General features: G+C 64.2%; 90 protein-coding genes and 3 pseudogenes (1 of these 93 running past the window's edge). 48 read left to right on the top strand and 45 right to left on the bottom strand.

Annotated features, from left to right (window positions below):
- The 9 genes and pseudogenes from VSR34_RS18460 to VSR34_RS18420 all read left to right on the top strand — a co-directional run.
- Positions 1–1,887: pseudogene (locus VSR34_RS18460) on the top strand (hypothetical protein); the annotation flags it as partial.
- Positions 1,872–2,528: a hypothetical protein gene (locus VSR34_RS18455; protein WP_342963160.1), complete on the top strand. Its 657-nt coding sequence runs from the start codon at positions 1,872–1,874 to the stop codon at positions 2,526–2,528. The pseudogene VSR34_RS18460 and the gene VSR34_RS18455, both read left to right, overlap by 16 nt.
- A gap of 85 nt (positions 2,529–2,613) precedes the next feature.
- Positions 2,614–2,874 carry a PAAR domain-containing protein gene (locus tag VSR34_RS18450; protein ID WP_342963159.1) on the top strand — a complete coding sequence of 87 codons (261 nt, stop codon included), beginning with the start codon at positions 2,614–2,616 and terminating at the stop codon, positions 2,872–2,874.
- Complete coding sequence (locus tag VSR34_RS18445; protein ID WP_342963158.1) at positions 2,874–4,187, top strand: hypothetical protein; 1,314 nt, start codon at positions 2,874–2,876, stop codon at positions 4,185–4,187. The genes VSR34_RS18450 and VSR34_RS18445 overlap by 1 nt, the downstream gene beginning before the upstream one ends.
- Positions 4,153–7,800 (top strand): ImcF-related family protein, encoded by a 3,648-nt coding sequence (locus VSR34_RS18440; RefSeq protein ID WP_342963157.1) that lies wholly within the window; start codon positions 4,153–4,155, stop codon positions 7,798–7,800. Before VSR34_RS18445 ends, VSR34_RS18440 begins: the two co-directional genes overlap by 35 nt.
- Positions 7,797–9,656, top strand: a complete 1,860-nt coding sequence (gene tssF, locus VSR34_RS18435) for a type VI secretion system baseplate subunit TssF (RefSeq protein WP_342963156.1) — start codon at positions 7,797–7,799, stop codon at positions 9,654–9,656. Before VSR34_RS18440 ends, tssF begins: the two co-directional genes overlap by 4 nt.
- Complete coding sequence (gene tssJ, locus VSR34_RS18430; RefSeq protein ID WP_342963155.1) at positions 9,656–10,171, top strand: type VI secretion system lipoprotein TssJ; 516 nt, start codon at positions 9,656–9,658, stop codon at positions 10,169–10,171. Before tssF ends, tssJ begins: the two co-directional genes overlap by 1 nt.
- Before the next feature lie 44 nt (positions 10,172–10,215).
- Positions 10,216–10,692, top strand: coding sequence for a hypothetical protein (locus VSR34_RS18425; protein ID WP_342963154.1), 477 nt, complete (start codon positions 10,216–10,218; stop codon positions 10,690–10,692).
- A gap of 55 nt (positions 10,693–10,747) precedes the next feature.
- The gene (locus VSR34_RS18420) at positions 10,748–12,103 is read left to right on the top strand and encodes a hypothetical protein (RefSeq protein WP_342963153.1); all 1,356 of its coding nucleotides are present in this window, start codon (positions 10,748–10,750) and stop codon (positions 12,101–12,103) included.
- 159 nt (positions 12,104–12,262) lie between these two features.
- Here the strand turns inward: VSR34_RS18420 and VSR34_RS18415 are convergent, their stop codons facing one another.
- From VSR34_RS18415 to aroQ, 11 genes are all read right to left on the bottom strand, one after another.
- Complete coding sequence (locus VSR34_RS18415; protein ID WP_342963165.1) at positions 12,263–13,246, bottom strand: diguanylate cyclase; 984 nt, start codon at positions 13,244–13,246, stop codon at positions 12,263–12,265.
- A 196-nt stretch (positions 13,247–13,442) separates the two neighbouring features.
- Complete coding sequence (locus VSR34_RS18410; RefSeq protein WP_028231013.1) at positions 13,443–14,468, bottom strand: chemotaxis response regulator protein-glutamate methylesterase; 1,026 nt, start codon at positions 14,466–14,468, stop codon at positions 13,443–13,445.
- Positions 14,465–16,768 carry a hybrid sensor histidine kinase/response regulator gene (locus tag VSR34_RS18405; RefSeq protein WP_342963152.1) on the bottom strand — a complete coding sequence of 768 codons (2,304 nt, stop codon included), beginning with the start codon at positions 16,766–16,768 and terminating at the stop codon, positions 14,465–14,467. The genes VSR34_RS18410 and VSR34_RS18405 overlap by 4 nt, the downstream gene beginning before the upstream one ends.
- A complete protein-coding gene (locus VSR34_RS18400) occupies positions 16,765–17,523 on the bottom strand; it encodes a chemotaxis protein CheW (protein ID WP_028212771.1) in 759 nt (252 codons plus the stop codon). Before VSR34_RS18400 ends, VSR34_RS18405 begins: the two co-directional genes overlap by 4 nt.
- Positions 17,516–19,012, bottom strand: a complete 1,497-nt coding sequence (locus VSR34_RS18395) for a CheR family methyltransferase (protein ID WP_342963151.1) — start codon at positions 19,010–19,012, stop codon at positions 17,516–17,518. Before VSR34_RS18395 ends, VSR34_RS18400 begins: the two co-directional genes overlap by 8 nt.
- Positions 19,009–19,533, bottom strand: coding sequence for a chemotaxis protein CheW (locus VSR34_RS18390; RefSeq protein WP_342963150.1), 525 nt, complete (start codon positions 19,531–19,533; stop codon positions 19,009–19,011). The genes VSR34_RS18395 and VSR34_RS18390 overlap by 4 nt, the downstream gene beginning before the upstream one ends.
- 13 nt (positions 19,534–19,546) lie before the next feature.
- A complete protein-coding gene (locus tag VSR34_RS18385; protein ID WP_342963149.1) occupies positions 19,547–21,220 on the bottom strand; it encodes a methyl-accepting chemotaxis protein in 1,674 nt (557 codons plus the stop codon).
- Between the two features lie 271 nt (positions 21,221–21,491).
- Entirely contained in the window at positions 21,492–22,160 is a 669-nt protein-coding gene (locus VSR34_RS18380) for a TetR/AcrR family transcriptional regulator (protein WP_342963148.1), read from the bottom strand.
- 124 nt (positions 22,161–22,284) lie between these two features.
- Positions 22,285–23,574 (bottom strand): MFS transporter, encoded by a 1,290-nt coding sequence (locus tag VSR34_RS18375; RefSeq protein WP_238327923.1) that lies wholly within the window; start codon positions 23,572–23,574, stop codon positions 22,285–22,287.
- 141 nt (positions 23,575–23,715) lie between these two features.
- Entirely contained in the window at positions 23,716–24,627 is a 912-nt protein-coding gene (locus VSR34_RS18370; RefSeq protein WP_342963147.1) for a shikimate dehydrogenase, read from the bottom strand.
- The gene (gene aroQ / locus VSR34_RS18365; RefSeq protein ID WP_028212776.1) at positions 24,624–25,079 is read right to left on the bottom strand and encodes a type II 3-dehydroquinate dehydratase; all 456 of its coding nucleotides are present in this window, start codon (positions 25,077–25,079) and stop codon (positions 24,624–24,626) included. Before aroQ ends, VSR34_RS18370 begins: the two co-directional genes overlap by 4 nt.
- Before the next feature lie 318 nt (positions 25,080–25,397).
- On the opposite strand from aroQ, the gene VSR34_RS18360 reads away from it, so the two are divergent.
- The 3 genes from VSR34_RS18360 (at position 25,398) to VSR34_RS18350 (ending at position 30,081) form a co-directional block, all read left to right on the top strand.
- The gene (locus tag VSR34_RS18360; RefSeq protein ID WP_342963164.1) at positions 25,398–27,314 is read left to right on the top strand and encodes a TIM barrel protein; all 1,917 of its coding nucleotides are present in this window, start codon (positions 25,398–25,400) and stop codon (positions 27,312–27,314) included.
- Positions 27,315–27,448: 134 nt separating this feature from the next.
- A complete protein-coding gene (locus tag VSR34_RS18355; protein ID WP_028212777.1) occupies positions 27,449–28,621 on the top strand; it encodes a porin in 1,173 nt (390 codons plus the stop codon).
- 107 nt (positions 28,622–28,728) lie between these two features.
- The gene (locus VSR34_RS18350) at positions 28,729–30,081 is read left to right on the top strand and encodes a helix-turn-helix domain-containing protein (protein ID WP_342963146.1); all 1,353 of its coding nucleotides are present in this window, start codon (positions 28,729–28,731) and stop codon (positions 30,079–30,081) included.
- A gap of 24 nt (positions 30,082–30,105) precedes the next feature.
- Here the strand turns inward: VSR34_RS18350 and VSR34_RS18345 are convergent, their stop codons facing one another.
- The gene (locus tag VSR34_RS18345; protein ID WP_342963145.1) at positions 30,106–31,716 is read right to left on the bottom strand and encodes an AMP-binding protein; all 1,611 of its coding nucleotides are present in this window, start codon (positions 31,714–31,716) and stop codon (positions 30,106–30,108) included.
- Positions 31,717–31,944: 228 nt separating this feature from the next.
- Positions 31,945–32,769 (bottom strand): methyltransferase domain-containing protein, encoded by an 825-nt coding sequence (locus VSR34_RS18340; protein ID WP_028212779.1) that lies wholly within the window; start codon positions 32,767–32,769, stop codon positions 31,945–31,947.
- A gap of 363 nt (positions 32,770–33,132) precedes the next feature.
- Between VSR34_RS18340 and VSR34_RS18335 the strand changes: the two genes are divergently transcribed.
- On the top strand, positions 33,133–33,384 hold the full coding sequence (locus VSR34_RS18335) for a hypothetical protein (protein ID WP_028212780.1): 252 nt from the start codon (positions 33,133–33,135) through the stop codon (positions 33,382–33,384).
- Between the two features lie 71 nt (positions 33,385–33,455).
- Here VSR34_RS18335 and VSR34_RS18330 read toward each other — a convergent pair whose 3' ends face one another.
- A complete protein-coding gene (locus VSR34_RS18330) occupies positions 33,456–33,860 on the bottom strand; it encodes a hypothetical protein (RefSeq protein WP_342963144.1) in 405 nt (134 codons plus the stop codon).
- 400 nt (positions 33,861–34,260) lie between these two features.
- Between VSR34_RS18330 and VSR34_RS18325 the strand changes: the two genes are divergently transcribed.
- Together VSR34_RS18325 and VSR34_RS18320 are read left to right on the top strand one after the other, a co-directional pair.
- Complete coding sequence (locus tag VSR34_RS18325; protein WP_028212781.1) at positions 34,261–34,983, top strand: glycine zipper 2TM domain-containing protein; 723 nt, start codon at positions 34,261–34,263, stop codon at positions 34,981–34,983.
- A 190-nt stretch (positions 34,984–35,173) separates the two neighbouring features.
- Positions 35,174–35,515: a DHCW motif cupin fold protein gene (locus tag VSR34_RS18320; protein ID WP_028212782.1), complete on the top strand. Its 342-nt coding sequence runs from the start codon at positions 35,174–35,176 to the stop codon at positions 35,513–35,515.
- Positions 35,516–35,539: 24 nt separating this feature from the next.
- Here the strand turns inward: VSR34_RS18320 and VSR34_RS18315 are convergent, their stop codons facing one another.
- The 5 genes from VSR34_RS18315 to VSR34_RS18295 form a co-directional block, all read right to left on the bottom strand.
- Positions 35,540–36,673, bottom strand: a complete 1,134-nt coding sequence (locus VSR34_RS18315) for a DnaJ domain-containing protein (protein WP_342963143.1) — start codon at positions 36,671–36,673, stop codon at positions 35,540–35,542.
- Between the two features lie 111 nt (positions 36,674–36,784).
- The gene (locus VSR34_RS18310) at positions 36,785–38,614 is read right to left on the bottom strand and encodes a cobalamin biosynthesis protein CobT (protein ID WP_342963142.1); all 1,830 of its coding nucleotides are present in this window, start codon (positions 38,612–38,614) and stop codon (positions 36,785–36,787) included.
- A gap of 14 nt (positions 38,615–38,628) precedes the next feature.
- Complete coding sequence (locus VSR34_RS18305; protein WP_028231021.1) at positions 38,629–39,876, bottom strand: AAA family ATPase; 1,248 nt, start codon at positions 39,874–39,876, stop codon at positions 38,629–38,631.
- 214 nt (positions 39,877–40,090) lie between these two features.
- Positions 40,091–40,303 (bottom strand): hypothetical protein, encoded by a 213-nt coding sequence (locus tag VSR34_RS18300; protein WP_036044971.1) that lies wholly within the window; start codon positions 40,301–40,303, stop codon positions 40,091–40,093.
- Positions 40,304–40,476: 173 nt separating this feature from the next.
- Positions 40,477–41,256: an ABC transporter substrate-binding protein gene (locus VSR34_RS18295; protein ID WP_028212787.1), complete on the bottom strand. Its 780-nt coding sequence runs from the start codon at positions 41,254–41,256 to the stop codon at positions 40,477–40,479.
- Between the two features lie 513 nt (positions 41,257–41,769).
- Between VSR34_RS18295 and VSR34_RS18290 the strand changes: the two genes are divergently transcribed.
- The 4 genes from VSR34_RS18290 to VSR34_RS18275 are packed head-to-tail and all read left to right on the top strand — an operon-like array spanning position 41,770 to position 51,178.
- Complete coding sequence (locus tag VSR34_RS18290) at positions 41,770–43,095, top strand: efflux RND transporter periplasmic adaptor subunit (protein ID WP_342963141.1); 1,326 nt, start codon at positions 41,770–41,772, stop codon at positions 43,093–43,095.
- An 18-nt stretch (positions 43,096–43,113) separates the two neighbouring features.
- Positions 43,114–46,245, top strand: coding sequence for an efflux RND transporter permease subunit (locus tag VSR34_RS18285; RefSeq protein WP_342963140.1), 3,132 nt, complete (start codon positions 43,114–43,116; stop codon positions 46,243–46,245).
- Positions 46,242–49,565: an efflux RND transporter permease subunit gene (locus tag VSR34_RS18280; RefSeq protein ID WP_342963139.1), complete on the top strand. Its 3,324-nt coding sequence runs from the start codon at positions 46,242–46,244 to the stop codon at positions 49,563–49,565. The genes VSR34_RS18285 and VSR34_RS18280 overlap by 4 nt, the downstream gene beginning before the upstream one ends.
- 32 nt (positions 49,566–49,597) lie before the next feature.
- A complete protein-coding gene (locus tag VSR34_RS18275) occupies positions 49,598–51,178 on the top strand; it encodes an efflux transporter outer membrane subunit (RefSeq protein WP_051390963.1) in 1,581 nt (526 codons plus the stop codon).
- 13 nt (positions 51,179–51,191) lie between these two features.
- On the opposite strand, the gene VSR34_RS18270 is transcribed toward VSR34_RS18275, so the two are convergent.
- Together VSR34_RS18270 and VSR34_RS18265 are read right to left on the bottom strand one after the other, a co-directional pair.
- A complete protein-coding gene (locus VSR34_RS18270) occupies positions 51,192–51,647 on the bottom strand; it encodes a PACE efflux transporter (protein ID WP_028212790.1) in 456 nt (151 codons plus the stop codon).
- Between the two features lie 22 nt (positions 51,648–51,669).
- Complete coding sequence (locus VSR34_RS18265; protein ID WP_028212791.1) at positions 51,670–52,320, bottom strand: oxygen-insensitive NAD(P)H-dependent nitroreductase NfsB; 651 nt, start codon at positions 52,318–52,320, stop codon at positions 51,670–51,672.
- Between the two features lie 322 nt (positions 52,321–52,642).
- On the opposite strand from VSR34_RS18265, the gene VSR34_RS18260 reads away from it, so the two are divergent.
- The 4 genes from VSR34_RS18260 (at position 52,643) to VSR34_RS18245 (ending at position 55,164) form a co-directional block, all read left to right on the top strand.
- On the top strand, positions 52,643–53,062 hold the full coding sequence (locus VSR34_RS18260; RefSeq protein ID WP_028212792.1) for a secondary thiamine-phosphate synthase enzyme YjbQ: 420 nt from the start codon (positions 52,643–52,645) through the stop codon (positions 53,060–53,062).
- A gap of 85 nt (positions 53,063–53,147) precedes the next feature.
- Complete coding sequence (locus VSR34_RS18255) at positions 53,148–53,870, top strand: dienelactone hydrolase family protein (RefSeq protein ID WP_028212793.1); 723 nt, start codon at positions 53,148–53,150, stop codon at positions 53,868–53,870.
- 158 nt (positions 53,871–54,028) lie between these two features.
- On the top strand, positions 54,029–54,340 hold the full coding sequence (locus VSR34_RS18250; RefSeq protein ID WP_342963138.1) for a cupin domain-containing protein: 312 nt from the start codon (positions 54,029–54,031) through the stop codon (positions 54,338–54,340).
- 119 nt (positions 54,341–54,459) lie between these two features.
- Positions 54,460–55,164, top strand: a complete 705-nt coding sequence (locus tag VSR34_RS18245) for a glutathione S-transferase N-terminal domain-containing protein (protein WP_028212795.1) — start codon at positions 54,460–54,462, stop codon at positions 55,162–55,164.
- Positions 55,165–55,189: 25 nt separating this feature from the next.
- On the opposite strand, the gene VSR34_RS18240 is transcribed toward VSR34_RS18245, so the two are convergent.
- Positions 55,190–55,867, bottom strand: a complete 678-nt coding sequence (locus tag VSR34_RS18240; RefSeq protein WP_342963137.1) for a DUF4410 domain-containing protein — start codon at positions 55,865–55,867, stop codon at positions 55,190–55,192.
- Positions 55,868–56,007: 140 nt separating this feature from the next.
- The gene (locus tag VSR34_RS18235; protein ID WP_342963136.1) at positions 56,008–56,625 is read right to left on the bottom strand and encodes an HAD family phosphatase; all 618 of its coding nucleotides are present in this window, start codon (positions 56,623–56,625) and stop codon (positions 56,008–56,010) included.
- Positions 56,626–56,768: 143 nt separating this feature from the next.
- Here VSR34_RS18235 and VSR34_RS18230 point away from each other — a divergent pair, with 143 nt between their 5' ends.
- On the top strand, positions 56,769–57,038 hold the full coding sequence (locus tag VSR34_RS18230; RefSeq protein ID WP_342963163.1) for a hypothetical protein: 270 nt from the start codon (positions 56,769–56,771) through the stop codon (positions 57,036–57,038).
- Positions 57,039–57,100: 62 nt separating this feature from the next.
- Here VSR34_RS18230 and VSR34_RS18225 read toward each other — a convergent pair whose 3' ends face one another.
- Complete coding sequence (locus VSR34_RS18225) at positions 57,101–58,063, bottom strand: LysR substrate-binding domain-containing protein (RefSeq protein WP_042289793.1); 963 nt, start codon at positions 58,061–58,063, stop codon at positions 57,101–57,103.
- A 5-nt stretch (positions 58,064–58,068) separates the two neighbouring features.
- Entirely contained in the window at positions 58,069–59,148 is a 1,080-nt protein-coding gene (locus VSR34_RS18220; protein ID WP_342963135.1) for a tartrate dehydrogenase, read from the bottom strand.
- Between the two features lie 290 nt (positions 59,149–59,438).
- On the opposite strand from VSR34_RS18220, the gene VSR34_RS18215 reads away from it, so the two are divergent.
- The gene (locus tag VSR34_RS18215; RefSeq protein ID WP_272945669.1) at positions 59,439–59,948 is read left to right on the top strand and encodes a GAF domain-containing protein; all 510 of its coding nucleotides are present in this window, start codon (positions 59,439–59,441) and stop codon (positions 59,946–59,948) included.
- A gap of 32 nt (positions 59,949–59,980) precedes the next feature.
- Here VSR34_RS18215 and VSR34_RS18210 read toward each other — a convergent pair whose 3' ends face one another.
- On the bottom strand, positions 59,981–60,904 hold the full coding sequence (locus VSR34_RS18210) for a LysR substrate-binding domain-containing protein (RefSeq protein WP_342963134.1): 924 nt from the start codon (positions 60,902–60,904) through the stop codon (positions 59,981–59,983).
- Positions 60,905–61,034: 130 nt separating this feature from the next.
- Between VSR34_RS18210 and VSR34_RS18205 the strand changes: the two genes are divergently transcribed.
- Positions 61,035–61,901: an aldo/keto reductase family oxidoreductase gene (locus VSR34_RS18205; protein WP_028231032.1), complete on the top strand. Its 867-nt coding sequence runs from the start codon at positions 61,035–61,037 to the stop codon at positions 61,899–61,901.
- Between the two features lie 324 nt (positions 61,902–62,225).
- Here VSR34_RS18205 and VSR34_RS18200 read toward each other — a convergent pair whose 3' ends face one another.
- On the bottom strand, positions 62,226–62,450 hold the full coding sequence (locus VSR34_RS18200) for a hypothetical protein (RefSeq protein ID WP_028213901.1): 225 nt from the start codon (positions 62,448–62,450) through the stop codon (positions 62,226–62,228).
- 367 nt (positions 62,451–62,817) lie between these two features.
- Between VSR34_RS18200 and VSR34_RS18195 the strand changes: the two genes are divergently transcribed.
- Positions 62,818–63,453 (top strand): LysE family translocator, encoded by a 636-nt coding sequence (locus VSR34_RS18195; RefSeq protein ID WP_028213900.1) that lies wholly within the window; start codon positions 62,818–62,820, stop codon positions 63,451–63,453.
- Positions 63,454–63,604: 151 nt separating this feature from the next.
- Here VSR34_RS18195 and VSR34_RS18190 read toward each other — a convergent pair.
- From VSR34_RS18190 to VSR34_RS18175, 4 genes and pseudogenes are all read right to left on the bottom strand, one after another.
- A pseudogene (locus VSR34_RS18190) lies at positions 63,605–63,772 on the bottom strand (methyl-accepting chemotaxis protein); the annotation flags it as partial.
- Positions 63,773–64,047: 275 nt separating this feature from the next.
- Positions 64,048–64,530, bottom strand: a complete 483-nt coding sequence (locus tag VSR34_RS18185) for a Crp/Fnr family transcriptional regulator (protein ID WP_052408465.1) — start codon at positions 64,528–64,530, stop codon at positions 64,048–64,050.
- Between the two features lie 161 nt (positions 64,531–64,691).
- Entirely contained in the window at positions 64,692–65,240 is a 549-nt protein-coding gene (locus VSR34_RS18180) for a hypothetical protein (RefSeq protein ID WP_342963133.1), read from the bottom strand.
- A gap of 124 nt (positions 65,241–65,364) precedes the next feature.
- Positions 65,365–65,655, bottom strand: coding sequence for a muconolactone Delta-isomerase family protein (locus VSR34_RS18175; RefSeq protein WP_028232596.1), 291 nt, complete (start codon positions 65,653–65,655; stop codon positions 65,365–65,367).
- A gap of 450 nt (positions 65,656–66,105) precedes the next feature.
- Between VSR34_RS18175 and VSR34_RS18170 the strand changes: the two genes are divergently transcribed.
- The 4 genes from VSR34_RS18170 (at position 66,106) to VSR34_RS18155 (ending at position 70,361) form a co-directional block, all read left to right on the top strand.
- Positions 66,106–66,726, top strand: coding sequence for an isochorismatase family cysteine hydrolase (locus tag VSR34_RS18170; protein ID WP_028232595.1), 621 nt, complete (start codon positions 66,106–66,108; stop codon positions 66,724–66,726).
- Positions 66,727–66,862: 136 nt separating this feature from the next.
- Positions 66,863–68,041, top strand: coding sequence for an MFS transporter (locus tag VSR34_RS18165; protein WP_028232594.1), 1,179 nt, complete (start codon positions 66,863–66,865; stop codon positions 68,039–68,041).
- A gap of 67 nt (positions 68,042–68,108) precedes the next feature.
- The gene (locus VSR34_RS18160; protein WP_028232593.1) at positions 68,109–69,095 is read left to right on the top strand and encodes an MDR family oxidoreductase; all 987 of its coding nucleotides are present in this window, start codon (positions 68,109–68,111) and stop codon (positions 69,093–69,095) included.
- A 42-nt stretch (positions 69,096–69,137) separates the two neighbouring features.
- The gene (locus VSR34_RS18155; RefSeq protein WP_342963132.1) at positions 69,138–70,361 is read left to right on the top strand and encodes a YbfB/YjiJ family MFS transporter; all 1,224 of its coding nucleotides are present in this window, start codon (positions 69,138–69,140) and stop codon (positions 70,359–70,361) included.
- Between the two features lie 20 nt (positions 70,362–70,381).
- On the opposite strand, the gene VSR34_RS18150 is transcribed toward VSR34_RS18155, so the two are convergent.
- A complete protein-coding gene (locus VSR34_RS18150) occupies positions 70,382–70,894 on the bottom strand; it encodes a helix-turn-helix domain-containing protein (RefSeq protein WP_028232591.1) in 513 nt (170 codons plus the stop codon).
- Positions 70,895–71,147: 253 nt separating this feature from the next.
- On the opposite strand from VSR34_RS18150, the gene VSR34_RS18145 reads away from it, so the two are divergent.
- The 3 genes from VSR34_RS18145 (at position 71,148) to VSR34_RS18135 (ending at position 73,105) form a co-directional block, all read left to right on the top strand.
- Complete coding sequence (locus VSR34_RS18145) at positions 71,148–71,771, top strand: isochorismatase family cysteine hydrolase (RefSeq protein WP_342963131.1); 624 nt, start codon at positions 71,148–71,150, stop codon at positions 71,769–71,771.
- A gap of 67 nt (positions 71,772–71,838) precedes the next feature.
- Complete coding sequence (locus VSR34_RS18140; protein ID WP_342963130.1) at positions 71,839–72,465, top strand: glutathione S-transferase; 627 nt, start codon at positions 71,839–71,841, stop codon at positions 72,463–72,465.
- Positions 72,466–72,469: 4 nt separating this feature from the next.
- Positions 72,470–73,105, top strand: a complete 636-nt coding sequence (locus tag VSR34_RS18135; protein ID WP_028232588.1) for a glutathione binding-like protein — start codon at positions 72,470–72,472, stop codon at positions 73,103–73,105.
- A 65-nt stretch (positions 73,106–73,170) separates the two neighbouring features.
- Here the strand turns inward: VSR34_RS18135 and VSR34_RS18130 are convergent, their stop codons facing one another.
- Positions 73,171–74,088 carry a LysR substrate-binding domain-containing protein gene (locus VSR34_RS18130; protein ID WP_342963129.1) on the bottom strand — a complete coding sequence of 306 codons (918 nt, stop codon included), beginning with the start codon at positions 74,086–74,088 and terminating at the stop codon, positions 73,171–73,173.
- Positions 74,089–74,184: 96 nt separating this feature from the next.
- Here VSR34_RS18130 and glaH point away from each other — a divergent pair, with 96 nt between their 5' ends.
- A complete protein-coding gene (gene glaH, locus VSR34_RS18125; protein ID WP_028232587.1) occupies positions 74,185–75,117 on the top strand; it encodes a glutarate dioxygenase GlaH in 933 nt (310 codons plus the stop codon).
- Between the two features lie 144 nt (positions 75,118–75,261).
- On the top strand, positions 75,262–76,446 hold the full coding sequence (locus tag VSR34_RS18120) for an alpha-hydroxy acid oxidase (protein WP_244884684.1): 1,185 nt from the start codon (positions 75,262–75,264) through the stop codon (positions 76,444–76,446).
- Positions 76,447–76,533: 87 nt separating this feature from the next.
- Here VSR34_RS18120 and VSR34_RS18115 read toward each other — a convergent pair.
- Positions 76,534–76,693 (bottom strand): annotated as a pseudogene (locus tag VSR34_RS18115) (electron transfer flavoprotein subunit beta/FixA family protein); the annotation flags it as partial.
- Between the two features lie 53 nt (positions 76,694–76,746).
- Complete coding sequence (locus tag VSR34_RS18110) at positions 76,747–78,012, bottom strand: MFS transporter (RefSeq protein WP_342963128.1); 1,266 nt, start codon at positions 78,010–78,012, stop codon at positions 76,747–76,749.
- A 262-nt stretch (positions 78,013–78,274) separates the two neighbouring features.
- On the opposite strand from VSR34_RS18110, the gene VSR34_RS18105 reads away from it, so the two are divergent.
- The 3 genes from VSR34_RS18105 to VSR34_RS18095 all read left to right on the top strand — a co-directional run bounded on the left by VSR34_RS18105 (position 78,275) and on the right by VSR34_RS18095 (position 82,755).
- On the top strand, positions 78,275–79,177 hold the full coding sequence (locus tag VSR34_RS18105; RefSeq protein WP_051381567.1) for a LysR family transcriptional regulator: 903 nt from the start codon (positions 78,275–78,277) through the stop codon (positions 79,175–79,177).
- Between the two features lie 506 nt (positions 79,178–79,683).
- Positions 79,684–81,723, top strand: coding sequence for an FUSC family protein (locus VSR34_RS18100; protein WP_342963127.1), 2,040 nt, complete (start codon positions 79,684–79,686; stop codon positions 81,721–81,723).
- 72 nt (positions 81,724–81,795) lie between these two features.
- Complete coding sequence (locus VSR34_RS18095) at positions 81,796–82,755, top strand: LysR family transcriptional regulator (protein ID WP_342963126.1); 960 nt, start codon at positions 81,796–81,798, stop codon at positions 82,753–82,755.
- A 255-nt stretch (positions 82,756–83,010) separates the two neighbouring features.
- On the opposite strand, the gene VSR34_RS18090 is transcribed toward VSR34_RS18095, so the two are convergent.
- The 3 genes from VSR34_RS18090 to VSR34_RS18080 all read right to left on the bottom strand — a co-directional run bounded on the left by VSR34_RS18090 (position 83,011) and on the right by VSR34_RS18080 (position 86,254).
- Complete coding sequence (locus VSR34_RS18090) at positions 83,011–84,804, bottom strand: radical SAM protein (protein WP_028232828.1); 1,794 nt, start codon at positions 84,802–84,804, stop codon at positions 83,011–83,013.
- 132 nt (positions 84,805–84,936) lie between these two features.
- Entirely contained in the window at positions 84,937–85,113 is a 177-nt protein-coding gene (locus VSR34_RS18085) for a hypothetical protein (protein WP_154671477.1), read from the bottom strand.
- Positions 85,114–85,333: 220 nt separating this feature from the next.
- A complete protein-coding gene (locus VSR34_RS18080) occupies positions 85,334–86,254 on the bottom strand; it encodes a HAMP domain-containing sensor histidine kinase (protein WP_081716166.1) in 921 nt (306 codons plus the stop codon).
- Between the two features lie 100 nt (positions 86,255–86,354).
- Here VSR34_RS18080 and VSR34_RS18075 point away from each other — a divergent pair, with 100 nt between their 5' ends.
- A complete protein-coding gene (locus VSR34_RS18075) occupies positions 86,355–87,074 on the top strand; it encodes a TetR/AcrR family transcriptional regulator (RefSeq protein ID WP_238328029.1) in 720 nt (239 codons plus the stop codon).
- A 308-nt stretch (positions 87,075–87,382) separates the two neighbouring features.
- On the opposite strand, the gene VSR34_RS18070 is transcribed toward VSR34_RS18075, so the two are convergent.
- The 5 genes from VSR34_RS18070 to VSR34_RS18050 form a co-directional block, all read right to left on the bottom strand.
- The gene (locus tag VSR34_RS18070; RefSeq protein WP_081716165.1) at positions 87,383–87,706 is read right to left on the bottom strand and encodes a four-helix bundle copper-binding protein; all 324 of its coding nucleotides are present in this window, start codon (positions 87,704–87,706) and stop codon (positions 87,383–87,385) included.
- Between the two features lie 614 nt (positions 87,707–88,320).
- A complete protein-coding gene (locus VSR34_RS18065; RefSeq protein WP_342963125.1) occupies positions 88,321–88,635 on the bottom strand; it encodes a DUF4148 domain-containing protein in 315 nt (104 codons plus the stop codon).
- Between the two features lie 243 nt (positions 88,636–88,878).
- Positions 88,879–89,172 carry a hypothetical protein gene (locus tag VSR34_RS18060; protein ID WP_028213897.1) on the bottom strand — a complete coding sequence of 98 codons (294 nt, stop codon included), beginning with the start codon at positions 89,170–89,172 and terminating at the stop codon, positions 88,879–88,881.
- A gap of 64 nt (positions 89,173–89,236) precedes the next feature.
- The gene (locus VSR34_RS18055; RefSeq protein ID WP_028213896.1) at positions 89,237–89,581 is read right to left on the bottom strand and encodes a hypothetical protein; all 345 of its coding nucleotides are present in this window, start codon (positions 89,579–89,581) and stop codon (positions 89,237–89,239) included.
- Between the two features lie 975 nt (positions 89,582–90,556).
- Entirely contained in the window at positions 90,557–91,270 is a 714-nt protein-coding gene (locus tag VSR34_RS18050; RefSeq protein WP_342963124.1) for a hypothetical protein, read from the bottom strand.
- Between the two features lie 74 nt (positions 91,271–91,344).
- Here VSR34_RS18050 and VSR34_RS18045 point away from each other — a divergent pair, with 74 nt between their 5' ends.
- From VSR34_RS18045 to VSR34_RS18015, 7 genes are all read left to right on the top strand, one after another.
- The gene (locus VSR34_RS18045; RefSeq protein WP_342963123.1) at positions 91,345–91,605 is read left to right on the top strand and encodes a hypothetical protein; all 261 of its coding nucleotides are present in this window, start codon (positions 91,345–91,347) and stop codon (positions 91,603–91,605) included.
- Positions 91,606–92,535: 930 nt separating this feature from the next.
- On the top strand, positions 92,536–93,624 hold the full coding sequence (locus tag VSR34_RS18040) for a DMT family transporter (RefSeq protein ID WP_342963122.1): 1,089 nt from the start codon (positions 92,536–92,538) through the stop codon (positions 93,622–93,624).
- Positions 93,625–93,779: 155 nt separating this feature from the next.
- On the top strand, positions 93,780–94,184 hold the full coding sequence (locus VSR34_RS18035; RefSeq protein WP_342963121.1) for an SRPBCC family protein: 405 nt from the start codon (positions 93,780–93,782) through the stop codon (positions 94,182–94,184).
- Positions 94,185–94,473: 289 nt separating this feature from the next.
- Positions 94,474–94,896 carry a hypothetical protein gene (locus VSR34_RS18030; protein ID WP_342963120.1) on the top strand — a complete coding sequence of 141 codons (423 nt, stop codon included), beginning with the start codon at positions 94,474–94,476 and terminating at the stop codon, positions 94,894–94,896.
- 359 nt (positions 94,897–95,255) lie between these two features.
- Entirely contained in the window at positions 95,256–96,056 is an 801-nt protein-coding gene (locus tag VSR34_RS18025; RefSeq protein ID WP_202905116.1) for a Pr6Pr family membrane protein, read from the top strand.
- Between the two features lie 87 nt (positions 96,057–96,143).
- The gene (locus VSR34_RS18020) at positions 96,144–96,653 is read left to right on the top strand and encodes a DUF1697 domain-containing protein (protein ID WP_028213892.1); all 510 of its coding nucleotides are present in this window, start codon (positions 96,144–96,146) and stop codon (positions 96,651–96,653) included.
- 73 nt (positions 96,654–96,726) lie between these two features.
- Positions 96,727–97,032, top strand: coding sequence for an NIPSNAP family protein (locus tag VSR34_RS18015; RefSeq protein WP_028213891.1), 306 nt, complete (start codon positions 96,727–96,729; stop codon positions 97,030–97,032).
- Between the two features lie 83 nt (positions 97,033–97,115).
- On the opposite strand, the gene VSR34_RS18010 is transcribed toward VSR34_RS18015, so the two are convergent.
- Both VSR34_RS18010 and VSR34_RS18005 read right to left on the bottom strand, forming a co-directional pair.
- Positions 97,116–97,661, bottom strand: coding sequence for a heme-binding protein (locus tag VSR34_RS18010; protein ID WP_154671342.1), 546 nt, complete (start codon positions 97,659–97,661; stop codon positions 97,116–97,118).
- 110 nt (positions 97,662–97,771) lie between these two features.
- A complete protein-coding gene (locus VSR34_RS18005) occupies positions 97,772–98,968 on the bottom strand; it encodes an NnrS family protein (protein ID WP_342963119.1) in 1,197 nt (398 codons plus the stop codon).
- A 366-nt stretch (positions 98,969–99,334) separates the two neighbouring features.
- Between VSR34_RS18005 and VSR34_RS18000 the strand changes: the two genes are divergently transcribed.
- On the top strand, positions 99,335–100,189 hold the 5' portion of the coding sequence (locus VSR34_RS18000; RefSeq protein WP_342963118.1) for a metallophosphoesterase. It continues 501 nt past the right edge of the window; the window shows 855 of its 1,356 coding nt (coding positions 1–855); the start codon lies at positions 99,335–99,337; its stop codon lies beyond the right edge, outside the window.

Below are 100,189 nucleotides of genomic sequence, written 5' to 3'. Positions count from 1 at the left end.
GTGATCAGCTCACGTCCGTTCATGGTTCGCCCCTGGTCGACGCCTCACGCGAGCGTGCGCGTCAACCGGGACAGGAATCGGACATTTCTAATGAGCCAGAACCGGACATTTCTAAAAAGCCGTAACATCCGACGCAAGGATATCCTGGGTTATGTCGGGCAGTATCAGGGGGTCAAGTATCTGCATTTCGAGACCTTCATGCTGCCGGGCGATTTCGACGCATATTTTGGCGGTACACAACTCGGCAATACCGTGCCCGATACACCGACAACCACAGACTGGTGGGGCCATTGCTACTACATGATTCCAGCAGGGCTGCAGTTTTTTGCGCTGCCGCCGGGAGCGGACGCGCACAATAAACTGAACGGCATCGAATTTACTCCGCTTCAGACGGATAAGAACGAATTGCCTCTCATTGTTGAGACGTACTTCAGCAAGGGGAGCAAGTACACCAATGTGTGGAGCGTCGCGGCGGATGGATCGCGCACGCCGCTAACGGACCAGCCGGTACCCGAGGCTAAATACGAATACGATCTTTACAAGCGCGCGAAGGCGCTTTACAGCACCTGCCCGAGCGACGGGTACGAGATGTTGCGTTTCGGACGTATCCTGTCTTCGAATACAACGCAGCCGACGTGGGTAAGGGTAACCTACGCCGCTGGGAAGCAGGGGTATATCGATATCAGCAAGGCAGAGATCAAGAAGCTGTCCGATGCGGATTTTCCATCGTTCATGTGTTGGCTGAAGGTTACTGACGGCAATACACCATTCGGCAGCGACGGATTGTGCGACATCGACGCGCTCAAGAGAATCGTCAAGGACGCTCAGTCTTCAGACGCGACGGCAACGACGGAGGTGCAGAAGGCGGACGAGCTTTCAAGCTACGTGCGGAGCCACGACAAGATACGTCAAGCATTGCGAGGGTTTATCTGCAACGCGCCCAGCGAATGGGACGACACGGGCAACGAGACGCGCTGGGCGAAGCTGCGCGACAAGGACGGGTTTTACGAGGGTAATGAGCAGGGCTACCAGGACTTCCTCAAGTACCTCAAGGAAATCCAGTTCTGGGATGTTACTGGTCTGCCCGCCGGGCAGAAGCTCTGGTTCTTCCACCCGCTGGCGTTTATCCGGCATTTCAGAAAATGTGGGTGGATGAGCGCCGCGGAACTGTCGCGAGCCATGCCTGCTGCATCTCCGGAAAATGTAGACCGGTATAAGGCGTCCATTAACTTTATTTCGGCGAAATATCTCAATTTCGAAAAAGTCAGGATTAGCCATTTTTTGGGGCAGACCGCTCACGAAACGGCAAATCTCCGCGGTCCGATGGTGGAGCATGGAAATAATACGCTAAGTGCCGCCTACGAAACTGATGCCCATTACTATATGGGACCGGATGCATATTCTTATTTCGTTCGCGCGAGTGGGTATGAAAAGCTAAACAATGCGCTTGGAAATGAATATAACTCTGGGGATGGGATTAAATTCAGAGGGCGGGGAGCACTTCAGATTACCGGACGAGCAGCGTATGCAGACTATTGGGTCTATCGGGCATGGCTGCAAAAAGACTCATTTGATGCTAGTTGGTGGGTTAAGAACGGATGGTGGTCTGTTCCCAGAAATGCATCTATTCGTCCGGCAATTATTGATAACCCTCAGAATATCTCCGCGCGAGCCAACGGGAACGAGTTCAATCCGATAGACGTCGGGGGTTGGTTTTGGGTATGTCACAATATAAACAGTGTTTGTGACGTGGAGAGCCCAATAAATCGAATTGCAACTGCCTCAAATGGAGTGTCGACGATCATTAATAAGTATGATACTCCGACATTTGCGCGTCGACAGCACAATGCCAATTTGGCGAAGGAGGTTTTATGCGATGCAGTGTAATTTCTCGGCTATTTATCTTTATTGCATTTTTCTGTAATTCGGCGTTTGCAGACTGCATTAACCAACAAACCACCGATGCGCCATTGCCAGCAATCCAAAGTGGGCACGCATGGGCGAAATCATGCGGCGATCAGGATCAAGGGGGGGGTGATATATACGTGAAGATCGCCGGAAACGGGCTGAAGAATGTGAATCTGCATCTTCGATATGAGCCGGACTCTTATGTTTTAACATTAGATACAGACATTTTCTTTGGGGATGCGAAGGCACAAGGGGTCGGTGTAGGAACTGGGGGTGGGCGGGATGCGAACGGAATGCACTACTGGATGATTGATGGCACTGGTAAGGTGATCGATTTGGGTGAAGCTCCGCTGCTGAAACGGAATTCCTTCATGAAGGGAACTTATTCTGCTCTTGTGACAAGCTCAAATTCGCCCTATCAGTCAATCCTCTATTTTTATGAAATCAAAAATAAAAAGCTAACATCGACGAAAGCCGTTGGCTTTGAATCTGGACCTAACGGAAATATTGCATCGCTATTGGTTTTGCTTCCCGACGATAAATATCGGGTTGTCAGCAAGCGGCGACTTACGCAAATTGAATATGCGTCGTGTCAATCCGGGAAAAGTGCGTGTTGGTAAATGGCGGTCGCGATTAACGTGTGCGCGAAGGCTAAGGTACTGGCAAATCAAATAATAAGGTCCTTTCGATGAGTGAAAATAAAAGATGAAGTCTCCTATCCGCAAAGGCGACAAACTCGAACACGGCGGCGAAGTCACAGGCGGCTCGCCGTGGTTTGAGGTGATGGGCCGCCCTCTCGCCAGGGAGGGCGACGAGGCGATCTGCGAGCATCACGGCCCGACCACGATCGATGAGGGCTACGAGAAATTCCCCGACCGCGACGGCAAGTGGGTTGCGTTCCACCACTATCGCTGCGCGTGCGGCTGCCGGCTGCTCTCGTCGCTCATGAATTTCAACATCGAGTAATGCCGGTCGATCTTTCTCCCGCCGGGCGACCGAGCGCCTATCCGCGCCGACCCCGGTTCTGGCCGTGGTGGTTCTGCATCTGGCTCGCATGCAACATCTTTGGCATCGCCATTGCCATGCTGCTATGGCCGAAGGGTCAACCCGCAAGCGGGGGGTGGTTCTGGCTCTGTTTCGTCGGCTTTCCTAACGGCGCGTTCCTCATCCTGCTCGGCATCGAGCGCGCAGGATATGAGGGCCTCTGGTACCGGGCGTATTGGCGCAACCATCATCGGGGCCGGTGGCTCGCGGAGCGGCTCCGCACCGCGCAGAAATCCCTCCAGGTGCTTGGCGTCGGCTACTGTCTTCCGCTTGGCGAACAGACGCTTGCCGGTGCAATTGCTGCGAAGAAGCGCCTGCCTGCCTCGCAGATGCCCCGCGCAGGCATGCGGTTCGTCGAACATGCGCGTTTCGAGGACACAGACTGGCTGGCGGAGGAACCCGTTAGCGTCGATCGCTTCGCCGACGACGAAACGATCGCTGTGCAGGGACCAGCGAAACAGTTGCCGCTGCTGACGCTAAAGGTTGTCCATGCGCTCAAGCGACTTGAGGCGAGCCTGAGTGCCTTGACGGCTTACGAGCGGCAATGGTGGCCGCAGGTGCGCGTACTGAGCGCCTCGGGCCGGGAGCAGGCGGACGTGGCGATGGTCACCGACGCCCTGCGCATCGCCGGCCTGCCGCCGCTCGCGGTTCAGGCAGTAGCCACTGCGGACGGCCTGATGGTCGCGGACGCGTGGCTCGATGCGAAGGAAGTGCGACCGCTGCTCATCGTGGCGACTGCATGGCATGAAGCTGGTCCGCCTGAAGGCAGCACTGAGGGATGTATCGCCGTACTCATGACGGTGGCGTACTTCCGGCTGCCGGAAACAGTCAAGGTCGCCGCGCTACTGCATCGGCCCGTCACGGGGCTCGCAGGCGAGGTCGAATACGGCTTCGCGAATGCTGCGGTGTGGGGCAAGGCTGACTTCACCTCGTTCGTGCGCACGTGGATAACCCGCCCGGTAGATGGCTGCGACAAGGCGCTGCGCGCGGCCCATATGGACGCCATTGTGAAAGACGAGGCGCAGCGGCGGCCGGACCGCATTGTCGGCGACTTCGGTGACGCAAACGGCTGGCTGTCCGTCGTGGCAGCCATCGAATCAGGCCCCGCAGACGGCCCGCAACTCATCATTGATGGCGTGCAATCCGCAGTCCTGCGCGTAACGCCCACAACAGCAGATACAGATAACAACCGGAATACCGATGAACGACCCCAGGCTTACCCTGCACTCGCTTGAGTCCACGACCGCGAAGGAGGAATCCCCGCCATCGAGCCGTCTGGCGATCTGGGGGTTACCGGTCGCGGCGCTGGTCGTCGCGCTGCTCGCAATCGGCATCGTATCGCTGCGCGGCGACATGGTTGGCGTCACCGCAGGCGAGTCGCGGCTGAGAGCGATCATCGTCATCCTGTCAACCTTCGCGGTCGTTGTCGTCGTTCACCTGGTCCTGTTCGCGACTGGCGCTTACGGCTTCGCGGCTCGACTCTTTCGCAGTGACACCGGAGACCGTACGAAGGCGGCGAAGCCGCTCAAGCGCGACGCGCGGTTGCAACACATGTATGAGGAACTGCGTGTCTCGCATGGCTGGTTCTGGCGCAGCCGTCTGCGCTGGCTGATGGTCGACGGCACCGATGAGCGCGTCGATCAGGTGGCCCCCGGCCTCAAGCAGGCAGGCGTCATGCACGTTGGCGAAATCGTCCTTGTTCACGCCGCCCCGGACGGAATCGAGAAAGAAAAGTGGCTCGGCCAGATCCGCCGGTTGTGCCGCCGTCGCCCGGTGGACGGCCTCGTGCATGTGGCTCGCGCTGTAGAAGCCGGTACGGGCCTACCCCGCGAACTCTCTATGATCGCCACCGCACTTGGCTGGGCGGCGCCCGTCACGTTCCTGCACCCGGTCGAGACGAAGGGTAGCCCCTCCGAACGCTTCGACGCTGTCGGTGCCTTCATTCCGGACGAGTCGCGCAGGCAGGCGCAGGAGGCGGCCACCAGAGCGCCAGAATTGCTGACCACGGTCGAGCACTGGTCGGCGGACGCTGGCGTGCGCCTTTATACGCGGGAGAAGGCGACCTGGCTGATGGATGTTTCGAAGTACATCAGCGACCACGCTGAACGGATTGGAGCAAACCTGCGTGCACTCGCCGCCTCGAACTGGCTGCGTGCGCCGCTCGCGGGTGTGCTGTTCGCGCCGGTTTTTCCGGGGACGACTGTCGTCCCGGTACCGATGGCTAATGGTGGTGACGACACACACGCCGCGACGGCGGTGCCGGTAGCCGAAGTGACACGCGAACAGCCGCGCGCCCTGCTGCCGGTGTGGCAGCAGATCGCGGCCACCATGCCAAACTATCGGGGTCGCCGCACGGGGTTGTACTGGCCCGACGTGCTTGCGTGGTGCGTCGTGATCGGGGCGATCGTGTGGATCATTCTGCTGGTGATCTCGGGTCTCGGCAACCGGGCACTTGTGAAGGAAGCCGAATCAACTGTCGCCGCAGCGCTCTCGGCCACACCCGGCACGCCGCAGGCGTTGCGCGCGCAACTCGCGCTGCAGAATGAAATCGCGACGCTCGAATACCGTCAGCAGCATGGCGTGCCGTGGTATCTGCGCGCGGGCCTGTCGCGCAACGATGACCTGCTCGCTGCGCTCTGGCGGCCGTACCAGACCGTGGCGACCCGCAACCTGCAGCGGCCGGTCATACAGGCGCTCGAAGGACAGCTTGTCCAGCTCTCGCAGGTGCGCGCCGACGAGCAGCAGAGCCACGACGCGCAGCAGCAGGCGTACAACCGCCTCAAGGCGTACCTGATGCTCGCCGCCCCGGCGCGTACCGACGCGCCGTTCCTGAAGGCGCAGATGCTGGCGGTCTGGCCCGCCGTCGCCGGCATGCGCACGGGCGAATGGCTCGACACTTCGCAGCAGCTCGCAGGGTTCTGGGCGGATCACCTGAAGGCGCATCCGGAGTGGCGGATCAGCGCCTCGCAGCCGCTCGTTACGCAGATGCGCTCCACGCTCGTGAACCAGATCGGCCTCGCAGCGAGCGATGATGTGCTCTACCAGCGTGTGCTTGATGAGGCGCGCGGCAAGTATGCCGACGTATCGCTCGCGGCGCTGCTCGCGGGCGCGGATGCGCACGGTCTGTTCACGACCACGCAGACGGTGCCGGGCATCTTCACGCGCGCCGCGTGGGAGGGTTTCATCGAAAAGGCCATCGACGATGCCGTGAAGGGGCAGCATGTAGAGGGCGACTGGGTGTTGACCGGCGACCAGCCGACCGCCCGGATCAGCGCCACCGCCGTAGAGGGCGCAGTCGATGCAGCGCAGGCCGCCGTGGATGCCAGGAAGAGCGCCGACGACCTCAGAAAGCGCCTGCGTGACCGGTATTTCACGGACTACACAGCAGCGTGGGCGACCATGCTCAACAGCTTCCAGTGGATCGGCGCGACGAGCTTCTCGGGCGTGATCGACCAGCTCACACGTCTGACCGATGCGCAAACCTCACCGCTGCTGGCGGTCATGAAGTCGGTCCAGTACCAGGGCGAGGCAGGACGTCCCTCGCAGGCGCTCACCGACACGCTCGTGCGCAAGGCGCAGGGCCTGCTCGGCGGCGGTGACGGCGATGCCATGCAGGCTCCCGTGGTCAATCCGCTGGACCGCACGTTTGGCCCGCTGCTGGCGCTGATGGGCGACGCCAGCGCGGCTCCGGGCAACAGCAGGGAAGGTAACGGCAATACTGCGAATGCAGCCGCATTCAGCGGCGTCAGTCTCTCGCGCGTCCTGACGGCCGATACGACCGTGCGCCTGAAGCTGCAGCAAATCCAGGCGAGCCCCGATGCGCAGGCGATGGCGCGCTCGCTCGCGCAGGCGATCTTCCAGGGCAAGCTCTCGGATCTGTCGCAGGCGCGCGACGACGCGGCGCTGACCGCCGCGAGCCTGGGCGCGCAGTGGGCAGGCTTCGGGCAGACCCTGTTCGTCCAGCCGCTCGATGCAGCCTGGCAAGCGGTCCTGCAACCCGCCGCCGCGAGCCTGAACGACGCGTGGCGCTCTGCCGTGGCGGCCCCGTTCCAGTCGTCATTCGCCTCTCGCTATCCATTTGCGTCGACGAGTGCCGATGCATCATTTGCCGAATTCGGTCGCTACGTGCGCCCCGACACGGGACTCATCAACCGCTTCATCGACATTGAGCTGGCCGGGGTGCTCAAGCGACAGGGCGATCAGTGGGTGCCGAACGAACTCGCGCCGCAGTCGCTGCAGTTCGATCCGAAGTTCCTCGCGATGCTGCGCCTCATCGGCCCGATGGGTGCGCACCTGTATGCACAGGGCGAGGCGCGCTATCACTTCGCGCTGATGCCGCAGCCGACGCCCACCGTGACGCGCACGGAACTGACCATCGACGGCCAGCCGGTCGTCTACTTCAACCAGCACGAAACGTGGTCGCCGCTGGCATGGCCTGGCAATGGCCTGAACGGTCATGCGTCGTTGAACTGGCAGTCGCTGGACGCGGGCACGCGCATCGCCTTCGACGCGGCAGGTGACTGGGCATTCCTGCGCATGCTTGAAAAGGCCCGCGTAAAGCCGCTCGACGATACGCGCTTTGAGCTGGTCTGGAACGGCGGGGCAGGTAGCGACGGGGCGAAGGCCGCTTCCGCGGCCTCTGCAGCGACCAGTACGCCAGACGATGGTGCGGAGGGCAAGACGGCGCCGCTGCGCTACGTGCTGCGCACGCAGGCGGGGGCCGGGCCGCTGGACCTGCTCAGGCTGCGCGGCTTCCAGATGCCGGAGCGCATTTTCATCACGGGCCGGGCCGGGCAGATCTCCGGACTACCCTCCCTGCCACCGTTGCCCCCGGAGTCGCAGCCATGACCGCACCGTGGAAGAAGTCCCAGGCCGACCAGGCGAATCCGTTCCTGGCTAGATTCGATGGCGAAATGCGCTACCTGCGCGAAGCCGGTCGTGAGTTCGCGCGCGACCAGCCCGACGCCGCGCGGCGCCTGGGCATGCAGTATGGTCAGGAGGACGAACAGGTCCGGGCGGTCAATGAAGGCTTTGCGTTTCTGGAGGCGCGGCTGCTTGTGAAACTCGACGACGGGTTGCCGGAGATCACGGAGGCGCCACTCGACAACCTGTTCGAGTATGCCGCGCGACCGATCCCGTCGCTGTCGATCATCGAATGCAGTCCCCTGAACCACACCGCCACGACGACCGCGCAGATCCCCGCCGGGGCCGTGGTGCGCTCGGCGCCTGTCGGCCCGAAGGCGGTGCAATGCCTCTACCGGACCACCCAGCCCGTCGAACTGTTGCCGCTCTCGGTCGACGATGCGGCAGTCGCGGTGCGTGCCGATGGGCGCACGGTGATCCGTCTCACGTTCGGTCTGTGGCTCGGCGAACAGCGCGAACGGATCGACCTGTCGCGTATCCGGCTGTACCTGCACGGCGACCGGCCAGCCGCCGCTGCGCTCTATGCGGCGCTGATCCATCAGGTGGAGTCCGTTGGCCTGCGCCTGCCATCGGTGCGCGACGGCGCGCTGGAGCGACTGGGGCGGGTGTCCTTCGAGCCGGCAGGGTTCGGTCCGTCGACACGGCTGTGGCCGATCCTGGACCCGAAGCGCGACGAGGAACTCGACCGTGAGCAGACGATGCTGGAGTACTTCGTGTTTCCACAGAAGTTCCACTTTGTCGACCTGTGCGGCTTCGATAGCGCTGTGCTGCCCGCCGGGGAAAAACAGATGACCTTCGAGATCGAACTCGACGGGCGCATCCCCGGCGACTACCCGGTGAAGCGCGACAGCTTCCGCCTGTTCTGCACGCCCGTCATCAACCTGTTTGAGGTCGACGCGCTGCCGCTGCAGCCTGCCGGCTGGCATGACCGGGAGCACCGTATTCGTGTGCAGGACGGCCTCGCGGATCACGTCGAACCGTATGACGTGCTTGCGCTGGATGCTGCCGACCCGGAGGACAGCGCACAGTATTCCTACAAGGCGTTTACGGGTTTCCGCCATCGTGGCTGGATGCTGCGTTACGAGCAACCGGAGCGGTACTTCCATACCGCGACGCGCTTCGGTCCGATGGGGCGGCAATTGTGGGTGTCGCTCTCGGGCCAGCTCTGGGAGGGCACGATTGCCGACGCGAAGAACGATGGGGACCGTCCACCGCCGGATCGCTACCTGACGGTGCGGGTGTTCGCCAACAACGGGCGGCTGCCGCGCATGGCGCTGTCCGAGGCGACGATCACCGAGACGGTCACCGGCTTTACCGGCATTGCGTCGGTGCGCAACCTCACGGCGCCGAGCCTGCCACTCTATCCGCCGCGCTATTACCCGGGCTACGACTGGCGCGTGCTGGGCCACCACACCGCGGGCGGCGCGAATGAGCTGAACCGTTTCCATCCGGAGGGCGCGCCGGCGTTGCGCGAGGTGCTGGAGCTGTACGACTGGACGCCGGACGACGCTGCGGCGCAGCGCATCGACGCGATCCGGGACGTGCAGGTGTCCATGCGGCGGGTGCTGGCGCATGGACACCTGCTCAAGGAGGTCCGGCTGCATGTCGATCTCGACGCCAGCGCCTTTGACGGGCCGGGCGACGCCGTGCTGTTCGGCGACGTGCTGAATCATTTCATCGGGCGTTACGCAGCCGTCCATCATGCGATGGGGCTGACGCTGCGCATCGACGGCCGGGAGAGGGTCTATCCACGCATCGAGTTCGAGGGGGCACCGTTCTGATGCACAGGAAAATGATCCGGAGTGCTTGCGGTATCACCCTTGCGCTGGCTCTCAGCGCATGCGGCATGTGGCAGTCCGTGAAGGATGGCACCGTGGCCGCCACGCAGGCAGTGTTCGAGACGAAGGTCAAGCAGATGGATGTTGTCGTCACGGCACGCGGCGCACTGAACCATGATGAGCGGGGCGCGGCGCTGCCGGTTGTACTGCGGATCTGGCAGTTGAAGGACGACAAGCCGTTCGCGACGGCGACCTATGCGCAACTGCTCGGCGGCAATGATGCGCTCAAGGCGTCGACGCTCTGGAGCCGCGACGTGACGCTCGGACCTGGGCAGACGCTGAAGCTGTCCGAGCCGATGGACGACGCGGCGAACTACGTTGGCGTCGCGGCGTTCTTCCGCGATACCGCCGATGCCGAGTGGTCGGTGCTGATTCCTAAATCGCAGTGGAAAAAGACTGACCCGGTGAGGCTGGTGGCCATGGACCGCACGCTGGAAATCGAGGCGGAGCACAAATGAAGCCTTTACGTAGATGGATGGCTGCCGCTGCACTGCCTGCCCTGATGGCGGCGCAGTTCGCTGTGGCAGGCGTGGACTCAGGGGCGTCCGGCGACGCGGATCGAATGTGCCAGCAACTTCGGGCGACCGGTGCAACCGATATCGCGAAAGCGACGATGCTGCTGCGCTCGAAGCTGCCGCGGGTGCCGGCGGACGAGGCTGCGGCTTTCGAGCGAGCGAACGCCGCCGGCGTGCCCGATGCGAGGGCGGGCGTCGGCAGCCCGCTGTATCAGGTCTGGCTAGCGGGCCGCTATCTGGATCGCGCGACGCGACAGATCGGCACGTTACCCACCGCGACATCGCCGGTTCTGCGCGCGTTGATGCTTGCGGACAGCGCAAACACGACGGCAGGGTACGTCGCGATCGCAACCGACTCCCTGCTGCTGGGGGCATCGCAACGGGCAACTGTGGTGCGTGGCGAGGCCGTGCCGACTGATGCTCAGCTTGGCGACTTGCGCTCGACCTGCAGCAGATCTCGCTAATGCTCAACACGCTGGTGATGTGTAGCCTGCGCCAACCGGAGTGACGATGGGTCGAGTGCTGACGATCGAAGAAATGCAGGCGATTGCGGCAAGGCACGGTGGACGATGCCTGTCGACACATTACGTCAATGCGAATACCCGACTCGAATGGGAGTGCGCCGAGGGGCACCGGTGGCTGGCGATCCCGAACAGCGTAAAGCGCGGTACCTGGTGCCGGGTCTGCGCCGTGCAGGGGACGCGCCTGTCGCTGGCCGATGTGCAGGGCGTCGCAGCGAAGTACGGCGGCCGGTGCCTGTCCCCGGAATATGTAAACGGGACTACGCCGCTGCTGTTCGAATGCGCGGCCGGTCATCGCTGGGAGGCGCCGCCGGCCACGATCCGCGCCGGGCACTGGTGTTCTCAATGTTGGTACATGCGGCAACGCGATACGCTGGAGAGAATGCAGGAGATTGCGGCGAGTCGTGGCGGACTATGTCTGTCGGATGAGTATGTCAACCAGCGCCAGCCGTTACGCTGGCGCTGCGCGCACGGTCACGAATGGGAATCGCCTGCGGCGATCGTGAAGGGTCACTGGTGCCCGCATTGCCAGCGGGAAAACAGCCGAACTGGCATCGAACGGATGCGCGGGATCGCCACCGAACGTGGCGGACTTTGCCTGTCCGAACGCTATGTCAATGCGGGATCGTATCTGCAGTGGCAGTGCACCCACGGACATATCTGGGATGCGACAGCAACGAAAATCCAGCAGGGCCAGTGGTGTCCGTACTGTAACGGCCATCGCCACTTACTCGCCGACATGCAGGCGCTTGCGCAGGCCCGGGGTGGCGCGTGTCTGTCGGATGCCTACGTGAAGATGGATCACAAACTGCAGTGGCGTTGCGACCACGGGCACACCTGGGCGGCAACACCCGCGGTCGTAGCGAGGGGAAGCTGGTGCCCGCAATGCCGGCACGAACGCAGCCAGTCTCGCCATATGCAGCGGTTGCACGAACTGGCAGCACAGCGCGGTGGGCTCTGCCTGTCGGAGGGTTACCTCGGCGCAGACACGGCGCTCGCGTGGCGATGCGGCAAGGGCCACCTCTGGCAGATGGCGCCTCGTCACATGATCGGCCGCGGTTGGTGGTGTCCGTTCTGCAGCGGTCGCCGCAAGTACACGCTGGAAGACATGAGGGCGCTTGCGCATGCGCGCGGCGGGGAATGCGTATCGTCGAACTTCCGGTCTTCGCACGACCGCTTGCGATGGCGCTGCGACAGGGGGCATGAGTGGTCGACGAAGGCATGGCATGTCATATCGGGTCGCTGGTGTCCGTCATGTGCAAGCCTCGACAGAATCCAGGCGAAAAATGGCTGGAAGCGTCGGCGATACGAAGCGAACGGCAAGCTGACTGACCTGCATAGGCGCAGCGGGTGACCGAAGACTTTAATGTTTTCGTGTCTGCATCGGTACGCCGCCAACTCAATGATTTTATTGATTATGCGGTGTCAAACTGTATTGTTCGTTCACACGATGCCTGCGACTCGCGCGGCGGTCAGTCCCCGGCGCGATCGCGCCAGCTCAAGGTTCCCGCGCTCACCCTCGCCCCGCCACCTGCGTGGCGAACGCCACGCGGTTGCGTCCGTCCCGCTTGGCGCGGTACAGCGCTGCGTCGGCCGCCTCGATCAGCGCCGTTTCCGCCAGCCCCGGCGCCGGCGTGAGCGTCGCCACGCCGATGCTGATCGTGAGGTGCTCGCTCACCGCAGACCCCACGTGCGGCAACGCGAGCGCCGCCACGTCGCGGCGCATTTTCTCGGCCAGCAGGCGCGCGCCCGCGCTCCCCGTGCCCGGCAGCACGACGGCGAACTCCTCGCCGCCGAAGCGCGCCACGAGGTCGCGGGGCTGGAGAATCTCGCGACGGATCGTCGTCGCCACGGAGCGCAGCACGTTGTCGCCGGCCACGTGGCCATAGGTGTCGTTATAGGGCTTGAAGTAGTCCACGTCGATCATCAGCAGCGAGACTTCGGTGCCTTCGCGCTGCGCGCGCTTCCACTCGACACTCAGGAATTCGTCGAGATAGCGGCGGTTCGAGAGGCCCGTCAGACCGTCCGACTGCGTGAGGCGCCGCAACTCCAGATTCGCCTTTAGCAGCTCCTGCTGCGAGCGCCGCAGCGCACGGTACGCTTCGTCGCGCTGGAGCATGTTTACATAGGAGCGCGAATGATATTTCACTCGCGCGACGAGCTCGATGCTATCGGGCAGCTTGACGAGATAATCGTTCGCGCCCGAGGCGAACGCCGCGCTCTTGATGGCAGGCTCTTCCTTGGTGGAGAGCACGATGATCGGCACGTCGCGGGTCGCCTCGTTGGCGCGGTAGGCCCGCACGAGCGTGAGACCGTCGGTGCCCGGCATCACCAGGTCTTGCAGGATGACGGTCGGGCGCACTTCCTCGGCGGTGCGCACCGCCTGATCCGGATACGCGCAGTAGTGGAAGTCGATCTCGCGCTCGCCCTCGAGCGCCCGGCGCACGGCCTCGGCCACGATCGCCTGGTCGTCGACGAGCAACACCATCATCGGCATGTCGGCGGGCAGCGTTTGTTCGAGCGCGCTACGCACGGCGTCCAGCGCGAGGGCGAGCGAAGCGTCGTCGGGGCGGCCGGGGTTGGCGCCGGCTTCGATGGCCCCTTCGATGCCGGTGCTGCCCGCACCGTCTGTGCTGTCTGGAAGAGTGGACTTCTCGGTCATGATGTCAGTCGCGTTTCGTGATGTCAGGCGTCTAGCCGGCAGATTGAAGCGGTGAGGTCACCCGGCTCGCAAGCTCGGGCGCAATGGCGGAAAGCGGCAGGATCGCGCGCGCGGCACCGAGCGCGGCGGCCGCCTTCGGCATGCCGTACACGGCGCTCGTCGCCTCGTCCTGCGCAATGGTGTGCCACCCCTTGGCGCGCATCGCCTTCAAACCGATCGCGCCGTCACGCCCCATGCCAGTGAGCAGCACGCCGATCGCATCGCCCGCCCAATGCTCGACGAGGCTGTGAAAGAACGTATCCACCGAGGGACGGTATGGCGTGTCGGCCGGCTCGCGCGTGTACGTGAGCGCGCCGGTCGCCGTGATGCGCAAGTGATCGTTGGTCGCGGCGAGCAACGCGCAGCCCGGCGCGGGGCGCTCGCCTTCGCGCGCGATGCGCACGGCGAGCGGCGTCTGGCCGTCGAGCCACGCAGCCATGCCCTCGGCGAACGACCGGTCCACGTGCTGCACGATCACGACGCCCGCGCCGAAATTGGCCGGCAGCCCACCGAGCACCGCGGCGAGCGCGCTGGGGCCGCCCGCCGATGCGCCGATCGCGACGATGGGCGCGCTCGGGCCGCCGGGCAACCTGACGGCCGGCGTGCGCGCCGCCGCATCGAGCGCGCCCGAAAAGCGGCCGATCTGCTCGATCTTCGCGAGCAGCAGGTCCATGGTGCGGCGCGCATCGGAGCCGGCCAGCGTAGGCGTGTCCACGGCATCGAGCGCGCCCGCGCCCATCGCCTCGTATACGCGCCAGGCGTTCGCGCCCACGCTGGTCGTGACGATCAGGATCGGGCACGGCGAGCGCGCCATGATCTGGCGCGTGGCCTCGACGCCGTCGAGCTTCGGCATCACCAGATCCATGAGGACCACGTCGGGCACCTGCGCCGCGCAGAACTGCACGGCCTCCTCGCCGTTCGCGGCGACCCACAGCACGCGATGGCCGGGCCGTTTCGCAATGGCCTGACGCAGCGTTTCGACGGCTAGCGGCATATCGTTGGCGATACCGATCTTCATCCCGTCGCCTCTCCGATCAGGTCGTGTACGGCGTCGAGCAGCGCCTCGTCGTGGAAGCTGCCCTTGGTCAGATAGTAGTCGGCGCCCGCGTCGAGGCCGCGACGCCGGTCGTCCTCGCGGTCCTTGTACGAGACGATCATCACGGGCACGTTGCGGTGCTGCGCGTCGCCCTTGATCATCGTGACGAGTTCGATGCCGTCCATGCGCGGCATGTCCACGTCGGTGATCACGAGGTCGAAGTGGGCGTTGCGCCAGGTGTTCCAGCCGTCCATGCCGTCCACTGCCACCGTGACCTCGTAGCCGCGCTTTTCGAGCAGCTTGCGCTCCAGCTCCCGCACCGTCAACGAGTCCTCGACGACGAGAACGCGCTTGCGCGCGCGCACCGTTGCGTGCGTGCCGCGCGCCACGCCCGCGAGCTGCCCGTCGTGCACGAGACGCGCGACCGACGCCACGATGTCCTCCACATCGACGATGAGCGCAACCTCGCCGTCGTCGAGCAATGCTGCTGCCGAGACGTTGCGCACCTTGCCGAGGCGCGCGTCGAGCGGCTGCACGGCGAGCGTGCGTTCGCCCGCGAAGCGATCCACGGCCACGCCATAGAGGCCCGCCTCGCTGCCCACCAGGACGACGTTCACGTCTTCCGCGGCCATGGGCTCGGCGCCCGCGCCGAGCAGCTGGCGCGCCGTCACGAGACTCACGGGGCGCCCTTCGAAAGCGATGTGCTGCTGGCCTTCGAGCGTTTCGATCGCGCTGCGCGGCACGCTGAGCGCGCGCCGAACATGCGCGAGCGGGAATGCATAGGCTTCGCCCGCAACCTCGACGATCAGGCTGCGCACGACCGAGAGCGTGAGCGGCAGTTGCAGCACGAAGCGCGTGCCCTGCCCACCGGCGCTCTCGATGCGTACGGTCCCGCGCACGGCCTTCACGAAGTTCTGCACGGCGTCGAGGCCCACGCCGCGGCCCGACACGTCGGTGACGGTGTCGCGCAGCGAGAAGCCCGGCAGCAGCAGAAAATCGAACAGCTCGGCATCGGACATCGCGGCAACGGCCTCGGCCTGAGCGAGCCCGCGCGCGACGACGCTCGCGCGAAGCGCGTCAAGATCGATGCCCCTGCCGTCGTCGCCCACCGCGATCAGCAGCTTGCCCGCGCTATGGCGCGCTTCGAGCGTGAGGCGCGCGTCCTCGGGCTTGCCCGCGCGGCGCCTCGTTTCGGAGTCCTCGATACCGTGATCGATCGCGTTGCGCAGCAAGTGGCCGAGCGGCGCATCGAGCATTTCGAGGATATCGCGGTCCACCTGCGTCGCTTCGCCAACGATGGTGAAACGCACACGCTTGCCGAGCGAGCGCGCAAGGTCGCGCACGACGCGCGGATACGCGTGCGCCATGTCGCCAAACGGGCGCATGCGGCATTGCAGGGCCTCGTCGTAGAGGCGCTGCGCGAGCTGCGTGCCGCGCCGATCGATGCGATCGGCGTCGTCGTATCGTTCGGTTAACTGATGATCGAGGGAAACGAGTGCATCGCGGATGCTCGAGAGCATGGCGCGCGCGGCAGCGTCCAGCCGGTCCGCGTGACGCTCCTGAAACTGCCCCAGCGCCGCGAGCACTTCGCCCTGCGCGCGGCGCGTGCGCAACAGGCCTTCCGCGAACGGACGCATGCGGCGCGACTCCACGAGCGATTCGCCCGCGAAGCCGAGCAACCGGTCGAACGTCCCGGCGCGTACGCGCAGCATGCGCTCGGTATCGGCCGAACGAGGTTGCGAGAGTAGCGCCGACGCGGCCGGTTCGGCAGCTTCGTACGGTTCGACGGCTGCGGGCTCGATGCTCACGGGCTCCGGGTCGGGTAACCGCAGCGACGCCGCCAGCGCGGCGATGCCATCGGGCTCGCGAGTGTGCTCCGGCGTCACGGAATCTGGCAGCGCCGAACTCCTCAGCCGGGCGGCGAATCCCTCGACCGCCTCGCGCGAAAGCGGCGCCACCGAGGCGTCGCCCGCCGCGCTCAGCAAGTCGATGCCGCCGAGCAGCGCATCGATGCGCAGCGCGTCGATGCGCAATTCGCCGCGCTGCGCGGCCACGAAGCAGTCCTCCATCGCGCTCGCCACGGCTACCGCTTCCGGCAGTCCGACGATGCGCGCCGCGCCCTTGAGCGAATGCGTGGCGCGCATGCACGCTTCGAGCGTCGCCGCATCGTCGGGCGCGGCTTCGAGCGCGAGCAGGCCCGCAGACAGCGTGCGAGTTTGCGTCTGCGCCTCTTCGTGGAACAGATCGAGAAGCGAGCGGCGGCTCAGTTCGTCGTCGCTCATCGCAAACTCCTCGCCAGTACATCGAACAGCGCCTCGCTGTCCAGCACCCCCACCGAGTGCCCGCGCCAGTGAGCCACGCCGCGCACGTGCCGCCCGCTCGATTGCGCGAGCGTGGCGGGAGCGGGCAGCAGCGTGTCCGCGCCGAAGCTCGCCACGCCTTCGACCGCATCGACGGGAAATGCCGTTGCCGCGCCGTCCCATTCGGTCAGGATGAGGCGCGGCGTGGCGGCGCGCTGCTGGGCGCCCTGCGCGGCCGGCTCGATATGCAGCAGCGCGGCCAGCGACACCGCGAGCGTGAGCACGCCGCGCACGTTCACCACGCCGAGCACGGCGGCGCTGCGCCGGTGCGGGAGCGTATGGATGTCGCGCGCTTCTTCCACGTGGCGCAGCACCGTGGCGGGCAGCGCAAGCCACTCGGCGCCCACGCGAAACACGAGCGAGCCTTGCGTGCGAGCGTGATCGTCTGCCTGGTTGCGCGCTTCATCGCGTGCACTCTCGTGCGTCCGATAGCCTGCGCGGCGGTCGGCAAGCGCACGCTCGGACTGCGCCGTTGCAGATGAGCCGGGCGGCGCGGGCCGGTCGAGCATGCGCGCCGCCGCGTTTTCAAACACCGCGCAATTGAGGCAGCGCACGCAAGTTTCGAGGCGCGGGCATGACTTGTCGCCGAGCGTTCCGATCACTTTCCAGCACGTCTGAAGCGGCGCGCCCGCGAGCCCCGCTTCCTGCCGATCCTGCGTCAGGTCGTGCTCAGGCATGCGTGCCTCCTGCGTGCGGTACGTCCCGCTCAGTCATTGCGTCCGCCGCGCGCTGCGCACGTCGCATCAGGCGGTGCGCGCCATCGGCGTCGCCCTGCACTTCGAGCAGCGCGGCCAGATGCGTGAGTGCTTCGTAGTGCGAAGGTTCCAGATAGATGGCCTTGCGATAGTGCGCGAGCGCTTCATCGGCACGCCCCTGCGCGTCGGCGATCAGGCCGAGCAGGTACCAGGTGCCGGCGTTCTGCGCCAACGCCTTCGCCGCTTGCGCGGCGAGGCGTTCGGCTTCGTCGAGCGAGCCTGCGTCGGCAAGACGCCGCGCGTCGGCGAGCGCGGCCTCGGGCGTGCGCTCGCTAGCGTGCGAGGCGGTTGGCGCACCGCTCGCCGCCTGCGCACCCATCATCGTCGCGAGGCGTGGGACCAGTGCGTCGTGCAAGGGCCGCAGCGCGAGGCGCAGCGGCGCGGGCCGGCGCGCCGCCTCGGCCAGCGCCGTGAAGACGGGCGCGCTGCTGGGCGCGGGCGCCGCGGCCAGCGCGGCGATCACCGGCAGCGGCGTGAGCTCTCGCGCGGGCATGACGGGCGCGCCGTCCGCCGACCCGGGACGAACGGACTTCGCTTGCGCTTCGGGCTTGCGAAATCCGAACGCGAGCGGAATAGACGCGGACGCCATCTCGTGTCGCATCATCAGCCCGGTTTCCGCCGGTCCGACGAAGATCATGCCGCCATCCGCGAGGCGCGCGCGCAGCAGACCCATGGCGCGGTCCTGCGCGCCGCGCTCGAAATAGATCAGGACGTTGCGGCAAAAAATGAAGTCGTAGCGCACGGGATGCTGCGCCAGCCAGTCGAACAGGTTCGCGCGCTCGAACGTCACGGCGCGCCGCACCGTCGCCGAGATGCGCCAGCCGCCCGGCGTCGACTCGAAGTAGCGCTCGCGAAACGCGAGGCCTTCGCCGCGAAATGCATTGCGGCCATAGGTGCCGAGCGCGGCCGCCGCAATGGACTGCGCGCTGATGTCGATCGCGTCGATGGCGAACTGCTCGTGCGCGAGACCCGCGTCGAGCAGCGCCATGGCCGCAGAATACGGCTCTTCGCCGCTGGAGCACGGCGCGCTCAGCACGCGCAGCACTTCGCCCGGCCGCGCGGCGAGCCGTTTCGCGGCAAGGCGCGCCAGCGCCGCGAAAGCCTCGCGCTCGCGAAAGAACCAGGTCTCCGGCACCACGAGCGAATCGATCAACGCCTGACGCTCGGCCGGCACGGCCATGAGGCGCTCCCAGTACGCTTCGCGCGCCCATTCCGGCAGCATCGCGCCGCTCGTCCATTCTTTGCGCAGCGAGGCTGCGTGCGGGGCGTGAGCATCGTGGGCATCGGCCGCGACTGTCGCTGCCGCGCGCGCGCCCACTGCGCGCGCGAGCGCATGGGCGCCGAGCGATTCGGCATCGATGCCGGTTTCGTCGAGCAGCCAGGCAGCCAGACGCGGATCGGCCTGCGTCATGGCGCGCCTCCGGCTTTCGGCACGTCCGTGGCTTGCGCGGGCGCGCCTTGCCACGAAGGCGGATCGGGGAAGAGCAGCGCACGCACGCGCGCATCGAGCAGTTGCGCGACTTTCACCCACTGCACGAAACCGTGCTCGTCGCGCGCGACGGGACCGAGCCAGCGTGCCTCGGGCGTGGCGATGCCGCCTTCGGCAAAGCGCTCGGGCGCAATGGACTGTGTGCGCGTCGCGCATTCGAGCAGCAGCGCGAGCCGGCGCGGCGGCGCGCAAGATCCGGCGTCGTCGCCATGGTCATGCACGAGCACGAGCCGCGTGGACATGAGCGCGCGCGCGGGCCGCCCGAGCGCGAGCATCGACAGATCGACCACGGGCACGGGCGCGCCCTCGTAATCGATCACGCCGGCGATATACGCGGGCGTGCCCGGAAACGCGCGCACGGGCGCGAGCGGCAGCACGTGCACGATCTCGCGGGCGTCGAGCGCGTAGCGTTCGCCGTCGAGTTCGAACAACAGGAAGAGCATCCCCGCTCCCCTGTCACGCCTCGATCCGGAACCGCGACACGCCGGTGCGCAGTTCGTTGGCGACGAGCGTGAGATTGTCGATGGCCTGCGACGACTGGCGCAGCGACTCTGCAGTCTGCTGGGCGGCTTCGGAAAGCTGCGTGAGCGCCTGGGTGATCTGCTCGGCACTCGTGGCCTGCGCCTGCATGCCGTCGTTCACGACCTGGAAGCGCGGCGCGAGCGTCTGCACCGCGCCGATGATCTGCGAGAGCTGCACGCTCACGGCCTGCACGTCGTGCATGCCGCGGCGCACTTCCTCGGCGAACTTGTCCATGCCCATCACGCCCGCCGAGACGGCCGACTGGATCTCCTTCACGGTCTGCTCGATGTCGTACGTCGCCACGGCCGTCTGGTCGGCAAGGCGGCGGATTTCGGTGGCGACCACGGCGAAGCCGCGCCCGTACTCGCCCGCCTTCTCCGCCTCGATTGCAGCGTTCAGCGAAAGCAGGTTGGTCTGGTCGGCCACCTTCGTGATCGTCGCGACGACCTGGTTGATGCTCACGGCCTTCTCGTTGAGGATGGCGAGCTTCGCGTTCACCGAGCCCGCCGCCTCCATCACGCTGCGCATGGTGTCTTCCATCTGCGTGAGGCCGCTCTGGCTCGTGCCGGCGAGCCCCGCCGACTGCTCGGCCACCGTCGCCACTTCGTTCATGGTGCGCACGAGGTCGCGCGCCGTCGCGAAAATCTCGCGCGAGGTCGCGCCGATCTCGGTCGTCGTGGCCGCCGTCTCGCTCGCCGTGGCCTGTTGCTCCTTCGAGGTCGCGGCCACTTCTGCCACCGAGGTCGTGACCTGCAGCGACGACTTCTGCGCTTGCGCCACGAGGCTCGCGAGCTCGTCGCTCATGCGGTTGAAGCCATCCTCCAGCACGCCGAACTCGTCGCCGCGGTTCAGTTGCAGGCGCTGCGCAAAGTTGCCGGTGCGCATCGAGTCGTGCACTTCCACGAGTCGTGCCATCGGCACGGTGATCGCGCGATGGAGCGCGTAGCCGGTGGCGAGCGCGGCGAGCAGCACGACGCCCAGCGCCGTGGCGAGCGTGATCTCCGTGCCCGTGACCGAGTTGCGGATGGTCTGCGCGGACTCGTCGGCCTGCTGACGGTTCTCGTCGACGAGCGCGTTGGCCACGGCGACCACGTCCTGCCACGCGGGCCCGATCTGCAGGAAGGCGGCCTGTGCGGCCTGGCGCGAGCCGGGCAATTGGCTTGCCGCCGCCTTCAGCATCGGCAGATAGCGCGCGTAAGCGTCGCGAAAGCGCTGGAAGTGCTCGCGGTCGTCGGCGCGAAAGAGCGTGCGCTGATACTCGCTCGAGGTTTTCTCGACCTGCGCAATGGCCGTCAGCAGCGCGGCGAGGTCGCGCGCCACGGCGTCAGGATCGGCGTCGACGAAGGCCGCTCGCTCGACGAGGCTATTGGTTTCTCGGGCAGCGGCACGCATCGAGGTCGCGTAGAAGAGCCCCGGCACGGAGTCGCGCGTGAGACTGAGCGCTTCGCTGTCGATGGCGCGCAGGCGGTCCCACGAGATGGCGGCCATGGCGAGCATCAGCACGAACAGCAGGCCGAAGCTGAGCACGATGCGCGTGCCGAGGGTGAAGCGACCCTGGGTCTTGCGCGGCAGGCCGGCGTGGCCGGATCGGGGCATGGCGGTACTCATTACGCTAAGGGCTCTCCGGTGGCGGACCGCCGTAGTGTAATGGGTTTGCTCACTTTTTTGGGATTAGAAAATCGGCCGGACGGCCGCGCCAATTGGGCCTTCGGGCGAATATAGAGACGAAACTTTGCGCACCGCGGGAAGAACTTGGGCGTGCGGACGCGGGCCGGCCCGGCGCGCATGCGCGGCGCATCGGCGGGGAGACTCGACGCTTGCTGCACCCACCACCCGCCCACAGCGGACCCGTGGGCGGCCCCCCCTCGGCGGGCCCCCCTTACTTCCTGACGAAGCGCAGCGTGGCGTCGACGACCATCTCGCGGTGGCGGGCGCGCAGGCGCGGATGCGACGGGTCGCGCCCGAACGCCGCGCCGAACGTGTGGCGGTTGCCCACGCGGTGAAAGCACATCGAGCTGATGAGCAGATGGAGGTCGATGGGATCGATGTCGTCGCGGAACGCGCCGCTCGCCACGCCGCGCGCGAGCAGGTCTTCGATCGTGCGGATCGCGCTCGCGTTGCGGCTGCGGAACGTCTTCAGGCGCTCGATGTACTTCGCGCCGTGAATGTTCTCGATCGTCACGAGGCGCACGAAGTCGCGATGACGGTCGTGATAGTCGAAGGTGAATTCAACGAGCCGCCGCAAGCCTTCCACGGGATCCAGTTCGTCGATGTGCAAGTCCAGTTCGAGCGCGCGGATGTCGCCGTAGACCTTGTCGAGCACCGCTTCGTACAGCCCTTCCTTGCTGCCGAAGTAGTAATACAGCATGCGCTTGGTCGTGTTGGTGCGCTCGGCGATCGCGTCCACGCGCGCGCCGGAGAGACCCATTGCCGAGAATTCGGCCGTCGCGACTTCGAGGATATTGCGCCTGGTCTGCTCGGGATCGTACTTGCGCCGGCTTTCCGATTGAGCATCGTTGCGTTCGGCCGAGGCCGCCGGTCTTGCCATGTTTATTGTGGCCCGCAGCAGGAAAGGAATGCGGGCGATTCTAGCATGGCGGGCGCGGCGCGCCGGTGAGGCGCCGCGCCGCGCAACCCCGCTGAAAAGCCGCCCGGGAAGCGGCGTTCGAGCCTTACAGTTCGATCCGCTTGATGTCGCCGACGATGAAGATATAGGAGGCTGCGCCGATCAGCGCGATCACGCCGATGAACACGAGCGCCCACACGAACGACCCGGTCGCGCCCACGATCAGGCCCACGACCAGCGGCGTCACGATACCCGCGAGGTTGGCCGCGAAGTTGAAGATGCCGCCCGTGAGACCGAGCATGCCGGCCGGCGCGATGTCCGAGACGAGCGTCCAGCCGAGCGCGGCCATGCCCTGCGCGAAGAACGCCACCGAGAGAATCGCGATCACGGCCACATTGCTCTCGACGAAGTTCGCGAGAATGATGCTCGAGGCGAGCAGCAGCCCGGCGATGATCGGCAGCTTGCGCGCCACGTTGGCGGAGACGCCCCGGCGCAGCATCCAGTCGGAGAACGTGCCGCCGAACATCACGCCGACCGACGCGGCGATGAACGGCATGATCGCGAAGAAACCGATCTTGAGCCAGCCCATGTGGCGTTCGGTGGCGAGGTAAGTCGGGAACCACGTGAGGAAGAACACCAGCGTGGAGTTGCCCGCGAACTGCCCGAGGCAGATGCCTGCAAGCTGACGGCGGCGCAGGAGCTGGCCGGCCATGCGCCAGTCGAAGCCCTGCTTCTTCGTCTGCGCTTGCGCATCGGCCTTGCGCTCGTGGCGCGCGAGGCCGCCGCCCGCCTCGATGTAATCGAGTTCGGCGCGGTTGGCCCCCGGATGCTCGTGCGGCTCGCGATACCGGAACCACCACACCACGCCGAACGCGATGCCGGCGGCGCCGACCACATAGAACAGCGAGCGCCAGCCGTAGGCGCCCATCAGCGCGAAGAGGAAGGGGCTGAAGAACGCGAGGCCGATGTACTCGCCCACGGTGTAAGTGCCCGTGGCGAATGCGCGCTCGCCTTGCGGGAACCACGTGGCGACTACGCGGCTATTCGTCGGAAAGCACGGCGACTCTGCCGCGCCGAGGCCCAGGCGGCACGCGAACAACGCCCCAATGCCGTTGACGAGGCCCTGCGCAAGCGTGAACAGCGACCAGAGCGTGATCGAGAGCCAGTAGGTGAGCTTGCTGCCGAAGCGATCGAGAAACAGGCCGCCCGGAATCTGCGCGACCACATAGCTCCAGGAAAACGCCGAGAACACGACGCCCATGAGCGCCGCATTGATGCCAAGCTCCTTGGTGAGCTGCGGCGCGGCGATGCCGAGCACGGTGCGATCGAGGTAATTGATCATCGTGCCGACGGCCAGCAGGCCGAGGATGCCGTAGCGGGCCTTCGAGCGGCGCATCGCGCCCTCGGCGGGCGTCGCGGCGGAAAGCGTTGACGCGTCGCCGCGTCCCGTGGATAGCGGTGGTGCCATGTCTGTCTCCTGGTGTTGGCCGGAGCTGGCGCTTTCACGCAGACTCCGTGCCCATACAAAGCTCGTTTGTTATTCGCCGGCGTTTGCCGCCAGCATGGACTGCAGATGCGCATACACGCGTTCCGCGTCGGGCTCGACACCCGTGAACAGCCGGAACGCGTCCACTGCCTGGTACACCGCCATCCCGCCGCCGCTCAGCGTGCGGCAGCCGCGCGCCTCCGCCGCTTCGAGCAGCGCCGTGCGAATCGGGAAATAGACGATGTCCGCCACCCACAGCCGCTCGTGCAGATACTCCGCGGGCAGCGGCAGGCCGGGCAGCTTCGCCATGCCGGTCGGCGTGGCGTGGATCAGGCCGGTGGCGTGCAGGAGCACGTCTCGCAAGTCACCGCCCGCGCGCACGCGCGCAGCCGGGAAACGCGCCTGCAGTTCGGCGGCGAGGGACGCGGCGCGCGCCGCGTCCACGTCGAACAGCGTGAGCGCCTTCGCGCCCATCTGCAGCGCCGCGTGCGCGACCGCCGCGCCCGCGCCACCCGCACCCAGTTGCACGACCGCTTCGAGCGAGACGTCGGGCAAGCCGCGCCGGAACGCGCGCGCGAAACCCGACCAGTCGGTGTTGTGGCCGATGCGCTTGCCGTCGCGCAAGAGCACCGTGTTCACGGCGCCGAGCGCGCGGGCGTCGTCGGAGAGTTCGTCGAGCAGTTCGATCACGGCCTGCTTGCAGGGGTACGTGATGTTGAGGCCGTCGAAGCCCATGCGCTCGGCGGCGAGCAGCAGCTCGGGCAGCGCGGCGGGCGTGAGCTCGAGCGCTTCGAGATCGATGCGCCGGTAAACATAGTTGAAGCCGAGTTCGCGGCCCTCTTTCTCGTGCATCGCGGGCGTGAGCGAGGCGCCGATGCCCGAGCCGATCAGGCCGCACAGAAACGACTGCTTGCTCGCGCGCGCGCCCAGTGGGCTTTTTTCAGCGGAAGTGCCGGCGCTCATTTCGCCACCTTTTTCGCGAGCAGCGTGGCCATGCGCTCCAGCGCGAGCACATACCCCTGCGTGCCGCAGCCGACGATGATGCCCTCCGCAATGGGCGAAACAAACGAATGGTGCCGGAACGCCTCGCGCTTGTGCACGTTCGATATATGGACTTCGATCACGGGCTTCGCGATGGCGGAGAGCGCATCGGCGATCGCGACCGACGTATGCGTATAAGCCGCCGGATTGATGACGATACCGTCCACGCGCGTACGCGCTTCATGAAGCCAGTCGATCAGCTGATGCTCGGCGTTCGACTGGCGAAAATCGATCTCGAGCCCAAGACGCGCCGCTGCTTCGCGGCACAGGCCCGCAACGTCATCCAACGTTTGCGCACCGTAGATCGCGGGTTCCCGCGTTCCCAGCAGATTCAGGTTCGGTCCGTTCAGGACCAGCACCGAAGGCATTCCCATTACTCACGCTCCAGAACAACTTGACGACCGGCACGGCTATGCAGACGAACCCTTGCATGCCCTCACCGCATGGTCGCCAGTGTGCCGCGAAGCGGGGCAACGGTCACCCTGGGGTTTGCGAGAATTTGTACTAACTAGTTAGTTTGGCGTATTCTTCGGACACTCCAGCGGCAAGTGTGTCTGCAGCGCGCTGGTTGGCTCAGTGGCCACGCCACGCCACGCCGCGCCGCTGAGCCGCTCCCTTTTCAATGCCGTGCCGCAGTCATCCCCGTAGTGGTCACACTCATGTCCAACACGCCCCAAGTCCGCTCTCGCCCGCTGCGCCGCTCCATCGCCACGGTATCGATCAGCGGCACACTCGCCGAAAAGCTCGCGGCCATCCGCGCCGCCGGCTTCGACGCAGTCGAGATCTTCGAGAACGACCTGCTCTATTTCGAAGGTTCGCCAGCCGACGTGCGCCGCATGGCCGCCGATCTCGGGCTCGATATCGTGCTGTACCAGCCGTTTCGCGATTTCGAGGGTGTCGCGCCCGAACGCCTCGCGCGCAACCTCGAACGCGTGAAGCGCAAGTTCGATGTCATGCATCAGCTGGGCACGGACCGTTTGCTGGTGTGCAGCAACGTCTCGCCCGAAGCGATCTGCGACGACGGCCTCGCCGCCGAACAGCTTGGCGCACTGGCACGCGCAGCCGGCGAAGCGGGCGTGACGATCTGCTATGAGGCGCTCGCGTGGGGGCGCCACGTGCGTACTTATGGGCATGCGTGGCGACTCGTCAACACGGTCAATCATGCGAACCTGACGCTCGCGCTGGACAGCTTCCACACGCTCTCGCTCGACGACGCGCCCGACGGCATCGGCGCGATCCCGGGCGAGCGCATCGGCTTCGTGCAGATCGCCGACGCACCGCGCATGCAGATGGACGTGCTCGAATGGAGCCGGCACTATCGCTGCTTCCCGGGACAGGGCGATTTCGCGCTCGCCGACTTCACGGCACAGGTCGTGAAGAGCGGTTATACGGGTCCGCTGTCACTCGAAATTTTCAACGACGGTTTTCGCGGCGCGCCGCCCGCCGCCACGGCCGCCGACGGTCATCGCTCGCTCCTGCTGCTCGAGGAACTCACGCGCGAGGCGCTACAAGCCGGGCATATCGAGGCAAGCACGCTCTACAACCCGAGCGCGGCGCCCGCGAATGCACAGTGGCAATTCCTCGAATTCGCCGTGGACGACACGGCGCGCGCGCACGTGGCCAACTGGCTCGAAAAGCTGCACTTTCGCCGCGCCGGCCAGCATCGCTCGAAGGACGTGACGCTCTATCGGCATGGTTCAGCGGCCATCGTGCTCAATGCCGAGCCCGACTCGTTCGCCGATGCCTTTTTCCAGCGCCATGGGCTCTCGCTCTGCGCCTCGGCATTGCGCGTGGACGACGCACGTCTCGCGCTCGAACGCGCCAGCGGTTTCGGCTATCAGCCGTTCTCGGGCCGCGTGGGTCCGAATGAACGCGTGGTGCCCGCCGTGCAAGCGCCGGACGGCAGTCTTAACTATTTCGTTCACGAGCAGCCCGGCGAGCCCACGCTATTCGAAGCCGATTTCGCGCTCACCGAGATCGACGGTCCTGTCGAAGTCGGCCCGATCGCGGGCATCGATCATGTGAGCCTGTCACTTCCGGCGGGTTCGTTCGACACGTGGGTACTGTTTCTGAAGACGGTGTTCGGGCTCGAAGCGACGCCCGCCGTGCTGTTGCCCGACCCGTACGGGCTCGTGCGCAGCCGCGCGCTCATGAGCCGCGACCGCGGGCTGCGTGTCGTGCTCAACGCCTCGGTGGACCAGCACACGGCCGCCGCGGAAACCGTGCGCGCCTACCACGGCACCGGCCTGAACCACGTGGCGTTCAGCACTGGCGACATCTTCCGTGCGGTGACCGAATTCGAGTCGGCAGGCGTGCCGCTCCTGCGCGTGCCCGCGAACTACTACGACGATCTCGACGCACGCCACGCGCTCGATCCTGAATTCCTCGATGCCCTGCGCGAGCACAACCTGCTCTACGACCGCGACGAGCGCGGCGGCGAGTTCCTGCACGCCTACACCGAAACGCTCGACCAGCGCTTCTTCCTGGAAATCGTGGAGCGGCGTGGCGGCTACGACGGTTACGGCGCCGCCAACGCCGCCGTGCGCCTCGCGGCGCAGGCGCGCCAGCGCGCGCTCGCTGCAAGGGAGGCCCACGACCCGCCGCAATGACCCGCATGCAATCGCGCCGCAGACCCCTTCTCGCACAATGAGCGCGCTTTCGCGCGCCTCGCTCGCCGCAGCGCGCTCGATGCGGCGTAATAAAGCACAAGATAAGCAGTCCATATTTAAACGGAGACACGACGATGAAGAAAGCAGGCCTTGGCACGTTCCTCGCAGCTAGCGCCGCGCTTGTGACCCACTCCGCGTTCGCGCAGAGCAGCGTCACGCTTTACGGCGCCGTCGACGACGCTATCACCTACGTCAACAACCAGAACGGTCACTCGAACGTCTACCTGCGCCAGGGGAACCTGTATGCGTCGAAGTTCGGCCTGCAAGGCAAGGAGGATCTCGGCGGCGGCACGTTCGCGATCTTCGACCTCCAGAACGGCTTCGATCTCAACAGCGGCGCGCTGTCGTCGAGCGGTCTGATCTTCAACCGCCAGGCCTACGTGGGCCTGCAGAACCAGAACGTGGGTACGCTCACGGCGGGCCGCCAGTACACGCCGTATTACCTCTTCGTCGGGCCCCTCACGGGCAGCGCCTGGCTCACCGGCGCGACCGGCGCGCACCCCGGCGATATCGACGGTCTCGACACGACCATACGCATCAACAACTCGGCCACGTACACCTCGCCGATCTGGTACGGCGTACAGGCGAGCGCGATGTACGCGCTCGGCGGCATTGCGGGCAGCACAGGAAAGGGCCAGACGTGGAGCGCCGCGCTGCGCTATTCCAGCGGCCCGCTGAGCCTGGCGGCGGCCTACCTGCGCATGGATAACGCACAGCAGACGGCCGGTTTCGACGCCTCGTCCACGGGCAGTTTCGGCAAGTCGTCGCTGAACACGGGCTACGTTTCGGCGCGCGCGGTCCAGCACATCGCCGCGGCCGGCAACTATACGCTGGGCAGCCTGACCCTCGGCGCGTCGTACTCCAACGTCCAGTACATGGCGGGCGGCAAGTCGATCTTCCACGATACGGCCATCTTCAACACCTGGGCGGCCCTTGCGGTGTATCGCTTCACGCCGGCCTTCGACGTGGGCGGCGGCTTCGCCTGGACGCTCGCTTCGCAGGCCAACGGCATCACGAGCGCAGCGCGCTATCAGCAGTATTCGCTCAAGGAGTCGTACCACCTCTCCAAGCGCACCACGCTTTACGCGCTCCAGGCGTACCAGCACGCGGGCGGCCAGACGCTCGGCGCGAACGGCGCGGGCAACATCGTCAATGCGAGCCCGGCCGTGGGCGACTCGCAGAACGCCACGCCTTCGTCCACGCGCTCGCAGTTCGTCGGCATGGCCGGCATCGCGCTGCTGTTCTGATGAACCTTCGGGAGGCGGCCGCTCGCCCCCGGCCGCACATCCTCGACGCCGCGGCACGGGGCTGAGTACACTCGCGGGTATCGTCTCAACGAACCCGCGAACTCACCGTGCCGCCTCCCGTTCCCGCCGTCAGCCCCCGCCTGCGCAGCCGGCTGCGCACGCTTGCCAGAACCCAGCCGAGGGCTGTCGAGCGCACCTACGACACGCTGCTTTCGCTCGAAGGCTATAGCGTGCTTTCCGCGGCGGCCCGCAAGGACATCTTCTCGTCGATCACTTTTTCGGCTGGCCTGTGGTTCCAGTGCCTGCTCGACGGCGCGCCGCCCGGCCCCGATGTCATGGACCAGATCGCAGCGTTCGCGCGCCGCCGCGTGCATCAGAACGTGCCGTTGCGCTCGCTGCTACGCGCATTTCGTCTTGGGGCGCGCGAGCTTTGGCGCACCTGCACGGAACTGGCGGAGGCCGAACCGGCGCTCGCCCATGAGTTGCTGTTCGACATTTCGCCGTATCTGCTCGATTACTTCGATGCGATGGCCGAGCATATCGCCGAGGCGTATCTCCACGAGCAGCACCAGCAGGCGCGCTGGCGCGGCTCGCTGCTGCAGCAGCTCTACGACCTCGTATTCCATGCCCCCGACGACGCCGCGCGCTTTCGCGAAACCGTCGAAGCACTCGGCCTCGACGCCACGCTGCCGCGCATCGCGCTCGCCGTCGATCTGGACTTGCGCGACCACGCGCCCTCGGTGCGTGAGGATGCGCTCGACCGCTTCGCGCTGGGCGCCGCGCGTCACTTCGATTCGAAGCCCGATGCGCTCGTGCGCGTGTGGCACCGCGAACGGCTCGTGTTCTGGCTGCCGTGCGTGCGCGGCGATTCGATGACACGCAACGATCAGCGCGTGGCCGAGCAGGCGGCCGCGCTCGCGCGTGCCGAGCCGCGCGTGCGCAGCATCGGCATCGGGCTCATGAACGAAGGCGCGCACGGCTGGGCGGCCTCGGTGGAAGAAGCGCTCAAGGCCGTGGACTTCGCGCCGCGCGGCAGCGGCGCGGACGACGATAGCGAAAGCGGCAGCGAAGCTGGCAACATGGTGCGCGTGCACCGGTTTTCGTCGATCGCCATCGAAGAAAGCGTGCGCAGCAGCGCCAATGTGCTGCGCTATCTCGTCTCGCTAGCCGAGCAACTGGCGACGGAGGCGGACCTGCTCGCCACGCTCGAAGCGTGGTTCGCGAGCGGGCAGCGCCGGCGCCAGACGGCCGAGGCGTTAGGCGTGCATCCGAACACGCTCGATTATCGGCTGGAGCGTATCGAAACCCTGCTCGGCGCGAAGCTCGACAATGCCCACTGGATTGCGAGGCTGGATATCGCGCTCAAGCTGCGCGGCGCGACACAGGGCTCGGAGCGCGATGCAAGGAAGAAGGAGAAGGGGCGCGTCGCGGCGAAGAAAGCGAAGCGCGCGGCACGCTGAACGATGCGGCGCGCTGCGCTCACGTTAGCCCGCGTCGCGTAACTCCCGGCGCAGAATCTTGCCCACGTTGGACTTCGGCAGCGCCTCGACGAAGCTCACCACGCGCGGCACCTTGTACGCCGCGAGCTGGGCGCGGCAATGCGCGATCACGTCCTGCTCGCTCAGCACCGCCTCGCGCGCGGGCACCACGAACACACGCACGGCCTCGCCGCTGCGCTCGTCGGCCACGCCCACGCACGCGCACTCGGCCACGCCCGGCAGCGCGGTCACGACCGCCTCGATTTCGTTCGGGTACACGTTGAAGCCCGAAACGAGGATCATGTCCTTCGATCGATCGACGATGCGCAGAAAACCGCGCTCGTCGAACATGCCCACGTCGCCGGTGCGAAAGTAACCGTCTTCCGTAAAAGCCGCGCGCGTGGCCTCGGGCTGGTTCCAGTAGCCTTGCATCACCTGCGGTCCCTTCACGCAGATCTCGCCCGCCTCGCCGGGCGCTGCCTCCACGCCTTCGTTGATCAGCTTCACGTGCGTGGACGGCACCGGCAGCCCCGTCGTGCCCGTGAAGCGGTCGACGCTCGCGGGGTTGAACGACAGCACGGGACTCGTCTCCGAAAGTCCGTAGCCCTCGCGGATGAAGCCGCCGGTAATCTCCTGCCAGCGGGCCGAAACCGTGGGAATGATGGCCGCGCCACCACCGCCTGCGAGCCGCAGGCGCGAAAAATCGACCTCGCCGATGCGCGGATGCGCAACAAGCCCCGCATAGAGCGTATTCACGCCCATGAAGCTCGTGGGGCGCGCGGCCTTGAAGACGTCGATGAGGCCGTCGAGATCGCGCGCGTTGGCAACGAGCCAGTTCTCCGCGCCGATCGAGAAATAGACGATGAGGTTCACCGTGAGCGCGAAGATGTGATAGAGCGGCAGCGCCGTCACGACCACCTCCTCGCCCGGCGTCATGAAGCCCGGCATGAAGGTCTTGAACTGCTCGACGTTGGCGACGAGGTTGCGATGCGTGAGCAGCGCGCCCTTGGAAAGCCCGGTCGTGCCGCCCGTGTATTGCAGGAAGAGCGGATCGTCGCCGCACAATGCGGGCGCTTCGAACGGCAGCGCAGCGCCTTGCGCGAGCGCCGCCGCGAACGATCCGGACTGCGGCGCGTGCTCGCCGCCCGCGCTCGTGCAATCGGCTGCACCGACGCTCAGCACGGTCTTGACCGCCGTATTCGCCTGGATCGACGCGAACGTGGGCAGTGCGCCTTCGAACACCACGAGCGTTTGCGCGCCCGAGTCCACCAGCTGGTGCTGAAGCTCGCGCGGCGTATACAGCGGATTCACGTTCACCTGCACCGCGCCGGCCCGCACGATGCCGATGAGCGCAATGGGAAACGCCAGCACGTTCGGCAACATCACGGCGACGCGGTCGCCCTTCTTCACGCCCGCATGCTGAAGCCAGGCGGCGAAATCGCGCGAGAGGCGATCGACGTCGGCGTAGCTCAGCGTCTGTCCGCCCGCGCGCAAAGCGGGCCGCTGCGCGTGCTCGCGCATCGCGCTTTCGAACAGATGCGCGAGCGATGGATGCAGATCGGGATCGATGGTGGCGGGGATATCGCCGTAGCTGGCGAGCCAGGGGGCATTCAACACGTTCGTCTCCATGAATTAGTTTGGCCGCTGTCGGGTTTGCTGGCCCGGCGCCGCGTTTCATGCCCATGCTACGGCGTTGCACGCGCCTGGAGAACTGGGAAAGCGGATAAGGTCATTGTGAAAAGTCACAAAGTACGCGGGGCGCGAGCGTGACCGGTATGCGCATTGTCTCGCATGGACGCTTCGTTCAAGAGGTCTGCCCAGACCGTCCGGCAAACCAGCTTGCGACTAAGCCTTGACTGCGCAAGCCAGCACGCAGCACATGGGAACCCGCAGTTCCCCGGCATCGGTCAGATACGCCTGCGCATCGTGGGCGACGGCCTGTTCGATCAATGCCAGCGCGGCCGGCGTTTGCGCGTGCAGCATCGCGGCGAACCGGACGCCCCCACGCACGAGCGCGTGAAACGGCGTATCCGGCGCATGTAGCACCAGAGTCTGGTCCATCTCCCGCACTTCCGGCTGGACGAACCCGGCTTCGAGCAATGCGTGCCTTGATTCCCCCCAATCGCTGAACCGGAAGAAAGGAGGCCCCGGTGGAACGGGCACATCGGTCGTCCCGTGCTTCTCGATGGCCTTTAACACCATGCCGATGCCGACGGCTTTCTCTGGCGCTGCGCAGACCGTAAAAGCAATGCTGCCGCCTGGCTGCAAGACCCGAAACGCCTCTGCTAGCGCGCGCTCAGGATGCTGAAAATGCTCCATCCCGAAACTGACGCCCACTGCATCAAAGCTTTCGTCGGGGAACGGCAGATCCTCCGCGTCGCCGATACGGAATTCGAGCCCCGGAAAAACGCGCCTCGCCTTTTCGACCATCGCGAACGAGAAATCCACACCGGCGACGTCCGCACCGCGACGCCTCGCTGCGGCAGCGAGGTAGCCAGGCCCGGATGCGACGTCGAGAAAACGCGTGCCGCGCCCGACACGTAGCGCCTCGAGCATCGCGTGGTTCGACTGGGCAGTCAGATCACTGAAGTACGTGTCATAGGCTTGTGCGACACGCTCCCAACCTTCGTGCTCGAATGCGCTGAAGTCGGCTGGTCCTGCTGGTCCCATCTTTGCCTCCACTCTTTCGACACCTGGCGCATGCAGCGCAGCGTTCATGTTCCTCGCAAGGACGATGTCCGGCTATCGGGAAACAATCCAGGCAGGTGATTTCTCTTTAGAACGGCTTTGTGGTGCAGGGCACCAAGAAGGCTTGCCCAGCACCGCCGGACGAGCGCTTCTGGACTACGCTTGTATCTGTTGCTGTCTTGCAAAAATCGAGGCAGCACCTGATTTTGGCGCTATAGTTAAAGTGGTTTCTCAAGTTCCGGTTGCAGCGCAAAAAAAGGGTCGCACGCGAAGGCGACCGGTCGTTGGCGTTTGCAAACCTCAGGCGAATGGGCGGCGCAAGTACCAGGTGTAGGGGAGCAGCAGATGAGAACCATCAAGGCGCAGTCACTGCGGTACCAGGTTGAGAAATGGCTCGCCCCGACTACGCCGGTGCACGTGACCGCCTTCGGTCATACCGGGTGGGGCGGAACCCGCTATGCGTGCGTGGAGACCTGTCTGCCGACGGGGCTGCACGCGCTGTTCTTCTTCCTGCACGACGACGGTTACTGGAACGTGTTTCCGCCCGTGGCGGACGCGACACAGCAGCGTGTGCAACGCACTGGCACATACGGTTAAAGCTCGCTGCGCCGGACGGCAAGATTATGAGCCAGCACGCCATTCGTTCGTGGCATGCTTCAAAACGCCTTCTACTTCTCGCGCACCAACGCTTGAATGCTCTCCATGCAGGCCGTGAACCCGGGATTGTCGTCCAGCTTCATCTGCTTGAGGTCCGTCAAAACGGCCTCGAATCGCTCTTTTCGACTGTCCCTCTTGATGTCAGCAATCTTTTGCCGCATCTTCGCGAAGTCATCAAACGCTTTATCGCTTGCAGGAGCCTGCTTGATGATTGCTTCAACAACGTCCTCGATGCGGCCCAATTGCTGTCCGTAGCTGACCTGGCTCACAATCGCCCGCTCGGCCGCCGGATTGCCGGAATTTTTCTCGTTGATCACGAGGCCGTTGAACGTCCACGGGTTGATAGCTTGCTGAAGCTGCTTGGGCGCGTAGCAAAAGGAGTCAGCAATCTCCTTCATCCAGCCGAGCAGAAACATAGGCCACGCGGCTCCGTTTTCCGGCGCCCTAGAAGTCATGAAACCTCCTGAAATCGTTGCAGGCCGCACACGTGCGCTTGTGGGGGCCAACGCCATCCACAGTCCTGTAGGCACCATAAGAAAGCAGAGGCGGTCTTGCTGCTTCTTGTCGGCTTCGCTATTTGAATCGTCTGAATAGCACGAAACTGTTCGGAAGCGCACATTCAACCGGCGCCGGTGGCAAGGAATTCGCGCTTGCACCTTGAGTGGGGACCAACGTTCGGGCGCGATGACGAGACGGTCGACACACTCGCTTGCACGCTTCTTAGCGCACTACAAGTGCTTACAAATCTCACATTGTTCCGGTGCACCGCGATGCCGGCTGCGGCGTTCTTGCTCACACCCATCAACGGAGCACGACATGAGCACCAATCTCTCTTCCGGTTCAGAGCAGCGTAGCCGCATCCACCCTTTGGTTGCCGGCGCAGCCGTGGCGGTCATCCTCGCCAGCGCTACAGGGATTGCGGCGATGACGGGCATTCTTCCGACGTCCCGAGCCGTGACGGTCCCCCCGACGCAAGCCGTTCCGGTCGCCGAACCAGGCGCGGGCGCAGCGGCCACTACGCAAATAGCCAGCGCACCGGTCGCTTCGCCGCAACCGAACATGGAGCAGCGCGTGACCCGGGAGGAAGCCCCCGCCCAGCCACGCGTCCATCATCACCATAGCGCGCCAGTCGAGCAACCCAAGAGGTATGCGAACAACGATGCAGATCGGCCGTATGCGCAACCCGCACCGAGACCCGCCGCCGTTGACCCGAACGCCGGCGAAGTCGTTGCCGTCAATACGGTCCAGGAGCCCGAGCCGACAACGGGTCTCGGGGCCGTGGGCGGCGCAGTCGCCGGTGGGCTGCTGGGAAATCAGGTCGGCGGAGGACGCGGTCGCGTGCTGGCAACGATCGGTGGCGCCGTCGCCGGCGGCCTTGCAGGCAATGGCATCGAGCATGCCGTACGCAAGGCGACGAGCTACCAGGTGCAGGTCAGGATGCAGGACGGCAGCTACCGGAACTTCAACTATTCGACGCAACCAGCGGTCCAGGTCGGCGAGCGCGTTCATGTCTCGGGTGACACCCTGAGCGCGTCGTAACCCATCACCTTCACGCGAACGTGAGCCTTGCTTCGGCGTTGTGTCGCTCAGGCGCACGACATGACCTGCACCATCTGCTCGAGCTGCCTGACGATATGAAGCGCGCGGAATAAAGAGCGGGCGGTGGATGAAGATCTGTAACGACGCTCCGCCACCGTCCGCCCAACACTCAAAGCAAGGAGAAAACCGCATGAAAATGGAACCGTTCCGCTTTGGAACGACCGACTGGGCGAGTGTCGGGCCCACTCAACATAAGGGTGAAACGGGCACGGCCATCTGGCGCACCCGCTTTTTCGGAAGCGAGGCCAATCCGATTCGCGTGCGCATGGTCGAATACTCGCCGGGCTACCTCGCGGATCACTGGTGCAAGAAGGGGCACATTCTGTTCTGCCTCGAAGGCGAACTCGAAACCACGCTCGACGACGGGCGCAAGTTCGTGCTCACGCCGGGCATGAGCTACCAGGTGGGCGACGACGCCGAGGCGCACCAGTCGTACACGCGCACCGGCGCCAGGCTTTTCGTAGTCGATTGAAGACGGGCGGGCGTAAGCGCCGCTTTAGCGCAGCGCGCCGAGATCGGCGTCGAGGCGCTTGCGCAGATCGCGCACCACGCGCGCCGCGGGAACGAGCCACCAGGTGGGCGCCGCCACCGAGAAGTCATACGCGAGCGCGGTTTGCGCGGCCCCGGACCGGCGCGCCTGGCAGCGAAACGTGACGGTGTGGCGCCGCGTGGCCGCGTGCGAGCCAGGCGAGAACCGCATCGTGGCGCGCAAGGCGAAGTGCGAGTCGTCGGGGGCGGCCTCGCACGATTCAACGCTCCACTCGGCGCCATAGTGCGTTTCGTAGCGCAACGCCGCGTTCACGCGCCGGCGTGTTTCATCGGCAGGCAAAGCCACCGGATGCTCGCTGCCCGCCCGCCCCGCGCGGTATAGCGTGCGCTGCGACCAGCCCCAACCGAACGCCAGCACCAGTCCGGCCGCCACCAGACCCCACTGCAACACATGCGCGAGCCATCGCCCGGCCTCGAAGCGCGCGAGCGGCGCGAGCAGCAAGCCCACGACCAGATGTGCGACGACGAAAACGACGATGCAGACGAAGACGCTCGCGGAGAGCGTGAGGAGCCAGCCGCGCGACGGATCGTCGAGCCTGGCGAACAGGAACTCGCGCATGCCGCCGGGATGTGAGGACATGTCAACGGCCTCTGACGGGGGTTCGGCCTGCGCCTCGTGCGCCTCGCGGGCCTCGTGCTCCTTGTCGCGCATCGCCGCGAGTTCGCCGTGCAGCGCGTCTCGCTCGGCCTTCATGCGCCGGATATCCTCGAGCGTGCGCGTGCGCTCGGCGCGCAGTCCATCGAGTTCGGCGCGCACGCGCTCGCGTTGCGCCACCAGCGATTGCATCTGCGCGTGCAGTTGATCGGCCTGCGCGACGCTCAGCGCCGAGCGGCTCACCGGCGGTGCATGGTGCACGGACCAGTACGCCTCCAGCAGCTCGCGAGCCTCCTTCACGCGTTTGAACTGCTCGTCGGCCCAGCGCATCGAGGCGGCCGTGGGATGCCGCCATTTGTCGGGATGCAGAATCTGCGCGAGATGGCGATAGCGGTGCTTGACGTCCGCCTCGCTCGCGCCCGGCTCCAGGTCGAGCCGGTAGTAGAGGCGGTCGTAATCCACGGGTCGGTAGTCGCGGCCGGGCATGACCTTGCTGGATTCGTTGACGGAGGGCGGCTTGCGACGCCGCCTTTCTCAAATTAGTGCAACGCGCCGGGTCCGGCAAGAAAACCGCCGTGCGCCGACGCACCCGTGCGTTCAACAAGGCCGGTTCGCCAGCAAACGGCTCAACGCCGCGAACGCGGTCGCCGGCAGCTCGTGGAGCTTGCGCACGACCACGGCGTTCGGATAGAAGGCCTCGACCGCATCGTCGAGAATGCCGATGCCGACGATTTCAATGCCCTGCTCCTTCGCCGTCTGCACGCGCGCGAGCAGGTCGCTGCGCAGCACGGCCGGGGCGCCGTCGCCCGTCGATGGATAGCCGTCCGAGAGCACGAACAGGAGCCGCCGCCGCGCCCTGCGCGCAGCGAGCCGCGCGGCTGCCCAGGCGAGCGCCTCGCCGTCGGGGTTCTCGTGGCCACATTCGATGGCGGCGAGCCCGCTCAGATCGCGCGAGTCGAAGCGCTTGAACACGCGCAAATCCAGCCGCTCGACGAAACGGTTATAGGCGCGCAGATCCGTGCCCGCCGCGCGTTCTCGCTCGTAGTGCGCCCGCATTTCGGGCGCTTCGATCGAGCTGTAGCCGAGCACTTCGGAATCGAACGTCAGTTGCGTGAGCGCGTCGGCCAGCGCCGCCGCGCACAGGCGCGCAAGCTCGATCTTGCGCCCCGCCATCGAGCCGCTCAGGTCGAGCAGCAGCATGACGACCGTATCGCGCCCGCTCGCATGACGCGCCACGCGAAACGGCGTACGGTAGCCGCGCGAGGCGGCAAGGCGCGAGAGCGCCGCGCGATCGATCATGCCGCGCTCCTGTTCGCGCTTCCAGTGAGTCAGCTCGTCGGCCTCGAGCACGCGTTCGAGGTGGGTCTTGAGCGCACCGGTCTCCGCGCGTGCCAGCGCACGCAGCTTGCGCCACGCGATGGCGTCGCCGCGGCCGGTGAGATCGGTGACGACGTCGAAGGCCGTGGTGAACGGGATCGACAGGCGCGGGCGTGCGTGGGCCGCGCCGCGCGCGGCTGGCGCAGCGGCATGCGGCGCGTCGGCTTCGGAAAACGACTCGCCGGCCGCGGAGTCCGAGTCGGTCGATGCATGCGCCAGCGCATATTCGGCACCGTTGCGAGCGTGGTCGGCTTCGGCCGCGCCGCCTGGCGGCTCGACTTCGTCCTGAGCGCCGAATTCCTCCATGACTTGCGCGAGCCGCGCCGCTTCGTCATCGAGCCCTTCGACTGGACCGGCCGTCTGCATCATGTTGTTCGCGCCGCGCGACGCGAGCGATCGCACGGCCGCCACGATCGCCACGGCGGCACGCATGCTGGCCTGCGTCGATCGACTCGCGCGCGCCGCGGCGAGCGGGCCGTCGATCGCGCGCAAGGCGGCGGCGAGCGCGTCTGCATCACGCTGCGCGACGCCCGGCGCTTCGTCCGCTTTGTCCGCTTTGTCCGCGTGCTCCCATAGCGTGCGCTCGATCGCCCAGGTGAGCCGCTCGCGCCAGGCCAGCGACGCCCAGCGGCGCGCGACAGCCTCGCTCCGCCATGCGCGCCAGCCTGCCGCATAGCGCGGCGCGCCAGGGTAAGCCAAAGCGAGTTGCGCGAGCACGCGGCGGTCCTCGATGGCCTGGGCGATGCGCCCCGTCACACCAGCCTGCGGCGTATCGAGGCGCGCTGCATCGCTGTAGCGATGGCGCGCGGCCAGCAGATCGAGCGCGCCAAGGAGTGCGGTCTGCGCCGCGGGCTCGCTCGCTGCGGTGTCAGCCACGCGTGCGGGCAGCACGAAGCGCTCGCCTTCCACGCGCGGCTGGCCCGCGCCGAACGCCACGCTCACACGTGCATCGCCGGCGAGCACGCGTGCGAGCCGGCCGAACGCGCCTTCAGGGTCGCCGCTCGCGATCAAGCCTTCTATTCCGGCGCGAGAAGCGGACACGACGGACACGGCTGCCTCCGCGTTCATGCGTCCAGGATCACGTGATGACGGATGATGCTGCGGATCAGCGCCGCATCGTCCGCGCTCACCTTCGCGTAGATCGCCGGGCTCGCCGCGCGTTCGAGATCGCCCGTGCGCAACATCAGCTCGGCCCAGTCGATGAGTCGCCGTGTGGAAAATGCGCTCGCCAGGTCTTCACGCGCGAACGCCGCGCGGCAGTCGGCGGCGATGGCCGCGAGCGTCTGCGCAAGCGGCTGCGTGAGCCGAGGCAGCGTGCGCAGCAATACTTCGGTCTCCTCTTCAACTGGGAGATAATCGAAGACGTAGACGCGCCAGCGGTCGAGAAACGCTTCGTTGAGCAGATTCGCGCCCTGGTACAGATGGCGATATGCGCTCATCGCGCCCGCCGCGTTCGCGGTGGCAAAAAGACGGAACGACGGATGCGCCTCGACGATCTCGTTGCCGCGCTCCTTGAGCAGCAGGCGACCGCTCGGTTCGAGAACGGCGGTGAGCACGGCAAGGATGGACGGCTCGGCGAAATCGAGTTCGTCGACGATGAGCCAATAGCCCTCGCGCATCGCCACGGGCAGCACGCCGTCTATCCAGATCGTCTCGCCACCCTTGACGGTCCAGAAGCCAACGAAATCGCTGATCGTCGTCTGGCCGTTCATGTTCGCGCGCAGCACGCCGTAGTCCGCGCGCGCGGCCACCTGCTCGATGAAGCTCGTCTTGCCCGAGCCCGTATGGCCGATCAGCATCACGCGGCGATTTTCTACGATGTCCTGAACGATGTCGTCGTCGCGCTCCGTGAAGAGGTAGGCCGCGTTCACGCGCGGCACCAGGGCGTTCGGCTCGCCGCGCGGCACGTCCACGCGGCCAATGCGCACCGTGGCGGCGTTGCCCCGCAGGCGCCGGGCGGCCACGAGGGCACGCTCCGCGCGTTCCGCACGCGCCGACGCGGCGGCCTGCCGCAAGGCGCTGGCAAACGCACTGCCAGCCTGCGCGGCGCGCACTTCCTCGTCGCGCTGCGTTGCGCAGACATAGCCCTCGCGGCGCCACTTGAGGAGCTTGGCCTCGAGATTGTCGAGATCGACCACGGTGTCGATGTCGACTTCGTCATGCTCACCCCGGCCGTGCTCGATGCGATACATGTGCACGCGTTCCGACGGCGTGACGCGCCACCATTCGCGCGCGCGGCCAACGCCGCGGCTATACAGGCCCGGCAGGTCCTCTGGGCTCTCGTCTTGCCATGCAGGATCGGATGCGTTCATGAGCGGGGAATGCGAGGCGCGGGCGCACGGCCCGTAAATCGCCCCATATTACCCGTAGGTGTCGCCGCGCGCAGAAACGCGCGGCATTAGCCGCGCTGGCTTGCGTGGTGCCACGCCGCTTCGAGCGCGATGCGGGTGCAGAGGTTCACCGCTCAGCGCTCGTCGTGCCGCAACGGCACGGCGCAGTCGCAAGAGGGTCGATACGATGCGGGGCTCAGTGCGGCGGCAGATCGCCGACGAGCGGAAACATATCGGGCGTATAGGCCATATTGAAGTAACCAGCCCGTGCATAGGTGGCGATCCGTTCGAGCTGCTCCGGTTCGCGTGTGGCTAGCGGCGCGTCAGCGTGCACGCTGCGCGGCAAATGAACGCGGCCGCGCGCGAGCACGTGTCGCGCGAACCACGTCGGCATCGACAGCCTGGACATTGCGTGCTCCTTGCGATGCATTGAACACCTCCAATCTAGACAGTGAGGCGCTCGCACGCAAACAAGCATTTCTGCAATGTATTGCAGAACGGCGGCACAACGGCGGCATTGACAGCGGCACGACGCGAGCGCGAGTCATCCGCACCCGCGCCGTGCGCGTCAGTTACTGCTCTTTACTTCCCATACACGTCGAAATCGAAGTACTTCTTCTCGATCTTCTTGTACGTGCCGTCCTTGATCATGCCGGCGATCGCACCGTCGATCTTCGTCTTCAGCGCCGTGTCCTCCTTGCGCAGGCCGATGCCGGCACCGCTGCCGAGCGTCGCCGGGTCCTCGAGATCGCCGCCAGCGAAGCTGAAGCCCTTGCCGCGCGGCGTCTTCAGGAAGCCGATGTCGGCCTGCACGGCGTCTTGCAGCGCCGCGTCCACACGCCCGGCCAGCAGGTCCTGATAGACCTGGTCCTGATTCTGGTACGGGACCACCTCGACGCCGGCCGTCGCCCAGTGGGCCTTCGCATAGGCTTCCTGGATCGTGCCCTGCTCGACGCCGACGCGCTTACCCTTGAGCGATTCGGCAGTCGGCTTGATGCCCGAGCCCGTCTTCGCGACGAGGCGCGTGGGGGTGTTGAACAGCTTCGCCGAGAACGCGATCTGCTCTTCGCGCGCGGGTGTCATCGACATGGAAGAGAGCACGCCGTCGAACTTGCGCGCCTTCAGCGCCGGAATCATGCCGTCGAAATCGTTCTCGATCCACACGCACTTCGCGTCCAGACGGTGGCAGATCTCGTTGCCGAGGTCGATGTCGAAGCCGACCAGCTTGCCATCAGGCGCTTTCGATTCGAACGGCGGATAGCTCGCATCGACACCGAATCGAATGGTATCTGCCGCGAACGCGCCGGAGGCGGCGGTTGCGGCGAACAAGGCGACGGACACGGCTGCAAACATCTTTTTCATGGGTTTCCCCCTTGGTTCTGGGTATAGGGTGGTGAGCCCGGTCCGCACCGCGACGGCTCACTAGCGCCGCGGACGGTCCGGTCGCGTCGCCCCGCGAACGTGATCGACGTCGCGGTGCATCTGCGCCGCGCAAGGTATCAGGTCAGAATCCGGGCGTCGAGTCTCCAAAACTACGTACGGATAAATGCCAGGGTGCCTTTCTCGCGGCTTTCGCTGTGTAACGGCGGATCACCGGCGCCGCGCGCTGTAACACGCGAAAACCTTTCAATTCACCAACGTTTCGAAATTGATGCACTTAGTTGGGTAGACTGCGAGTCTCGGGCCTTGCTGCGCGGCAACGCCCGGCTTCGACGGCATAACAATCAAGAGAATCCGTATGCAGCGACCCGACAGTCACCGGCAGCATAGCGCGGCGTCCCAGCCGCCGTGCGCGCCGGCATGGTTTCAGTCTTCATCGTTTTCGTGCATGAGCCGCGCCACCGCACGCGGCGGTTCGATCTCCCGGAGACAGGCATGAGCGACGTCCCGCAGACGCAACCTTCGCCCGAGCCACCCCCGCCGCCCGCTGCACCGCCGCCGCTCCCGCCGAAGCGCCGCAGGCGCGTCACGCTCATTCTCGCCATCGTGGTGATCGTGCTGATCGCGCTCGTGATCGTGCATGTCGTGCGCAACAAGAAGCCCGAGCATGGCGCCGCGCCTCAGGTCGTCACCGTGGCCGCCGCGACGCTCGGCCCCATGCCCGTGACGCTCAGCGCGCTCGGCACCGTCACGCCCATCGCGACGATCACGGTGCTGCCGCAAATCAGCGGCTACCTCACCGAGGTGGGGTACAAGGAAGGCCAGGACGTCGTGAAGGGGCAGTTCCTTGCGCAGATCGATCCGCGCCAGTACGAGATCAGCAAGGAACAGGCGCTCGCGCAGCTCGCCAAGGACCAGGCGCTGCTTGCCCAGGCGCGCGCCGATCTCGCGCGCTACACGCAGTTGAAAGAGAAGCAGTCGATCGCCGAGCAGACCTACACGGACCAGAAGTTTCTTGTCATGCAGTATGAAGCCGCGGTGCAGGCCGACAAGGCCAACGTGCGGCTCTTCGAACTCGATCTCATCTACTGCCGCATCACCGCGCCGGTGTCGGGCCGGGTGGGCCTGCGGCTCGTCGACCCGGGCAACTACGTGACGTCGACCAGCTCGACCGGCATCGCCGTCATCACGACGATGAAGCCCACCACCGTGCAGTTCGCCATTCCGCAAACGGCGCTCGGCAGCGTGCTGGAGCGCGTCAACGCGGGCGCGAAACTGCCGGTGAGCGTCTACAGCAGCGACAACACGCGCCAGATCGCCACCGGCACGCTCTTCGCGCTCAGCAACCAGATGGCCACGGCCACCGGGACGGTCACGCTGCGCGCGAGCGTGCCCAACGACGACGAGGCGCTCTTTCCCAACGAGTTCGTCAACGTCAAGCTGCTCGTCGACACCCTCCGGAACGCCGTGCTCGTGCCCACGCCGGCGGTGCAGACCGGTGCCCCGGGAGACTACGTGTACCTCGTGAACGCCGACAACACGGTGTCGGTCCACAAGGTCACGCTCGGGCCTAGCGACGGCCGCTACACCGTGATCGCCGCTGGCCTGCAGGCCGGCCAGCATGTCGTGACCGACGGCCTCGACCGCCTCAACGACGGCGCGAAGATCCAGCCCGCGGTGCCGAGGCCCGCCACCCACGCGGGCGCGGCAGGCGCCGGGAGCGCGCCGCATCACGACAATGCGCCCGGCACGGCCAGCGCGCCAGGCGCCACGGCGCCGAACGCCTCCGACGCGAGCGCCGCGGCCTCGCAGGCCGGCTAGGACCCGGACCCCGCGCCGATGAATATTTCGCGCCTCTTCATCCTGCGGCCGGTGGCGACTTCGCTCCTGATGATCGCGATGGTGCTGATCGGCCTCGTCGCGATGAAGTTCCTGCCGGTTTCCTCGCTGCCGGCGGTTGACTATCCCACCATCCAGGTGCAGACCTTCTATCCGGGCGCGAGCCCGAACGTAATGGCGACCACGGTCACGGCGCCGCTCGAAGTGCAACTCGGCGAAATCCCCGGCCTGCAGCAGATGATCTCGTACAGCTCCGAGGGCGCTTCGATCATCACACTGCAATTCGACTTGTCGCTGAGCCTCGATATCGCCGAGCAGAACGTGCAGCAGGCCATCAACGCGGCCAACAGCTTCCTGCCGAGCGGCTTGCCCGCGCCGCCGACCTACGCCAAGGTCAACCCGGCCGACCAGCCCATTCTCACGCTGGCTATCACGTCGAAGTCGATGTCGCTCACGCAGTTGCAGGACGCGGCCAACAACCGCCTCGCCACCAAGATTTCCGAAGTGCCGGGCGTGGGCCTCGTCACCACCGCGGGCGGCAACGTGCCCGCCGTGCGCGTGGAGGCGGACCCGCGCAAGCTCGCCGCCTACGGCCTCAATCTCGACGACCTGCGCACGCTGCTCGCCAACGTCAACGTGAGCAACCCGAAAGGCAACTTCGACGGCCCCGAGCTGAACTACACGATCAATTCCAACGACCAGATTTCGGATCCAAAGGACTACGAAGATACGGTCATCGCCTACCAGAACGGCTCGCCCGTGTTCATGCGCGACGTGGCGCGCGTTTCCACCGCCGCTCAGGACGTGGAGCGCGGCGCCTGGTACAACAAGACGCCCGCGATCGTGCTGAACGTGCAGCGCCAGCCGGGCGCGAACGTGATCGCGACCGTCAACCAGATCACGAGCCAGTTGCCGCAGCTCGAAGCGGCGCTGCCCGCGGGCATGCAGGTCACGGTGGTCTCGAACAGCGTGGGCGTGATCCGCGCCTCGGTGAGCGACGCCGCCTTCGAGCTGGTGCTCGCCGTGGCCCTCGTCGTGGCGGTGATCTTCGTGTTTCTGCGCAACCTGCCCGCCACCATCATTCCGAGCATCTCGGTGCCGGTCTCGCTGATCGGCACGCTCGCGATCATGTACGAGCTGGGCTACTCGATCGACAACCTCTCGCTCATGGCGCTCATCATCGCCACGGGCTTCGTGGTGGACGACTCGATCGTGATGATCGAGAACATCGTGCGTTATCTCGAGGAAGGCGACAAACCCTTGCAGGCGGCGCTCAAGGGCGCGGGCCAGATCGGCTTCACGATTCTTTCGCTGACGATCTCGCTCATTGCCGTGCTGATTCCGCTGCTCTTCATGGGCGGCGTGATCGGGCGTCTCTTCAGCGAGTTCGCCGTCACGCTCGCCGTGACCATCGTGCTTTCCGCCGTGGTCTCGCTCACCGTCGTGCCGATGCTGTGCGCGCGCATCCTGCGCGCCCGGGCCGAGCGCCACCCGAGCCGCTTCGAGCGCATCAGCGAAGGCCTCTTCAACAAGACGCTCAACGCCTATGAGCGCGGCCTGCGCTGGGTGCTCGATCACCAGATGCTCACGCTCATCGTTTTCGTGGTGACCGTCGTGCTCACCGGCCTGCTCTATGTGGTCATTCCCAAGGGTCTGTTCCCCGTGCAGGACGTGGGTGTGCTCCAGGGCATCAGCGTGGCCGACAACTCCATCTCCTACCAGGCGATGGTGCGGCGCCAGTCTGCGCTCGCGGAGGAAATCCTCAAGGACCCCGACGTCGTTTCGCTCACCTCGTACGTGGGCATCGACGGCATCAACAACACGCTCAACAACGGGCGCTTCCTCATCAACCTGAAGCCGCACGACGACCGCTCCGAAACGGCGGACGCAATCGGGCGGCGCATCCAGCAGTCGGTGGCGAAGGTGCCGGGCGTCCGCCTCTACGTGCAGCCCGAGCAGGATCTCACGCTCGACACCACGGTTTCGCGCAACCAGTACAACTTCGTGCTGCGCGGGCCGAGCCAGGAAGCGTTCCAGCAGTACGTGCCCGCGCTCGTCGAGCGCATGAAGCAGATTTCCTCGATCCGCGATGTCACGAGCGATCTCAACACCGATGGTCTTTCCGTGAATATCGAAGTGAACCGGCAACTCGCGGCGCGCTTCGGCATCACGGCGGCGACGATCGACAACGCGCTTTACGACGCGCTCGGCCAGCGCATCGTTTCGACCATCTTCCAGCAGTCGGACCAGTACCGCGTGATTCTCGTGGCGAAGCCCGAGGCGCTGCCCACGGTGGAGTCGCTCGGCGACCTCTATCTGCCGAGCCAGACGAGCAGCGAGGGCCAGGTGCCGCTCAAGGGCATCGCGAAGATCAGCATCACGCGCTCGCCGCTCATGATCAGCCACCTCGCGCAATTCCCCTCGGTGACGATCTCCTTCAACCTCGCCGACGGCGCCTCGCTTTCCGCGGCCGTGCGCGACGTGCGCAGGGCCGAGGCCGCCGTGAACCTGCCGCCCTCGATCACCTCGTCGTTCCAGGGCGCGGCGCAGGCGTTCGAGGATTCGCTCACCAGCGAGGGCTATTTGCTGATCGCAGCGCTCGTGGCCGTGTATATCGTGCTGGGCGTGCTCTACGAGAGCTATGTGCACCCGGTCACGATCCTCTCGACGCTGCCCTCGGCCGGCATCGGTGCGCTGCTCGCGCTGATGATCGCGGGCAAGGATCTGGACGTGATCGGCATCATCGGCATCGTGCTGCTGATCGGTATCGTCAAGAAGAACGCCATCATGATGGTGGACTTCGCGCTAGAAGCCGAACGCGTGCAAGGCAAAGCGCCGCGCGAGGCAATCTTCGAGGCCTCGCTCCTGCGTTTCCGGCCCATCCTCATGACCACGCTCGCGGCCATGCTCGGCGCGCTGCCCATGCTGCTCGGCAGCGGCACGGGCTCGGAACTGCGCCGCCCGCTAGGCCTCGCGATCATCGGCGGTCTCACGCTCTCGCAGATGCTCACGCTCTTCACGACGCCCGTGATCTATCTGTTCTTCGACCGCCTCGCCGAGCGCTTCGGCCGCAAGCGCAAGCCTGAAAGCGAGCGCGGCGGCGCGCCGCCCGAGCCCGAGGGCACGCCGTGAACCCCTCGGCGCTCTTCATCCGGCGGCCCGTCGCGACCTCGCTGCTCGCGATCGCGATCCTCATTTCGGGGATGCTCGCCTTTTTCCGGCTGCCGGTGGCGCCGCTGCCCAACATCGCCTATCCGGTGATCGTGGTACAGGCCAACATGGCGGGCGCGAGCCCGGACATCATGGCGTCCACCGTGGCGGAGCCGCTCGAGCGCCGCCTCGGCACCATTGCCGACGTGAGCCAGCTCACCTCGATCAGCAACACGGGATCGTCGATCATCGTGGTCGTGTTCGGCCTGAAGCGCGACATCAACGGTGCGGCGCGCGACGTCGAAGCCGCGATCCAGGCCGCGCGCGCCGACCTGCCCGTCACGCTGCGCAGCAACCCGACCTACCGCCAGTACAACCCCGCGAGCGCGCCGATCATGGTGCTCGCGCTCACCTCGGAAACGCTCACGAAGGCGCAGCTCTACGATTCCGCCGATTCGGTCATCATGCAGCAGCTCTCGCAGGTGGACGGGGTGGGCCAGATCACGCTCGGCGGCGGCGCACTGCCCTCGGTGCGCGTGGAGCTGGAGCCAGGCAAGCTCAACAGCTACGGCATCGGCCTCGAAGACGTGCGCGCGTCGATTGGCGCGGCCAATGCGAACAGCGCGAAAGGCCATATCGACCAGGGCAACCAGCGCTACCAGGTGCTCTCGAACGACCAGATCAGCAAGGCCGCGCCGTTCCGCGACATCGTGATCGCCTATCGCAACGGCTCGCCCGTGTTCCTGGGCGACGTGGCTTCGGTCATCGACTCCAACGAGAACATCCGCAACGCCGGTCTCTACAACGGCCAGTCGTCCGTGCTGGTGATCGTCTACCCGATGCCGGGCAGCAACGTCGTGAAGACCGTGCAGCAGATCCAGGCGCGCCTGCCCTTCATCGAAGCCGCGCTGCCCGCCACGATCAAGGTGAACGTGGCGATCGACCGCTCCGAATCCGTGCGCGCTTCCGTGGCCGACACCGAGCGCACGCTCTTCATTGCCGTGCTGCTCGTGATCGGCGTGGTGTTCGTGTTCCTGCTCTCGCCGCGCGCCACGCTAATTCCCGCCGTGGCGCTGCCGCTTTCCATCGTGGGCACCTTCGGGCCGATGTACCTGCTCGGCTACAGCATCGACAATCTCTCGCTCATGGCGCTCACCATCGGCACCGGCTTCGTCGTGGACGACGCCGTGGTGGTGCTCGAGAACATCGTGCGCCACCTCGAAGCCGGTATGGAGCCGAAGGAAGCGGCGCTCAAAGGCGCGGGCGAAGTGGGCTTCACGGTGCTTTCCATGAGCCTTTCGCTGATTGCCGTGTTCCTGCCCATTCTGCTCATGCCCGGCATCGTGGGCCTGCTCTTTCACGAGTTCGCGATGACGCTCTCCATCGCGATCCTCATCTCGCTCGTGATTTCGCTCACGGTCACGCCCACCATGTGCGCCTACGTGCTCAAGCGCGAGGCGCTGCATCGCAAGCCTTCGCGCGCCGCCGTATGGATCGAGGCGCAATTCGAGCGCTTCAAGCAGTTCTACTCGCGCACACTCGACGTCGCGCTCGATCACGCGCGGCTCACGATCTTCATTTTGTTCGCGCTGCTGGTCGGCAATGTGTTTCTTGCCCGTCTGCTTTCCGGCACGTTTTTTCCCGAGCAGGACACGGGCATCCTGATCGGCCAGATCATCGCCGACCAGAGCATTTCGTTCACGGCGATGGAGAAGAAGCTCGCCCAGTTGCAGGCCATCGTGAAGGCCGATCCTGCGGTGCAGTCCGTGGCGGGCTTCACGGGCGGGCGCGCGCTCAATACGGCCACGGTGTTCGTCGAGCTGAAGCCGATCAACGAGCGGCGCCTTTCGGCCACCGAGGTCGTGAACCGGCTGCGCCCCAAGCTCAATGGGGTTTCCGGCGCACGCCTTTTCATGCAGGCGCAGCAGGACCTGCAGATCGGCGGGCGTCAGTCGGCGGCTGAATATCAGTACACGCTCACGAGCGACGACGCCAATGCCCTTTTCACCTGGGTGCCGCGCCTCGTGGACGAGCTGAACAAGCACCGTGGCCAGATGACGGACGTGAATTCGGACCTGCAGCAAAATGGTCTCGAGGCCTACATGACGGTGCAGCGCACGACCGCCAAGCGCTTCGGCTTCGATCCGAACCAGATCGACAACGTGCTCTATGACGCATTCGGCCAGCGGACGGTGTCGACCATCTACAACGCGATCAACCAGTACTTCGTCGTCATGGAAGTGGCGCCGCAATACTGGCAGTTTCCGCAATCGTTCGAGCAGATCTGGCTGAGCACCGCGGCGGGCAACGCGAGCGGCGCCGCGCAAACGCAGATGCCGCAAAGCGTGATCTCGGGCGTCACGCCTTTCATGGCCGTGACCACCCCGCCCCCCCCAACCACGACAGGCAGCAACACCAACACGCGCAATGCCAACGCCGTGGCCAACCAGCAGAACAACGCGATTGCGAACAGCAAGGGCGGCAGCTCCAGCGGCAGCGCGGACAGCACGGCCGCCGAAACCATGGTGCCGCTCATGGCGCTCATGGACTGGAAAACGCGGCACACGGCCACGCAGGTCAATCACCAGGGCACGGAAGTGGCGGGCACGATTTCGTTCAATCTGCCCAAGGGCGGCTCGCTCTCCGACGCCGGCAGGATCATCGATCAGGCCAAACGCGACATCGGCATGCCTGCCTCGATCCACGGTGCGTTCGCGGGCGCGGCGCAGGCCTACGCGCAATCGATGGGCACCGTGCCGCTGCTCATTCTCGCCGCGCTCGCCGTGGTGTATATCGTGCTGGGCGTGCTCTACGAAAACACCATCCACCCGCTCACGATCCTCTCCACGCTGCCTTCGGCCGGCATAGGCGCGATCCTTGCCATGCTGATCTTCGGCACGCCGTTCTCCGTAATCGCGATGATCGGCATCATTCTGCTCATCGGCATCGTGAAGAAGAACGGCATCATGATGGTCGATGTCGCCATTCAGCTGCAACGCAACGAAGGCATGGACGCGCGCAGCGCGATTCACGAGGCCGCCGTGGTACGCCTGCGCCCGATCATGATGACGACCTTCGCGGCCGTGCTCGGCGCGCTGCCGCTCGCCATCGGCATCGGCCAGGGCGCCTCGCTGCGCCAGCCGCTCGGCGTGACGGTGATGGGCGGCCTGATCCTGAGCCAGCTCTTCACGCTGTACACCACGCCGGTGATTTACCTGTTCCTCGACCGCCTGCGCGCGCGCCTCGCGCGCTGGGCCGCGCGCCTGCCGTGGAATCGTCAGGCCGATGAGAGCGCATCATGATGAAGACACGCCTTACCCGATCGCTCACGCGAATGCTCGTTCCCGCCGCCGCAAGCACGCGCTCGCGCGTGCCGCTCGCGCCACTTTCCGCCGCGCTGCTGCTCGCGGGCTGCATGGTCGGGCCGGACTACCATCGGCCCCAGGTCGCGGTGCCCGCCACCTGGAAGGAGCTGCCCGGCTGGACCCAGGCCGAGCCCGATGCCGCGCAGGGCCCCAAGGGCGAATGGTGGACCGCCTTCCAGGATCCGCTGCTCGATGAACTGGAACCGCTCGTCCAGGTGTCGAACCAGACCGTGCGGCAGAGCTACGCGAATTACCAGCAAGCGCTGGCCGAAGTGCGCGTGGCGCGCGCGAGCCTCTTTCCGGTCATCGGCGTGACCGGCTCCCTCGCGCGCGAGCGCTCCTCCACCGGCACGCTCAGCAGCGTGAGCAGCATCACCTCCACGCCGAGCGGCGCGCGCATCGTCAATGGCGGCACACTCGAAGCCAACGCGAGCTGGGACATCGACCTCTGGGGCCAGGTGCGCCGCCAGGTCGAAGAGCAGTCGGCCACGGCGCAGGCGAGCGAAGCGACGCTCGCCAACGCTACGTTGTCCGAACAGATCGCGCTCGCCAACGCCGTGATCAACCTGCGCATCACCGATGCCGACATCGACCTGCTCACGCATACGGTGCAGGCGTACACGGACTTCCTGCGCGTGGTGGCCAACCAGGACCAGGCAGGAACGGTACCACCGTCCGACCTCATTTCCGCGCGCACGCAGCTCGAATCCGCGCGCGCGAGCCTGATCGCACTGGGCGTGGCGCGGGCGCAGTACGAGCATGCCATCGCCGTGCTGGTGGGTCGCAACCCCGGGGAAGTCGATATCCCGCATAGCACGAAGCTGCCGGCGCTGCCCACGGTGCCCGCCGGCGTACCCTCCACGCTGCTGCAGCGCCGCCCAGACATCTCGACCGCCGAGCGCCAGATGGCGTCGGCCAACGCGGCAATCGGCGTGGCAGTGGCCGCCTACTATCCGACGATCTCGCTCACGGCGCTCGACGGCTTCACGCAGTCGCCGATTTCGGGCCTCCTGCATATGAGCAACTACGTGTGGTCGCTCGGCGCGAGCGCGACGCAGACGATCTTCGACGGCGGCCAGCGCAGCGGCCAGGTGGCGGCCGCGCGCGCGAGCTACGACGCAGCCGTGGCACACTATCGCGGCACGGTGCTGACGGCGTTCCAGGGGGTGGAGAACGATCTCTCGGCGCTGCGCATTCTCGCGCAGCAGGCCGAGGTGCTCGACGCCGCGGTGCGCGACGCGACGCGCGGCGCCCAGATCGCGCAGAACGAATACGAGGCGGGAACGGTGGACTACACGACGGTCGCGACGGCCCTCGCCACGCAGCTGACCAATGAGCAGAGCGCGCTCAACGTGCAGCAGCAGCGGCTGCTCGACACCGCCTCGCTGATCGGCGACCTGGGCGGCGGGTGGTCCGGCGCGCTGCACGACGCGCAGCATCCGTCGCGTGCGGTCGCGCCTGCCTCCGAAGCGGCGGCGGCCGGCGCAAGCATGGGCGCCCCGGCGAGCGTGGAGGCCAGCCGCGCGCAGGGCGCCGCCGCCAGTCCTTGACCTGCGGCCCGGCCTACGCTCGCGGTTTCGATTCCGGCCCGGAAGCGAGCGGCATGGCGGAGGCCGGTAGCCCGAACACGGTATCGAAGATCAGGTTGTACACGTAGGTATAGACGAGAAAGAACACCGTCAGGCCGATGTCCAATCCGAGCGCCTCTAGCAGCGACACGCGCAGCGTGAACGCGATCAGCGGGACGAGGAACAATACGAGCCCGCCCTCGAAGCCCACGGCATGCGCAATGCGGCGCGCGACGCCGCGGCCGCGCTTCGCCTGACGCGCTTCCCAGCGCTCGAACAACAGGTTGTAGACGAAGTTCCAGCCCACCGCGATCAGCGACGAAAACACCGCAGCGGCGCCGGCACGATCCATGCCGCTGCCCGAGAGCGTGGCGAAGCTCGTGCCGGTGATGACGATCGCAATGCCCTCGAACAGCGTGAGATACACGATCCGGCGTTTGATGCCCTGCATGGGCTGGCGCTCCCTGCGAGAATCAGCCCAGCTCGGTGAACACCGCAGCCGCGGGCAGACGCGACTTGGGCAGTTTCGCGTTGAAGTCGTCGGCGCTGCGATAGCCGAGGCCGATCACCACGAGCGCGGTGAGGCCCTGCTCGCGCAGGCCCAGCTCCGCGTCGAGCGCATCGACATCGAAACCTTCCATCGGGCAGGCGTCGATTTCGAGCGTCGACGCGCCGATCAGCAGCGTGCCGAGCGCGAGATACGCCTGCTTTTCCATCCACGCCGGCAGGTCCTTGCGCTCGCGATGCAGGTTCACGTAGAACGAACGCGTCTTTTCCTGGCCCGCCTTCGCTTCGGCGTTGGCGAAACGGCCGTCCGCCTCTTCCTGGGCCAGCACTTGCGCGAGGTGGGCTTCGTTCATGTCGGTGCGCACGCACAGCACCAGCACGTGCGAGGCGCGCGTCACCTTCGGTTCGTTGTACGCGAAACCTTCCATGCCCTTGGCAATGCGCGCACGCGCGGCATCGCTTTCGGCCAGCACGAAGTGCCACGGCTGCGAATTCACTGAAGAGGGGCTGAAGCGGATCAGCTCCTTGAGCTCTTCGATGACGGCGGCAGGAATCTTGCGGGCGGGGTCGAACGCCTTCGTGGCGTGGCGGGCTTTCGCGAAGCGGGTGAGATTCAAGTCGTTTTCTCCATCGTGTCCATGGCCGGTTTGCTGGCGGCGGTTAGCCGCCGTCGGCATCGAAGTCCGGCAAGGCCGACATCGTACCAGCACGCGGCACGGCACGGGTGCGCCGGCGGCGGGAACGCCCTGCGCGCCCTGCTTGCCTGCGCTATGCTGGTACGCTGCCGCGGCGCGGGGCGGACCGCACCTGGTCGGCCGCACCTGGTCGGCCGCACCTAGTCGGCCGCACCTAGCCGGCCGCACCTAGCCGGCCGCACCTCGCCGGCCGCACCTCGCCGCCCCCTTTCCGCGCAACGCGGCCCGCCCTGGAGAATCGACCATGCGTCAGGCCATCCATCATCTGCACGTCAGCACGCGCACGCGCGGGCTCGTCGACATCAGCGCCCAGGTGCGCGCGTTCGTGCGCGAGCAGCGCATCGCCACCGGCCTGCTCACGCTCTTTTGCCGCCACACGTCGGCCTCGCTGCTGATCCAGGAGAACGCCGATCCCTCGGTGCGCCGCGACCTCGAACGCTACTTCGAAGCGATCGCGCCCGAAGACGCCCAGCGCTACGAGCACGACACCGAAGGCGCCGACGATATGCCCGCGCACCTGCGCACGGCGCTCACGCACACGCAGCTCTCGATTCCGGTCGAGCAAGGCCATCCCGTGCTGGGCACCTGGCAGGGCATCTATCTGTTCGAGCATCGGCGCGCGGCGCACACGCGCGATGTCGTCCTGCATCTGATCGGCGAATGAGCGCGGTTCGCGCATCCACGCAAATCCCGCAGGCAAGCGCTATGCTACGGCTTTCGTTCAACCAGCTCACCGAGGGTTGCCCCAAATGAAACAGTCTGCCGGTTCCATGATTTCCTTCACCCGCCCTGACGGCCAGTCGCTCCAGGGTTATCTCGCCAGGCCGGAAAAGAGCGAAGGCGCGCCCGCCATCGTCGTGATCCAGGAGTGGTGGGGCTTGAACGACCAGATTCGCGGCGTGGCCGACCGGCTCGCGCAGGCGGGCTATCTCGCGCTCGTGCCCGATCTCTATCGCGGCAAGAGCACGGTCGAACAGGAGGAGGCGCACCATCTGATGAGTGGCCTCGACTTCGCGGATGCCGCCTCGCAGGACGTATTCGGCGCGGTCAACTACCTGAAGACGCTCACGGACCGCGTGGGTGTGACGGGCTACTGCATGGGCGGCGCGCTCACGCTGCTCGCGACGACCATGATCCCGGGCCTGGCGGGCGCCGTGGTGTGGTACGGCTTCCCGCCGCTCGAATACATCGACGCGAGCAAGATCACCGCGCCGATCCTCGGCCACTTCGCGACCCAGGACCAGGCCTTCAGCATCGAGACCGTGGCGACGCTCGAAACGAAGCTCGAGGATGCCAACGTCGATTTTGAATTCCATCGCTATCTCGCCCACCACGCGTTCGCGAACGAGACCGCCGTGGGCCCGACGCGCATTGCCATCACGCAATACGACCCGGTGTGGGCGCAGCTCGCCTGGGACCGTTCGCTGACGTTCTGGGGCCGCACGCTGTGGCCGCAGCGCACGGCGAGCTAAGGCGAGACGCGGCCCCGCGCCCGCGCGCGGGGCCGTCACAGGATCGGCGTCGCCCCACCTTGCGCGGGGGACGCCGTTTTGCATTGCAGCGCCCTCGTCCTCGTCGTGCCCTCGCGAAGCGTGAACGACGTCAACCTCGCGGGCAAGCTCATCAAGCCATGAAAGTCATCCGCTCGAAATCCTTCATCGCCAGCCGCCCCTGGGGCGCGCTCGACATCGCCAGCATGAACGGCACCACCGTGCGCCTGCACTGGACCGACCAGCCATACAAGTGGCACGTCAACGACGGCGAGGAAGTGTTCGCCGTGCTCGACGGCGTGGTCGACATGCACTATCGCGATGGCGGCACGGAGCAGGTCGCGGTGCTGGAGGCCGGCGACGTCTTCTACGCGGGCGTGGGCTGCGAGCATGTCGCCCACCCGCGCGGCGAGGCGCGCATTCTCGTCGTGGAGCGCGAAGGGAGCGTGTAAGCGTCGACGCTCGGGCCCAAAACACGGCAGCCGCCGTTTCCACTACACTTGGCGGCCAGCTACCGTTCCCGTCTTTCAGGCGCGGCCGTCGCGGCCCTGAAGGCTTTCAAGGATCCTGCATGAACGACCTTTCCGCGTTTCCCATCACCCGAAAGTGGCCCGCGCAACATCCCGAGCGCATCCAGCTCTACTCGCTGCCCACGCCCAACGGCGTCAAGGTCTCGATCATGCTGGAGGAAAGCGGCCTCGCCTACGAGCCGCATCTGGTGCGCTTCGACACGAACGACCAGATGTCGCCCGAATTCCTCTCGATCAGTCCCAACAACAAGATTCCCGCGATCCTCGACCCGAACGGCCCGGACGGCGAGCCGCTCGCGCTCTTCGAGTCGGGTGCGATCCTCATCTATCTCGCCGACAAGTGCGGCAAGTTCCTCGCCCGCGAAGGCGCGGCGCGCTACGAGACGATCCAGTGGGTCATGTTCCAGATGGGCGGCATCGGCCCGATGTTCGGGCAGGTGGGCTTCTTCCACAAGTTCGCCGGCAAGGAATACGAGGACAAGCGCCCGCGCGATCGTTATGTCGCGGAGTCGCGGCGCCTTCTCGGCGTGCTCGACCAGCGTCTTGAAGGGCGCCAGTGGATCATGGGCGACGACTACACCATCGCCGACATCGCGACATTTGGTTGGGTGCGCAACCTTGTTGGCTTCTACGAGGCCGGCGATCTCGTGGGCTACGGCGACTTCAAGAACGTCGCACGCGTGCTGAAAGCGTTTCTCGCGCGGCCGGCGGTCGAGCGCGGGCTCAACATTCCGGCGCGCGGCTGACGCGCGCACGGCGCACGGGAGCGCGTCAATGCTGCGGCGCGCCCACGCGCGCCGCGACCGCGTCGGCCACCTCGGCCGCCGCGCGGTCGACGTTCTTGCGGTCGTCGGCGCGAGCGAGCACGAACTTTGCCGCCGCCACATAAGGGTTCAACGCAATGGCCGCACCCGCGCCCGGCTTTGCGTGGCTGGACGCGCTGTCGATCACCTGATAGAGCGGCTGCGGCGCCTGGCCAGCGAGATCGTCGACGGCGACGGCCAGCTCGATCTGGCTCGCGCCCGCGCCGAAGCCCACCACCGCGCGCCGCATGCTGTTGCCTTCGTCCACGCTCAGGAACACGCCACGTACCAGCCAGCCCTGCGCGGGCAGCGGCGCGCCGTTCGCGAGGCGCCGCGCATCGAGGCCCTTCGCGCGCAGATCGTTCACCAGCGCATCGGCCATTTTGGTGACGATTTCGTCCGCCTTCTGCTGCGGATCCCGGTGGCGCTGGAACGGCCTCGGAAGCAGTCCGCCCGCGTGCTGCCGCGCGTTCTCCACCGGATTCGTATCCAGCTTCACGCTGCCCGGTTCCAGTTCGAAATCCGTCACATAAACGAGCGGCGCGCCCGGCGCCCCGGAAGCACCCAACGGTTGCGCCGAGGCGAGCGGCGTCAAGGCGCACAGCCATAGCGTCGCGAGCAGGCTCCAGTTCCAGCGCATTTTCATCGCAAGCTCCGTATATTCGCCGGAAGTCCGTTCACGCGTGCCACGGCGTTTTGGCGGTCAACGGTCTTCCGCTGCATCGAGTGCAATCGCAGTTCGTTCAGGCGTGCGAATCGAAATTGCCCGAGAACAGCACGACTGCATCAACCATCGATTAGTCCGAGCCGCGCGAGATCGCGCGCGAGCGCGTCGGCATCGACAAAGCGGCACGCTTGCAGGCCCGCGTCGAGCGCGCCCGTCACGTTTGCTTCGCTGTCGTCGATAAAGAGCGTTTCCTGCGGCCGCGCGCCGATGTGCGCGACACAGCCAAGGTAAGTCTGCGCCGCCGGCTTGATCGCGCCGTACGCCGCCGATGAATAGATCTGCGAACCGAAAAGCCGGGCGACCGGCGGGTTCAGATAGTCGAGATGATGTGTGACGAGCGAGCTGTTGTTGGTGAGCACGGCGATGCGGCAACGCTCGGCCACACGCTGCGCCAGCGCGAGCGCCGCCTCGTTCGGCGTGATCGAGGCGCGCCGCGAGGCGAGCCACAACTCGCGATCCACCTCGCAGCCGAGCATGGCGCCGAGCGCTTGCAGGTAGGCGTCGGGGTCGAGTTCGCCCGCGTCGGCGCGCGCTTCGAGCCCCGAGCCCCAGATCGCGTGGCGCACGGTCGCGGGCGGCGCGCCGGTGGCGGCCGCGAGGCTCGCCACGCGCGCGTCGCGGTCGTAGTGGGACAGCACGCCTTCCATGTCGAACAGCACCACGCCGATCGCCGCCATCTGCCGCTCCCGTCACGAAAGGTCCAACTGTCTGCCGCAGATCATACCGCCGCCACGCAGCGACCGGCGCACGAGCGGCGCACGAGCGGCGCGCCGCGATCATGCCCCGAAACCATCATGCGAATCCGGGTAAACTGGACCGCATGGAAACCTGCCGTTACTGCGGAAAACAGCGCGACGAATGGGATTGCCACGGGCCAGCGTGCCGCCAGGCGATCGCGCAGGCGCTGCGCCGCCAGCGCAAGGGGCTGCCCATGGTGGCGAACGTGATCCGCAACGAAATCCCCGCCGACGCCACCACCGGACAAATCATCACGGTACTTTCGCGCCAGCGCATGCGCGCCCGGCGCGGCAACGAGGAGCGGCGCGAGCGCAAGGCACTCGAGCGCCCCGACAGCCCCGACAACGACTGACGCCTTCGCGCTGAACGCAAGGAAATGCGGGCCGCTCAGGCCCGCCCTCGTTCAGGTTCGGATCAGCGCTCGCTTCCGTCCTCGTTCGCAGGCGCGGCAATGCCGATGCGCGCGAACGTTTCCTCCAGATGATTCACGCACACGCGCACTTTCGCCGACTGCGCGAGCCGCGCCGGATACACGGCCCAGACGTTGGCCGGCTGCGTGACGCCGGGCAGCACGCGCTGCAGCCGTCCGCTCTCCAGCAGCGGCGCGACATCCCACATCGAGCGCAGCACGATGCCGCGCCCCGCCAGCGCCCATTGCACCGCCACCTCGCCGTGATTGGTCGAGAGCGGCCCCGCCACCTTCACGGACACCGCTTCGCCATGCGCATAGAGGCGCCATACGCCGAGCGGATGATCGCGCTCCTTGATCGCGAGACACGCATGCCCGGCAAGATCGGCGACCTCCTGCGGCGCGCCGCGCCGCGCGAGATACGCGGGCGCCGCGCATAGCACGCGGTAGTTCGTGGCGAGACGCCGCGCGATCAGATGGCCGGCGATCTCGTCGCCGATGCGCACGTCCAGGTCGAAACCCTCACCCGCCACGTCCACGAGCCGGTCGAACAGCTCGAGCCGCACGCTCAGTTGCGGATAGCGCTCGGACAGACCCGCGAGCGCGGGCGCGACGAAGTTGCGCCCAAAGCCGAAGCTGCTCGACACGCGCAGCGTGCCGCGCGGGATGCGCCGCGTCGTGGAGACGTCTTCCACGAGCCGCTCGATGTCGTCGAGGATCTTGCCCGCCGATGCGTAGACGCGCTCGCCCGCCTCGGTCATGGCGACGCGCCGCGTCGAGCGGTGCAGCAGACGCGTGCCGAGGCGCGCCTCGAGCACGCCCACGCGCTTGCTCACATAAGCCGGCGAGGCCGAAAGCGCCTCGGCCGCCGCGCTGAAGCTCGCCTTGCGCGCGACCATGCAGAACACGCGCAGATCGTCGAGTTCGGGCGATGCCGCGGATTTCGGCGCTTTCGGGGTGTCCGGCATGTTCGTCACAGAGCGGCTGCCACGGCGACGCCGAGTTCCGTCGTGTTCGCCGTGCCGCCCATGTCGGGCGTGCGCGGGCCTTCCACGAGCACCTTCTCGATGGCCCGCATGATCGCGTCGTGCGCAGCCTGGTATTGCGCATCGCCGTTGCCGAGGAAGTCGAGCATCATCGCGCCCGACCAGATCATCGCGATGGGGTTGGCGATCTTCTTGCCGAAGATGTCGGGCGCGGAGCCGTGCACCGGCTCGAACAGCGACGGGAACTTGCGCTCGGGGTTCAGGTTCGCCGACGCCGCGAGACCGATCGTGCCCGTGCACGCAGGACCGAGATCCGAAAGGATGTCGCCGAAGAGGTTCGAGGCCACGACCACGTCGAAGCGATCGGGTTGCAGCACGAAGCGCGCGCAGAGAATGTCGATGTGCTGCTTGTCCCACTTCACGTCGGGATACGCCTCGCCCATCGCGGCCACGCGCTCGTCCCAGTACGGCATGCTGATCGAGATGCCGTTGGACTTCGTCGCCGCCGTGAGCTTCTTGCGCCCGCGCTGGTTCGCCAGCTCGAACGCGTACTTGAGAATGCGGTCCACGCCGTGGCGCGTGAACACTGACTCCTGCAGCACGAACTCGCGCTCGGTACCTTCGAACATCTTGCCGCCCACCGAGCTGTACTCGCCCTCGGTGTTCTCGCGCACCACGAGAAAGTCGATGTCGCCGGGCTTGCGGTTGGCGAGCGGACACGGAACGCCCGGCAAGAGACGCACCGGGCGCAGGTTCACGTACTGGTCGAAATCGCGGCGGAATTTCAGGAGCGAGCCCCACAGCGAAATATGGTCGGGCACCTTGTCGGGCCAGCCCACCGCGCCGAAATAGATCGCGTCGAAACCCTTGAGCGTGGCGAACCAGTCGTCGGGCATCATCTTGCCGTGCTGCAGGTAGTAATCGCAGCTGGCCCAGTCGAAATGCGTGAATTCGAGGCTCAGGCCGAATTTCGCGGCTGCGGCCTCGACGACGCGTACGCCCTCGGGCATCACTTCCTGGCCAATGCCGTCGCCGGGAATCGCTGCGATTCTGAATGTCTTGCTCATGTCTCGTTCTCCATTGCTCTGCGGTTGCTCGATCGGCGGCGCGGGCCGCCCTTTACCCATAGCCGCCCCACGCCTCATGAGCGCCAGCATGCCTGAAAACCCGGCCGCCACCACGCCCGCGAGCGTGGATCGATTCGACACGAAACGTGAATAATCCCATGAGTGCGCGCCCCAGTCCATGCATGCGACGCAAGCGCAGCCAGCCAGACGAAGCGGCCCCCGCCATCCCCGATCTCGCATAAACTCACGGCTGGCCCACCGCGCCGTCCTCCTGCCCGGCGCATTCCCTGATCGACCGACTTATGTTCTCGCTCTCCGACACGCTTCCCACCGACAAACCCGCCCTCTACGAAACGCTCGCCGCTCAGGCACGCTCGCTGATCGAAGGGGAAAGCGACGCCATCGCGAACGCGGCCAACTTCGCTTCCCTCGTGTTCCACTCGCTCGAAGGCCTGAACTGGGCGGGCTTTTATTCGTTCGACGGCACCGAACTCGTGGTCGGGCCGTTTCAGGGCAAGCCGGCGTGTGTGCGCATTGCGCTCGGCAAAGGCGTATGCGGCACGGCGGCCGCCACGCTGCGAACCCAGGTCGTGCCCGACGTCCACGCGTTTCCCGGCCATATCGCCTGCGACTCGGCTTCGCGCTCGGAAATCGTCGTGCCGCTCGTGACGCCGGACGGCGAGCTGATCGGCGTATGGGACGTCGACAGCCCGCATCTCGCGCGCTTCGACGAAGAGGACGCAAAAGGCATGGAATTGCTGTGCCGCACCTTCGTCGAATACGGGTTGAAGCGCGGATAACGCGAGGCTTCCAGCCACGCGCACGCCATCATTCAGGATGCCGAATCACCGCTGTCGGCGTCGGCCGATTGCGCCTTGACGAAGTCGACGAACGCTCGCAGCGGCGCAGGCAAGTGCCGCCGTCCCGGATAGTAGAGAAACGGCCCGGGAAACGACATCGCCCAGCCGTCTAGCACTGGCACGAGCGCGCCACGCTCGATATGCGGCAGCAGCATCTCCTCATACAGGTGCACGATGCCGATGCCGTCGAGCGCCATGGCGATCAGCAGATCGAGCGCGGCGCCGGGGCGCACGACGAGCGGCGCGGGCGGATCGAGGCGCAACAGCTCGCCGTCGCGCTCGAAGTGCCACAGCGGCATGGCGCCGCCCGCGAACTGCACGCGCAGGCAGGCATGCCCGAGCAGTTCGCGCGGATGTTGTGGCCGTCCGCGCGCCGCGAGATACGCGGGCGCGGCCGCCGTCGCAAAGCGTTCCACGCGCGGCCCGATGGGGATCGCGATCATGTCCTGCTCGAGCCGCTCGTCGTAACGGATGCCGGCGTCGCAGCCGATCTGCAGCACATCGACGAAACCGTCCTCCACCACCACTTCCACGCGGATCTCGGGATACGCGCGATGGAACGGCGCGAGCACGCCCGGCAGGATGGTGCGCGCCGCGCTCGCGGGCACGTTGAGCTTGAGCGTGCCCGCGGGCTTTTCGCGGTAGCCGTTGAGCACGTCGAGCGCCGCTTCCATCTCGCTGAAGAGCGGCGCGATGGACTCGAGCAGGCGCTGCCCAGCCTCGGTCGGCGCGACGCTGCGCGTCGTGCGGTTCAGCAGGCGCAGCCCGAGCTTCGCCTCGAGCCGCCGCACCGCCGTGCTCAGGCTCGACGCCGACACGCCGCCCGCGCGCGCGGCGTCGCGAAAACCACCCGCTCGCGCCACCGAAACGAAAGCGGCCAGGTCATTCATTTCCATCGTCTCTGCGCCCCTTTACTGCTCGAATGCATTGTTCGAAATCATGCACAGCCTGTTCTGATCAGACGGGATTATCGGACAATTCGGACGCGCCCATACTGCGTGCATTCGCTTTTCCGAGGAGAACGCAATGCCGAATCGCAAACCCACGAGCACCTATGAGCTGGCTGGCCGCCAGGTGAACCGCATGGGCTACGGCGCCATGCAGCTGGCCGGCCCGGGGGTGTTCGGGCCGCCGAAAGACCGGGCGGCGGCTGTCGCCGTGCTGCGCGAGGCGCTCGCGCTAGGCGTCGATCACATCGACACGAGCGACTTCTACGGCCCGCACGTGACGAATCAGATCATCCGCGAGGCGCTGCACCCTTATGCGCCAAACCTCACGATCGTCACGAAGGTGGGCGCCGTGCGCGACGACAAGGGCGCGTGGCTGCCCGCGCTGGAACCGGCCGACATCGAGCGCGCCGTGCACGACAACCTGCGCAACCTGGGCCTCGACGTACTCGACGTGGTGAACCTGCGCATCATGGGCGACGTCCACAAGCCATCCGAAGGGCCGGTGGAAAAGCAGGTCGAGACGCTGGCCGCACTGCGCGAGCGCGGCCTCGTGCGCGAGGTCGGCCTGTCGAACGCCACTGCCGCGCAAATCGCGGCGGCACGGCGCATCGTGCCCATCGTCTGCGTGCAGAACCACTACAACCTCGTGCACCGCGACGACGACGCGCTCATCGACACGCTGGCCGCGCAGGGCATCGCCTACGTGCCGTTCTTTCCGCTGGGCGGTTTTACGCCGATCCAGTCGGCGGCGCTTTCGTCGCTCTCCGGCCGCCTTGGCGTCACGCCGATGGCGCTCGCGCTCGCGTGGCTGCTGCGGCGCTCGCCCAACATCCTGCTGATCCCGGGCACCTCGTCGGTGGCGCACTTGCGCGAGAACGTGGCGGCCGCGCAGCTCGAACTCGCCGACGACGTGCTCGCCGCACTCGACGCAATCGGGCGGTGACAGCACCGCAGGCTGCGGCGGAATCGGCCAGCACGCCCCCCCTCGGGCGACGCGTGGCCAGGCCACCTCCGCCGGCGCGGCGCCCTGATGGTCGGCGCTGGGCCGCCGCGCGCCGGAACGGCGTGTGTATCGCCGCGCCTGGTTTCACAATCGCGCGATGCCACCGTCGATCCGGCCCTTGAGCGGAAAGGCAAACGTCACGTCCAAATGAGAAAGCCGCAGCTGGTTTGCTGCGGCTTTCGCGGATAAGGACTGCCAATCACGTATCAAGCGACGTATCAAGCGACGTATTTAGCGGAACGCGCCATGCGCTCCGCGAGTCCTTCACGTCTGCTGATCCGACCCATCCGCGGGCTGCGCGGTGTTGTCTTCGGCGGGCTTTTCCTCTTCCTTCTTCTCGACTAGCTCCTCGACCGCTTTCGCCCCTTCGAAGCCAGCGACGGCGGCAGCCGCTTTCGTCAGGAAGCCCGCGTTCGGGTCGAGCTTCTCGGCGCCTTCCACGGCGGCCACCGCACCGGCGATTTCACCCACTTTGTCCAGAATGCCCATTTTCATCCCTCCAGTTGAACTCAGCTCCGGGCTGACGAGGCGAGGGCTCGCCTCCCATGCGCCGCGCCTTCGATGGAGCGCGCGCTGCCGCCTCATTGTGTGCCTGTGCGATGGCGCCAGCAATCACAAACTCATTAATCTGACGGAGTTGACGATTGAGCCGGTGAAGATTTTTTGCTCTGCATCAATCGTTTGACTATAATGGGTTTGTCTCCTCCATGTCTCCAACTGGCATGGTTCAAGCCCGCCATCGTTGCGGGCTTTTCTTTTATCCCGCCGCGGTTCCCTTTCCGCCCGTGCGTGCCGCCTGGCTCTTTCGTCCGCTGGCATAATCGCATTCCCCTGTCCTCGTTCATTCATTGCCGCAATGAGTCTGCATACCTGGTGGCTTTTTCTCGTCACTGTCTTCGTCGTCTGCGCCATCCCTGGCCCCAATATGTTGCTCATCATGTCGCATGGCGCGCAGTACGGACTGCGCCGCACGAGCGCGACCATGGCCGGGTGCCTTTCCGCGCTCGTGTCGATGCTGGCCGTCTCGGCTGCAGGGCTCGGCGTGTTCCTGCAAGCCTGGCCGACGATGTTCAACGCGCTGCGCTTCATCGGGGCGGCGTACCTCGTCTATCTGGGCATCAAGGCATGGTTCGCACCGGTGCCGGAAGCCGCCGCCGATGTGGCGGAGCGCGTGGCCGCACGCCCCGTGCGCTCGCCGCTCGCGCTTTATCGCAACGGCTTTTTCGTCGGCGGCAGCAACCCGAAGGCGATTCTCTTCGCCGCCGCGCTCCTGCCTCAGTTCATCGACGCAAGCCGCCCCGTGCTGCCGCAGTTCGGGGTGCTCGTCGCGACTTTCGCCGTTTGCGAGGTGAGCTGGTATCTCGTCTACGCCGGGTTCGGCACGCGCATCGGCGCAACGCTCAAGAGCCGGCGCGTGGCGAAAGCGTTCAATCGCGTAACGGGCGGCGTGTTCGTGGGCTTCGGCGCGATGATGGCCTTGCTGCGCGAATAGGAGGCTATCCGTTCGACGCATCGCTTCAGAACAAACCGATTAGCGAATTGAGCCCGAAGGTCAGGGCGATTATCCAAGGCCAGATTAATTTGGTGGCACGGTCCGGCAGCGGATTCCAACGCTTTGCCTATCCGAGAGAGACCTCCGGTGTGACGGAGTCCTGTATGAGATCACGGATCTCTTTCGATGCCGACGAAGAGCGCTGCGCGAGCAATCGCACTTCGGATGCGACAACTGCGAAGCCGCGTCCCTGCCCACCCGCGCGCGCGGCTTCGACTGCAGCGTTCAGCGCGAGGATGTTGGTCTGAAACGCGATACTCCGCTTCCGTAACCGAACGTCGACTCCGATGGCGGAGTGCGTCTCCTTGACGGAGACCACCGCTCGCTGCCTTTACCCTCTGACTATGCAGGTCAATGTGCGCGGCTCGCATCAAGCGTGTAAGGCTCGAACCGCCAGGCGTTCGCTCGGCGGAGCGAGTCCAGTATGGCGCAGTCAAGCTTGCTTCGAATTACTCATCAAATGACTTGACGTCCATTGAGACAATTTCGACATGGCCGTAGCACAAAGCGAGCGCGCCCTTCGATGCCATTTCCTTAAGTTCGAGAGAGAGTCTGACGAGAAATGCCAAGCATCATTGCAAGCGTGTCTTGTGACACCTGGATTTTCGACCGGTTACCGACAGCGAGGGTGGCATCGCCGCGCGCGAGGTGCATGAGACGACGAGCGATCCTTGCGCGCGTGGAATACAGCGTCGCCTCCTCGAGCATCTGGTAAAGAAGACCCGTATGTTGAGCCAGCAACTCGGCAATCGACTTCGCAAATGCGGCGCTCTGCATGCGCGAGTGGAACGCCTCCAGCGGCAGCCTCACGATCTGCGCGGTCTCTAGCGCAATGACGTCGTGAGCATACGGCCATCCGGTAATGGCGGACATCTCTCCGAACCAGGTGCCGGGCTCCAGGATCGACAGAATGGCTTCTTTGCCGTCGCTGCGCACGTTCGACGCTTTCAACCGTCCTTCGACAATTCCGTAGTCACTTTCAGCGAGGGGCGGATAGATAGCCGGCCAGGCCGCCATCGGCTCGCCGGCATGAATGTCGGCTCGACGCCGAAATGCGCCGACTGCGTGTCCTGACGACGAACGGCTCAAACGGGAAGCCCAGTGGCAGCTTCTATCAGGTGCGAAAGAGTGACAGGGTTGCGCGAGAGGCGTCCTCGAGGTGTGGCGAATCCCTGACCTCACGCTTCGAACCGCTCGGCGATGCGCAGCAACATAGCGACGACCATAACCATGCCGGGAACGAGATAAGCGACATGTTGATGGGCTCGGGTGAGGAAGGAACCCGCGAAAATGACGGCGAGTATCCACACGCCCGCAAGATGCAGCTTTTTCCAGTTGACTGGACCGATAAGACGCGCCGGCATTGCGAACGATGTGAGCGTAAGCAACAGAATCATCAAATAGCCGATGGAACCCGGTATGTTTTTCGCGGGCGTACGCCCCACCCAGAATGCTTCGGGCGCTGTCCCAATGTAGATGATAAGCGCCATCGCGTGCATAAATTGCGAAGCGGCGAACGACAGTCCGATGTAGCGCCGCTCCCTGGCCAAAGCGCGGGTTAGCGCCGACGGCGCGAGTCTCGCAACCGAGGTAGACAGGAACACAGCCAGGAACAGGACAAAGGACGTGCGAGCCGTTGCTCGTATCGCGTATTGCAGCGACTCTACGCCGTTCGGCGCCATTGCAGAGGCCACCACGGCAACTAGCGCAACGATGATGGTTAGCATACCAAATAGTTTCCAGCGTGTCATATAGATTGTTCCAGCATGATTCGCCAACTAGCCGACATGATGTGACAGTCGCCATCTCCAGCGACTCGCCGGCCCGTGCCGACGTGATAGCTCGAGTGGCTCAAAGACTACGCGGACCAAACCCCGAATACGAGCGCAACCGGCTGATCTGTGGCGACGCAAGGTAGCCGGCCTTGACCAACGGGAGTTCGCCCAGGAGTTCTCTCAAGCCGTCTTCGTCATCGGCTTCCGAAATCATGCAGGCTCCCCCTTCTGCCCTCAGCCATATCTGCCGAACTATCCCGGAGGCGTAAAGCCGGCGGACAAATTCAGCCTCCGCCTCGACCTCTTCCTTATGAAGCGACATGGAGGATGCGTTTTCGGAACGGGAAATCATCACGAGGTATTGCATGTTGCTCTCCTGGGTATGGCACTGCGGCCAGGTGGTTGGCTTCGTACGAACAATACGAACAACATCGGAACTCAGCGCTGGGTGAAATTGATCGTGCCGGTCTGACAGAAGCAGCGGCATCCTTGCTAATGCGACGCCACTGGGTCGGCCACCGGATACCGGACCGCCGAAGCGGTTTCCCGCCTGGAGGCTTACTAGTATGTTTTTCATAGTAATAAGATTTTTCCACGCGTGCAAACCCGTCTACTCGCCCATCACTTTGCCAAATAAACCGTGTTCGTAGTATGGGATCTACGCCTAACTTGACACTATGTTTTTCATATCTACAATGCAACCACTGAGAGGCTTCACCTCTGCCTGAACCGCCATCGCGAGTCGCATGCGTGTCCGGATGAGAGGCGAGCCGTGTCAAGTCACTGTTTTGGCATGAGCCACTTCCGGAGAAACGCAATGAGCCACTTCGTCTACGAGGCCACGTCGACTGCACTGCTGTTTGTCGACCCCTATAACGACTTCCTCTCGGAAGGGGGCAAAGTCTGGCCTTTCGTCAAGGACGTCGCTCAAGAAGTCGGACTGGTGGAGAATCTGCGACTCATCAACGGAGCCGTCCGCAATGCAGGTATCCAGGTCGTCTACGTACCGCACCGCCGGTGGCAGCCGGGCGACTATCAGTGCTGGTGTCATCCGAGCCCGAGCCAGCGCAAGATCATGGACGGTCATCACTTCGCCAAAGGCGAGTGGGGCGGCGAATGGCATCCTGAATTCGCGCCGCAACAAGGTGACATCGTGGCGCTCGAACACTGGGGCTCCAGTGGATTTGCCAATACGGATCTCGACTTCCAGCTCAAGCAGCATCGCATCACGCACGTGGTGATCGTCGGCCTGCTGGCCAACACCTGCATAGAGGCTACGGCGCGATATGCAACGGAGCTTGGTTACCACGTGACACTCGTGAAGGACGCAACGGCCGCCCTCAAGAGGGAATCGATGCACGCAGCGCACGAGCTGAATGGGCCAACCTACGCGCACAGTATCGTAGGCACCCGCGAGTTCATCGACGCATTGCCCTAAGCCTGGTCATGCCTTGCCCTGTAAGTCGTTCGTCCGCATGGTGGGTATCGCCTTCCATGCGGGCTAGTCCTTCGGGACTCCGACGATAGCGCGAATTCCGCGCAATGCCGCCCCACCTACCCTAGCAAAGGCACCCATGATCTCCCCGCGCCGGGTCTTTCTGATGGCTCTTTGCTGTGCGCTCGCCGTCTCGCCCATCTACTACCATCAGCCGCTGCTGCCGCAAATCGCATCAACGTTTGCGGTGCCGTCGGCGCGTGGGAGCCTCATCGCCACGCTCACCCAGCTTGGCTATGCGATGGGACTGCTGCTCTTTGTGCCGCTCGCCGACGGTGTCCAACCGCGCACACTGGCAACGCGTGCGATCATCGCGAACGCAGTGGCGCTGATCGCCTGCGCAGTCGCACCGTCCTTCGTCGCGCTGGCCACATGCAGTTTCCTGGTTGGCATGACTTCGATCTCAGCGCAAATCATCATCCCAGCGGTCTCGGGCATGGCTACGCCCCAGACGCGCGGACGCGTGGTCGGCTCCCTGCTGGGTGGGCTCTCCACTGGCGTCCTGCTGGCACGCGCGCTGAGTGGCGTCGTCGGCGCGCTTTGGGGCTGGCGTTCGATATTCGTGATCGCTTCCGCCATCGACATTGGCCTTCTGTTCGTCATCAGGGAACTGCCCGTGTCGAACTCACTCGCGGCGATCCGCTATCGCGAGTTGATGCACTCGCTCGCTGGCCTCGTCCGCAAGCAAAGGCTCCTACGCCTCTCGGCGACGATGGGGTTTCTTGTGTTCGCCGCGTTCAGTGCACCCTGGGCAACACTCGCGGTGCTACTCGCACGATCACCGTACCATTACGGCCCCGCGACCATCGGGGCATTTGGGCTGATCGGCCTTGTCGGTCTTTCGGTATCGCCACAGCTGGGCGCGATCGTCGACCGCGTCGGCGCGCGCCAGGTTGCGACCGCGGGTGCACTCACGGTCGCCATCGCGTTCGCGTTTGTCGCAGCGGGCGGACGCAGCCTGGCATGGTTGATCGTCGGGATGGTGTTGCTGGATCTGGGCAATCGCGCCAGCTTCATTGCCAACCAGGCACGGATCTATGCGCTGCGCCCCGAAGCCCGCAGCCGCCTGAATACCGTTTACATGGTTTCGTACTTTCTTGGTGGCGCATTCGGTGCGGCACTCGGCGGCGCGGGGGCCCTGCACGCTGGCTGGCTCGGCCTCGCCGCGATCGGCGCCTTGCTCTCGCTCGCCGCCGTTGTGGTCAATGCGCTCGCATACGCGCGGTCCGGTTCAGCCGTCGCCAACGGGCGTGCTTAACCGAAGCAGCCGAAAGAATCCCCCGTTTGGCGACGGCCTTCGGGAAACAACTGTTCAGGAGAATCGAATGACCTTCAAAGCACTGCTCGCGACGAAGCCGCGTGACACGATCTCGACTCGCATCGTCGATATGCGCGAGCAAGACCTCATGCCCGGAGGCGTAACCATTGCGGTCGAATATTCGACCGTGAACTTCAAGGACGCACTCGCCATCACCGGACGCGCGGAAATTATTCGCGAGTTCCCGTTGGTCGCCGGTATCGATCTGGCCGGAACCGTTGAGGAGTCCACGTATCCCGGCATCTCGGCCGGCGACCGTGTCGTCCTCAACGGCTGGGAGCTCAGCCAGAGCCATCACGGCGGATTCGCGCAAAAGGCACGCGTGAAAGGCGAATGGCTCGTCAAGCTTCCAGATGTTTTTTCCACGCGCGACGCAATGGCAATTGGCACGGCCGGATACACGGCCATGCTTGCCGTGATGGCGCTGGAACATGGCGGCGTCTCGCCACAATGCGGCGATGTCCTCGTCACAGGCGCCAATGGAGGCGTCGGCTCGATCGCAATTGCAGTCCTGTCGGGCCTCGGGTATCGCGTCGTCGCATCAACTGGACGCCACGCGGAAGCCGACTATCTGCATAGCCTCGGCGCGGCGGAAATCATCGACCGGCGAACGCTCTCGGAGCCAGGTACGCCGCTCGCCAGCGAACGTTGGGCGGGTGCCGTGGATTCCGTTGGACATCACACGCTGGCAAACGTGTTGGCCCAGACGCAATACCGCGGCGTGGTCGCCGCCTGCGGCCTGGCACAGGGCTCGGGCCTCCCCGGTTCGGTCATGCCCTTCATCCGACGCAACGTGACCCTCGCGGGCATCGATTCCGTCAATGCCCCGCAGTCGGTGCGCATCGATGCCTGGGCGCGGCTTGCGCGCGACCTCGACTTGAGCAAACTCGGCCGCGCGACGCAGGTCATCGGACTCGCTGACGTTCCTCCTGTCGCGGGCCAGATACTGGAAGGCAAGATTCAGGGTCGCACAGTCGTAGACGTCAATGCGTAGCCTTTCTTGCCGCCGCAACACACCCAGGTTCCGGAACTCATAGTGTCCGCCGTTCCTTCCTCGTCCGATGGGTGCGAAACATCGTCGCTCGACGCCCGCACGCTATTCGCAGCGTTCGCCGGGCTTTGCGGAAGTCTGGTCGCCATCGGTCTCGCGCGCTTCGCCTACACGCCGCTCATTCCCTCGATGATCCAGGCGCACTGGTTCAGTTCCTCGCAGACTGTCACGCTCGGAGCGGCAAATTTCGCCGGCTATCTGATCGGTGCGATGGCGGGACGACCGCTCGTTGCGAAGCTGTCGAACCAGTCCGCCTTGCGACTGCTGATGGCCGCCGTTACGATCGCGTTCTTCGCGTGCGCCTGGCCCGTTTCCGTATCGTGGTTCTTCTTCTGGCGCCTGCTGTCGGGCTTTTCCGGTGGCGCGATCATGGTACTCGTCGCGACGTCGATCCTCCCGCACCTTCCCGCGCCGCGCTGGGGCTTCGCGAGCGGAATGATCTTTCTCGGGCTGGGCCTCGGCGTTGCGGCATCGGGCACGTTGATCCCGCAACTCCTGGCGACCGGGCTGCGCGACACGTGGCTCGGCCTCGGCATGCTCTCGTTCTCGCTTACGGCCTTGAGCTGGTTCGGCTGGCCGGCGACGAATCCGCCTGCTGCGCAGGCCGGGCCAGCGCTCAAGACTGAGCGCGGCAGCCTCGCACTGCGTGTGCTCTATGCACAATACGCAGCGAACGCGCTCGGCCTCGTGCCTGTAATTGTGCTGCTCGTGGACTACGTAGCGCGCGGCCTCGGCCGCGGCGCAGCAGTGGGCGCCGACTACTGGGTACTATACGGTCTCGCTGCCATCGCGGGGCCCATGATCTGCAGCATTCTGGGCAGCCGGATCGGCTTTCGGGCTGCCTGGCGCGCCGCGCTTGTGCTACAGGCCATCGCGATCGTGGTACTTGCAAAGACAGGAAATCCCTATGTTCTCGCAGGCGCCACAGTCATCCTGGGCGTGTTCACGCCCGGAATCGTGCCGCTCGTGCTCGGCTGCATCAACGAGTTGCTACCGGACAATTTCCTGGAACAGCGCGCAGCGTGGAGCCGTGCAACCACGGCTTTTGCCCTCTTTCAGGCACTCGGCGGCTATGGATACTCGTATCTTTTTTCTCGCCTTCACAACGACTACGCGCTCGTGTTCCTGTGCGGCGCGGGCGCATTCGCGCTAGCCTTCGTCGCGGACGTCCTGGTGCGCGTGCGGCGCACAGAGCAGTCTGGACGATAGCCCGTTGTACGCTGGCCGCATTATTCCGATCTGGCCTTCGCGGCCCGATATGTCTCGCGCCTTCTCTCGCGCTCTTTCGCAAACGAAGCACTCAAGGTTGCATCGAGGTCGCGACGCTCCACGTACTCGCCGCACGACGGGCAGACATAGTCGAGGCCAACCTCGTGCCCGCACACACGATGCGTAAAATGCACAGCGACTTCCTCGCCTTTGCTCTTGCACCAGGTTTCACCCCAAGTGCGTAGCGCCTGGATCACCGGATAGTATGCCCGGCCTTTCTCCGTGAGACAGTACTCGTAGCGCAACGGCCTTTCCTGATACGGACGGCGCTCGACCATCCCGTCAGCTTCGAGCGACTTCAGGCGCGTCGCCAGCATCTGGGGCGTCGCCTCCGTCTGAATCTGGATTTCCTCGAATCGAGTCGCGCCCATGTACAGTTCGCGCAGCACGAGCGTCGTCCACTTGTCACCGACAACTTCAGTCGACCGCGCCACCGGGCACACCGTGGCCACCCCCTTCTCTCTGCGTTTCATTTTGTCTCCATCGTAACTACCGTTTTCATAGTAGCACGGATTTCGTCGCCGCGACGGCACCAGCATCGGAGTGAAAAATTGGTTCGATACCCGTAAGCTGGATATGGTATTGAAGTTTCATTTGCACCTATGAAATTCATATATATACTCTGCTCGTGAGGCATCGAAGTGCTCGACGTCCCGCAGAAGAAGTTCCGCGCAACGGATGTCGGTTGTGCCGTGCCCCATCCCGAATCGCTTTCCGGAGAACATCATGTCGGACCCCGTCTATCACGCCGAATACACCGGTCTTTTGCTGGTCGACCCGTACAACGACTTCCTGTCACATGGCGGCAAGATCTTTCCGATGATCGAGGCAGTCGCCAACGACGTCCGGCTCCTCGACAATTTGCGCGCAGCGGTGGGCGCCGCTCGCAATGCTGGCATCCAGGTGTTCTATGTGCCGCATCGCCGCTGGCAGCCTGGCGATTACGAAGACTGGGACCATCCGAACCCGACGCAACTGATCGTGCAAAAGCGCCAGTCTTTCGCAAAGGGGTCGTGGGGCGGCGAATGGCACCCCGATTTTGTTCCCCAGGAAGACGACATCATCATCCACGAGCATTGGGCGCAAAGCGGCTTTGCCAACACGGACCTCGATTTCCAGCTCAAGCAGCACAACATTTCGCACGTCATTGTCGTTGGCCTGCTCGCGAACACCTGCATCGAATCTACCGCGCGATTCGCGATGGAACTCGGCTATCACGTGACGCTCGTGCGCGACGCGACCGCCGCCTTCTCCCCGGAAATGATGCGCGCCGCCCACGAACTGAACGGGCCCACATTTGCCCACTCGATCGTCACGACGGCCGAATTGCAGACAGCACTGCCGGCATAAGCGTTAGCCGGCGATGACGGACTCAAGCGAGCAATCAACCAACAACAAAAACCCGAAGGACTCACGCATGATTACCATCTGGGGCCGTGCCAACTCGGTCAATGTCCAGAAGGTCTTGTGGCTTTGTGAGGAGATCTCGCTATGCTATAACCGGATTGACGCCGGTCTGCAATTCGGACACAACACCGAACCTGACTATCTCGCAATGAATCCGATGGGCAAGGTCCCCACCCTCGTCGACTGTGAATTCGTGCTTTGGGAATCGAATTCGATCCTGCGCTATATCGCGATGCAGTACGGTGGACCCAGCGCACTATATCCCGCCGATCCAAAGGCGCGGGCCAGCATCGACCGCTGGCTCGACTGGTCACTGTCGACCTTGCAGCCGGCCGAGCGTCCCGTGTTCTGGGGAATCATCCGTACAGCCGAGGCCGAGCGGGACATCGGGAAAATTGCCGCCGATGTCGCAAAGGTCGCGGAAGTCTGGAAAGTGCTCGACGCACAGTTGAAGGGTCGCGACTTCGTCGAAGGCAAGTCGTTCACGATCGCGGATATCGTGCTCGGTGCATTCGCGAAGCGATGGTTTGGCATGCCGGGCATAGAACGTGCTCGAATGCCCGACCTCGAGCGCTGGTACGCGTCGCTCGCCACGCGTCCGGGTTTCAACAAACATGTCGATGTCGAATTGAGCTGAATCCATGAAGACCGAACCGATTACGCTCTACGCATGGAACACGCCTAATGGCCGAAAGGCCAGCGTCGCGCTCGAAGAAATGGCGTTGCCATACGTCGTTCAGCCCGTGAATATCGGCAACCGCGAGCAGTTCGCACCGTCATTCCTATCCATCAGCCCGAACAACAAGATTCCGGCCATCGTCGATCCGGACGGCCCCGATGGTCGGCCTATCAGCGTGTTCGAGTCGGGCGCGATCCTTCTCTATCTTGGAGAAAAGACCGGCCGATTTCTCCCACGCGGTCTACGCGAACGGGTACCCGTGATCGAATGGCTCATGTGGCAGATGGGCGGTTTCGGACCTATGCCCGGACAGGTGCACCACTTCGCCGCCCTCGCTTCCGAAGGCGATAGACGCTACGGTCTCAAGCGCTTCTCAGACGAGACACGGCGGCTTTATTCGGTGCTGAACGAAAGACTCGCCGGCCATGAGTACGTGGCCGGCGAGCTTTCGATCGCCGACTTTGCCATCATTGGCTGGGCGTGGCGGCACGAGCGGCACAAGGTCGATCTTGCAGACTACCCAAACGTGAAGCGATGGTACGACGCAATGTTCGATCGCCCCGCGGTACGTCGCGGCTTCGAGGTCAAGCTTGACTAAGATAATTACATAGTCATCCTGACCGACGCTCTACCGGTAGTCACCAACGCGCCCGCGAGCTTGACTCAAGCTGGGTCTGACGGTGCGCGACCGGTGAACAGCGCGAGGGATTCCTTCACGAATGCGCGAACGGCGGGAGAAAGCTCCCGCTGCCTGCTAGCGATTGCAAGATGACACGGATACTCGAAATCCGCGATCGGCCGATAGCAAATGCCTGGCTGTGTGAAATTGCGCATCGATTCCGGGACGACGACCACGCCGTATCCCGCCGATGCGAGACTGATTGCGGCGATGAAATCATGAACACGATGTTCCAGAAAAGGAACGAAGCCCCCCGCTGCGCCCAGCGCAGTAAGGACCTCGCTGAATCCCCCGTCGTCATCGAAGTGGGGGGAAATAAAACGCTGATCCTTCAGGTCGCTGACCGACACGTGAGCGCCTACCGCCAATGAATGGTCTTCGGCCATCGCGACCAAAAGGCACTCGGTCTGCACGATCGTGGCCACGATACCCGCTGGATGTTGGCGCCAGGGTCTCACGATACCCACGTCGATCTCGCCGCTGACGAGCGCCTCGAACTGACGCGGGGTCTCCATGGCCACGACTTCGATTCGCACGTCGCCGTGCGTGACCCGAAACTGATGCAGCATTCTCGAGAGCACACCACTGCTCACGCCGGATGCCACCGATCCGATCCGCACAACACCGGCCAGGCCTCTGGCCGCCAGCCGGCCAACCTGATCCGCGCGCTCGATATGACGTAGTGCTGCAACCGCTTCGGCATGGAACAAACGCCCCGCATCGGTCAGCGTAACGGGCTGTCGCTTGTTCCGGTTCAGGAGACGAACGCCGATCTCCTGCTCGAGGCGTTGAATCTGGGCGCTAAGCGCTGATTGCGCGACATTCAATCGATCCGCTGCCTTGGCAAAGTGCAGATCCTCCACCACTGCAACGAAGTATCGCAGTTGACGGGCGTCGATCATTTAATCTCCAGGAGCGAATAAACATTCGCTTATTGCTTCTGGATGATATCAAAAAAGAGGCATCAAATAGAGTCCTGAAACACACTGGAGGACAACATGGACACCCTGACCACCAACGCTGGTTCCCTCACGCATCGGCAACCGCTTTTCCGCTTGTCGGCGCATCCCACTCATCACCGCATCATGAACGTGACGGTTGAGCCCAACGCGCTGACCGGATTCCTCACAGACGTACGGGATATCGACGTCCAGAATCTCCAATATGTCCCGTTCATGCGCCATCACCTTGCCGATCTGCTGGTCGATCGCCTCGGCGACGACTTTGCCGACATGCTCGTCGAACTGGTCAAGGACCGTCGGCACGGCGGCTTCACCATCGGCCTCCAGGGCCTTTCGCAGGAGCCTTCCGACTTCGTGAAGTTCGGTACGGCCATCGGTCATATTCTCGGCCCGAGCAATCACGATGCGATGTCGGGAACGTACTACGCCCGCTTCGTGGTGAAGCACACCGATAACAGCGACTCGTATCTTCGTCAGGCATACCGGCTGTTCACGATGCACACCGACGGTACGTACGTTAGCGACGCAACGGACTGGCTGTTGATGATGAAATTCGCGGAGCGAAACGCGGTCGGCGGCGAATCGCGATTTCTGCACCTCGACGACTGGGAAGAGCGCGATCGCTTCGTCAATCACAAGCTCGGAACCAAGCCGTTCTTCTACAAAGGATCCGATTCCAAGAACGTCAGCGAACAGATCGAGCGGCCGCTTTTCTTTCAAAGCGAATTCGGTCTGTCGATCTCGTTCATCGACCAGTTCGTTCAGCCGTCCAACCGCGAAGAAGCGGCATTTCTCCGCGCCCTGTCCCAGTCGATGGAAGCATCGGCCGGCACGAGGGAAGTGTCTTTGCCGGTCGGCGGTCTGGTGGTGCTGAACAATTTTTTCTACCTCCACGGCCGGGCGCCGTTCCAGCCGAACGAATCGCTGTACCGCGAGTTGATGCGCCAGCGGGGTTCGTTTGCGTATTGACGTCGACGTCGCAGGCTCTTCGACGTTGTCGGGCACACCGACCGCGGAGGGCTGGCGCAGCGATTTGAAGCAACACAGTGAGGCCAAAGAATGAATGACTACGCAGAGCACGTGACTGTGCAGGAAACGCCGCCCGTCGGGCGAATTGAACAAGCGGCTTACGGGGTCAAACAGCATGTTCCCCGGCGGCTACGCCGGATCCTCTCGCTCGCGGACTTCGAGGCGGCCGCACGGCGCATACTGCCGCGTCCGCTCTTCGGCTATATCTCCGGCGCAGCGGAGGACGGAATGTCGATCGCTGCGAATCGGGCTGCGTTCGAACGCCTGAAGTTCCGCACGAGAGTGCTTGTCGACGTTTCTCACCGATCTCAGCAAACAACGATCTTCAACCACACCTACTCGTCTCCGTTCGGAATCGCACCGGTTGGAATCAGTGCTATTTCGGCATATCGGGGCGACATCGCGTTGGCTACGGCCGCGCAGGATGAAAATATCCCTGCAATCATGAGCGGTTCCTCGCTCATTCCGATGGAGGCGGTCCATGCGGCGGCATCGGGCACCTGGTTCCAGGCTTACCTGCCCGGCGACGCCGCTCGCCGCGACGCTCTGATCGAGCGCGTCAAAGCCGCTGGCTTCTCGACGCTCGTACTCACGGTCGACATTCCCGTCTGGGCGAACCGCGAAAACAACGTGCGTACGGGCTTCTCGCTGCCGCTGCGCCCGTCGCTGCGTCTTGCGATGGACGGCATTTCCCACCCGCGCTGGCTGCTCGGCACGTTCGCCCGCACGCTGATCAATCACGGCATGCCCCACTTCGAGAACTCGTTCGCGACACGAGGGGCGCCGATGTTGTCCGCATCGGCGATACGCGACACCACCGGACGCGACCATCTGTCATGGTCGGACATCGCAAGCATTCGTCAGCGATGGAGCGGCAGCCTGGTCATCAAAGGCATCCTTCACGCGGACGATGCGCGACGCGCGGTCGCGATTGGCACAGACGGGATCATCGTGTCGAACCATGGAGGGCGCCAACTGGACGGCGCGGTGGAACCGCTATCCGTGTTACCGCAGATTTGTGATGCCGTTGGAGACAAGACCGTTGTGATGATGGACAGCGGAATTCGGCGCGGGGGAGATGTTCTGAAGGCGCTCGCGCTCGGTGCGCAGTTCGTATTCGCTGGGCGCCCGTTCATGTATGCCGCCGCCGTCGGCGGCGTGCCGGGTGTTCGACATGCAATCGGCCTTCTCAGGGACGAAGTCGACCGAAACATGGCGATGCTCGGTACGGTATCGATTGGAGACATCGATCGCGGAATACTAACCTGAACGTTGCATCGCGCGATATCCCCGCGATGCGCCCAGCCCAGGAGCCATTCCAGGCGGACGCATCTGCCTGCGCCGGGTGGTCGTCTGCGGCCCGCTCATCGCCCGAGGCGCGTTCAGGCGCAGGTCCGTCGTGACCACCTGCGGGCAGCGTGAGCAACAACGTTTCCGCGCCGCCGTCCATTTCGCGCGACACGGTGGCCTTGCCATCCGCATCCACGACCTTCGAGGCAAACATGGCCTGCGGCAGCTCCTTGATGTCGCATGGCTTGCAGTGCACGCGGATCTGCGCGTTGACCAAAACTATGTATTACGACACGCCTGCGGCGCGGTGAATGTCTCAACCGATGTCCCTCCGCTTGCTTCCATTTCCGATACAGCGGTCATGTCGACACCCCGGTTTTCGCGACTGAACAGGATGAGTATCGCGATGGTGACGACGACCGATCCGACCACGATCGCCAGCGCATACCCGTAGTGATTGGCATGTCGCACAGCAATCGCCGACTGTAACGGTGCATTGACCGATGCCAGCAGATTGCCGAGTTGGTAAACGAGACCTAGAAAGGTCGCCCGAATGCTTGCTGGCGAGATTTCGTTCAAATGTGCCGGGATCACGCCCCATGCGCCTTGCACGGAGAGCTGCATCAGGAACGCGCCCGCGGCAAGCAACATCGGATCGCCGGAAAAGGCCCACAATGGCAGCACCGGCAATGCGATCAGAGCGGCCCAGAATATCGTCCAGCGGCGCCCAAACCTTTCCGACAGCAAGCCGGACGACAGACCACCGATGAGCCCGCCGACGTTCAGAATGATCACAATTAGCGAAACGACATGCGGCGCGAACTGATGCTGCTCACGCAAGAACGTCGGGTAAAGATCCTGCGTCCCGTGGGCAAAGAAGTTGAACGCCGTCATCAGGACGATCGCATAGATCGACAGTTTCCAGTTTTGCTTGAGGCTTGCCATCAGCCCGACCCGGGGGCTGTGCTGCGTCGCCGTCCATGCGGGCGATTCAGGCACTCGGGTGCGCATAAACAGGACCAGCAACGCGGGCAGCACACCGATGAATAACATGCCGCGCCAGCCGACGTAGGGATATAAAAGGCCGAACACGAGAGACGCCAACAGGTAACCGCTGGGGTAACCAGCCTGGAGCAGCCCCGAAACGAAGCCGCGAGATTGGGCTGGGACGCTTTCCATCGTCAACGCGGAGCCAACGCCCCATTCCCCGCCCATCGCCACGCCGAACAGTGCGCGCAGCACGATCAGCGTCGTCAGATTCGGCGAGAAGCCCGACAGCAATTCGAGCAACGAATAGCAAACGATGTTGATCATCAGCGTCGGCCGACGACCGAAACGATCAGCGATCCATCCGAAGATGAGCGCGCCTATCGGCCTCAACGCAAGCGTGAACGTGATCGCAAGTGCGACGGCCGGGACGGTAGTCGAGAATTCAGCAGCAATGTCCTTCAGAACGAATACCATCAAGAAAAAATCGAATGCATCCAACGTCCAGCCGAGATACGCAGCGATTACGACGCTCTTTTGCTCCTTATTCCAACTCATGGAATTTGTCTCCTGATCATATGTGTGACTTTTTAACTATGAATCGAATGATCGAAAGTGTTCTCACCAGCACCCACAATTTTTTATATAGGATTACATATTATTTCGATTGCCCTGCATGACCAGTCAATCGCCCCGTGCTCACGAAGACAGCGAACCAGGGTCCCGAGGAATCGTCGCCTGAGTAGCCAGGGGAATGCACACCAGTCTAGAATGCATGCATCTCTTCGATAAATACTATTATTTTATTGTTTAATAGATCATGCCTATAAATCTCACCCTGCACCAACTGGATGCATTTCGCGCGGTTGCGCGATACCGAAGCTTCAGCGGCGCCGCCAAGGCGCTCTTCATCTCTCAACCCAGTCTGACGCTGCTGATCCGCAATCTGGAGGGAGCGCTGTCGGTCCGTCTGTTTGATCGAACGACTCGGCGTGTCGAACTGACGACGGCAGGCGAAGAATTCCTGCCAGTGGCGGAACGCATCTTTTCCGAGCTCGAAATCGCACAGGAGAATCTGGCCGATCGATCCGCATTGCGGCGCGGTCGGGTCGCACTGGGCGCGTTGCCGTCCGCCTCGGCGGACTGGATACCGCGCTCGATCTTTGCATTCCACGAGGCACATCCCGAGATTTCGGTGGAAGTGAAAGACGGTGTGGCGGGCCAACTGATCGACATGGTTCGCGCTGGGGAGATCGACTTTGCCCTCGGCAGCTATACAACCGTCGAACCGGACATTCAGTTTTCCAGCATCGCGCAGGATGAAATTTACCTGGTATGCCGAAGCGACCATCGACTAGCTCACCGTCGGCGGGTGAAATGGGCGGAAATCCTGAAAGAACCATTCATCGCGATGTCTCAGGGTACAAGCGTCCGGTACGCGACGGATTCCGCATTCGCCAGTCTCCAGGTCGTGAAGCCGCCAGCCTACGATGTCTCGCTCCTCTCCACGATGTTCGGACTGGCACGCTCCGGTGTGGGCGTGACTGCGCTGCCGACAACGGTGCTCGAGGTTTTCAACGTCGACGGAGTGGCAAAAATTCCGCTCGTCGAACCGGTCATGCGCCGGGATATTGGATTTGTCACGCGCCGCGGCAGGGAACCGACACCGTCTGCGAAACAGCTGATGAATACGATCGAACAATGTATCGTGCCCCAAGCATGAATCCCGCGGAGGAAGTGGCACGACGAGGGAAAGAGACACTCAGCGCAGTTCAAGGCAAAGGCGACCTGACAACGGTACGGGATGAACGTGCGCGGATGAAACTTGTTCAGCCAGGGTGACGAGCGATGCGGGCTGACGGGCTGACGGGCTGACGGGCTGACGCCAATTTAATCTTGGATTGAGAACAAAAATTCAATTTCGTGACGTTTTATATATTTAAGTCAGGGTGTCAAATAGCCTCACTGTTTCCCTGGGAGGCTATTCAAATGAACGTCCGCAACGACATTTCCACCTATCCCGCCTGACGCGCGACAGCGCTAACTTCGTCGGATTCAGCGCAGCGGCAACGTCCCCGGTCCGCGCGTCGAATCACGATGCAATGTCCGGCTCGTTTGAAAAACCTCCGTCAATCTCCTCGGTCGACAGGGCCTGTGCCGTGCAACGAAGCCCCTTGCCTTTGAGGTTTCGAAGCGTTTTGTCTGAACAACGTTTGACCCTGCTCGTGTATGAAAATCGGCCGTTTACACATAAAGATTCCGGAGCTAGCGGACTTCAAGACGCTGCCCCCACCGTCCATCCCGGGCGTTACATGGGAGGGAGTGGCGTATTCCGTCCGGACTGCAGGCGCATCGCTGATCGCGCTGTACATCGCGTTTTGCATGAACCTCGACGACCCGAAATGGGCTGCAATCACCGTGTGGGTCGTCGCCCAAAACAGTCGTGGCATGAGCGTATCGAAGAGCCAGTACCGGATCCTCGGTACTGCGCTGGGCGCGGTCGCAGCACTCGTGCTCGTCGCCCTGTTTGCGCAGACGCCAGGGTTGTTTCTGTTGGGACTCGCCGCCTGGATCGGACTTTGCACCGGATTGGCGAGCGGATTGCGGAATTTTCGTGCTTACGCGGCTGTACTTGCGGGCTATACGGCAGCGATCATCGGGCTGGATGCCGCTTCTGCGCCCCTTCACGCGTTCGATATCGCGCTCGCGCGCTTTGTCTACGTTGTCGTTGGCATTCTGGTCGAAGCAACCCTCACTGCGATCCTCGCCCCTGGCGCGGCGTTACGTGAGGTGCGCGAGCAATTTCATGGTTATGTGGACAAGGCTTCGCAGTTCGGTGCACGAGCGCTTCGCCGCGAGACTGATCAAGGCGCCATACACAAGCTGTTTGCGGCTGCCCTCGAACTGGACACCGCGGCCGAATATGCTGCTGCGGCATCCGCGGAAGTCCGTCTCGCCATTGGGCATCTGCGTGCCGCAATCGTCGCAGTACTAACGCAGCTGTCCGCAATCCACGCGTTACAAGCGCAACTGACTCGCTACCCCGATCTTCAGATTGACGTTGTCGATGAAACAGCGTCCGTGCTGGCAGGCGATGACACCGATTCCTCCACCACTGCAAGGTCCAGAATCGCCTCTCTGAAGTCACGTATCAGGCACGCTCTTGTATTGGAGGCATCCCGCCAGCGCGATTCGCGGACATGCAGGCTGTTCATTCTTGACCGGCTAACCTTGCTTCTCACAGCATGGGAGGAGGTCATTGCAAGAAAATCATGCCTGGATCAGGTGAATCCTCCGCGATTGCTTGTGAAATTTGCCTTCCATCGTGACCACGTGCTTGCCTGGCACAATGGCATGCGGGCGTTTTTTGCCGTGGTTGCCGCGTCGATCTTCTGGCTATTTAGCGCCTGGCCGTCGGGCGCGGGTTTCGTCGCCACAGTCGGGGTGGTAAGCGCGCTTTTCGCCACGCGCGCCAACTCCATAGCCGCTGCAATGGGATGGTTCAAGGGCGCATTCTTCGCGGCACTGGTAGGAATCCTGTGTAATTTTGTTTTGTTACCGGCAGTGTCGGACTTCATTCCGTTGGCGTGCATTGCCGATTTCTTCATGGTCGTGGCCGGTCTTGCTATGCGCAATCCCAGAACGTCATCGATCGGCAGTGGATTTGCCCTGTTTTTCTGGAACTTCACTTCACCCAGCAACGTAGCGCGTATCAACGATGCCGTGTTCCTCAACGACGCACTGTCCACCCTGCTGGCAATCGCCTGGGCCACGCTCGCTTTTTCGGTCTTGTTTCCGCTGGACCGTGCATCGAGTATCGCGCGGCTGCATCGCGCGGTCCGGCGCGACCTCTCCGACCTGGCCCACAACCCGCAACGATGGCGGCGAGATGCCTGGCTTAGCCGCACTGCCGACCGCCTCGGCCGCCGTTTCGCCACCGCAGCCTCCAGCGCCAAGCCGGAGTCCTGTGCGGAAACCGAGCTGCGCAAGCTGCTCGCGGCCTGGACGATAGGTGACAGCCTGCTCGCCCTGCAGAAGGGTGCTGGATCGTATCCAGGCGTGCGCCGGTCAATGACAGTCATTCGCGGACGGCTGCGCAAGCTGGATTTCGCGCGCCTCGCAGCGGTTTGCGACTCAGTCGCAGTCCGATTGCTGCGGCAGGTCACAGGTCCTGCCGCCAGGGCCAAACCCGAGCTTCTGGATGGCGCTGCACTTCTGCAAACGATTGCAGTTTCGGCAAAAGATTATATGGATGCATCGAGCGGGTAGGCCAATACGGCATGACCGGCGTTGCCGCTTCCCATCGCGATCTGGGCTATGCAGCGGAATAAAGGAAACATCATGGACACACTAAGCAACATGAGGATGTTTGTGCGCGTAGTTGAAGCTGGTAGCTTCACCGCTGCAGCCAACTCCGTGGATAAGTCGACCGGTCGGGTTTCGCGGGCCGTCACTGAACTTGAGGCACATCTGCAGACGCGCCTGCTCAACCGTTCGACTCGCCACGTTGGACTGACGGACGCAGGTCAGCGCTACCTGCGGGATTGCTACCAGATTCTCGCTTTTGTGGATCAAGCGGAGGCGGAGGCATCGAATGCGCACTTGCTTCCGTCAGGGCGTCTGCGAGTGCATGCCACCGCCAGCTTCGGTCAGCACTATGTGATGCCCGCAGTCCTGCGGTACCAGGAGCTGTTTCCACGGGTCTGCGTCGAATTAACGCTTTCACAGCACGTTCCCGACCTGATCGAGGAAGGCTACGACGTGTCGGTTCAACTGGGCGCGATTGAGTTGCCGGACTCCGGTCTCGTGTCGGTCCCGGTCGCGAAGACCTGTAACATTTTGTGCGCGTCGCCTTCGTATCTCTCCCGGCACGGCATCCCTTCCACGGTGGCCGACCTCGCCGATCACACATGCATGCGCACCAGCAGTCCGGCATTCCCCCAAAGCCGATGGAATCTGGATGGCCCTAATGGTATGGAAACCTTTGAGCTTCCTCCGTCGCCCTTTCAGGTCAACGTTGCAGAAGCCATGGCGCTCGCAATACGCGACGGCCGAGGCATTGGCGCGCTGCCTCTATGGACTGCGATGCCGTGGCTGCGCAACGGCACGCTGCTACGTGTACTGCCGACACATCGCATGAATGAGACCCACATCCGCGTCCTCTACGTGTCTCGCGAGTATCTGGATGCGAAGATCAGAAGCTGGGTAGATTTTCTGCGGGATTTCATTCCCCAGACGCTCGATGACGGCGATATGGTGCCACCGGCGTCTGTGTTTGCTGACGCAGATTTGACGATGTGATGCGGATTACGCCGCGGACATCGCCGGATCTCGCTCGAGCTCTACCAACCGTCTGTCCGATGAGGCCCGGCAGTGGACGCTGCACGGCGCCCGCGATTGCGGCAAGCACCGGCGCAGCAGGCCAAGTCCGTAATCTACCTTTCAGCAAGCGGCAACCATAAAAAACCCAATCCCGAAAGTCGTGAATTAACCGGCGTTGGGTGATAGAGACGCGCGAGCACTCGGGACGCGAACCGAATGCAATCATCAGCGATATCACGCTGCAGACGGGCCCGATGACCGGATGGCAATACGCCGGTGGTGGACAGCCAGCGCTGCCTCGCCGCCGCTCGTGGCGTGGAACAGTCCTAGCTGCTCGAACTCCTCTTCCTGCAGCGGCGTGATGGCGATATCCGTGTAGGCGTAACGGTCCGGTGCCTTCATGACTGCCCTGAGGGTAGCCTCTGTCCTGAGGTAGAAGCGCAGATATTTCGTCATCTTGACAACGGTCTCACACCAGTAGCGCGGATAGAAGCGAAGCCGCGATTCGACCGGTAGTCCCCAACGGCGGTCACGGCGGTGTTTCATTCGCAGGGCTCCCCCCTCGAGCGGATGCACACCCTCATGTTCGATCATCAGTCTGAACCACGCGATTGTGCGCATGATCGTCTTCGGTCGGCCGTTCGGGATCTGCGCTGCCCGCTTGACGATCGTGCGGATGTGCTCGTACGAGTAAAACGTGCTCCAGGCACACCGATATGCTTCTTCCCATTCGGCGTCCGACATTTTCGCGTGGTGCGTGACGCGGTGGTTGGTGTCGTATTTGTTGATGTCCGGGTCCATCCATTCGCCGTTTCTAACCATCGTCTGATGATCTTCGGAGCCCGGAAGCGGGGTGAGCATGAAGAACTCGAGAATGTCGATTGGCAATTCTCGCTTGATGATTTCGATGTCGCGCAGGATCGATTCTTTCGTGTCTGCCGGGAATCCGATGATATAACCGGCATAGGTGATCGCGCCGTGGGCGCGCCACTTCTGCAGCATGGCGCGGTATTCGGTGATCTTGTTCTGCCGCTTCTTCGCCGCAATCAGATTCTCGGGATTGATATTCTCAAGGCCGATGAACACGCGACGCACACCCGCGCGCGTGGCCTTCTCGATGAAGTCTGGAATCTTGTGACAGAGCGTGTCGACCTGGATCGTGAAGCCGCAATGAATACCTTCCTTTTCCCGAAGTTCGATGACGCGGTCGAGAAGGATCTCCCAGTCATGGTTGCGGGCGAAATTATCGTCCGTGACGAAGAACCGGTCGATGCCCTGCTTTGCGTTCTCGCGGATGATCTTTTCCAGATCGTCGGGGGTGCGAAAGCGACTCTTGTGCCCCTGCACGTTGATGATGGTGCAAAACGAGCACTGATACGGGCAACCCCGGCCAAGGTCAACCGAGGTATAGGTACCTGCCGTGCGCTCGATGTGCTTGCGCGGCAAGAAAGGCTGGGGAGCACCTTCTAGCGAAGGCAAGGTGTCCATGAAATGGTACAAGGGCTTCATTGCCCCGTTCCACGCATCGAGAAGAACCTCGTCAAGACGCCGTTCCTCGGCCTCCCCTGCGAAGAGCGCCACGCCCATTGCTTGCGCCTCCTTAAGCTCAGCGGGCATCTCGGGCAGCATGGAGATGCAGCCGGAAACGTGGAAGCCACCGATTGCAACCGGCAAGCCTGCGGCACGGAACTGGCGGGCGAGGTCGAGTGCGCGCGGGTACTGGTTCGACTGGACACCGACCAGACCGATCATCGATCTCCCGCCCTTTGCCTTCAGGTCACGAATGATGCGCTCTGGCCACACCCGCTGGTTGGTTTCATCGTATGTTTCGATCTCGAAACGGACGCCAGCACCCAGCAGATTTCGCTTTCGCGCGTCATCAGCAAGCGCATACATACAAGCGAGTGTATTGGACGGCATGACCGAGCGGAGCCACTGAATCGGATAGCCGTCGTCGTCGTAATGAGTCGGCTTGATGAGGACGAGAGAGAATCGGAAATCTTCAGAAACGGGGTATGTCGTGTCCATGCTCTGCTCTTTAGCCTTGTCTGGAAGTCACAATCCCGTGAAGGTCGTCCTTCTTCCGAACATCGAAGATGGACCGTGAACCTGCGTTCAGTACAACAACGCGCATCCTACCCTTCAGCCCTCCTGCTGTGTTTACCATTTCGCCTGAGCGCGAGCCCTGCGCGCGCTGCCTGGCATCCGCGCCGTGTGTCCCGACATCACTGCCTGCTGCCGCAGCATGGTGACGTGCCAGACAGAATCGTGACGCTTGGCACTTTTCGCGCCCATTGCCCTGACCAGGCGCCCGAGATTTGAGAACAGATTTTTCATGGCAAGGAACTCCCAATGTATTGCTTTTCGCGTTCAGCTTAGTCCTGCGCCGTTCTCACTGATATCGGACCTTCGCCCGATGGTTGTGCTTTCAACTATATATGCATAGTGCATGCACCCACGACAGCCCCCGTCTTCGCGCCATTTTCACGGATGAAGCTCCGGCGTATCGAAGCCACTGCCGATGAGCATGCGTACCGGTTCGGCCACGCGTCTCCGGTTATCGGAATCTCGACTGCGCGGGAAGTTCAACATGGAACGTCAGGCCGCGCCCGGCATTGCGCTCGGCCCGGAGCTGGCCCCCATGTGCGATGACGATGTTCCGGCTGATCGGCAGACCCAGCCCCAAGCCCTGCGGCTTGGACGTGACGAAAGGTTTGAAGAGCGTTTCGATCTGGTCGCAGGCTGTCCCCGCGCCCTCGTCGCTCACGGCAATGCGCACCTTGCACCGATCAGCAGTCGCACCGACGGTAACGCATACCCTGCGATGTCCCGCGGGACACTCGCGCACCGCATCGAGGGCATTGCGCAGCAGATTGACGAGCACCTGCTGGAGTTGAATGACATCGCCGTGCACCGGCGGAAGATCTTCGTTGACCTGTGCGCAGACTTGCGCGTCGCAGGAGTCGGCCTCGCGACGCAGAAGCCTGATGACGTCGCGCACGAGGCTGCCTGGGTCAACGGCGCTCGTCCCTGCGCGTTCGCGTCTGGCTGAAAGGCGCATGTTACGAATGATGGTGTGCGCACGCATGCTGTCGGCGACGACCTCGGCGAGCAGCTCACGCAAGTCACTCAGCGCCGGAGGGGACTGGGCAAGAAACCGCTGCGCCGCCTGAGCGTTGCTGAGGATGGCTGTGAGCGGCTGGTCAACTTCATGGGCAAGCGCGGCAGTCACATAGCCAATTTCGGGTTCCTGCGATCGCGGCATGAGATCGCCCGCGTTGCCCGGGGCCGCCGCTTTCACATCCCCACGCTCCAGCACCGTTTCGGGCAGCTTTGACAAAGCCCCGGTGCCTTGTCGCCACACTGGCTTCCCCGTGTACCACAGGCCCGGTTGAGTCATCCGTATCAACCACCCGCGCATGGCTCCGACTGTGGGCAGTTTCATCGAGGCAGTCTCACTGAACTTTCCGTCCTTCATGATTCTCCCGACCTGCGGTTCACGGACTGGCGGCGCGTTTGCCCACAATGAAAAGTGTACCAATTGGTCCAGGATGCAATATTAGGGCAAGCCATGAGAAATGTACCGTTCGGTTCATGACTTCGCGGACTATCATCGTTCAATGGAAAAGTCACAAAAGACAACCAATCGGCGCGGGCAGAAATCGCGCCAGGAAATCCTCGACGCTGCCTCACGTGTGATGTCCGCGTGCGGTTATGCAGGCACTTCAATGTCGGCCCTGGTCAATGCTACCGGCATACCGAAGAGCGCGATCTACCATCACTTTGGTTCAAAGGGCGGACTGCTTGCCGAAGTGATGGCCGAGGGCGCCCACGGTTTTTTTGCAGCCATGCAGGAAGCTCACCGGGAGCCCCAAGGTGAAACGCCGCGTGAACGGCTGGGCTGGTACCTCAGGAAGGCAGGCGAAGTGTTCAGGAACAGGGAAAACTTCCTGCGCCTGCTGCTCATCATGGTCATGAGCAATGAGGCAGCCGATCCCGAAGCCCTGGAGACGGTCATTCGCGTTCGCAACGAGGGCCGCAACTACATGCGGGGGCTTGTCCGCGACGCGTTCAGCGTCCAGGGTGACGCCCTGGATTCAGACGTCGTCGAAGACATTGCTCACTTCGGCATGCTTGGCTTTGATGGCGCCTTTGTTTCCATGCAGTCCGGCGACAAGAGATCCATGGAATCGCAAATGGAACAGCTCGCCGACGCGATGATCGCTCTCGGCGAAGCACGTGCCGCGTCCTTCAGCAGTGCGCGCTCGCACGGGAAGCGTACGCAGAGACACACATAACAATCCACGAAAGCCTCAGGCGAGTGCCCGCCCATTACGACGTTCCAGCAGGCCGAAATCGTGCGGCATTGAGCGGTTGCCGGGCGGGACTTACGCACGCGGGAAAGTGCTGCTTTTGCACGGCGCACGCCAAACGCCGTCATTGGGCTTATTCGATTGCCCATCTATTCCAACGGCGCCGATCGTCGCAACATCGAGTTATGCACACCAAGCCTGGCGCGCCGCCGATCCTGGCTCCGGACGCATGCGCAACCGGTCTCCGCCGCCGATTTCCGTCCCGGGGCGTGCCGTAGACGCACACGTGAACATCAAATCTCGCGGCAGGCTTCCGCGCATACGCGGCAAGCATCGCTGCACGTGCCGCAGTGCTCGGGCGCATGGCGGCCGCATTCCTCTGCACACTCGTGGCAGATCCTCGCGCACAGCGCACAAAGTTCGGGGGCGAGATGACTCTGCCGAGCCAGTGCAGCGGACGTGAATCGGCACAGGGATGCGCAATCGGCATCGAGTCGAATGCACTTGGTCATCGCTGCGACGCCAGGGGCTGCGAGGCACGCCGATGCACAGCGGTCACAGGCGGCGGCGCAAGCATCGCATGCGTCGATGCAGGACTGGTAGGCCTCAGTGTTCATGATGCGTCTCCAGATTACGGCGAGGGCGCGCCTCTCTCAGACTCCGGTCCGGTTGGCCGCCTAAAGACGCGAGCGGCGGATTGGCAGTGAGTCCGGCTCGCTTGAAGGGCGCATGGATCGTGCAAGGAAGGTCGCGTGCCAGCCACCGGTAGGCCAATAGCAGCACGAGGCATGTCAGATAATGTTCGATCGGAACGACGACATGCCCCGATCCGCTTCTTCAGGATAGGCCGGCGTTCAGTCTGTTCCAACCATCAATATTGCGCACGCACGCTTCAGCGACTGGCACGTGCAGTTGCGCCGGTATTAAGCACTGGACTTTTGAACTGGGGAGCCTGGCTAGCGCTCTTGCTGCATCAACGCAATCAAACTGCTCACAAAGCCCGGTATCACTGTCCCCATCATTTTGGCGCCGATGGTGGGTTGGGCCACCCCGGCGCGGGCTGCTGCGTTGTCGGGGAGGGGCGCCTTTCCCTGGGCCTGGCCGCATCGACCATGGCAAGTGTGCGGGCCCTCACACAGTTGACGGGCCATCTCGATGGCTGATTACATCGCCAGCGTCAGCGACGGGGCCGCCAACAACCGGATGTACCCCGTCTGACGTAGCGGGCTGCTCAGTAATCGTATACCTGACTCGCGGGAGCAGAGGGCAAGCCCGTAGTAGACGAGCCAGATGCCGATGACCCGCTCAATACGCCACCGTACGCGGTCGAGCCATTCCGGGCAGCGGCGCGCGCTTCTGCTGCCTGAATGTCTTGCGGGTAGCTGGGATCCTCGCCTGAGAGTCTGTAACCAGCCTGCTCGAGTTGCTGGAGTTCGGCGCGCACCTGCGCACGTGTGACGGGCGACTGCGCGTCCGACTGGGCGAACGCCGCGAGCGATGCAGCAATGGCCGATGTGGCGGTGAGTGCGAGAATAACCGCTTTCACGACGACCTCCTTTTGCGCATGGCGCGCACTCATGCCCGGGCTGATACAGGGAGCGTGGCGTTGGCGGCGTGATTCGAGCCTGCCGAGACAGTATCGCCGCCCGAATCTCCGCAAGCGAAGGGCGCCTGGATGACGAAAACCGGATTGTCCGATACCCGCTGAGCGCGTTATCGCATCGCGCATGGCATCGCGACGCGCGTTGTGAGATCAATTTATGAAATAAAGGCTACTTACCCGGTTTCGTTAAGAGACAACCATCGACAACGCTTTCTCACGACATGGCGATGACCAGACCTTGCGATTAATGATGTTGCTGTTAAACACGAGCAGGACCAGATCTCTTCCCTGCCGGTACAAGGTACCGTGTTCCAGTCGCTGCATGCGCTCGAATGGCTTGCCGCTGCCCATGGCCGTTTCGAGGAACAGGGGCCATTCGTCCAGCCCGAGACCCAGATCGCTGGCAGCAATTGAATACTTCAGGAAGGTACGTGTAGGTTCAACGTCCTCCCAGTGAATGATTTTAGGCTTGCAGTTCATGATCAGCTTTTCTTCAGGACAACAAAGGTAATCTCACTTCTTTTTTTTAGAGTGTCATATGCCGTTACGCTGGAACCAGATGCCCCAGGGACACCATCGCGTGAAAGGCCGCGGAGACCGGGTCCATCGTGGGCGACTTGTTCGCAGTGCCCGTCGACTGTTGCGCGCGTCGTGTTCGGTCTTTAACGGGAGCGAGGCCACGCTTGAAATGGCACTCGCCATTTCGACTGTCGCGCTGCGAGACATGCACGTCGCCGCTCAAGACTAGCTCCCTAAGCGCGTATGCTAATCGCCGGCCAGCCACACCCGAGGCTGCGGCCAACTGCGCGACGCTTCGTTGCGATCCATCCGCCAGCACGTCCAGCAATCGCGCTTCGAGCGTCCCGACAAATCGATGCTCGGTCGTCATCGTCCCTCCGTCAATCAAGTTGATACATCAACTATATCCGACACTGTAAGCAATTTGTATGCGTCAGTGCGTCGCCAATGCCTGTTTAAATCGGTCGCCCCCCAGTACGGGCACCCTTTGTCCGGCACACCAGGTACCGACTTCACATCGCGCGCAGGCAATCGGTCCATGGGGATATCCCCTCGCTTTCGGCGTTTCGTTGGTTAACGAACGGTTGATGCCCGATGTCCCAGATAACTTGACTCACACAAAAGGGGAAAGGCGGCTGAAGGCGAGGCATCACGGATGCCGCCTGACAATTGAGCACGGGTCGTGCAACGATCCAGCTAATCAGGAGTGCAAAGTGAAAACCATTATTCCGGGGCATGGAGATCGGGGACCGTGGAAAGTACTGACGATGCTGGCAGTCAGTCTTCACGCAGCAGTTGTGATGGCGAATACGTCCGTCGCCGGACACTCGCCGAATACGCAACCCAATGACGTTGAGCAAGCGTTTCTGAGTGGCGTTGAAGCGCCTGCAAGTGGAACGAATACTCTCGCTGGAGTTGTACAGCCGCTTGCGAGCGGAGCACCCGCTACGGGGGAAGGCGCTGGTTTGACAGACGGCGCGGGCCTGGTCGTGGGCAATAGCTTCGGGGCAGGCGGTGCCGAAAATCCGGGTGTCGCGACGGGCCTTGCAGCCAACCCCGGCACGGGCACCGGAAGTTCAGGGACCGGAGGCGGGACTGCCGGTGATGCGGAAATCGGTGGCGGGGCCGGCGTCGCAGTCGCTAGCCCAGGAACTCCGCACAATGGATTGGGCGGCACTGGAACACGCGGCGCAGGCGCGGGGGGCATCGCTGCGGGAAGTACCGGGAGCGGGAGCACGGGAGCCACTGCAACCGGAAGTGGAGGTAGCCAGGGCGGGAGCGGCGATCGGGGCACCAATGGAACGGGTAGTGGCGGCAGCCAGAGCAATAGTGGCGCCGGAGGCAGTCAACAAGGGGCTGGCGGTTCCGTTAACGGTAGTTCGGGCGGTAGCGGTTCAGCCACCAATGGTTCTGGCAGCGGCGGTTCGGCAAGCGGCGGCTCGGGCAGCGGCGGTTCAGCAAGCGGCGGGTCGGCAAGCGGCGGCTCAGCAAGCGGAGGCTCAGCAAGCGGCGGTTCAGCAAGCGGCGGGTCGGCAAGCGGCGGCTCAGCAAGCGGAGGCTCAGCAAGCGGAGGCTCAGCAAGCGGCGGTTCGGCAAGCGGCGGGTCTGCAAGCGGCGGCTCAGCAAGCGGAGGTTCAGCAAGCGGCGGGTCGGCCAGCGGCGGCTCAGCAAGCGGAGGTTCAGCAAGCGGCGGCTCAGCAAGCGGAGGTTCAGCAAGCGGCGGGTCGGCCAGCGGCGGCTCAGCAAGCGGAGGTTCAGCAAGCGGCGGCTCAGCAAGCGGCGGCTCAGCAAGCGGCGGCTCAGCAAGCGGCGGGTCGGCCAGCGGCGGCAACAGTGGCCATGGAAACGGCGCTTCAGGTAACGGCGGTTCGGGCAGCAGCGGCCACGGAAACGGCGGCTCAAGCAGCAACGGTTCAGGCAGCGGCGGTTCGGGCAGCGGCAGTTCAGGCAGCAGTGGCCACGGAAACGGCGGCTCAAGCAGCAACGGTTCAGGCAGCGGCGGTTCGGGCAGCGGCAGTTCAGGCAGCAGTGGCCACGGAAACGGCGGCTCGAGCAGCAACGGTTCAGCCAGCGGCAGTTCGGGCAGCGGCAGTTCGGGCAGCGGCAGCTCAGGCAGCAGTGGCCACGGAAACGGTGGCCAAGGTAGTGGTGGCCAGGGCGCTGGGGGTCAAAGTGGTCACGGCAATGGGGCGAATGGCGGCCATGGCGGCGGGAACGGCGGGAACGGCGGAAACGGCGGGAACGGCGGGAACGGCGGAAACGGCGGAAACGGCGGAAACGGCGGAAACGGCGGAAAAGGTTCGCATTAGAAAAACAACGCCGGGTTTTACAGTGAGCCGCGGCCATCACACTCAGCGTTCAGCGCGCGCGGAGAGCGCTATCGGCCTCGACTGACCGCTGAGTGACCGGGAAAAGGACGGGCGAAGCCGCGACTCGGCAATGGCGGCGCGGCTGCCCGCATGGACGGCGGTTGTATCTGACTTCCCTGGCATTCAGTTGAACCTGGCTATCGCCTCCGACATCCCCGGATGCACGAGCAATCAAAGATAATCCGTTCCCGCAACTCCCCCAGCGTTTGTCGCGGCTTCCGTTTTGCTAGAGCCGAGGATTTCTCGAATGAGCCGTATCGCTCATATTCATTGAATGACAGCGCGAAGGCGAAAATGGCCTCGGTATCCTCGGGGTCGGGCAAATCCGCTTCGGTTGCCAGTGTTTCCACAAATAGAGGCCTGGGAACGAGAAATACCGGCAACGTGTACCAAGCCAGTGATAAGGCCAAGGCTTTTGGCCGCCTCGACAAGCGTTCGCACCGATTCGCGCGAAGTCACGTCCTCCGCGGAGCGCGGTCACCTCTTACGCGACCACACCTGCATCGGACAGCGTGTCTTTTGCTCGCCGCCCGGCTGCATTTGAAGCGCAGAACGCGCGGGGCGCTCAGAAAGCTACATCCGAAATGGAAAATGCGCGTCATGCGGGTGGACATGACGCGCGAAGGGGATACTCGCCGATTTCGACCAGCACGAAAGCGTCCAACATATCGGACCTGACGAGCCCTCTCACAATGTCGTTCGGCAGCCCAAGTCTATGCGTCCACCTATGAGACGGCCAGTCAGGATTTCCTGAAAAAATCGTCGTCCTGGCTGCAATCTTTCTGTTGTAAACACAACACCAACGATGTCTGTGATGCTTCCGTCCTGGCAGGCCCAGATGCTGCCCGGCCACGCCCCGGTGCAAGTGATGACGCCTTCAAGTCAGATCCAGACTACCATTGCGCGCCAACCGCGCTTCTTCTACGCTTTTTTTGTCGTTTCCGCTGGATCTGCGATGACCTCCCACCGGCACACCATCTTCACGGCGTTGCTCGCCGCCGCCCTGTTCGGCATCACCACGCCGCTCGCCAAGGCGCTGCTCGGCAGCGTGTCGCCATTCATGCTGGCCGGACTGTTCTATCTGGGCAGCGGTTCAGGGCTGGCGATCGTACTGCTGCTGCGCCGCGTCGCTGCGCGCCGCAACGACGCCTCAGCCAGTCATGACCCTGGGCACCATCCCGTGCAGAACCCCTTGCGCATTGCCGAACTGCCGTGGCTTGCCGGCGCGATCGCCGCGGGCGGCGTGGCGGCGCCCGCGCTGCTCATGCTCGGGCTCGGCACCACGCCCGCCGCCACGAGCGCACTGCTGCTCAACCTCGAAGGCGTGCTCACGGCGCTCATTGCATGGTTCTGCTTTCGCGAGAACTTCGATGCGCAGATCGCGCTCGGCATGGGGGCGATCGTGGCGGGCGGCGCGCTTCTTTCATGGCCCGGCGCGCATGCCGGTGTTGCACCCGGCGCCCTGCTCGTGGCCGGCGCGTGCCTGTGCTGGGCCATCGACAACAATCTCACACGCAAGGTCTCGACCAATGACGCGATGGTCATCGCCTGCACCAAGGGGCTCGTGGCCGGTCCCGTGAACATCGGTGTCGCGCTCGCCGCGGGCGCGCACTGGCCCGCGTGGCACGTGGCCAGCGGCGCCATGGCCGTGGGTTTTGCGGGCTATGGCGTGAGTCTCGTGTTATTCGTCGTCGCGCTGCGCCATCTCGGCACGGCGCGCACCGGCGCCTACTTTTCCGTGGCGCCGCTCTTCGGCGTGGCGCTTTCGCTGCTGCTATGGCCCGAGCGCCCCGCGCTCACCTTCTGGCTCGCGCTCGCGCTGATGGCGTTCGGCGTCTGGCTGCACGTGCGCGAGCGACATGACCACGCGCACACGCACGAGCCGCTGGAACACACGCACGCGCATCGGCACGACGCGCACCATCAGCACGAGCACGATTTCGCCTGGGACGGCACCGAACCGCACACGCACCCCCATCGTCACGCGCCGATCACGCATAGCCACGCGCATTACCCCGACGTGCACCATCGGCACGCGCATTGAGCGCTGGACCCCGCAGCCGCGCTTTCCGATGCGGCGCCGGAACGGTTCCGCCATAGCGTCGGGTATCGGCCGAAAACGACGTCAAGATTTCCCAGGCGCGCCATGCCTCGGACGCGCAACATGCACTCGTCGAACGACACCAGGAGACACGTGCGATGGCGACCATCTACAGGGACATCTCCATTGAAGCCGCTGCGGAAGACGTCTGGGCCGCGCTGCGCGACCCCGCGAACGTTGCCCGAATGTTTGCCGGCGTACTGACCGATGCGCGCATGGAAAACGACGTGCGATGGGTCAGGTTCGCCAACGGCGACGTGATCGAGGAACGCGTGATCAGCGTCGATGACGCGCGCATGCGCATCGCCTATACGGTGGGTGGCGGACGTTTCGAGCATCATCACGCGACCATGCAGGTCGTGCCCGAAGTGCCCGCTGCACGCGGCCGCTGCCGCCTGGTCTGGATCAGCGACTTCAAGCCGGACGAACGGACCGGGATGGTCGAGCCGCTCATGGACGCGGGCTGCGCGGCGCTCCGCCGTAACCTCGGCGAGCACGGATGAGCGCCGTTCCCCATCAGGGACAGGCGTTGCCGCGTGCCCCTCGGGCGGACGTCCGACCGACAGCGGGCTTTGATAAACGTTGGGGACTCGAGCAGGTTGCCCTGCCCACACCGGACTCGCTGGCGCCGGCTGCGATTGACAGTTAGTTGCACGGAAAACCGTCGCCGGGCACGCGCTGGGTCGAACGGCACGCTCGTTGCCAGAGCGAATCAGTCTGTGCGGCGGCGTCCATACCGGCACGGGCCTTGCGTCCCGAATGGTGCCAGATGACTCGATGACAGGAGCGGTGATGGGGGCAGGCAAATTAACGTTGATCGCGCAGGGCGTCGCTCTCTGCGTGAGCCTTGCAGGGACGCCGATAGCGCACGCAGCGGGGACTTTCGACGGCGACTGGAACGTGACGCTCACGTGCCCCAAAGTTGCCGGCGGGGCTTCCGGCTACCGGTACCAGTTTCCCGCCGAGATCCAGGAAAACGTCCTGCACGGCGAACATGGCAAGAGGGACGCCGCCGGCTGGCTCACGCTGGACGGCAAGCTCGAACCCGACGGATCGGCCACGCTCGTCGCCCAAGGTTTGACGAGTTCGCCGCCGGGTCGGGCCGACAGGCAGACGCCGTATACCTACGAGGTCAGCGCTCAATTCGACGCAACTACCGGCAGCGGCTCGCGCACGACCACGCGCAAATGCGACGTCGTGTTCTTCAAGGAATGACCAGTCGGAATTGCGGCCAGTTCGCGCGAATGACGCGTGGAAAAGAAAAAGCCCGCCAGAGAGGGCGGGCTGAATCCATATCGGAGACATGGAGGAGACAAAACGGATTATAGGGGTTTCCCCTAAGTCGCGCAACTGTTTTCTTCACGCCTCTGCATCAGGCCCGATTCATAGGCGCACGGACGTGATAGGCGTAGCGAACGAAGCGCCCACGCTGCGCGCTGTGCTGCCGGTCGACCTCCATGGCTGCGCGCGGCTCCATCTCGTTTCGGCGGCCGGACGCGCTGGCGGCGAGAACCCGCCTGCCGCCGGGCAGGAAGGCACCGGCGCGCAAACCCGTTGTGCGCTACCATCGCCGAATGTCCGAACACCCTCTGCCCGCAACCGCAGCTGCCGCGCCCCTCACGATGACGGCGCTGCGGCAAAGCCCGTATGCCACCGCCATGGCGGGCGCGATTGCACTGCTTGCCTGGTGTGCGCTCGCCGCGCAAACCGACCTGACGATCCACCGCATGGCGCTGCGCGGCTTCGATACGTTCGAGGCGATCGGCCGGCTCACCGCGTACCTCACCAACCTCACGGTGCTCCTCGTCGCGCTCACGTTCACCTGCGTTGCGCTGCGCGTGCGCGCGTGGCCGGGCCGATTCCTGAGCGCACCGGCAACAGTCAGTGCAGTCACGGTGTATATCGTTTTCGTTGGCATTGCTTACAATCTGCTGCTGCGGCATCTCTGGACACCGCATGGGTATCGCGCCTTGCTCAACGAAAGTCTGCACAGCCTCATCCCGCTGCTGTGTGCGGCGTACTGGCTGCTATTCGTGCCGCGCTTCGCCATCACCGCTCGCGAACTTCCCGCGTGGCTCGCCTATCCCCTCGGCTATCTCGCCGTTACGTTCTGGCGCGGCAGCGAGACGGACTTCTACCCGTATCCGTTCATCGACGTGGGGCAGCTCGGCTATGCTCACGTGCTCCTCAACAGTGCCTTGCTGCTCATCGCCTTCATGGTGCTGATGGCGTCCTTCATGACGATCAACGCGCGAAGGCGAGCTGCCGTGGCGGCAAACAACGGGCTCGGCGGAACGGACTTGCGGCGCCCCGACTCACTCGCCTCGCTCCAGCGAAGCAGCGCCCAGCATCACGACGTTTCTACCCACACGTAATCTGGCTTGGCAAGCGCACAGGATTCCAATTGCACATTCGAGCGCGCGTGGTCTGCTGTGCGCTATCGCCACTTCGTTCTGACTCCGATGCCTGTTTATATCGCCCTTCTGCGCGCAGTGAACGTCGGTGGAACCGGCAAACTCCCCATGGCAGAACTGCGCGCCATGTGTGAAGCGCTCGGTTTCGCACACGTACGCACCTACATCGCTAGCGGCAACGTGATGTTCGAGAGCGGCCTTGCAGAGGCCGCAGTAAAAAAGAAGCTCGAGCAGCGTCTGGAGGCATATGCGCGCAAGCCGATTGGCGCGGTAGTGCGTTCGGTTTCGGAACTGGCTGCCGTGCTACGTGCGAATCCGTTTCCCGATGCCGCGCCCGATCGCACCGTCGCCATCTTCCTGGATGCGCCACCGCCCGTCGACGCGCTCGAACAGGTGAGCGGCCAGAAGGCCGAGGAAATCGCTTTAGGTGTCCGTGAGATCTATGTGCATTACAAAGACGGCATTGGGCAGTCCAGGCTCAGGATTGCTGCAGCCAAAGCGGGAACGGCGCGCAACATGAATACGGTGGCGAAGCTTCTGGAAATGGCGCAAGCTTGAGCACCGCCCGGCTCGCGCCGCGACGCGGCAACACCGTAAAGGACGTTTTTTTGAACAACTCGAAGAAAAAACCATGATTACCTGCTACCTGCGTTACGTGATCGATCCGTACCGGCTCGAAGAATTCGAAACCTACGCGAGGATGTGGATTCCGCTAGTGGAAAAGTTCGGTGGCAAGCACCACGGCTACTTCCTGCCTTCCGAAGGCGCCAACAACATCGCGCTTGCGCTGTTTTCGTTCCCGAGCTTCGCGGCCTATGAAACGTACCGTGTGGACTCCATGAAGGACAGCGAATGCCAGGCAGCGTTTCATTACGCGGCACAGACACGCTGCATCGTGAGCTATGAGCGGAGTTTCTTCAGGCCGGTGTTGTCGTAGGCCGTCTGCACCCAACGTTTCGACTCATCGCGGATGACGAAAGCGCTTTGCAGCGAGTCCGCTCGCGAGCTGGCCTCGCGCCTTCACTTTACGGCGGAAGCGGCGGCCTTGCATACTACGGCATCCTGATCACCCGTGCCGCCACCGCAACCGATCGCACCGATGACCTTGCCGTCCTCGATTAGCGGAAAGCCGCCCGGAGATGCCACGAGATCTGGGTCGAGCGTGGCAACGTAGGCGTGGCCGCTTTCGAACTGGGTATAGAACTCGCGCGTCTCACGCCGAAAGCGCGCGGACGTGCGCGCCTTGCGCTGCGAAACCTCGACCGATGCATATTGCGCACCATCCATGCGCTCGAACGCAACGAGATCGCCATGCGGGTCGACCACGGCAATGTTCATTTTCCAGTCGCGCCTGCGCGCCTCGGCTTCCGCGAGCGCAAGCAGATGTTTCGCGACATCGAGAGCGACAGGCGGACCGTAAGGAATGTCGTGAGGCATGCGTTCTGGCACGCCAGCCGAGGACTGAGAGGAAGCGGACGCCGAGGGCGGCGCTGCCGAGGTCTGAGCCTGCGAGGCGGTTGCGAAGACGAGGCAGGCCGCGCCTGCGATCTGAACAGAGCGATGCATCGCACACTCCTTCATCGGCGGGCCGAAGCGCAGCGCGCATGGAGCCCAAGCCGATCAACATACTCGCGCGATACGCCGCGTGCAAGCTCTGCGCGCCCAGAACCTCAAAGTCAGCCCTCCTTTCCATCCACGCGCGCTGCGATGAGCCAACTGGCGTAGCGGCAGCAATACGCCGCAAATGCAACGACCCAGCAGGCTGCCGAGGCTTCGATCCAGAACGCGAGCCATTGCGGCGCGACCCACGGCCCGAGCACGCGAATCAGCGCGGCGAGTACGAGCAGCGCATAGCATGCGACGTCGACATAGCCTGCCACCAGTTTGCGGCCTGTGTGTCCGCGCGCCGTGCGCGTGATCATCGCCATGATCGCGCAACCGATCGCCCCCACCGTGAAGGCGTGAATAGCGATTGTGTGCGCAACGAAGCCCAGCGCGGAGAGCGCCAGCAGCGCGAACCCCACGGGTATCCATGCGTAGGCGACGTGCAGGATGGCAAGGATCGGCCGGTTGCCGACACGCCACGAACGCCAGCCCCAAATGCGCGCGCCTTGCACGCACGCCGCTGCGCCCGCAACGACCGCGACGAGGACGCCGGATCCGAACGCGGCATCGAACACGAACGCGAAGAGGCTGAGCGGCATCACCAGGCGCTCGACCGCTTTCCAGCGCCGCGCAGTATGACCGGGCACGGCGTTGGCCGTGAACGATGGAATGATGCGTCCGCCGATAATCGTGATGAAGAGCACCAGCATGCCCACGGCGAGCCAGGCACTATGCAGCGCCCAGTCCGCGCGCAGGGCCAGCATCGAAAGCTGGAACGCCACGTTCAGCGCGGCCAGCATGCCGAGCGCAACCGGCAGGAAAATGTTGTGGCTGTTCTTCGCGTGAACCAGCACGCGCAGCAGCACGAGCGCACACGCCGGCAGAAAGAGGCTGTCCACCACGGCGGCGATGGCGGGCGGTGCGTAGGCAACCGCGACGCGCCCCGCGAGCCACAGCAGCCACAACGCGGCAAGGGACTTGCCCTGCGCGGGCGTCACCGAGGTCCAGGCGCGCACGGCTGTCAGCAAAAAACCGGCGACGATCGCGGCGCCAAAGCCGAAGATCATCTCGTGCGCGTGCCAGAACATGCCCGGCAGATACGAACGAATACCCGGCAACGGGTGGCCGGACCACGCTGCCATCCAGGCCAGCAGCGCTGCGGCACCAAAGAGCGCTCCGCCGAGATAGAACGGCCGGAAGCCGAGCGCCCACAGCGCGAAACCGCCGCGAGCCTGCCGGCTGGGTTCTTCGATTCGAAAGACGTTCATGGTCGCTCACGCCAATATATTCATTTCGAATGCATCTTATATCGATTGCGAGAGAATTGCCGCTGCGACATCGATGGCCCCCTCGCCGCAGCGGCCGAAAATCCAGCCAGACGCCCGGGAAACCGACACGGGGCGTGGACGATGGAGGGATAGAACCGAGAGTGCGGTGTAATGTCGCCCCGGATTTTTTGCTTGTCGTTTCGCAGGCCGCTGGGTCTGCGCGAAGCCATGGACGACTGAACCTACACGGCGAGCCATCGTCTCACGGGAAGCATTCGGCAAGGAACCATGCATGACGCATTCAGCAGGCCATATCGATGTTGAAACGCTGTCCCGGATTGTTAACCGCGATGGAGGAAACAGAACATGGCAAAGAAGCAATCAGTTCGAACGTCAGCCAGCAACGCGAACAAACGCGTTCTCTCTGCCCCAGTATTCTCGCAGCCGCAGCCCACGCCCGATCCGCAAACCTTCGTCGTCAGACACGCATCCGATGCGGCCGCTTACCGGATGATCGATGAACTCAACCGGGAGCACAAACTCAAGGCGCTTCCATTTCCCGCGCCGCGCGGGGGTGTCGAGCCCCGTCTGACACTCGCGGACGTGATCAACAACGATCGGAACGTTCTCGACAAGATCAATGCGAATGGACAAATCGTATTTCACTCCACGGGCGATTGCGGCAATACGAGAGGCCCGCAAACGCAGAATGAAGTCTCAGAAAAGATGGTCAGCGACTTCGACGAAACCGATCCTGCCGAAGTCCCGCAATTCAACTTTCTGCTCGGCGACATCGTCTACAGTTTCGGCGAAGCGCAGTACTACTACGATCAGTTTTACGAACCTTATCGCGACTATCATGCGCCGATCCTCGCAGTAGCCGGCAATCATGATGGAATGATCTCGCCTCTACAGCATGAAAAGAGTCTGCAAGCTTTCCTGCGCAACTTCTGTTCAGACTGCTTTGAGGTCTCGCCCGACGCGGGCCATCTTTCACGTACTGCGCAGATTCAGCCGGGCGTTTTCTTTACATTCGAAGCTCCGTTCGTGCGCATCATCGCGTTGTACAGCAATACGCTCGAAGATCCTGGCGTGATTGCCGATAGGGACATCGGCAACAGTCAGCTGAAATTTCTCAAGGCCGCGCTGATGCGGGTGAAGAAGGAAGGCTACAAGGGCGCATTGCTGTTCGCGCATCATCACCCGCCGTATGTTGCGCGC

This window comes from Paraburkholderia sp. JHI2823 (assembly GCF_038900695.1).
Classification (GTDB): Bacteria; Pseudomonadota; Gammaproteobacteria; order Burkholderiales; family Burkholderiaceae; genus Paraburkholderia; species Paraburkholderia mimosarum.
Note: the sequence above shows the minus strand (reverse complement) of the source record. Positions and strands in the feature narration are given on the sequence as shown.

Bases quoted from the DNA above. Each gene is read 5' to 3' on its own strand.
- VSR34_RS18445 (WP_342963158.1), top strand. From the start codon at position 2,874: ATGCCGGTCGATCTTTCTCCCGCCGGGCGACCGAGCGCCTATCCGCGC.
- VSR34_RS18105 (WP_051381567.1), top strand. From the start codon at position 78,275: ATGCCTATAAATCTCACCCTGCACCAACTGGATGCATTTCGCGCGGTT.
- VSR34_RS18395 (WP_342963151.1), bottom strand. From the start codon at position 19,012: ATGACGCAGGCCGATCCGCGTCTGGCTGCCTGGCTGCTCGACGAAACC.
- VSR34_RS18060 (WP_028213897.1), bottom strand. From the start codon at position 89,172: ATGAACTGCAAGCCTAAAATCATTCACTGGGAGGACGTTGAACCTACA.
- VSR34_RS18160 (WP_028232593.1), top strand. From the start codon at position 68,109: ATGACCTTCAAAGCACTGCTCGCGACGAAGCCGCGTGACACGATCTCG.
- VSR34_RS18055 (WP_028213896.1), bottom strand. From the start codon at position 89,581: ATGACGACCGAGCATCGATTTGTCGGGACGCTCGAAGCGCGATTGCTG.
- VSR34_RS18030 (WP_342963120.1), top strand. From the start codon at position 94,474: ATGGGGGCAGGCAAATTAACGTTGATCGCGCAGGGCGTCGCTCTCTGC.
- VSR34_RS18285 (WP_342963140.1), top strand. From the start codon at position 43,114: ATGAATATTTCGCGCCTCTTCATCCTGCGGCCGGTGGCGACTTCGCTC.
- VSR34_RS18075 (WP_238328029.1), top strand. From the start codon at position 86,355: ATGTACCGTTCGGTTCATGACTTCGCGGACTATCATCGTTCAATGGAA.
- VSR34_RS18320 (WP_028212782.1), top strand. From the start codon at position 35,174: ATGAAAATGGAACCGTTCCGCTTTGGAACGACCGACTGGGCGAGTGTC.
- VSR34_RS18415 (WP_342963165.1), bottom strand. From the start codon at position 13,246: ATGCCGATGATGGTGTTGCTCGTCGACGACCAGGCGATCGTGGCCGAG.
- VSR34_RS18135 (WP_028232588.1), top strand. From the start codon at position 72,470: ATGAAGACCGAACCGATTACGCTCTACGCATGGAACACGCCTAATGGC.
- VSR34_RS18095 (WP_342963126.1), top strand. From the start codon at position 81,796: ATGGACACACTAAGCAACATGAGGATGTTTGTGCGCGTAGTTGAAGCT.
- VSR34_RS18090 (WP_028232828.1), bottom strand. From the start codon at position 84,804: ATGGACACGACATACCCCGTTTCTGAAGATTTCCGATTCTCTCTCGTC.
- VSR34_RS18300 (WP_036044971.1), bottom strand. From the start codon at position 40,303: ATGTCCAGGCTGTCGATGCCGACGTGGTTCGCGCGACACGTGCTCGCG.
- aroQ (WP_028212776.1), bottom strand. From the start codon at position 25,079: ATGGGAATGCCTTCGGTGCTGGTCCTGAACGGACCGAACCTGAATCTG.
- VSR34_RS18020 (WP_028213892.1), top strand. From the start codon at position 96,144: ATGCCTGTTTATATCGCCCTTCTGCGCGCAGTGAACGTCGGTGGAACC.
- VSR34_RS18210 (WP_342963134.1), bottom strand. From the start codon at position 60,904: ATGGAAATGAATGACCTGGCCGCTTTCGTTTCGGTGGCGCGAGCGGGT.
- VSR34_RS18340 (WP_028212779.1), bottom strand. From the start codon at position 32,769: ATGGGACCAGCAGGACCAGCCGACTTCAGCGCATTCGAGCACGAAGGT.
- VSR34_RS18370 (WP_342963147.1), bottom strand. From the start codon at position 24,627: ATGAGCGCCGGCACTTCCGCTGAAAAAAGCCCACTGGGCGCGCGCGCG.
- tssJ (WP_342963155.1), top strand. From the start codon at position 9,656: ATGCACAGGAAAATGATCCGGAGTGCTTGCGGTATCACCCTTGCGCTG.
- VSR34_RS18290 (WP_342963141.1), top strand. From the start codon at position 41,770: ATGAGCGACGTCCCGCAGACGCAACCTTCGCCCGAGCCACCCCCGCCG.
- VSR34_RS18240 (WP_342963137.1), bottom strand. From the start codon at position 55,867: ATGAAAATGCGCTGGAACTGGAGCCTGCTCGCGACGCTATGGCTGTGC.
- VSR34_RS18275 (WP_051390963.1), top strand. From the start codon at position 49,598: ATGCTCGTTCCCGCCGCCGCAAGCACGCGCTCGCGCGTGCCGCTCGCG.
- VSR34_RS18200 (WP_028213901.1), bottom strand. From the start codon at position 62,450: ATGGGCATTCTGGACAAAGTGGGTGAAATCGCCGGTGCGGTGGCCGCC.
- VSR34_RS18405 (WP_342963152.1), bottom strand. From the start codon at position 16,768: ATGAGCGACGACGAACTGAGCCGCCGCTCGCTTCTCGATCTGTTCCAC.
- VSR34_RS18410 (WP_028231013.1), bottom strand. From the start codon at position 14,468: ATGAAGATCGGTATCGCCAACGATATGCCGCTAGCCGTCGAAACGCTG.
- VSR34_RS18425 (WP_342963154.1), top strand. From the start codon at position 10,216: ATGGCGGCGCAGTTCGCTGTGGCAGGCGTGGACTCAGGGGCGTCCGGC.
- VSR34_RS18230 (WP_342963163.1), top strand. From the start codon at position 56,769: ATGGAAACCTGCCGTTACTGCGGAAAACAGCGCGACGAATGGGATTGC.
- VSR34_RS18330 (WP_342963144.1), bottom strand. From the start codon at position 33,860: ATGTTTCTGCTCGGCTGGATGAAGGAGATTGCTGACTCCTTTTGCTAC.
- VSR34_RS18295 (WP_028212787.1), bottom strand. From the start codon at position 41,256: ATGAAAAAGATGTTTGCAGCCGTGTCCGTCGCCTTGTTCGCCGCAACC.
- VSR34_RS18260 (WP_028212792.1), top strand. From the start codon at position 52,643: ATGCGTCAGGCCATCCATCATCTGCACGTCAGCACGCGCACGCGCGGG.
- VSR34_RS18225 (WP_042289793.1), bottom strand. From the start codon at position 58,063: ATGCCGGACACCCCGAAAGCGCCGAAATCCGCGGCATCGCCCGAACTC.
- VSR34_RS18450 (WP_342963159.1), top strand. From the start codon at position 2,614: ATGAAGTCTCCTATCCGCAAAGGCGACAAACTCGAACACGGCGGCGAA.
- VSR34_RS18205 (WP_028231032.1), top strand. From the start codon at position 61,035: ATGCCGAATCGCAAACCCACGAGCACCTATGAGCTGGCTGGCCGCCAG.
- VSR34_RS18080 (WP_081716166.1), bottom strand. From the start codon at position 86,254: ATGAAGGACGGAAAGTTCAGTGAGACTGCCTCGATGAAACTGCCCACA.
- VSR34_RS18335 (WP_028212780.1), top strand. From the start codon at position 33,133: ATGAGAACCATCAAGGCGCAGTCACTGCGGTACCAGGTTGAGAAATGG.
- VSR34_RS18315 (WP_342963143.1), bottom strand. From the start codon at position 36,673: ATGCCCGGCCGCGACTACCGACCCGTGGATTACGACCGCCTCTACTAC.
- VSR34_RS18235 (WP_342963136.1), bottom strand. From the start codon at position 56,625: ATGGCGGCGATCGGCGTGGTGCTGTTCGACATGGAAGGCGTGCTGTCC.
- VSR34_RS18175 (WP_028232596.1), bottom strand. From the start codon at position 65,655: ATGCAATACCTCGTGATGATTTCCCGTTCCGAAAACGCATCCTCCATG.
- VSR34_RS18165 (WP_028232594.1), top strand. From the start codon at position 66,863: ATGATCTCCCCGCGCCGGGTCTTTCTGATGGCTCTTTGCTGTGCGCTC.
- VSR34_RS18400 (WP_028212771.1), bottom strand. From the start codon at position 17,523: ATGCCTGAGCACGACCTGACGCAGGATCGGCAGGAAGCGGGGCTCGCG.
- VSR34_RS18070 (WP_081716165.1), bottom strand. From the start codon at position 87,706: ATGAACACTGAGGCCTACCAGTCCTGCATCGACGCATGCGATGCTTGC.
- VSR34_RS18040 (WP_342963122.1), top strand. From the start codon at position 92,536: ATGACCTCCCACCGGCACACCATCTTCACGGCGTTGCTCGCCGCCGCC.
- VSR34_RS18455 (WP_342963160.1), top strand. From the start codon at position 1,872: ATGCGATGCAGTGTAATTTCTCGGCTATTTATCTTTATTGCATTTTTC.
- VSR34_RS18085 (WP_154671477.1), bottom strand. From the start codon at position 85,113: ATGAAAAATCTGTTCTCAAATCTCGGGCGCCTGGTCAGGGCAATGGGC.
- VSR34_RS18305 (WP_028231021.1), bottom strand. From the start codon at position 39,876: ATGAACGCATCCGATCCTGCATGGCAAGACGAGAGCCCAGAGGACCTG.
- VSR34_RS18015 (WP_028213891.1), top strand. From the start codon at position 96,727: ATGATTACCTGCTACCTGCGTTACGTGATCGATCCGTACCGGCTCGAA.
- VSR34_RS18195 (WP_028213900.1), top strand. From the start codon at position 62,818: ATGAGTCTGCATACCTGGTGGCTTTTTCTCGTCACTGTCTTCGTCGTC.
- VSR34_RS18100 (WP_342963127.1), top strand. From the start codon at position 79,684: ATGAAAATCGGCCGTTTACACATAAAGATTCCGGAGCTAGCGGACTTC.
- tssF (WP_342963156.1), top strand. From the start codon at position 7,797: ATGACCGCACCGTGGAAGAAGTCCCAGGCCGACCAGGCGAATCCGTTC.
- VSR34_RS18170 (WP_028232595.1), top strand. From the start codon at position 66,106: ATGAGCCACTTCGTCTACGAGGCCACGTCGACTGCACTGCTGTTTGTC.
- VSR34_RS18380 (WP_342963148.1), bottom strand. From the start codon at position 22,160: ATGGCAAGACCGGCGGCCTCGGCCGAACGCAACGATGCTCAATCGGAA.
- VSR34_RS18010 (WP_154671342.1), bottom strand. From the start codon at position 97,661: ATGCATCGCTCTGTTCAGATCGCAGGCGCGGCCTGCCTCGTCTTCGCA.
- VSR34_RS18390 (WP_342963150.1), bottom strand. From the start codon at position 19,533: ATGCTCTTCCTGTTGTTCGAACTCGACGGCGAACGCTACGCGCTCGAC.
- VSR34_RS18375 (WP_238327923.1), bottom strand. From the start codon at position 23,574: ATGCGCCGCTCGAAGGCCCGCTACGGCATCCTCGGCCTGCTGGCCGTC.
- VSR34_RS18150 (WP_028232591.1), bottom strand. From the start codon at position 70,894: ATGAAACGCAGAGAGAAGGGGGTGGCCACGGTGTGCCCGGTGGCGCGG.
- VSR34_RS18130 (WP_342963129.1), bottom strand. From the start codon at position 74,088: ATGATCGACGCCCGTCAACTGCGATACTTCGTTGCAGTGGTGGAGGAT.
- VSR34_RS18180 (WP_342963133.1), bottom strand. From the start codon at position 65,240: ATGCTAACCATCATCGTTGCGCTAGTTGCCGTGGTGGCCTCTGCAATG.
- VSR34_RS18140 (WP_342963130.1), top strand. From the start codon at position 71,839: ATGATTACCATCTGGGGCCGTGCCAACTCGGTCAATGTCCAGAAGGTC.
- VSR34_RS18110 (WP_342963128.1), bottom strand. From the start codon at position 78,012: ATGAGTTGGAATAAGGAGCAAAAGAGCGTCGTAATCGCTGCGTATCTC.
- VSR34_RS18270 (WP_028212790.1), bottom strand. From the start codon at position 51,647: ATGCAGGGCATCAAACGCCGGATCGTGTATCTCACGCTGTTCGAGGGC.
- VSR34_RS18385 (WP_342963149.1), bottom strand. From the start codon at position 21,220: ATGAGTACCGCCATGCCCCGATCCGGCCACGCCGGCCTGCCGCGCAAG.
- VSR34_RS18325 (WP_028212781.1), top strand. From the start codon at position 34,261: ATGAGCACCAATCTCTCTTCCGGTTCAGAGCAGCGTAGCCGCATCCAC.
- VSR34_RS18185 (WP_052408465.1), bottom strand. From the start codon at position 64,530: ATGGCGGCCTGGCCGGCTATCTATCCGCCCCTCGCTGAAAGTGACTAC.
- VSR34_RS18220 (WP_342963135.1), bottom strand. From the start codon at position 59,148: ATGAGCAAGACATTCAGAATCGCAGCGATTCCCGGCGACGGCATTGGC.
- VSR34_RS18145 (WP_342963131.1), top strand. From the start codon at position 71,148: ATGTCGGACCCCGTCTATCACGCCGAATACACCGGTCTTTTGCTGGTC.
- VSR34_RS18440 (WP_342963157.1), top strand. From the start codon at position 4,153: ATGAACGACCCCAGGCTTACCCTGCACTCGCTTGAGTCCACGACCGCG.
- VSR34_RS18025 (WP_202905116.1), top strand. From the start codon at position 95,256: ATGTCCGAACACCCTCTGCCCGCAACCGCAGCTGCCGCGCCCCTCACG.
- VSR34_RS18355 (WP_028212777.1), top strand. From the start codon at position 27,449: ATGAAGAAAGCAGGCCTTGGCACGTTCCTCGCAGCTAGCGCCGCGCTT.
- VSR34_RS18245 (WP_028212795.1), top strand. From the start codon at position 54,460: ATGAACGACCTTTCCGCGTTTCCCATCACCCGAAAGTGGCCCGCGCAA.
- VSR34_RS18250 (WP_342963138.1), top strand. From the start codon at position 54,029: ATGAAAGTCATCCGCTCGAAATCCTTCATCGCCAGCCGCCCCTGGGGC.
- glaH (WP_028232587.1), top strand. From the start codon at position 74,185: ATGGACACCCTGACCACCAACGCTGGTTCCCTCACGCATCGGCAACCG.
- VSR34_RS18035 (WP_342963121.1), top strand. From the start codon at position 93,780: ATGGCGACCATCTACAGGGACATCTCCATTGAAGCCGCTGCGGAAGAC.
- VSR34_RS18005 (WP_342963119.1), bottom strand. From the start codon at position 98,968: ATGAACGTCTTTCGAATCGAAGAACCCAGCCGGCAGGCTCGCGGCGGT.
- VSR34_RS18255 (WP_028212793.1), top strand. From the start codon at position 53,148: ATGAAACAGTCTGCCGGTTCCATGATTTCCTTCACCCGCCCTGACGGC.